This window comes from Endozoicomonas sp. G2_1 (assembly GCF_017744155.1).
Classification (GTDB): domain Bacteria; phylum Pseudomonadota; class Gammaproteobacteria; order Enterobacterales; family Alteromonadaceae; genus JAGHQT01.
The window spans coordinates 57672-173014 of sequence record NZ_JAGHQT010000006.1 but is presented as its reverse complement, the minus strand read 5'-3'; the positions used below and the strand labels follow the sequence as shown (position 1 = coordinate 173014).

At 41.5% G+C, this 115343-nt stretch carries 101 protein-coding genes, 3 tRNA genes and 1 riboswitch (2 of these 105 cut by a window edge); of the genes, 57 read left to right on the top strand and 47 right to left on the bottom strand.

The features are described 5' to 3' along the window. Positions 1 to 2921, top strand: partial view of a carbamoyl-phosphate synthase large subunit gene (gene carB / locus J7384_RS09775; RefSeq protein WP_209113501.1) — the 3' portion only. Its footprint begins 298 nt before the window's first position; only the last 2921 of its 3219 coding nucleotides appear in the window; its start codon lies off the left edge, out of view; it ends in the stop codon at positions 2919 to 2921. Between the two features lie 176 nt (positions 2922 to 3097). Further along, complete coding sequence (gene greA / locus J7384_RS09770) at positions 3098 to 3574, top strand: transcription elongation factor GreA (RefSeq protein ID WP_209113499.1); 477 nt, start codon at positions 3098 to 3100, stop codon at positions 3572 to 3574. 328 nt (positions 3575 to 3902) lie between these two features. Here the strand turns inward: greA and J7384_RS09765 are convergent, their stop codons facing one another. From J7384_RS09765 to J7384_RS09755, 3 genes are read right to left on the bottom strand one after another with little or no spacing between them, the layout of a single operon-like run. Then, the gene (locus tag J7384_RS09765) at positions 3903 to 4355 is read right to left on the bottom strand and encodes a GNAT family N-acetyltransferase (protein WP_209113497.1); all 453 of its coding nucleotides are present in this window, start codon (positions 4353 to 4355) and stop codon (positions 3903 to 3905) included. Positions 4356 to 4394: 39 nt separating this feature from the next. After that, positions 4395 to 5102 (bottom strand): aspartate/glutamate racemase family protein, encoded by a 708-nt coding sequence (locus J7384_RS09760; RefSeq protein WP_209113495.1) that lies wholly within the window; start codon positions 5100 to 5102, stop codon positions 4395 to 4397. Positions 5103 to 5118: 16 nt separating this feature from the next. Beyond that, a complete protein-coding gene (locus J7384_RS09755) occupies positions 5119 to 6816 on the bottom strand; it encodes an EAL domain-containing protein (RefSeq protein ID WP_209113493.1) in 1698 nt (565 codons plus the stop codon). Between the two features lie 196 nt (positions 6817 to 7012). On the opposite strand from J7384_RS09755, the gene J7384_RS09750 reads away from it, so the two are divergent. From J7384_RS09750 to J7384_RS09735, 4 genes are all read left to right on the top strand, one after another. Further along, positions 7013 to 8215, top strand: coding sequence for a cystathionine beta-lyase (locus tag J7384_RS09750; RefSeq protein ID WP_209113491.1), 1203 nt, complete (start codon positions 7013 to 7015; stop codon positions 8213 to 8215). A 199-nt stretch (positions 8216 to 8414) separates the two neighbouring features. After that, positions 8415 to 9923 carry a TolC family protein gene (locus J7384_RS09745; RefSeq protein WP_209113489.1) on the top strand — a complete coding sequence of 503 codons (1509 nt, stop codon included), beginning with the start codon at positions 8415 to 8417 and terminating at the stop codon, positions 9921 to 9923. 22 nt (positions 9924 to 9945) lie between these two features. After that, complete coding sequence (locus J7384_RS09740; RefSeq protein ID WP_209113487.1) at positions 9946 to 11289, top strand: efflux RND transporter periplasmic adaptor subunit; 1344 nt, start codon at positions 9946 to 9948, stop codon at positions 11287 to 11289. After that, a complete protein-coding gene (locus J7384_RS09735) occupies positions 11286 to 14390 on the top strand; it encodes an efflux RND transporter permease subunit (protein ID WP_209113485.1) in 3105 nt (1034 codons plus the stop codon). The genes J7384_RS09740 and J7384_RS09735 overlap by 4 nt, the downstream gene beginning before the upstream one ends. Before the next feature lie 112 nt (positions 14391 to 14502). Here the strand turns inward: J7384_RS09735 and J7384_RS09730 are convergent, their stop codons facing one another. Beyond that, entirely contained in the window at positions 14503 to 15198 is a 696-nt protein-coding gene (locus tag J7384_RS09730) for an ABC transporter substrate-binding protein (protein ID WP_209113483.1), read from the bottom strand. A gap of 126 nt (positions 15199 to 15324) precedes the next feature. Beyond that, positions 15325 to 15444, top strand: a riboswitch (TPP riboswitch). After that, positions 15411 to 15608, bottom strand: coding sequence for a hypothetical protein (locus J7384_RS09725; RefSeq protein ID WP_209113482.1), 198 nt, complete (start codon positions 15606 to 15608; stop codon positions 15411 to 15413). (Overlaps the previous riboswitch by 34 nt.) Between J7384_RS09725 and J7384_RS09720 the strand changes: the two genes are divergently transcribed. The 6 genes from J7384_RS09720 (at position 15594) to J7384_RS19685 (ending at position 21703) form a co-directional block, all read left to right on the top strand. Next, complete coding sequence (locus J7384_RS09720; RefSeq protein ID WP_209113480.1) at positions 15594 to 17663, top strand: TonB-dependent receptor; 2070 nt, start codon at positions 15594 to 15596, stop codon at positions 17661 to 17663. The genes J7384_RS09725 and J7384_RS09720 overlap by 15 nt on opposite strands. A 26-nt stretch (positions 17664 to 17689) precedes the next feature. Continuing rightward, entirely contained in the window at positions 17690 to 17953 is a 264-nt protein-coding gene (locus J7384_RS09715) for a hypothetical protein (protein WP_209113478.1), read from the top strand. An 8-nt stretch (positions 17954 to 17961) separates the two neighbouring features. Then, entirely contained in the window at positions 17962 to 18588 is a 627-nt protein-coding gene (pnuC, locus tag J7384_RS09710; RefSeq protein ID WP_209113476.1) for a nicotinamide riboside transporter PnuC, read from the top strand. A 2-nt stretch (positions 18589 to 18590) separates the two neighbouring features. Next, the gene (locus tag J7384_RS09705; protein ID WP_209113474.1) at positions 18591 to 19667 is read left to right on the top strand and encodes a phosphotransferase; all 1077 of its coding nucleotides are present in this window, start codon (positions 18591 to 18593) and stop codon (positions 19665 to 19667) included. A 141-nt stretch (positions 19668 to 19808) separates the two neighbouring features. After that, entirely contained in the window at positions 19809 to 20876 is a 1068-nt protein-coding gene (locus tag J7384_RS19690; RefSeq protein WP_209113472.1) for a histidine kinase, read from the top strand. A gap of 2 nt (positions 20877 to 20878) precedes the next feature. Continuing rightward, positions 20879 to 21703, top strand: a complete 825-nt coding sequence (locus J7384_RS19685; RefSeq protein WP_209113470.1) for a LytTR family DNA-binding domain-containing protein — start codon at positions 20879 to 20881, stop codon at positions 21701 to 21703. A gap of 75 nt (positions 21704 to 21778) precedes the next feature. Here the strand turns inward: J7384_RS19685 and J7384_RS09690 are convergent, their stop codons facing one another. Beyond that, positions 21779 to 22792 (bottom strand): ATP-dependent 6-phosphofructokinase, encoded by a 1014-nt coding sequence (locus J7384_RS09690; protein ID WP_209113468.1) that lies wholly within the window; start codon positions 22790 to 22792, stop codon positions 21779 to 21781. A gap of 88 nt (positions 22793 to 22880) precedes the next feature. Here J7384_RS09690 and J7384_RS09685 point away from each other — a divergent pair, with 88 nt between their 5' ends. The 4 genes from J7384_RS09685 (at position 22881) to J7384_RS09670 (ending at position 27479) form a co-directional block, all read left to right on the top strand. After that, positions 22881 to 23768, top strand: coding sequence for a DUF6279 family lipoprotein (locus J7384_RS09685; RefSeq protein ID WP_209113466.1), 888 nt, complete (start codon positions 22881 to 22883; stop codon positions 23766 to 23768). 81 nt (positions 23769 to 23849) lie between these two features. Further along, positions 23850 to 24368 (top strand): gamma-glutamylcyclotransferase family protein, encoded by a 519-nt coding sequence (locus J7384_RS09680; RefSeq protein WP_209113464.1) that lies wholly within the window; start codon positions 23850 to 23852, stop codon positions 24366 to 24368. A gap of 47 nt (positions 24369 to 24415) precedes the next feature. Continuing rightward, positions 24416 to 25081, top strand: a complete 666-nt coding sequence (locus tag J7384_RS09675; RefSeq protein ID WP_209113462.1) for a phytanoyl-CoA dioxygenase family protein — start codon at positions 24416 to 24418, stop codon at positions 25079 to 25081. 313 nt (positions 25082 to 25394) lie between these two features. Beyond that, positions 25395 to 27479 carry a TonB-dependent siderophore receptor gene (locus tag J7384_RS09670; RefSeq protein ID WP_209113460.1) on the top strand — a complete coding sequence of 695 codons (2085 nt, stop codon included), beginning with the start codon at positions 25395 to 25397 and terminating at the stop codon, positions 27477 to 27479. Positions 27480 to 27569: 90 nt separating this feature from the next. On the opposite strand, the gene J7384_RS09665 is transcribed toward J7384_RS09670, so the two are convergent. From J7384_RS09665 to J7384_RS09655, 3 genes are all read right to left on the bottom strand, one after another. After that, entirely contained in the window at positions 27570 to 29015 is a 1446-nt protein-coding gene (locus J7384_RS09665; RefSeq protein ID WP_209113458.1) for a serine hydrolase, read from the bottom strand. Positions 29016 to 29214: 199 nt separating this feature from the next. After that, a complete protein-coding gene (gene pyk / locus J7384_RS09660; protein WP_209113456.1) occupies positions 29215 to 30666 on the bottom strand; it encodes a pyruvate kinase in 1452 nt (483 codons plus the stop codon). A gap of 164 nt (positions 30667 to 30830) precedes the next feature. Next, positions 30831 to 31679: a MurR/RpiR family transcriptional regulator gene (locus J7384_RS09655; RefSeq protein WP_209113454.1), complete on the bottom strand. Its 849-nt coding sequence runs from the start codon at positions 31677 to 31679 to the stop codon at positions 30831 to 30833. Between the two features lie 426 nt (positions 31680 to 32105). Here J7384_RS09655 and zwf point away from each other — a divergent pair, with 426 nt between their 5' ends. The 5 genes from zwf to J7384_RS09630 are packed head-to-tail and all read left to right on the top strand — an operon-like array spanning position 32106 to position 37801. Beyond that, positions 32106 to 33575 (top strand): glucose-6-phosphate dehydrogenase, encoded by a 1470-nt coding sequence (gene zwf, locus J7384_RS09650; RefSeq protein WP_209113452.1) that lies wholly within the window; start codon positions 32106 to 32108, stop codon positions 33573 to 33575. Between the two features lie 11 nt (positions 33576 to 33586). Continuing rightward, positions 33587 to 34276, top strand: coding sequence for a 6-phosphogluconolactonase (gene pgl, locus J7384_RS09645; RefSeq protein ID WP_209113450.1), 690 nt, complete (start codon positions 33587 to 33589; stop codon positions 34274 to 34276). Between the two features lie 49 nt (positions 34277 to 34325). Next, positions 34326 to 36152, top strand: a complete 1827-nt coding sequence (gene edd, locus J7384_RS09640) for a phosphogluconate dehydratase (protein WP_209113448.1) — start codon at positions 34326 to 34328, stop codon at positions 36150 to 36152. 4 nt (positions 36153 to 36156) lie between these two features. Then, entirely contained in the window at positions 36157 to 37164 is a 1008-nt protein-coding gene (locus J7384_RS09635; protein ID WP_209113446.1) for a glucokinase, read from the top strand. Further along, complete coding sequence (locus J7384_RS09630) at positions 37157 to 37801, top strand: bifunctional 4-hydroxy-2-oxoglutarate aldolase/2-dehydro-3-deoxy-phosphogluconate aldolase (protein WP_209113444.1); 645 nt, start codon at positions 37157 to 37159, stop codon at positions 37799 to 37801. Before J7384_RS09635 ends, J7384_RS09630 begins: the two co-directional genes overlap by 8 nt. Before the next feature lie 247 nt (positions 37802 to 38048). Here the strand turns inward: J7384_RS09630 and gap are convergent, their stop codons facing one another. Further along, positions 38049 to 39074, bottom strand: a complete 1026-nt coding sequence (gene gap / locus J7384_RS09625; protein ID WP_209113442.1) for a type I glyceraldehyde-3-phosphate dehydrogenase — start codon at positions 39072 to 39074, stop codon at positions 38049 to 38051. A 334-nt stretch (positions 39075 to 39408) separates the two neighbouring features. On the opposite strand from gap, the gene gndA reads away from it, so the two are divergent. Both gndA and msrB read left to right on the top strand, forming a co-directional pair. Continuing rightward, entirely contained in the window at positions 39409 to 40953 is a 1545-nt protein-coding gene (gene gndA, locus J7384_RS09620) for an NADP-dependent phosphogluconate dehydrogenase (protein WP_209113440.1), read from the top strand. Between the two features lie 42 nt (positions 40954 to 40995). Beyond that, on the top strand, positions 40996 to 41394 hold the full coding sequence (gene msrB, locus J7384_RS09615; protein WP_209113438.1) for a peptide-methionine (R)-S-oxide reductase MsrB: 399 nt from the start codon (positions 40996 to 40998) through the stop codon (positions 41392 to 41394). 102 nt (positions 41395 to 41496) lie between these two features. Here msrB and J7384_RS09610 read toward each other — a convergent pair whose 3' ends face one another. Beyond that, positions 41497 to 42312 carry a DUF2989 domain-containing protein gene (locus J7384_RS09610; protein ID WP_209113436.1) on the bottom strand — a complete coding sequence of 272 codons (816 nt, stop codon included), beginning with the start codon at positions 42310 to 42312 and terminating at the stop codon, positions 41497 to 41499. A gap of 155 nt (positions 42313 to 42467) precedes the next feature. Here J7384_RS09610 and J7384_RS09605 point away from each other — a divergent pair, with 155 nt between their 5' ends. Both J7384_RS09605 and J7384_RS09600 read left to right on the top strand, forming a co-directional pair. Further along, positions 42468 to 43916, top strand: a complete 1449-nt coding sequence (locus J7384_RS09605) for a glyceraldehyde-3-phosphate dehydrogenase (protein WP_209113434.1) — start codon at positions 42468 to 42470, stop codon at positions 43914 to 43916. A gap of 135 nt (positions 43917 to 44051) precedes the next feature. Continuing rightward, positions 44052 to 44252, top strand: a complete 201-nt coding sequence (locus J7384_RS09600) for a hypothetical protein (RefSeq protein ID WP_209113432.1) — start codon at positions 44052 to 44054, stop codon at positions 44250 to 44252. 24 nt (positions 44253 to 44276) lie between these two features. On the opposite strand, the gene J7384_RS09595 is transcribed toward J7384_RS09600, so the two are convergent. From J7384_RS09595 to J7384_RS09570, 6 genes are all read right to left on the bottom strand, one after another. Beyond that, positions 44277 to 44609 (bottom strand): TusE/DsrC/DsvC family sulfur relay protein, encoded by a 333-nt coding sequence (locus J7384_RS09595; protein ID WP_209113430.1) that lies wholly within the window; start codon positions 44607 to 44609, stop codon positions 44277 to 44279. Continuing rightward, positions 44600 to 44893: a sulfurtransferase complex subunit TusB gene (tusB, locus tag J7384_RS09590; protein WP_209113429.1), complete on the bottom strand. Its 294-nt coding sequence runs from the start codon at positions 44891 to 44893 to the stop codon at positions 44600 to 44602. The genes J7384_RS09595 and tusB overlap by 10 nt, the downstream gene beginning before the upstream one ends. 66 nt (positions 44894 to 44959) lie before the next feature. Then, positions 44960 to 45319 carry a sulfurtransferase complex subunit TusC gene (gene tusC / locus J7384_RS09585; RefSeq protein WP_209113427.1) on the bottom strand — a complete coding sequence of 120 codons (360 nt, stop codon included), beginning with the start codon at positions 45317 to 45319 and terminating at the stop codon, positions 44960 to 44962. Between the two features lie 17 nt (positions 45320 to 45336). Further along, positions 45337 to 45699, bottom strand: a complete 363-nt coding sequence (gene tusD, locus J7384_RS09580; protein ID WP_209113425.1) for a sulfurtransferase complex subunit TusD — start codon at positions 45697 to 45699, stop codon at positions 45337 to 45339. A gap of 115 nt (positions 45700 to 45814) precedes the next feature. Beyond that, positions 45815 to 46483 carry a Bax inhibitor-1/YccA family protein gene (locus tag J7384_RS09575; protein WP_209113423.1) on the bottom strand — a complete coding sequence of 223 codons (669 nt, stop codon included), beginning with the start codon at positions 46481 to 46483 and terminating at the stop codon, positions 45815 to 45817. A gap of 150 nt (positions 46484 to 46633) precedes the next feature. After that, positions 46634 to 47230 (bottom strand): DNA-3-methyladenine glycosylase I, encoded by a 597-nt coding sequence (locus J7384_RS09570; RefSeq protein ID WP_209113421.1) that lies wholly within the window; start codon positions 47228 to 47230, stop codon positions 46634 to 46636. A gap of 175 nt (positions 47231 to 47405) precedes the next feature. Here J7384_RS09570 and J7384_RS09565 point away from each other — a divergent pair. From J7384_RS09565 to J7384_RS09550, 4 genes are all read left to right on the top strand, one after another. Continuing rightward, positions 47406 to 47496, top strand: a tRNA-Ser gene (locus J7384_RS09565). Positions 47497 to 47564: 68 nt separating this feature from the next. Continuing rightward, positions 47565 to 47655 (top strand) — tRNA-Ser (locus tag J7384_RS09560). Between the two features lie 198 nt (positions 47656 to 47853). After that, the gene (locus tag J7384_RS09555; protein ID WP_209113419.1) at positions 47854 to 48084 is read left to right on the top strand and encodes a hypothetical protein; all 231 of its coding nucleotides are present in this window, start codon (positions 47854 to 47856) and stop codon (positions 48082 to 48084) included. A gap of 156 nt (positions 48085 to 48240) precedes the next feature. Continuing rightward, positions 48241 to 48672 carry a hypothetical protein gene (locus J7384_RS09550; protein WP_209113417.1) on the top strand — a complete coding sequence of 144 codons (432 nt, stop codon included), beginning with the start codon at positions 48241 to 48243 and terminating at the stop codon, positions 48670 to 48672. Between the two features lie 22 nt (positions 48673 to 48694). On the opposite strand, the gene J7384_RS09545 is transcribed toward J7384_RS09550, so the two are convergent. Then, the gene (locus tag J7384_RS09545) at positions 48695 to 50962 is read right to left on the bottom strand and encodes an ATP-binding protein (protein ID WP_209113415.1); all 2268 of its coding nucleotides are present in this window, start codon (positions 50960 to 50962) and stop codon (positions 48695 to 48697) included. Positions 50963 to 51295: 333 nt separating this feature from the next. Between J7384_RS09545 and J7384_RS09540 the strand changes: the two genes are divergently transcribed. From J7384_RS09540 to J7384_RS09510, 7 genes are all read left to right on the top strand, one after another. Next, complete coding sequence (locus J7384_RS09540) at positions 51296 to 53008, top strand: DUF4153 domain-containing protein (RefSeq protein ID WP_209113413.1); 1713 nt, start codon at positions 51296 to 51298, stop codon at positions 53006 to 53008. 123 nt (positions 53009 to 53131) lie between these two features. Beyond that, the gene (locus J7384_RS09535; protein ID WP_209113411.1) at positions 53132 to 58111 is read left to right on the top strand and encodes a tetratricopeptide repeat protein; all 4980 of its coding nucleotides are present in this window, start codon (positions 53132 to 53134) and stop codon (positions 58109 to 58111) included. 141 nt (positions 58112 to 58252) lie between these two features. Beyond that, the gene (locus J7384_RS09530; protein WP_209113409.1) at positions 58253 to 59467 is read left to right on the top strand and encodes a tetratricopeptide repeat protein; all 1215 of its coding nucleotides are present in this window, start codon (positions 58253 to 58255) and stop codon (positions 59465 to 59467) included. Position 59468: 1 nt separating this feature from the next. Next, positions 59469 to 60473, top strand: coding sequence for a M28 family peptidase (locus tag J7384_RS09525; protein ID WP_209113407.1), 1005 nt, complete (start codon positions 59469 to 59471; stop codon positions 60471 to 60473). Between the two features lie 64 nt (positions 60474 to 60537). Continuing rightward, positions 60538 to 61095 (top strand): phosphoribosyltransferase family protein, encoded by a 558-nt coding sequence (locus tag J7384_RS09520; protein WP_209113405.1) that lies wholly within the window; start codon positions 60538 to 60540, stop codon positions 61093 to 61095. A gap of 161 nt (positions 61096 to 61256) precedes the next feature. Beyond that, a complete protein-coding gene (locus tag J7384_RS09515) occupies positions 61257 to 62444 on the top strand; it encodes an ectonucleotide pyrophosphatase/phosphodiesterase (RefSeq protein ID WP_209113403.1) in 1188 nt (395 codons plus the stop codon). A 16-nt stretch (positions 62445 to 62460) separates the two neighbouring features. Then, on the top strand, positions 62461 to 62925 hold the full coding sequence (locus tag J7384_RS09510) for a hypothetical protein (RefSeq protein ID WP_209113401.1): 465 nt from the start codon (positions 62461 to 62463) through the stop codon (positions 62923 to 62925). On the opposite strand, the gene J7384_RS09505 is transcribed toward J7384_RS09510, so the two are convergent. Beyond that, on the bottom strand, positions 62922 to 63812 hold the full coding sequence (locus J7384_RS09505) for a LysR family transcriptional regulator (RefSeq protein WP_209113399.1): 891 nt from the start codon (positions 63810 to 63812) through the stop codon (positions 62922 to 62924). The genes J7384_RS09510 and J7384_RS09505 overlap by 4 nt on opposite strands. Positions 63813 to 63986: 174 nt before the next feature. On the opposite strand from J7384_RS09505, the gene J7384_RS09500 reads away from it, so the two are divergent. From J7384_RS09500 to J7384_RS09490, 3 genes are read left to right on the top strand one after another with little or no spacing between them, the layout of a single operon-like run. Beyond that, a complete protein-coding gene (locus tag J7384_RS09500) occupies positions 63987 to 64610 on the top strand; it encodes a glutathione S-transferase (protein ID WP_209113397.1) in 624 nt (207 codons plus the stop codon). Between the two features lie 44 nt (positions 64611 to 64654). Continuing rightward, on the top strand, positions 64655 to 65593 hold the full coding sequence (locus J7384_RS09495) for a pyridoxamine 5'-phosphate oxidase family protein (protein ID WP_209113395.1): 939 nt from the start codon (positions 64655 to 64657) through the stop codon (positions 65591 to 65593). Positions 65594 to 65627: 34 nt separating this feature from the next. Beyond that, a complete protein-coding gene (locus tag J7384_RS09490; RefSeq protein ID WP_209113393.1) occupies positions 65628 to 66131 on the top strand; it encodes a nuclear transport factor 2 family protein in 504 nt (167 codons plus the stop codon). A gap of 18 nt (positions 66132 to 66149) precedes the next feature. Here J7384_RS09490 and J7384_RS09485 read toward each other — a convergent pair whose 3' ends face one another. The 3 genes from J7384_RS09485 to J7384_RS09475 all read right to left on the bottom strand — a co-directional run bounded on the left by J7384_RS09485 (position 66150) and on the right by J7384_RS09475 (position 68337). Further along, on the bottom strand, positions 66150 to 67148 hold the full coding sequence (locus J7384_RS09485) for a GTP-binding protein (RefSeq protein WP_209113391.1): 999 nt from the start codon (positions 67146 to 67148) through the stop codon (positions 66150 to 66152). Between the two features lie 68 nt (positions 67149 to 67216). Further along, the gene (locus J7384_RS09480) at positions 67217 to 67630 is read right to left on the bottom strand and encodes a MerC domain-containing protein (protein WP_209113389.1); all 414 of its coding nucleotides are present in this window, start codon (positions 67628 to 67630) and stop codon (positions 67217 to 67219) included. Positions 67631 to 67665: 35 nt separating this feature from the next. After that, a complete protein-coding gene (locus tag J7384_RS09475) occupies positions 67666 to 68337 on the bottom strand; it encodes a DUF1826 domain-containing protein (RefSeq protein WP_209113387.1) in 672 nt (223 codons plus the stop codon). A 313-nt stretch (positions 68338 to 68650) separates the two neighbouring features. Here J7384_RS09475 and J7384_RS09470 point away from each other — a divergent pair, with 313 nt between their 5' ends. Both J7384_RS09470 and J7384_RS09465 read left to right on the top strand, forming a co-directional pair. Continuing rightward, positions 68651 to 70015, top strand: coding sequence for an alkaline phosphatase PhoX (locus J7384_RS09470; RefSeq protein WP_209113385.1), 1365 nt, complete (start codon positions 68651 to 68653; stop codon positions 70013 to 70015). A gap of 193 nt (positions 70016 to 70208) precedes the next feature. After that, positions 70209 to 70877: a hypothetical protein gene (locus J7384_RS09465; protein ID WP_209113383.1), complete on the top strand. Its 669-nt coding sequence runs from the start codon at positions 70209 to 70211 to the stop codon at positions 70875 to 70877. A 127-nt stretch (positions 70878 to 71004) separates the two neighbouring features. On the opposite strand, the gene J7384_RS09460 is transcribed toward J7384_RS09465, so the two are convergent. Then, positions 71005 to 73446 (bottom strand): TonB-dependent receptor, encoded by a 2442-nt coding sequence (locus J7384_RS09460; protein ID WP_209113381.1) that lies wholly within the window; start codon positions 73444 to 73446, stop codon positions 71005 to 71007. 241 nt (positions 73447 to 73687) lie between these two features. Between J7384_RS09460 and J7384_RS09455 the strand changes: the two genes are divergently transcribed. Continuing rightward, positions 73688 to 73981, top strand: a complete 294-nt coding sequence (locus tag J7384_RS09455) for a putative quinol monooxygenase (RefSeq protein ID WP_209113379.1) — start codon at positions 73688 to 73690, stop codon at positions 73979 to 73981. Positions 73982 to 74116: 135 nt separating this feature from the next. Here J7384_RS09455 and J7384_RS09450 read toward each other — a convergent pair whose 3' ends face one another. The 5 genes from J7384_RS09450 to J7384_RS09430 form a co-directional block, all read right to left on the bottom strand. Continuing rightward, the gene (locus J7384_RS09450; protein WP_209113377.1) at positions 74117 to 77191 is read right to left on the bottom strand and encodes an FAD-binding and (Fe-S)-binding domain-containing protein; all 3075 of its coding nucleotides are present in this window, start codon (positions 77189 to 77191) and stop codon (positions 74117 to 74119) included. Positions 77192 to 77404: 213 nt separating this feature from the next. Continuing rightward, positions 77405 to 77902, bottom strand: a complete 498-nt coding sequence (locus J7384_RS09445) for a DUF6702 family protein (RefSeq protein WP_209113376.1) — start codon at positions 77900 to 77902, stop codon at positions 77405 to 77407. Continuing rightward, positions 77902 to 80373 carry a M1 family metallopeptidase gene (locus J7384_RS09440; RefSeq protein ID WP_209113374.1) on the bottom strand — a complete coding sequence of 824 codons (2472 nt, stop codon included), beginning with the start codon at positions 80371 to 80373 and terminating at the stop codon, positions 77902 to 77904. Before J7384_RS09440 ends, J7384_RS09445 begins: the two co-directional genes overlap by 1 nt. Before the next feature lie 180 nt (positions 80374 to 80553). Next, on the bottom strand, positions 80554 to 81768 hold the full coding sequence (locus J7384_RS09435) for an ABC transporter permease (RefSeq protein ID WP_209113372.1): 1215 nt from the start codon (positions 81766 to 81768) through the stop codon (positions 80554 to 80556). Positions 81769 to 81773: 5 nt separating this feature from the next. Next, positions 81774 to 82451: an ABC transporter ATP-binding protein gene (locus J7384_RS09430; protein WP_209113370.1), complete on the bottom strand. Its 678-nt coding sequence runs from the start codon at positions 82449 to 82451 to the stop codon at positions 81774 to 81776. Positions 82452 to 82578: 127 nt separating this feature from the next. Between J7384_RS09430 and J7384_RS09425 the strand changes: the two genes are divergently transcribed. Then, a complete protein-coding gene (locus tag J7384_RS09425) occupies positions 82579 to 83250 on the top strand; it encodes a DUF3299 domain-containing protein (protein ID WP_247741723.1) in 672 nt (223 codons plus the stop codon). 25 nt (positions 83251 to 83275) lie between these two features. Here the strand turns inward: J7384_RS09425 and J7384_RS09420 are convergent, their stop codons facing one another. From J7384_RS09420 to J7384_RS09410, 3 genes are read right to left on the bottom strand one after another with little or no spacing between them, the layout of a single operon-like run. Continuing rightward, positions 83276 to 84277, bottom strand: a complete 1002-nt coding sequence (locus J7384_RS09420) for a GTP-binding protein (protein WP_209113368.1) — start codon at positions 84275 to 84277, stop codon at positions 83276 to 83278. A 29-nt stretch (positions 84278 to 84306) separates the two neighbouring features. After that, positions 84307 to 85644, bottom strand: a complete 1338-nt coding sequence (locus J7384_RS09415; protein WP_209113366.1) for a dihydroorotase — start codon at positions 85642 to 85644, stop codon at positions 84307 to 84309. A 56-nt stretch (positions 85645 to 85700) separates the two neighbouring features. Beyond that, complete coding sequence (locus tag J7384_RS09410; RefSeq protein WP_209113364.1) at positions 85701 to 86231, bottom strand: DUF2796 domain-containing protein; 531 nt, start codon at positions 86229 to 86231, stop codon at positions 85701 to 85703. A 394-nt stretch (positions 86232 to 86625) separates the two neighbouring features. On the opposite strand from J7384_RS09410, the gene J7384_RS09405 reads away from it, so the two are divergent. The 3 genes from J7384_RS09405 (at position 86626) to ggt (ending at position 90650) form a co-directional block, all read left to right on the top strand. After that, positions 86626 to 87018 carry a hypothetical protein gene (locus tag J7384_RS09405; RefSeq protein ID WP_209113362.1) on the top strand — a complete coding sequence of 131 codons (393 nt, stop codon included), beginning with the start codon at positions 86626 to 86628 and terminating at the stop codon, positions 87016 to 87018. 378 nt (positions 87019 to 87396) lie between these two features. Beyond that, on the top strand, positions 87397 to 88653 hold the full coding sequence (locus J7384_RS09400; protein ID WP_209113360.1) for a site-specific integrase: 1257 nt from the start codon (positions 87397 to 87399) through the stop codon (positions 88651 to 88653). Positions 88654 to 88892: 239 nt separating this feature from the next. Then, the gene (gene ggt / locus J7384_RS09395; RefSeq protein WP_247741722.1) at positions 88893 to 90650 is read left to right on the top strand and encodes a gamma-glutamyltransferase; all 1758 of its coding nucleotides are present in this window, start codon (positions 88893 to 88895) and stop codon (positions 90648 to 90650) included. A gap of 66 nt (positions 90651 to 90716) precedes the next feature. Here ggt and J7384_RS09390 read toward each other — a convergent pair whose 3' ends face one another. Together J7384_RS09390 and J7384_RS09385 are read right to left on the bottom strand one after the other, a co-directional pair. Further along, positions 90717 to 91862 (bottom strand): methyl-accepting chemotaxis protein, encoded by a 1146-nt coding sequence (locus tag J7384_RS09390; RefSeq protein WP_209113358.1) that lies wholly within the window; start codon positions 91860 to 91862, stop codon positions 90717 to 90719. Between the two features lie 169 nt (positions 91863 to 92031). Continuing rightward, positions 92032 to 92928, bottom strand: a complete 897-nt coding sequence (locus tag J7384_RS09385) for a LysR family transcriptional regulator (protein WP_209113356.1) — start codon at positions 92926 to 92928, stop codon at positions 92032 to 92034. A gap of 114 nt (positions 92929 to 93042) precedes the next feature. On the opposite strand from J7384_RS09385, the gene J7384_RS09380 reads away from it, so the two are divergent. Then, positions 93043 to 94107: an HlyD family secretion protein gene (locus J7384_RS09380; RefSeq protein ID WP_209113354.1), complete on the top strand. Its 1065-nt coding sequence runs from the start codon at positions 93043 to 93045 to the stop codon at positions 94105 to 94107. Positions 94108 to 94160: 53 nt separating this feature from the next. Beyond that, positions 94161 to 95147: a DUF2955 domain-containing protein gene (locus tag J7384_RS09375; RefSeq protein ID WP_209113352.1), complete on the top strand. Its 987-nt coding sequence runs from the start codon at positions 94161 to 94163 to the stop codon at positions 95145 to 95147. A gap of 14 nt (positions 95148 to 95161) precedes the next feature. On the opposite strand, the gene J7384_RS09370 is transcribed toward J7384_RS09375, so the two are convergent. Continuing rightward, positions 95162 to 95617, bottom strand: a complete 456-nt coding sequence (locus J7384_RS09370; protein ID WP_209113350.1) for a thioesterase family protein — start codon at positions 95615 to 95617, stop codon at positions 95162 to 95164. 158 nt (positions 95618 to 95775) lie between these two features. On the opposite strand from J7384_RS09370, the gene J7384_RS09365 reads away from it, so the two are divergent. Next, a complete protein-coding gene (locus J7384_RS09365; protein WP_209113348.1) occupies positions 95776 to 96678 on the top strand; it encodes a haloalkane dehalogenase in 903 nt (300 codons plus the stop codon). 77 nt (positions 96679 to 96755) lie between these two features. On the opposite strand, the gene J7384_RS09360 is transcribed toward J7384_RS09365, so the two are convergent. The 4 genes from J7384_RS09360 to yejK all read right to left on the bottom strand — a co-directional run bounded on the left by J7384_RS09360 (position 96756) and on the right by yejK (position 100790). Continuing rightward, positions 96756 to 97643, bottom strand: coding sequence for a M23 family metallopeptidase (locus J7384_RS09360; protein WP_348523860.1), 888 nt, complete (start codon positions 97641 to 97643; stop codon positions 96756 to 96758). Continuing rightward, on the bottom strand, positions 97636 to 98526 hold the full coding sequence (locus J7384_RS09355; RefSeq protein WP_209113346.1) for a 6-carboxytetrahydropterin synthase: 891 nt from the start codon (positions 98524 to 98526) through the stop codon (positions 97636 to 97638). The genes J7384_RS09360 and J7384_RS09355 overlap by 8 nt, the downstream gene beginning before the upstream one ends. A gap of 65 nt (positions 98527 to 98591) precedes the next feature. Next, positions 98592 to 99623, bottom strand: a complete 1032-nt coding sequence (gene pyrC / locus J7384_RS09350) for a dihydroorotase (protein WP_209113344.1) — start codon at positions 99621 to 99623, stop codon at positions 98592 to 98594. Positions 99624 to 99731: 108 nt separating this feature from the next. Further along, positions 99732 to 100790: a nucleoid-associated protein YejK gene (yejK, locus tag J7384_RS09345; RefSeq protein WP_209113342.1), complete on the bottom strand. Its 1059-nt coding sequence runs from the start codon at positions 100788 to 100790 to the stop codon at positions 99732 to 99734. Positions 100791 to 100876: 86 nt separating this feature from the next. On the opposite strand from yejK, the gene J7384_RS09340 reads away from it, so the two are divergent. The 3 genes from J7384_RS09340 (at position 100877) to J7384_RS09330 (ending at position 103078) form a co-directional block, all read left to right on the top strand. Then, entirely contained in the window at positions 100877 to 101086 is a 210-nt protein-coding gene (locus J7384_RS09340; RefSeq protein ID WP_209113340.1) for a DUF1414 domain-containing protein, read from the top strand. Between the two features lie 115 nt (positions 101087 to 101201). Beyond that, positions 101202 to 102896 carry a DUF3413 domain-containing protein gene (locus J7384_RS09335; protein WP_209113338.1) on the top strand — a complete coding sequence of 565 codons (1695 nt, stop codon included), beginning with the start codon at positions 101202 to 101204 and terminating at the stop codon, positions 102894 to 102896. A gap of 105 nt (positions 102897 to 103001) precedes the next feature. Further along, positions 103002 to 103078: transfer RNA gene (locus J7384_RS09330), tRNA-Pro, on the top strand. Between the two features lie 27 nt (positions 103079 to 103105). On the opposite strand, the gene J7384_RS19560 is transcribed toward J7384_RS09330, so the two are convergent. From J7384_RS19560 to J7384_RS09315, 3 genes are all read right to left on the bottom strand, one after another. Then, complete coding sequence (locus J7384_RS19560; protein ID WP_209113336.1) at positions 103106 to 103711, bottom strand: DUF1294 domain-containing protein; 606 nt, start codon at positions 103709 to 103711, stop codon at positions 103106 to 103108. Positions 103712 to 103787: 76 nt separating this feature from the next. Beyond that, positions 103788 to 104330 carry a GNAT family protein gene (locus J7384_RS09320; RefSeq protein ID WP_209113334.1) on the bottom strand — a complete coding sequence of 181 codons (543 nt, stop codon included), beginning with the start codon at positions 104328 to 104330 and terminating at the stop codon, positions 103788 to 103790. A 92-nt stretch (positions 104331 to 104422) separates the two neighbouring features. Further along, complete coding sequence (locus J7384_RS09315) at positions 104423 to 104815, bottom strand: hypothetical protein (RefSeq protein WP_247741720.1); 393 nt, start codon at positions 104813 to 104815, stop codon at positions 104423 to 104425. 273 nt (positions 104816 to 105088) lie between these two features. On the opposite strand from J7384_RS09315, the gene J7384_RS09310 reads away from it, so the two are divergent. Both J7384_RS09310 and pepE read left to right on the top strand, forming a co-directional pair. Beyond that, entirely contained in the window at positions 105089 to 105490 is a 402-nt protein-coding gene (locus J7384_RS09310; protein WP_209113332.1) for a type II toxin-antitoxin system HicB family antitoxin, read from the top strand. 119 nt (positions 105491 to 105609) lie between these two features. After that, entirely contained in the window at positions 105610 to 106308 is a 699-nt protein-coding gene (gene pepE, locus J7384_RS09305) for a dipeptidase PepE (protein ID WP_209113330.1), read from the top strand. Between the two features lie 86 nt (positions 106309 to 106394). Here the strand turns inward: pepE and J7384_RS09300 are convergent, their stop codons facing one another. The 5 genes from J7384_RS09300 to bioB form a co-directional block, all read right to left on the bottom strand. Then, a complete protein-coding gene (locus J7384_RS09300; RefSeq protein ID WP_209113328.1) occupies positions 106395 to 107255 on the bottom strand; it encodes a redoxin domain-containing protein in 861 nt (286 codons plus the stop codon). 84 nt (positions 107256 to 107339) lie between these two features. Further along, positions 107340 to 108008, bottom strand: a complete 669-nt coding sequence (bioD, locus tag J7384_RS09295) for a dethiobiotin synthase (RefSeq protein ID WP_209113326.1) — start codon at positions 108006 to 108008, stop codon at positions 107340 to 107342. Between the two features lie 46 nt (positions 108009 to 108054). Then, positions 108055 to 108870 carry a malonyl-ACP O-methyltransferase BioC gene (gene bioC / locus J7384_RS09290; RefSeq protein WP_209113324.1) on the bottom strand — a complete coding sequence of 272 codons (816 nt, stop codon included), beginning with the start codon at positions 108868 to 108870 and terminating at the stop codon, positions 108055 to 108057. After that, a complete protein-coding gene (locus tag J7384_RS09285; RefSeq protein ID WP_209113322.1) occupies positions 108860 to 110011 on the bottom strand; it encodes an 8-amino-7-oxononanoate synthase in 1152 nt (383 codons plus the stop codon). Before J7384_RS09285 ends, bioC begins: the two co-directional genes overlap by 11 nt. Positions 110012 to 110013: 2 nt before the next feature. Further along, positions 110014 to 111102: a biotin synthase BioB gene (gene bioB / locus J7384_RS09280; protein WP_209113320.1), complete on the bottom strand. Its 1089-nt coding sequence runs from the start codon at positions 111100 to 111102 to the stop codon at positions 110014 to 110016. 215 nt (positions 111103 to 111317) lie between these two features. On the opposite strand from bioB, the gene bioA reads away from it, so the two are divergent. Continuing rightward, positions 111318 to 112607 carry an adenosylmethionine--8-amino-7-oxononanoate transaminase gene (gene bioA / locus J7384_RS09275; protein ID WP_209113318.1) on the top strand — a complete coding sequence of 430 codons (1290 nt, stop codon included), beginning with the start codon at positions 111318 to 111320 and terminating at the stop codon, positions 112605 to 112607. 20 nt (positions 112608 to 112627) lie between these two features. Here the strand turns inward: bioA and J7384_RS09270 are convergent, their stop codons facing one another. After that, entirely contained in the window at positions 112628 to 112984 is a 357-nt protein-coding gene (locus J7384_RS09270) for a hypothetical protein (RefSeq protein WP_209113316.1), read from the bottom strand. A 193-nt stretch (positions 112985 to 113177) separates the two neighbouring features. Between J7384_RS09270 and asnS the strand changes: the two genes are divergently transcribed. Further along, positions 113178 to 114578, top strand: a complete 1401-nt coding sequence (gene asnS / locus J7384_RS09265; RefSeq protein WP_209113314.1) for an asparagine--tRNA ligase — start codon at positions 113178 to 113180, stop codon at positions 114576 to 114578. Between the two features lie 329 nt (positions 114579 to 114907). Beyond that, positions 114908 to 115343 carry the start of an alkaline phosphatase D family protein gene (locus tag J7384_RS09260; RefSeq protein WP_209113312.1) on the top strand. 1301 nt of this gene lie beyond the right edge of the window, so only the first 436 of its 1737 coding nucleotides appear in the window; it begins with the start codon at positions 114908 to 114910; its stop codon lies off the right edge, out of view.

The following is a 115343-nucleotide window of genomic DNA, read 5'->3' as shown; positions in this document are numbered from 1 at the left end:
TAGATTTAGAAAAACACGGTGTGCTTGCTGAGTTCGGTGTTGAAATGATTGGCGCTACTGCCGATGCTATCGACAAAGCGGAAGACCGCGATCGTTTCGACAAGGCAATGAAAAATATTGGCCTTGAAACGCCGCGCGCTGAAATTGTTCACTCTATGAAAGAAGCGCTTGATACGTCAACGCGCATTGGCTTCCCTTGTATTATTCGCCCGTCGTTCACTATGGGCGGCACTGGTGGCGGTATCGCGTATAACCGCGAAGAGTTTGAAGAAATTTGTACGCGTGGTTTAGATCTTTCACCAACCAACGAATTATTGATTGATGAATCATTAATTGGTTGGAAAGAGTACGAAATGGAAGTGGTTCGCGACAAAAATGACAACTGTATCATTATTTGTGCGATTGAAAACTTCGACCCTATGGGCATTCACACCGGTGACTCTATTACGGTTGCACCAGCGCAAACGCTAACGGATAAAGAATATCAAATCATGCGTAACGCTTCACTAGCCGTGTTGCGTGAAATTGGCGTTGAAACTGGTGGTTCTAACGTACAATTTGGTGTTAACCCGAAAGACGGTCGCATGGTCATTATTGAAATGAACCCGCGCGTTTCTCGTTCTTCAGCGCTTGCCTCAAAGGCAACTGGTTTCCCAATTGCTAAAATTGCAGCTAAGCTTGCGATTGGCTACACCCTTGATGAATTGTCTAACGATATTACTGGTGGTGCAACGCCAGCCTCGTTTGAACCGACAATTGATTACGTCGTGACTAAGATTCCTCGTTTTAACTTTGAGAAATTCGCCGGTTCAGAAGACAGACTAACCACTCAGATGAAATCTGTTGGTGAAGTCATGGCCATTGGCCGCAACCAGCAAGAGTCAATGCAAAAAGCACTTCGTGGTCTTGAAGTTGGGGTTAACGGTTTTGATCCTATTATTGATATCAACGCCGCTGACGCTCGCTCGAAAATTATGCACGAGTTGCAAGAAGCAGGTGCAGATCGCATTTGGTACATTGCAGACGCGTTCCGCATTGGTATGAGCCTAGACGAAGTATTCAACGCAACTAAGGTTGACCGTTGGTTCTTGGTACAAATCTTAGATATCGTCAATGAAGAACAGAAAGTTAAAGAAAATGGCGTCGCGGGCTTAACACCTGATTACTTGCGCAGCTTAAAGCGCAAGGGTTTTGCCGATGCTCGTTTAGCCGACTTACTCGACGTGTCAGCAGCGGAAATTCGCAAAAAGCGCCAGAGTGCAAACATTCACCCGGTTTACAAGCGCGTTGATACCTGTGCCGCTGAGTTTAGCTCAGACACTGCATATATGTACTCGACGTACGACGAAGAGTGTGAAGCAGCGCCAAGCGATCGCGATAAAATCATGATCATTGGTGGTGGTCCTAACCGCATCGGTCAAGGTATTGAGTTCGATTACTGTTGTGTTCACGCCGCATTAGCATTACGCGAAGACGGTTTTGAGACCATTATGGTTAACTGTAACCCAGAAACCGTCTCAACCGACTACGACACCTCAGATCGTTTGTACTTTGAGCCAATCACTTTTGAAGATGTGCTTGAAATTGTCAATGTTGAAAAGCCAAAAGGTGTTATCGTTCAGTACGGTGGTCAAACGCCATTGAAATTAGCACGAGCGCTAGAAGCTGCTGGTGTACCAATTATTGGTACTTCTCCTGACGCCATCGACCGCGCAGAAGATCGCGAGCGCTTCCAACGTGCAGTTGAGCGTCTAGGTTTATTACAACCTGAAAATGCGACCGTAACCTCATTAGAAGAAGCGGTAGCCGAAGCGAAGAACATTGGCTTCCCATTAGTTGTTCGCCCATCTTACGTATTAGGTGGCCGCGCGATGGAAATCGTCTATGACGAGCAAGACTTGCGCCGTTACATGAACGAAGCAGTAAGTGTATCAAATGACTCACCAGTATTGCTTGACCACTTCCTTGACGATGCTGTAGAAGTTGATATTGACGCGATTTGCGACGGTGAAAACGTTGTTATTGGCGGTATTATGCAACACATTGAACAAGCGGGCGTCCACTCTGGTGACTCGGCCTGTTCACTTCCTGCTTACAGCTTAAGTGAAGAAATTCAAAATGTTATGCGTGAACAAGTGAAAAAGCTCGCCTTTGAACTTGGCGTTAACGGCTTAATGAACACGCAAATGGCAGTGAAAGACGGCAAAGTTTACTTAATTGAAGTTAACCCTCGTGCTGCTCGTACGGTACCATTTGTTTCAAAAGCGACTTCAATTCCTCTAGCGAAAGTTGCCGCCCGTGTTATGTCGGGTAAATCACTTGCAGAGCAAGGCGTTGTTAAAGAAACAATTCCACCGTTTTTCTCGGTAAAAGAAGTGGTTATTCCATTTAACAAGTTCCACGGTAGTGACCCGCTTGTTGGCCCAGAAATGCGCTCAACAGGTGAAGTGATGGGTGTTGGTACTACGTTTGAAGAGGCTTACGCTAAAGCTAACTTGGGCGCAGGGGTTTCTGTACCTAAATCTGGCCGAGCATTAATTTCTGTCCGTGATAGTGATAAAGGCCGTATTGCAGAGCTTGCTAAGCAAATGGTTGAACTAGGCTACGAGCTTGATGCAACTCACGGTACTGCGATTGTCTTAGGTGAAGCTGGCGTACCATGCCGATTAGTCAACAAGGTACAAGAAGGTCGTCCACATATTCTTGACCGTATTAAAAATGGTGAGTACAGCTATATCATCAATACCACCGAAGGTCGTAAGGCTATTGAAGATTCTAAAGTGCTTCGCGGTGGTGCCTTGCGTTATAAAGTTGTTTACACAACAACCTTAAACGCGGCCTTTGCGGCATGTCGTGCACATGCAGCGGATGATAGAAACAAAGTGACTTCAATCCAAGAGTTACACGAGCAGTGTCAATAAGAGATTAAGTCTCTAGTTGGTTAAAAGGGCGATTCGTGTTATTTTAGCCTACTATTAAATTGAACTGTTGATAAAGGTGGTTTTTTAACCACCTTTATTTTTTGGTACACGGATTTTTTACTCTATTGTGTAGAGTCTTTTGTTTAGATAAGAATTAGAAGTTAGAGAAGTTAAGAATGAATCAAATTCCTATGACCGCTCAAGGCGCAGAAGCGCTGCAAGAAGAATTAACCCATTTGAAATCGGTTAAGCGTCCTGAAATTATTGCCTCTATCGCTGAAGCACGCGAGCACGGCGATTTAAAAGAAAATGCTGAGTATCACGCCGCTCGTGAGCAACAAGGTTTTTGCGAAGGTCGTATTCAAGAGATTGAAGGCAAGTTGAGTAATGCGCAAATTATCGACGTCAGTAAAATTCCAAATTCAGGCAAAGTCATTTTTGGTGTCACTGTTACCTTGTTAAACATTGATACTGATGAAGAAGTGACTTATCAAATTGTTGGTGATGACGAAGCTAATATCAAAGAGAATCGCATTTCAGTTAATTCGCCTATTGCTCGTGGCTTAATTGGTAAAACGGTTGACTCAGAAGTAGAAGTTAAAACGCCAGGTGGTGTTGTTGAATTTGAAATTATCTCAGTAGAACACATTTAAATACCAATACTACATACAATTTGTTAAGCCACTTAAACTCGTGTTTAGGTGGCTTTTTAGTTTAAATGACAACTGACATAAATTTGCTGTTGGCATCCTGTTTATATACCCAAACTACTTCAAGATACGCAGTTCAGCGCTATCACAGGGACTTAATATCAAGGCGCAGCTAGCAGGAATGGTCACTCCCTTTCAATTAGCTGCAACGATGAGAATAAGTTCCTGTGAAGCGCCCAAAGGGTTGGTTTAAAAGATAATTTATGCGGCGTTATTGATTTTAACAAGGGGACAACCATTCTTTGCAATCAATGCCTTGCCTAAATTACTTTTAATTCCAACTGAACAAGCATCTTGAAGTAGCTTGGGTATAGTCTGAGAACGGCTCGCAGTATTCAAAGTTAAATTTTTCGTAGAGTTTTCGCGCGGGTAAGAAAAAATCTTGCACACCAGTTTCTAAACTTAGTCTGCGATAATTTCGTTGCTTGGCTATTGCAATAACGTGTTCGAGCAATTTTGTTGCAACCGCCTTGTTTCTCGCCTTTGACGTGGTGCGCATTGATTTGATTTCACCGTGATGGTCTGACAATTGTTTAATCGCGACACAGCCAAGCAAGCATTGCTCTTGCCAGGCGCTGAAAAAGGTGATTTCTGGTGCTTTTAGCTTATTAATATCCAAGGCGTGAACACTCTCAGCGGGTGATGTAGCGTACATATCGTCTAAGTGTTCTTGCAACAGCTTGGCAACCGCATTTGTCGACAAATCATCAATGATAATATTCATATAGTTTGTTTTACTCGCTTGGTTTATCTGACCGGTTTTTTATCTAATTTGATTGTTGTCGAGTGCGAAATTGACCGCAGCTTGTGCGTGAATAGCGACGGTGTCATATAGCGGTAACTCAGTATCTCGATCAGAGATTAACAGGGCGATTTCAGTACAGCCTAAAATGATCGCTTGTGCACCTTGAACTCTCAACGCCTCGATAATCTCTAGGTACGACTTTTTCGACGCTTCTATAATATTGCCATGACATAACTCATCATAGATGATTTGGTGCACTGTTTGCTGTCGTTCATCATTAGGTACTATGACCTCTAAGCCAAATGTTTCTGTTAAGCGGCCTTTGTAAAATGACTCACTCATCGTGAAAGCTGTGCCGAGCAATCCGACTTTAGTAACGTGATCATCTACTAGCTGTTGTCCAGTGGCATCGGCGATGTGAATCAGTGGAATATCAATCGCACTTTGTACTTGCTCGGCAACTTTATGCATAGTATTGGTACAAATAAGTAAGCAATCTGCACCAGAGCGTTCAACATTTTGCGCGGCAACGGCGAGTATCTCTGTCGTTTCTTGCCACTTTCCTTGGTGTTGGAGTTTTTCAATGTCAGCAAAATCGACACTGACTAGGTTTACCTTCGCTGAGTGTAAGCCACCGAGTGCTTCTGCGACCCCGTGGTTGATCGCTTGGTAGTAGCTAACGGTAGATTGCCAACTCATACCGCCAAGTAAACCAATCGTTTTCATTAATTCATAGCTCCCATCATCGTTTGTTGTTGTATTTGTCGCTAAATGCGGAATAGCTCAGTGGCTTATCAAAATAGTAACCTTGGTATTCAAAACAGTTTAATGTTTTTAAAGCGTCAATTTCAGTCATGGTTTCAACGCCTTCAGCGATAATGTTGAGCTTTAGGCTGGCAGCTAAGCCGACCATGGCTTCAACCAGTTTTTTGTTAGTCTCATTATTTGCTAAATCAGTAACAAAGGCGCGGTCTACTTTGAGTTTATCAAGGGGTAACACCGCTAAATAAGATAGAGATGAATAACCAGTGCCAAAGTCATCAATTGCAATACTTATCCCTAAGTTCTTTAGTTCATTAATTGCTGTTAACGCATCTTGCTTCTGTTCAAGCAGCAAACTTTCAGTGATTTCTATTTCTAAGTGCTGGGCGTCAAAGCTTTGGTCATTCAGTTGTTGTTTAACGTAATCAACCAAATGCTTATTGTAAAACTGCTTTGAGCTTACATTAATTGCCAACTTAAAGTTTGACGAGACATGAAGTAGACTGTGCCATTGTTTGGCGTCTTCCAGCGCTTGTTTTATAACCCATTGGCCAATTTTGTCGATCATGCCCGACTCCTCGGCAATTTGGATAAACTCTGCGGGGGAAACTTCGCCTAACTCACTATTGCGCCAGCGGGCAAGGGCTTCTGCGCCAATCAGCTCTTGGTCTGCATTAAACTGAGGTTGATAAACGAGATAAAACTCCTGATTATCAATGGCATTGTGTAGCTGGGTATACAGTGTATGCTTGCGTTGTGCTGAGGTTTTTAGCGAGTCCTCGAAAAAACTGTACCGATTACCGCCGTTCACTTTAGCCTTATACATTGCTAGATCTGCTTCGGTAAAGCTATCCGTTGTCGATCGCGTTTTACTTTCGATTGTTGTAATACCGATACTAGCGCCAACCGTGACAATATGCTGTTCAATTTCAATTGGCATATCGACAATAGTGAGGGCACTCTCGGCAATATCAGCGAGCTGCTGTTTTATATCGGTCTCATTATCTTGGGTTAAGAAAATACTAAATTCATCACCACCAAGTCTCGCCAACAGCGCACCGTGATTATCAGCAACTGTTTGAAAATGCCCAGCAACTTTTTGTAATAGCTTATCGCCAATGGCATGACCTAAGGTGTCATTAATTTGCTTAAATCGATCTAAATCAATAAATAAAAGGCCGGCAACTTGATAATCGAGATCTCTAATCTGATTTTGTAGACAACGGCGATTGGCGAGCTTGGTCAGAGGGTCGATTAATGCTTGATGTTCAATTAGTTGTCGATACTCAACCTCAGCGGTAATATCTTGGTAAGTCCCCAATATACCGATTATTTCTCCAGCTGGTGTGCGCATTGGTACTTTGTTGGTACGCAGCCATTTATCTTTTTTGCCTGCAATCGGCAAAGGCTCTTCGATATTGAGCTTGGCCTCGCCAGAAGTAATGACTTTTCTATCGTCGGCTCGTTTGGGATCTGCTTCTTCAGGGCTACTATAAATTGCGTAATCTGATTGGCCAATTAGGTCTTCAATTCGATCAAAGCCAATATCGTCAATTAATTTTTGATTGGCACCTAAGTAATTTAAGTCGGTATCCTTCCAAAATACCCGCAGTGGAATTGTGTCTAAAACAATCCTCAGAAGCTGTTCGGCAGATAACTGCTTGTTTGATCGTGACATTCCATTTCCACCGTATTATTTTTTGGGGTTTTGCACGTTTTTCTGTTCCTAGATTAATGTTGTCGCCGCGATAATTCAATTGTTTATCAGTTAGATGATAATAGACTTGTACTCATTCGGTAAAACGGGCATAACAATAGCTAGTGATTTATTATTGTTTAGATAACGGATAACACCTAAGTAATTCGACGAAAGTATGATGAAAAAAGAAACTAAAATAGTCAGTAGTGGCAGAAAACCTCAGTGGACTCGAGGAGTCGTTAACCCACCGGTAGAGCGTGCATCAACAGTGGTCTTTGAATCAGTCAAAGAAATGAAGCATGCAACGGCTAATAAAACTAATAAAACCTTGTTCTACGGGCGTCGAGGAACAACAACCTCATTTGCTTTTTCTGATGCTATGACTGAGCTTGAAGGTGGCGCTGGTTGTGCTTTGTATCCGTCTGGTACCGCGGCAATTACCAATGCGATATTGGCCTTTGTTGAAGCGGGTGATCACATTTTAATGGTTGATACTGCCTATGAGCCGACCCGAGATTTTTGCGATAAAGTGCTCAAACGCATTGGTGTAAGTACCACTTATTACGACCCGATGATTGGTGCTGGCATTAAAGACTTGATGCAAAGTAATACCAAAATTTTGTTTTTGGAGTCTCCAGGGTCATTGACCATGGAAGTGCAAGATGTGCCGACACTGGCGGCAATCGCTCATGATCACAATTGTATTGTCATGCTCGATAACACTTGGGCGGCAGGTGTTAATTTCGATGCAATCGCTCATGGCGTTGATATTTCTATTCAAGCGGCGACTAAATATATTGTCGGTCATTCTGACGTTATGCTAGGCACTGCTGTAGCGACTGAAAAATACTGGCCAACGTTGCGAGAAAATAGTTATTTAATGGGGCAATGCACCTCGCCAGATGATTTGTACCTAGCCTTGCGCGGCATGCGAACCTTACCTGTGCGGATGAAACAACACGGCGATAGCGCGTTGAAAGTTGCTCAGTGGTTAAGTCATCGTCCTGAAGTTGCAACGATTTTACATCCTGCTTTTGACTCTTGTCCCGGCCATGAATACTACAAACGCGATTTTAGCGGCAGCAACGGATTATTCTCATTTGTTTTAAACTGTGGCAACCAAGCGGCAATTACTGCACTGCTCGATGGCATGAAACACTTTAAAATGGGGTACTCATGGGGCGGGTTTGAAAGCCTTATTTTATCCGTGTCAAGTATCGATAAAATGCGGACAGTAAGCCATTGGCCATATCAGTACCCATTGATTCGCTTACACATTGGTTTAGAGCACGTCGATGATTTAATTGATGATTTAGCGGCTGGTTTTGAGCGCTTTAATCAAGTGTTATTGGCCAACACGTCAGCCGATAAGCGTTAGTTACACTGATTTTTGTTCGCGAAAAACCTTTTAATTGTTGTTGAGTGGTCAATGGAATTGATCGCCACATAGCTGAAACCAGTATTGTAAAGCTATGTAAAGTCAATTGTTTTCAGTCTGCTTCTGGCATATTTTGCTACGCTTATTACTAGTGATAAGCGCAGCAATAGTGCGCTAAGTGGACGATTACCCAACAACAATGAGTAACAATAAGTTTTACACTCTTTCCTTGTGTTCTGCGCTCTTGCTCAGTGCCTGCAGCAACCAAACCACGCGCTCTCAACCGGAGCAGCTGCAACAACTGCCGGATCGATTTCATCAGGTATCTTCTTTACCAATATCTAGTCAAGATCGACAAGCTAATGACAGCGAACTAATCGATCAAAACTGGATCGCTAGTTTAGGCAGCCAACAACTCGAACAATTAATTAACCAAGCATTGACTAGCAACTTTGCTTTAAACGCTGAGCGCATACAATTAGAGCGCAGTAAGCAACAGCTGGTTATCACGGGTGCAACAGATTACCCAGAACTCAATTTAGCGCTCAGCCAATCTCGACGAAAACTGATCAATGCCAATACTGACCAGTCGAACTTTAACAACAATGCTGAGCTTAATTTACAACTAAGCTATGAATTAGATCTGTGGGGTCGATTATCCGATAGTCAACAACAAGCCAGCTTTAGTTATCAGTCAGCGCGCGCCAATTATAAAAGACAGCAATTGTTGTTAGCAGCTAACGTCAGCCGTGCTTGGTTTGATTTATTAAACGCTCAGCAGTTACTGCGTTTGTTTGATAAACGCGCGACTAATTTACAAGCGAATCTGATCACTATTCAAAACTCTTATCGTTTGGGGCTAAGCCAAGCGCTTGACGTTTATCTGACCCAAAACAATGTTAATCAAGAGTTGGCACGCGTTGCTCAGCAAAAGCAGGTGGTTAACGCTGCTAGTCGCAGCCTTGAATTGTTACTCGGCCAATATCCGAGTGCTGAGTTTACTGCTAGTTTGCTAGATGATCAAAACAGCTTGCCTCGTTTGACTAGCCAAGTGCCAATTGGGCTACCAGCATCATTACTCACACGACGCCACGATTTACAAGCGAGTTGGCTCAATCTACTCAGCCTAGACGCCGGATTAGCTGTTGCTCACAAGCAGCGTTTTCCACGTCTGAGCTTAACGGGGTCAATTGGCCAAAGTTCAACTGAATTAGACCAGTTACTTTCAACCGATAGTTTAGCGTGGTCAATACTCGGCAATTTAACGTCGCCACTTTTTAACGCCGGTCGTTTAAAAGCCTTAGAACAACAGGCTCAACTCTCAGTTGAAAGTGCCGAATTTGTCTATTTACAACAGGTATATCAAGCGTTTTTAGAGGTAGAAAATGCGTTAACCAACCAGGTTAGCCTTACTGAGCGCTATCAACACCTAGTTGATGCCAAAAACAATGCTGAGGCTGCCGAAAGGTTAGCATTCGATCAATATTTAAAAGGCATTGTCACCTATAGCACAGTGTTGGAAGCACAGCGCCGCGCCTTTGATGCTCAAACCAGTGTCATCCAGTTGAACAACCAAATAGTGCAAAACCGCATCGATTTGCACTTAGCATTAGGCGGCGATTTTTCCACGCAAGTAGCTGTTGCCACAGAAACTGCCAGCACCAATGGGCAGTCAACGCCAAAAATAACCTCAAGCACTGGTTACTAGAGTAAATATTAGAGCAAGTATTATGACCAATATTAGAAAAATTATCCTCCCAGTGGCACTCGTCGCTATTTGCGCAATGATTGTTTTTGTCATTATCAGTAACCCACCAACGAGCAAACGCGGTCGTCCAAAACAGGCACCGCAACTCGCCGTTGATGTAGAAACGATAAAAAGTGAAAACTACCAAGTCAATGTTGCTAGTTATGGCACGGTTCGCCCGCGCACTCAAAGTGTTTTGCTACCGCAAGTGTCAGGGCAAATTACCTATATCAGTGATAATTTTCGCAATGGCGGCTTTTTTCGACAAGGGGAAGTACTCGTTCGTATTGACCAACGGGACTATCTTGCCGAGATAAAAATCGCTCAAGCGAATTTGTACAGTGCCGAACAAGCGTTAATTGAAGAGCAAGCGCGAGTGGCGCAAGCAAAGCAAGATTGGCAGCGTTTGGGCAATAGTGACCAAGCGCCTGAATTGGTGCTGCGAAAACCGCAATTATTGGCCGCTGAAGCCAGAGTAGCGTCGGCGCAGGCAACCTTGTCACGAGCAGAGCTCGCTTTTGAGCGCACCGAGATTATTGCGCCATATACTGGAAGAGTATTGCAGCAGCGCGTTGATCTGGGGCAGGTGGTGTCGCCGGGCACTCAACTGGCTGATATTTATGCCGTTGATTACGTTGAAATAAGGCTGCCTATTCGCAACAAAGACCTCGCTTACATGGTATTGCCAGAGCAAGGTTTATCGACTCAACCGCTGCCGACCGTCAATTTCGTTTCTGACTTAGTGGGCCAGCAACGCTGGCAAGGTAAAGTAGTGCGAACTGAAGGCGCATTCGATAACGCCTCACAGCAGTTGTTTGTTGTTGCACAAATTAACGATCCTTATGGCATTGCCGTGCTCAATCAAGATCAAAGCAATCAGCAAAGCAGTCACGCTAGCCAAAACAATGGGCAATTGCCGATTAAAATTGGTCAATATTTAACGGCAACTATTGCAGGCAATAAAGTTGAAGATGCGATTATTATTCCCAATAAAACGGTATATCAGGGCAGTTATGTTTATTTAGTTGAAGACGGTGTGTTAAAGCGCCAAACCATTGAAATTAGCTGGCAAAATCAAGAAATTGCGATGGTCAGTAAAGGCCTTAGTGCAGACCAACTCTTGGTAACTACTCCTCTTGGCCAAGTCAATTCAGGCACGCGGGTTGAGATCAATCGCTTAGATGGCATAGCACAAACTAATAAAGGCAATAAACGCGGTACTAACGCTAAAGCGGGCAAGGGCAGAAAGCGCCCAAATGCTCAAACCGAGCAAGCGCCGGCTAAACCAGCTCAGCTTTCAGCTAAAAATAGCGGAGGTCAATCATGATAGCTTGGTTTGCTCGCAACCATGTTGCCGCTAATTTATTGATGGTCACCATCTTGTTGATTGGCTTGTTATCAATGAACTTGCGCATTCCGTTAGAAGTTTTTCCATCATTTGAGCTTGATGTTGTTAATGTTCGCGTCACACTGCGCGGTTCAACTCCCGAAGATGTAGAACAAGGGGTGACAATTCGCATTGAAGAAGCAGTTCAAGATCTAGAGGGTATTAAAAAAATTACCAGTCGCTCGGTCGAGGGCAGTGCGACCGTCAGTATTGAGGCGGAAAGTGGCTATGATGCCAGAGAGCTATTGGCAGATATCAAAAGCCGAGTTGACGCCATTAACACCTTACCGGTTGATGCGGAGCGGCCCAATATTTCTTTAGCGACCCGCCAGCGCGATGTTATTACGGTGGCAGTGTCAGGGCAGCACAGCGAGCGAGAAATTCGCGAATATGCCGAGCAAGTGCGGGACGATCTATTGCGCTTGCCACAAATTACCCAGTTGAGCTTAGATGCGGTCAGAAGCTATGAAATTACCATCAGCGTTAGTCAGGATAAGCTACAAGAATACCAGCTGACACTTGCCAATATCGCCACCGCTATTCGCAACAGTTCACTTGACATGTCGGCCGGTAATATTCGCACCGATGGCGGCGAAGTGTTAGTACGCAGTAAAAATCAGGCTTATCGCCGCGATGAGTTCAGCGATATCGTGATTCGCACCAACGCCGATGGCTCTATTTTGCGTTTGGTTGATATCGCCGAAATTAATGATGGCTTTAATGAAAATCCGATACGCGCGCGATTTAACGGTGAACAAGCGGCGATGATTGAGATTTACCGCATTGGCCAACAAAGTGCCATTGAGGTTGCTTATGTTGTTAAAAACTATATTGAAGCTCAGCAAACGAGCTTACCTGAGGGCTTTAAGCTTAGTTATTGGGACGACGATTCTGAAATTGTTAAAAGCCGCTTAAATACGCTGATTTCAAATGCCTTGCAAGGCGGTTTTCTAGTACTGTTATTGCTCACCTTATTTTTGCGACCGTCAATTGCATTTTGGGTCTTTATTGGTATTCCGGTCAGCTTTATGGGCGCGTTCATTGTGATGCCAATATTTGATATTTCTCTAAATATCATGAGCTTGTTTGGCTTTATTTTAGTGCTCGGCATTGTTGTCGACGATGCTATCGTAACTGGCGAGAATATATATCGACATTCGCAAATGTCTGAATCGGGCATTGATGCCGCAATTAATGGCACCAAAGAAGTAGCAACACCTGTTACCTTTGGCATTTTAACGACGGTTGCGGCGTTTCTGCCACTTGGTTTTATCGATGGAGTACGCGGCGCTATTTTCGCTCAGATTCCCGTGGTTGTCATTCCAGTCTTGTTGTTTTCGCTAATCGAGTCGAAATTTGTCCTACCAGCGCATTTATCTCACATAAAAATGCGCCATCAGAAAGAGAAACAATCGCGATTAAGCCAGTGGCAGCAAAATTTTGCCGACGGATTTGAGCGGGTTATTTTGACTTACTACAAACCGCTGTTAGCAAAAGCGATTAATTACCGCGCGACCACATTAGTGCTGTTTATTGGCAGCTTAGTGATTATTGTTGCATTGATTGTCAGCGGATGGAGTAAATTCATATTTTTCCCCCGTATCGCCAGTGAAACCGCTCGGGCTAACTTAACTATGCCGGTTGGTTCGAGTTTTGATGTCGTCGACAACTACGTTGAACGGATGTCACAAGCGGCTAAACAGCTGCAAGACAAATATCGCAATGATCAAGGGGACAGCTTAATTCTCAATATTCTGGCCATTACCCAAAACGATACTGGCCGAGTGCGCTTTGAAATTTTGCCAGCAGACCAAAACGATACGGGTGTTACCAGCTTGCAATTAGTGCGCGAGTGGCGACAGTTAATTGGCGATTTACCGGGCGCTGAAGCATTGACCTTTCGAGCGGAAATTGGTCGAGCTGGCAATCCGATCGATGTCCAGCTGTCAGGCAGTAACTTAGAGCAGTTAAAGCGAGCTGCGCAAGAGGTTAAAACCTTTTTATCGGGTTATCCAACGGTGTTCGAAATAACCGATAGCTTAACCAATGGCAAAGAAGAGCTACAAATTAATTTAACTGAGCAGGGCTATGCCTTGGGGATGTCGGAGTCGAGCATTACAAGACAAGTGCGCAATGCCTTTTTTGGTGCCGAGATTCAGCGTATTCAGCGCGGTCGGGATGATGTTAGAGTTATGCTGCGTTTTCCACTTGCCGAGCGCAGTGCAGTCAGTAACTTAACCGATATGCTCATCGACACGCCAACAGGCGGTAAGGTGCCACTGTCACATGTTGCGACCTTAAGTGCGGGTAAAAGCCCATCGACAATTTATCGCATAGATCGTTACCGCACCGTCAATATTACCGCAGATGTTGATAAAAATAATACCAATATGACGGTGGTCAACAGTGAATTGACGGGCTTTTTAAACGAGCTAATTCAACAGTACCCGGGCTTAAGCCACAGTTTAGAAGGTGAAGCGAAAGAGCAACAAGAGTCGTTTGGCAGTTTGCAATGGGGTTTAATATTTGTTTTCTTCATTATTTACAGTTTACTGGCGATACCGTTTAAGTCTTACAGTCAACCGTTAATTGTGATGTCGGTGATACCATTTGGTGCTATTGGTGCCGTGATTGGCCATTGGATTATGGCAATGGATTTAACCGTTATGAGTTTACTCGGCATGATGGCGTTAATTGGTGTGGTGGTAAATGACAGTTTAGTGTTAGTTGATTTTATCAATAAACGCAGACTTGAAGGAGCTAAGTTGCTCGATGCGGTGCTAACGGCAGGTCAGTCTCGCTTTCGTCCGGTAATGTTAACGTCACTAACCACTTTTATCGGCTTGATGCCGCTGCTTTTTGAAAAGGCGACGCAAGCACAATTCTTGATTCCGATGGCGGTTTCGTTGGGCTTTGGCATTATTTTCGCAACCTTTATTACCTTGATATTGGTGCCAGTCAACTATATGTTGTTGGCTGATGCTAAAGGCTTGGTTAAACGATTCTCAGGTAACAATAAAAACGCGGCGTTAAACACTTAACGTATTTTATGAGCTTGAGGCTTTGACCCGATAGCTAGTCGGGTCAAGCTAGCTGGGCAAGAACTATTTAAAATCTTTTGAAAAAAAGTTATTGGTAACGTTAGCGATTAAATCATCGGTAGTAGTTTTCGCGAATTTTATCGAAGTCACCATTATTCTTTCCGTCAATGATCACTTGGCTGAGTTGAGCGCGATATTTCAATAAACTCGATTGCTTTGATGTCACGAAGTGCAACGGCTTGAGCTCTTTTGCCGGTTGCCAAGTTGACTCGACAATACGGTCAGATAAATTCATTTCATTAATTTTTTTATTTGCGCTCGGTCTGGTGTGAAAAAAGCCATCAATACGCTGACGATCAAGTAGCAATATCTTTTGTTTGAGTGCCGATACCGTCACTTTATTGATATCAATATTGTCGTCGTATTGTTTTGAGATTTTAGAGTCAATGCTGTTGGCAATGGCGACCCCAGATAAGCTGTTGTAGTCATTAAATCTATCTTTGTCGTGGTATCGAACAAAGAGCTGCTGGCGCAAGCGAATGTAAGAGGGCAAAAACACCAGCTCGTCGGTGTCTCTGTGGGTCAAGATAATTAAATCGATACTGCCTTTTTCTAGCTCTTTTACTCGGCGAGCTAACGGCATTGGCTTAATTTTTATCGCAATGCCGAGTTTGGCTGCTAAGTAATTAAAATAGCGTGCGTGCAAGCCCTCAGTAAATTCAGGTGATACAGAGGCAATAAAAACTTCTTTGGCATAGCTACTGGGCAAGGTTATCAGCACTAATACCAGTGCAAAAATTCGAGACAAGTAAGCTTCCTCAACGCGGAATATTTTGAACGGACACTCAAGTTAAGATAGCTCATGGTCGTCAAAATTCAATAGCGCAACTGGCATTAAGTGATTGTTAGTCTAAAGTCAGTTCTGTTACAATTGTCCTGAACCAAGGGGTGTGCTTGTTTTTAGCTAAACTAAAACCAAGCACTGAGACGTAGTAACGAACCCTTAGAACCTGAACCGGGTTATGCCGGCGTAGGAATGGTTAAAACTCGATGAATTTTTCTAGCCAGTGTTGTGCTGGCGATTCTTTCTTGTCTTTCCTGATACGCTGCTCCCATTTTTTGGCGCGTTGCCTTTTGCCAAACGCTTGTTTGCGTGGTTGGCACTGTGAGCACGCCTGTTTTCATGCCAATGATGAGATCAAAATGAAATTTAATCATACTCGATTAAGCCTTGCCGTAGCGGCTTCTCTTCTTTCTTCTACTGCTGCAATCGCCGATGACGCGATTGAAGTGATCACAGTTCAAGGTGATTTTGAAGCAGTAAACCTGCAAAAATCTGCCAACTCAGTGAGTGTTTTAACTGATATTGAAGCGCAGCTGCGCGGTGCGCAAAACCTTGAAGAAATCGTTGCTAAAATTCCCAACGTTAATTTTTCAGCCGGTAGCCAACGCGCGCGTTATTATCAAATTCGCGGTATTGGTGAGCGCAGTCAGTTTCGCGAGCCAATTAATCCATCTGTTGGTGTGATTATTGATGATATTGATTTCACCGGTATTGGTGGTGTTGCATCACTATTTGACGTTGCTCAAACTGAAGTGTTTCGCGGTCCGCAAGGTACGCGTTTTGGTGCCAACGCGCTCGCGGGCTTAATCAGTATTCACACCAATGAACCAACAGACGAGTTTGAAGGTGCTGTTAAGCTAACTGTGGGTAACTTTAATAGTTATGGTGCTGGTTTGGTGTTATCTGGGCCTGCTACCGACAAAGTGAAATACCGCATCGCTGCCGAGCACTACAACAGTGATGGTTTTATTAACAACCTGCACTTAAATCGCGATGACACCAACGATAGAGACGAGCTTAGCATTAATGCTAAATTAGCAATTGAAGCCAGTGAGCATTTAACTGTTGATTTAACTTTAGTTAAGTTTGATTTCAACAATGGTTACGACGCTTTTTCATTAGATAACAATCGCAACACCTATTCGGATCAACCGGGTTTTGACGACCAAGACACTACGGCATTTGCCGCCAAATTCAACTACACAGGTTTTGATAGCGTTGATGTCGAAACTATTGTAACCACGGCAGATAACGAAATTGGCTACGGTTATGACGAAGACTGGGCCTTTGTTGGCTTTCACCCAGACGGTTATAGCTCAACGGATCACTACTTTAGAGATCGCGATATCGACACTGCCGAAGTTCGCACTAAGTCAAAAACACCTACCGAAATTTGGGGCAGCCCAACTGATTGGATTGTCGGTGTTTATGCAAAACAAGACGATGAAACCTTGTTGAGACAATACACTTTCCTCGACAGTGATTTTAATTCCAGTTTTGAAAGCGACAACATAGCGGCGTTTTTCCAAATTGATAGCCAGTTATCAGAGCAGCTTAACCTAGTGATTGGCGCCCGTTTTGAAGGCCGTGACGCCGATTACATTAATTCAGATGGCTTTGTCGATAGCAATAGCGAAGATATGATTGGTGGTAAAGTTGTATTGTCATACGCGCTTGATACAGATAGCCTTATTTACGGTTCAATTAATCGCGGTTACAAGGCAGGCGGTTTTAACACCGAGGGCTCATTAAGCGACGATTTACGCGAATTTGACGCCGAATTTTTGTGGAACTACGAACTCGGTTACAAAGCCAATTTACTCGATGGTGATGCTTATTTGCGCTCAGCGCTATTCTTTATGGACCGCACGGATGTTCAAGTGAGAACCTCGCAAACCAATGTCCGCCCTGATGGCAGTTCAGAGTTTATTAGTTTTCTGGGTAATGCCGCTAGTGGTAAAAACTACGGTATTGAACTTGAAGCTGGCTGGCAAGTGACTTCTTCGTTAGAGCTATACACGGCAATGGCGTGGTTGGAAACTGAGTTTAATAACTTTATTAACGCCGCAGGTGATAACCTGTCTGGTCGCGACCAGGCCCATGCGCCTAACTACCAGTTCTCGTTGGGTTTAAATTATCAGTTAAACGACCATTGGTTGTTTAATCTGTCAACCGAAGGCCGAGATTCATTCCTTTTCTCAGACAGTCACAATACGCAATCTGATTCTGTTGTTTTGGTTAACGGCTCGGTTAGCTACCAGCAGGACGACTGGAATGTCAGATTATGGGTTCGCAACGCCTTTGATCGCGACTATCAAACCCGTGGTTTCTTTTTCGGTAACGACCCGCGCGATGGCTACACCGCAAGATCGTTTAACCAATTGGGTGAGCCAGCGGTATTTGGCGTAACGGTTAACTACCAGTTTTAGTAAACATAGAAAACAAGAGGCCTAACATGCAAATATCAATAGAAATTAGCTTGTACCCGCTTGCTGAAACTCAGTATAAAGATGAAATTTGGGCGTTTATCGACCGGCTCAACGGGGTTGATGGCCTAAAGGTTGTCACTAATGGTATGAGTACGCAGGTATTTGGCGACTATGATCTTGCAGTAGCGCATGTTATGGCCGAAATAAAACAGGTACATCAAACCTTGGGCGCAGCGGTTTTCGTTTGTAAGTTTATCGGTGGAGACCGCTCGCAAACTGAGCCAAGGTAAAGGAACAAATGACAGAAACCATTAATTACTTTACCAATATGGCTATTCTCGAATGGATAGCCGTACTGACCGGATTGAGTTATACGGTATTGGCTGCACGCGGTAATATTTGGTGCTGGCCGGCGGCGTTAGTCAGCACTGTGCTTTATACCTATATCTTTTATGATTTTTATCTGTGGATGGACAGCCTATTGCAAGTGTACTATTTTGCCATGGCTATCTACGGCTGGCTTTGTTGGCGTAACCGACAAGAAATCAGCGTTAATGAGGAAATTGTCATTAAGTCGTGGCATTGGCACAAACACAGTTTAGTGATTGGCGGTTTAGCCGTTATCTCGCTCGTTGTTGGTTGGTTAATGGCAAGTTTTACACCCGCGCATTTTCCATATATGGACGCGGCAACGACGGTATTTTCGGTATTTGCAACCTACTTAATTGCGCAAAAAGTGTTGGAAAACTGGCTCTATTGGTTAGTCATTGATGCGGTTTCAATTTACATCTACCTTGAAAAAGGGTTACAACCAACCGCATTTTTATTCGCTTTATATACTATGATCGTCTGTTTTGGTTATTGGCACTGGCTAACACTAGCTAAACGCCAAAGTGAAACGCCGTCGCAACTTGTACTCGATTAAATATGTTGGCGTTAGCTCAATACTTAGCACAAACTCAATTTGTTAAAGCCTTGCTAGTAGATGAGAGTGAGAGTGTAGCAGGTGAGAATGTAGCGAAGAGAGACGCAGAAAAAAATGCGATAGCAAACAACTCTTTAGTAACTGAACAGTCGGCTCTGGCTAGGATTGAACTAACGCCGTTAAGTCAGGGTTTGTCAAGGCAAACAGCGATATTGTCGCTGCATAGCCAAGAGCAGGCCAGACAAGGTTTTGTTGTTAAAGACTTTTCAGAAAGTGACCTTCAACTAAGAGTAGAGCATGAAGTCCAGTTTTTACTGGATGGTAGCAATCTCAGCGCGAAAGTTTGTTATGTTGACCGCCGGATCATTATTAGTCAGTTTTTACAGGGTCCTCTGCTTTCTAACCCAAGATTTACTGAAAGCGAGCGACTCAATTACAGTGTCAATGCGCTTGTTCAGTTACATCAATTGCCGACGTCCGGCTTAAATCAGGTTAAAAAGCTCAAACCTAAAGCCTTGATTGATTCTTTTTTGCGACAAATGGAATTAAAGCGAGCGTCGCTGCCAGCCGCGCATCACCAATTTATTCAGCAGCAGGTAATCGCTTGTTTAGATTGGTGCCTTGATCATATCTTACCGCTTATTAAACACGTTGATGATAGCCAATTAACTTTGTGTCATGGTGATTTGAATTTCAATAACTTAATAGTCGATCAACAAAGTAATGGTCGGTTAATTGACTTTGAATCGGCTTGTTTAGCGGAAGTTGAATTTGACCTTGCCATGCTAGTTGCTGTGAACCTATTGACGGACATCGACCTAAATCACCTCGTTAGCCAATATCGAGAAAGCAGACGTAATATTCTCCTCAAAAACCAAGGTATCAAGTGCCAATATCAAGAGTCAGATGATGTTGTGTGCGCAAAAAAGGTAACGCGTTACTTGTTTTTTTGCTATCTTATCAATGGCTTGTGGTTTTTGTTAGCAGATAATCAACTCGACGCACAATCTCAGTTAGCCTATGCTAAGCAACAGTTTACTCAGCTACGAAAGCTAATCGTGAGTGCTGAAAACAGCTGATCTTTATCCTTACTTAAAGCCAATAAGCGCTTAATTGAGACAAAAAGCCAAAAACCTAAGACTAAAGGTAGTGATAAAAGCACTTGGCTACCGCATAATTTAGTTATAAGTAGTTAGTAGTCCAATTTATTAGGCTCTTTTGTGAACTGGCAAAAATTAATCGAAGACCGAAATCGTTTTTTTTGGTTATTACATACCTCAGGCTGGATTGGCTTTGCACTAGTCCATTACCTAGGCTCATTGCTCCATGACGTTCGTGGTATTTTCGTAATGGTAATCTTCCTTGGAGCTTATGCCGGTTGGATGTTCACTTTGCCGCTGCGTTATGTTTATCGCAAGGCGTGGAACTTGTCGCCACTGAAAATCGCCGTTGTCGTCATTCTTGCATCGTACGTTACTGGTGTTATGTGGCAAGTCGTGAAAAACATCACCTATTGGGAAATATACAAACACGGTTGGCAACCAGATTTTTGGCTTTATTACACTAAAGGCAGTGTATGGGCGTTTTATATCGTGTTGAGTTGGAGTGGCTTGTATTTTGGTATTAAGTATTATCAAATGCTGCAACGCGAAAAGCGCAATGTATTACAGGCCAATACTCAGGCTCATCAAGCGCAACTCAAAATGCTACGTTATCAGCTTAACCCGCACTTTTTGTTTAACACCCTCAATGCGATATCTACATTAATATTGGTTGAGGAAAACAAAACTGCTAATGGTATGGTGACTAAGTTAAGTGAGTTTTTGCGCTATTCACTTGATAAAGATCCGATGAAAAAGGTGACGCTGGAAAGCGAAATTCATGCGCTTCAGCTTTATTTAGACATTGAAAAAGTGCGCTTTGAGGACAGATTACAAGTGACCTTTAACATCGCCAAAGACTGCCAGAATGCCTTATTACCAAGTATGATTTTGCAACCGCTGGCTGAAAACGCAATTAAGTATGCGATTGCAGTGCAAGAAGACGGCGGCACGATAACGGTTAACGTTAACCGTTTTGGTAATGATTTGTTGGTAGAGGTTGCAGACAACGGCCCAGGTGCTGAGATTAAAGATGGCAACTTGTACCGAGAAAGTGGCGTTGGCTTAGCCAATACCCGCGAGCGATTACAGGCGCTTTATCCGAATCAATTCTCATTAGTTGTTTCACAAAACGCACCGACCGGTGTTAAAGTGAATATAAGAATGCCTTATCAAGTAGGAACTTAGCAGTGAGCCAACAACTTAATACCCTAATTGTTGACGACGAGCCATTAGCTCGCAAAGGACTAAAAGTACGATTATCTGATTATCCTGAAGTTAACGTGGTTGCCGAGTGTGCCAATGGCAAACAAGCGCTGGAACAAGTTCAAGCGCTGGTACCTGATTTAGTCTTTCTCGACATTCAAATGCCGGGGATGAATGGCTTTGAAGTGGTTGAGGCGATGATGGCATTAGATATTGAAATGCCGTTAATTGTCTTTGTTACTGCTTATGACCAATATGCGATTAACGCGTTTGAAGTCCACGCCTTAGATTATTTGATGAAGCCAGCCGACGAACAGCGCTTAGCACAAGCAATGTTGCGTATTCATCAGCACCTAGCCGATAAAGCGGCAAATCAGCACAAAGCGCAATTAGTAAAACTGGTTAGTGAAGTGACGGGTAACGACAGCGAACAGATTTTAAATGAACTTGATAACAACGAGTCCGTCAGTCTGCAACACTATTCTGATATTTTAGCGATTAAAGATGCTGGCGAAGTCAGTAGGGTGCCAGTGAAAAATATTATGTGGATTGATGCCGCAGGTGACTATATGTGTGTTCACACCGAAAAAGGCACCCATATTTTGCGCAAAACCATGAAAGAGCTTGAAGCCATTTTGGATCCGCGCATGTTTATTCGTTGTCACCGCTCGGTTATTGTCAATAAACACTATATCGACAAGTTCTGTAGTCAACTCAACGGCGAGTATTATTTAGTGATGCTTAACGGCAAAGAGCTAAAAGTCAGTCGCAGCTATAAAGACAAAGTTAAACAGCTGGTTTGCGCTTAGCTTGTTGAACTTATTTAAATAATATTATTTATACCCGATCACCAATTTATTGATTAACGCAGTCATTGGGTTTAATCATTGTTCTTGGGCGAATGAGAAAATGTTACTCTGAGTGCAGATCAAGTTATTCGCCACAGTTTTTTGATGAGCAATAGCTTTAAGTAAAGGGACTTCCGCCATGGTTTGGTTTTGTTCCCCGATCATCAAATTTGTTTTACCAGCCAATAACCATTCAACAGCAGCAACGCCCATTTTGCTTGCCATAATGCGATCTTTCGCGACAGGCGAGCCACCCCGCTGGATGTAGCCTAAAATACAAGCGGTTGCGTCAATCCCAAAATCTTGTTGTAGGCTGGTCGCCAGCGCCGTTGCACCGCCTTCAATGAGGTTTTCAGCAACACAGATAATGTAACTGGACTGATCGTATTTTTGTGCCAGCTTAATTTCTTCTGCTAACTCAGTGGCGATTGCTTTAGCGCGGCCCTGAGGAGTGTTTTCAAAAGATAATATTTGCTCTGCGGCGCAGGCTAGGCCAACGTTAAAGGTGATATGGCCACTGTGTCGACCCATCAGCTCAACAATAAATACCCGTTCAAAAGCATCCGCGGTATCGCGAATTTTATCAATAGCGTGGATTGCCGTATCAACGGCAGTAGCAAAGCCAATCGTGTGGTCTGTGCCATCTAAATCATTGTCGATAGTACCGGGGAGGCCGATCACTTGGCCTTGCCAGTGCTCTTGCAGGGCCAATAAGCCTTTAAACGAGCCATCGCCGCCAATGACCACTAAAGCGTCAATATTGTTTTTGTGAAGCGTACTCGCCGCTTGCTTAACCCCTTGCTCTGTCATCATTTCCCGACAGCGAGCACTTTTTAAAATAGTGCCACCTTGATGAATAATGTTGTGAACATCTTGCTTAGTTAACGGTCTTATTTCTTGATTAATCAAGCCGTTGTAGCCGTGGCTAATACCCATTACAGATAATTGGTAATGTTCCGCGGCCAGAACAACCGCTCGAATCGCAGCATTCATCCCAGGGGCATCACCGCCACTGGTTAATATGGCTAGATTACTGATTTTATTAGTCATATTTTGTTGCACAAAGTTGCAAGTCGGTAAAACTATACTTGTTAGTATACCGTTTAATAACATTAAATAATAAAAAATAAGGCGTTATATGTTTGCCATTGGAAATAAAAGGGTTGTAGCTTGCTTTAAAGGAGCAAAACAAAAGCTACTCATTGCACTGTCGTGTTTAGTGCTCTCTGGTTGTAGTATCAGCTTTATTTATAACAATCTCGACTGGTGGGTTGGCTGGTATTTGGACGACTATGTTGATTTGACCAAAGAGCAAGAAAAAGCCTTCGACGAGAGTTTTGAACTATTGCATCTTTGGCATCGCAAAACCCAGTTAACCTTGTATGCCGAGCAGCTTAGTGAATTAAAGCAAAGTGTGGTGGCACAAACGCTGACTGAAGCTGACATTGAACAGCATTTTACACGAGTGCGCAGCCATTGGTTAACGACAGCAACTAAAGTCGAGCCCGAACTTGCCCGTTTAACTAACATGCTTGATCAAGAGCAACGCAGTGAAATGGTCGAGCTGATTGAAGAGGAAAACCAAGAACTTAGAGATGATCGCAAACAACTGACGCTTGATGAACGAAATAAAGAGCGTGCAAAAGATCAAAGTAAGCAGTTTAAAAAATGGTTTGGTCGCTTAAACAAGCAACAAAAACAGCTTATTGCTGAACGCGTTACCGAGTTCAAATCAAGCTATGATGATTGGCTAGCCTATCGCGATCTTTGGTTAGTTGAGTTTAAGCAAGTTTTGGGGCCAGATATCTTGGTTGATGAATACCGTCGCCAGTTTAAGGCTTTAATCCTCGATAATGATAAATTGAGAAGTTCAGAGCACATCGCCAAACTGGACCACAATCAAGGCGTGTTTAATAAGTTATTTTTTGATTTTACTCAAACGCTGACCGAAAAACAGAAAAAGACATTCAACCGAAAACTTGATAATTTAATTGAAGATCTCAACGAATTAGCACAAAAAGACTGATTCGTTGACTAGTGACGAGTCAATGTTTTAAGTTCATTGGCTAGGTCTGATAATCAACGAGCAGTTAACAAGATTAACAATATGAAGCAAAACGTAGAAACAAGATCACCAATCATTTATTTCGCATACGGCTCAAATATGTCTGAGCCCAGAATACAGCAGCGCGTACCTAGTGCTCGCTATTTGGGCAACTACTATCTGCCCAAACACGCATTGCGCTTTCACAAGCTAGGGCAAGATGGTTCAGCTAAATGCGACGCTTATTTTACTGATGATGAACGTGATATCGTATACGGCGCTGTTTTTGAGTTTTGTCCAAATGAAAAGTATATTCTAGACGCCGCTGAAGGGCTTGGCGTCGATTACTATGAAAAGACTGTTACTGTCTATAACGATAGCGAGCAAGCGCTTGTCGCAAGTCTTTATTATTCGTCAGACGTTACTCCTGATATAGCGCCTTATCATTGGTACAAACATCATGTTGCCTTTGGCGCCGAGCAATCAAATTTGCCTCAAGCTTATATCGATCAAATTAAAAATGTTCGCTCAGTTGATGATATTGACCGAGCAAGAGCGGCTCGCGAAATGGCCATCTATTAAACTATTCATTAACGACTAGTTTCTCGGTTTTAAAAGGAACGCTTGTCTTGTCTATCGATATTAACGGTTTCGAATTTCACAAAAACTTTGTTAAGCGCTCAATTGTAGACGGCGTTATTGAAGAGCTAGAAAAATTTGCTAAGACAATGCCTAAAACAGGGGTTCGAAACGCAGATAAGAAACTTGCCCAGATAAGTCAACTGGTTAATAGCGACCACTTTATTGATAAAGCTCAAACGTACTTAACGGGAACTCCTAAAGTCGTCAGAGTGATCGTTTTTGATAAAACACCAAATAGCAATTGGTTAGTTAGTTGGCACCAAGATAAAACGGTAGCGGTTAGCAATAAAGTAGCCATTGATGGCTGGGGGCCATGGACAATTAAAGACCAGGTTCATCACGTTCAACCAGCGTTAACCGTATTAAACAATATGATCACCTTTAGGCTGCACTTAGATGACTTAGACCAACAAAACGGCTGCCTAAAAGTTATTCCAGCCAGTCATAACCTCGGTATTATCAAGCAAACAGCGTTAGCAGAATTAACCAAACAAGCAGAGCCAGTATTTTGTCAACTTAGAGCAGGGGATTTACTGGTTATGCGGCCACTGCTTGTGCATTCATCGAGCAAAGCAAGTAAACCAAAGCACCGGCGTGTTATTCATATTGAATACAGTGATTACCCGTTACCGAAAGGGTTGTCTTGGGCGTAACCTCAATTCCAGCTTCGCTATTATCCTTAAATTAGGTAACCGTTTATTTAAGACCTAAGACAATGATTGTTTTTATAACAACAAATCTTGTTATGTAAAAATTTGTCGAATTCCTTATATTTTATTGCTAACTGTACTATAAATTATTTTTGTTGATTTTGGACTAGTTGCTATTATCTACGTAAATAAAAATGATTCGCAACATTGTCATGTTTTGTTGTGGTTTTTAGGTTATTAATCTACACATAATTAACAACCACCTTATTAAATAAACATCGATAAAATTATTAGGTTATTTTGGGAGATAATTTAAGTGAAGTTGAAACTATCTGCACTTGCCATCGCAGTTGCACTAAGCAACTCAGTAGTTGCCGAAAACAATGAAGAAGTGGAAAGAATTGTCGTTCAAGGAAAGTATCTATCAGTTAACGAATCAAATTCAGTTAAATCACCAACTCCAATTATCGATGTACCACAGAGTTTATCGATTATTACTGCCGATGAAATTACCGCTCGTGGCATTAATAGTATTGGCGATATTATTGACTATACCCCTGGCGTAAATACCTCACAGGGTGAAGGCCATCGCGATGCCGTTGTTTTTCGCGGTGTGCGCTCAACCGCCGATTTTTACATCGATGGTAATCGCGACGACGTGCAGTACTATCGTTCATTGTACAATATTGAACAAGTTGAGATCCTTCGTGGACCTAACGCTTTACTATTTGGCCGAGGTGGTACAGGTGGTATTCTCAATCGCGTGTCAAAAAAAGCAGACCTAGATGCTGATTTTACTAACTACAAAGCGTCAGTGAACTCTTTTGGTGGTTACAACACAGAAATTGATCTTAATTTGTCGACCAGCGATATTTCAGCATTTCGTCTAAATGCTATGTACGAGCACCTAGAAGGTTACCGAGACTTCTTTGATGGTGACCGCTACGGCTTCAATCCGACAGCGCGTTTTGAACTAGCTGATGACACAATATTAGATATTTCATACGAATACATTAATCACGAACGCTTTATCGATCGCGGTATTCCCACTGGGGCAGACGGACGTCCAGTTGAAGCATTCAGAAATATCGTTTTTGGCGATCCTGAAAATAACTTTAATGACTTAGAAGCTCATGTTTTTAGAACTAATTTAGAGCATCGCTTTAACGAAAACCTAAAGGGCAACTTCAATGTCTTTTATGGTGATTACGACAAGGTTTACGCTAACTTCTTCGCCAGTGCTTATGATCAAATAAATACGCCTAATCAAGTAACCCTTGATGGCTATATTGATACGACGGAGCGTGAAAATTTAATTTTATCCGGTAACCTTGTTGGTGAATTCCAAACCGGTGGCCTTGGTCATACAGTTATTTTTGGTGCGGAATATATCGATACATCTTCTGATCAAAATCGCTTTAATCCGGAGTTCAGTTCGAACGGCGATGATACTGAGAACTTCAGTATTTCTCGTCCACTCAATTTTAGAGGCTTAGCGGGAGTTAATTCCAGTGGTCAAGCGGTGACAACAGGCTTTACAGACTTGAACGATGACACACGAGTCGATTTACAAGTGACATCGCTATACATTCAAGACGAAATTGAGATTTCAGAAAACTTAGATGTTGTACTAGGTGCTCGTTTCGATCGCTTTGATATTGATGTTTTTAACGCGGCCAATTCAGAGCAAAGAGCACGTGTTGACGAGGAAGTTTCTCCGCGCGCAGGTATCATCTACAAACCTCAAGAGAACATTTCGATTTACGCTAGCTATAGCGAATCATTTTTACCTCGCAGTGGTGAGCAATTTGCCAACATCAATGGTGACAATAACCGACTTGATCCCGACGTTTTTGAAAACCAAGAAATTGGTATCAAGTGGGATTTTGCTGAAGGTATGAGCTTTACTGCTGCTGTTTTTGATAACGAAAAAACCTCTCCAGAATTAGAAGACAATAACGCAGAGCGTTTCATTATTGTTAACTCGGAATTTTCTGGTTTTGAGTTACAGCTAGCGGGACAAGTCACCGAAGCGTGGTTTGTAACGGCAAATTACAGTAATCTCGATGGCGATTTCGAAGACACCGGCCGTACACCACGTGAATTGCCTGAAAACACTTTCTCGGTTTGGAACAACTATCAAGTTAACGAAAAGTTTGGCGTTGGGTTAGGTTTGACTTACCAAGACGAGAGCTTTATTGACAATGGCAATACCAGAACACTGCCAAGCTATACGCGCTTTGATGCTTCGGCTTACTACGATATTTCACCAAAGTTAAGAGTGCAGTTAAATGTCGAAAACTTGTTTGATAAGTTGTATTTTCCTAATGCCCATTCTAGTCATCAAGTTACCGTTGGTGCGCCATTCAATGCAACAGTTAGCGTGATTGGTACACTTTAGTACATTTATTAGTAAGTCATTGATGAAAAAAGCCCGCGTATGCGGGCTTTTTGTATGCTGTGATAAATCTCTTGATTTCAGATATTGATGTTAGTTGTTTAACGCATCAACCACGCGGTCGGCGAGTTGCCATGGATCGAAGCCTTGTCTGCCATAATCGAGGCCGCGGCGAACAATTACCAGCTCGTGCTCAGGAATAACAACGACATACTGGCCTCGGTTACCTCGAGTGGTGTAGGCCTTGGCTGGACCGTTGTTTTTATCAGATTTTCTGAGCCACCACTGGGCACCGTAATCATAGCCACGTGCAGCCGATGCTGGCGCTGGTGTGGTCGAATATTCTATCCATTGTGGTGAAATAATCTGTTCGCCAAACCACTTACCACCATTGGCGTACAACATACCAAAACGCGCAAGATCACGGGCGTTTGTGTACATTTGGCTACTGAAAATAAAATCGCCGTATTGATCAGTACTGACTACCGTGTTGTACATGCCCAGTTTATTAAACAGCTCCTGAGATGGAAACAAGTGGTAATCTTCAACGGAACTAAAGGTTTTTTTGAATGACATGGTCGCAAGTAGGGTGTCGTAGTTTTCGTAATCCCAGAATGTACCGGGTTCGCGTACTAGGCCACGATTAACTGCACCAGCAGCAGAGCTTTCGCCCGCCCAGTAAGACAATCCAGAACCATTGGCATATTCCATATTAAAACTATCAATTGGATATAGACCCGATGACATCTGTAAGGTATCGCCTAGCGTTATCTTGTGACGAGGATCTGATGCCGAGTTTTTGATGTTTGGCGACCAATCTAGATTGAGAGAATCTGTCACCGACAGCTCTTTTCTGTCAACTTTAATACCCGCTAAGGTCGCAAAAATACTTTTTGCCGTGCTCCATGTTCTCGTCTTAGTGTCACGGTTGATACCCTGTGCATAACGTTCCAGCATAATCTGACCGCGATGGACAATAAGTAAACTGAGGGTATCTTGCTCTTTAGTTGGCCTATTAAAAGCCCAGTTGGCAACATCGTTTATTGCGGCTTTTTGTGTAGTCGATTTAAATTTATACGGAGTTGTCGCTTCACCCAATGGCCAATCAATATTTTCATAGTTTTCAGGTGCTTTTGTCAGCTTAATGCTTGGTAGTGAACTGGCAACGTTAAAGCCTTGGTCAGGACGTAAGATTATACAGCCGATGCCATCGCGATAAATTGCTCGTATTGTTGTGCCGTGCTTATTACTGACAGCAACCCCTTTTACCTCGTGGTTAATTTCAACCAGTTTTGACGGCTCAACGCCAAACTTACCCGGAATATATTTAAGTTCTTGTTGATTAATTTGTGCGATGGTGCGGTTTGATGTGAATAGTCCGTTACAGGTAAGTACCGCCTGGACGCCAAGGTGAATCATCTCTCGTTGAGGCTGAAAGACATCGTATGGCGCTTTGCTCGATTTTGCCATTGAACAAATTGGCTGTAGGGCAAACATACTGGCAATCACAGTGGCGTAGAGTTTCGTTGGCTGGGTCATAAGCAAACCTTGTTATTGTTTTTATCGTTTTATTACACTCTACCGTTATGTGATTATTTAACCAATTCAACTGGTCTGATTATTTGTTCAATTTATCGGATACTGATTTTCGAATGTTGACAACGCTTGGCAAACAAAAAAGCCGTCGGTATTGGCCGACGGCTTCTCAATCATTCGTTATATTGAATAAAAGCAATAATTAACGAAGGTTTTGCTTAGTAACTTTTAGCACTTTCAACGTGTTGGTTGCACCTACGGTTTCCATATTATCACCGTGTGTGAAAATAACTTTATCATCAACACTTAATTTAGCGGCTTTAGCAACATGGCTAAGCACAGCGGTAGCTAAATTCTCATCATCGATGTCCGTTGAATCAAAGAAAGTAGGGTAAACACCACGATAAATTGCTGTTTTAGTAAGAGTTTTAGTATGGCGTGACAAAGAGTAAATCGGTAAGCCAGAGGTAATACGCGACATAATTTTACTGGTTTGACCCGATTCAGTTAACGCGATAATCGCTTTAACACCTTCTAAATGGTTAGCGGCATACATGGCTGATAAGGCGATGGTTTCAGAAATCTCTTCAAACATTAACTCAACACGGTGCTTTGAGATATTTACTGAACGATGTTTCTCAGCACCAATACAGACGTTAGCCATTGCTTGAACTGTCTCTACCGGGTAGTCACCAGCCGCGGTTTCTGCTGAAAGCATTACCGCATCGGTGCCGTCTAGTACCGCATTAGCAACGTCCATCACTTCTGCGCGTGTTGGCATAGGTTGGCTGATCATTGATTCCATCATTTGAGTCGCAGTGATGACAGCACGGTTTAATTGACGAGATCGGGCAATTAAATGCTTTTGTGTACCGACAAGTTCTGGATCGCCAATTTCAACACCAAGGTCGCCACGAGCAACCATAACAACGTCAGAAGCTAAAATGATATCATCGAGTGTTTTGTTGTCACTGACTGCTTCTGCGCGTTCAACTTTTGCCACTAAACGAGCGTTACAACCAGCTTCTTGAGCAAGTAAACGGGCTTCGCGCATATCGGCGGCATCACGCGGGAAAGAAACGGCTAAAAAGTCGGTATTAATTTCTGCTGCAAGCTTGATGTCGCGCTTATCTTTATCTGTTAGCGCTGCTGCAGACAAACCACCGCCTTTTCGGTTAATGCCTTTGTTATTTGAAAGTGGGCCACCCACTGTGACAGTGGTAAATACTGAAGTATTAGTCGTACTGTCTACTTGCAATTGGACGCGGCCATCATCAAGTAGCAAGATATCGCCTTTACTGACGTCAGTTGGTAATTCTTTGTAGTCAATGCCAACTTTTTCTTGATTGCCTTGGCCTTTCTCAAGTAGTGCATCAAGTTCGAACTTATCGCCAACTGCTAATTTGATTGGACCATCTTTAAAGGTAGAAACACGGATTTTAGGACCTTGTAAATCGCCTAAAATACCCACGTAAATACCCAGCTCTTGAGCGATTTCACGGACTAATTTTGCACGATTGATATGATCTTCAGGGCTGCCGTGAGAGAAGTTAAGCCTAACAACGTTGACGCCAGCGGCGAGTACTTGTTTTAAAATATCTCTATCATCAGTTGCAGGACCTAGCGTTGCAACTATTTTGGTTCTTCTTGGCATGTTAACGATTACCTTATTGTAAAAATTAGCGTCAAATGAATAATAAATTTTGCGGTCAATGTAATAAACTTTCATGAAGTTTAAATGACATTGACCTTATTTATCGGTGTCAGTTGTATTTTAATTTGTCTTTGTCGACGTTTTGCACGTCGTAAATCGTGGGATTATTCTTTGCGTTCAAAACGAGAGCTACGCAAGCTGTCTTTGACCTTTTTGAGGTTATCTCTAAACTTGGTGCCACGGCGCAGTGTGAAGCCGGTGGCAAGAATATCAATTAGCGTTAATTGCGCAATACGAGAAGCCATTGGCATATAAAGGTCGGTGTCTTCGGCAACGTCGAGCGATAGTACAATATTACACTCTTTTGCCAGTGGCGTGCCTTCCGTAGTAATACCAATAACAATAGCGTCGTTTTCTTTTGCAAGACTGGCCACATCAACCAGTGACTTTGTTCGGCCAGTATGAGAGATAACAACAACTACATCGCCTTGTTTACTGTTTATCGCACTCATGCGCTGCATCAAAATATCGTCGAAATAAACAACCGGCACGTTAAAACGGAAAAACTTGTTTTGAGCATCGTGAGCGACAATAGCTGAAGCACCAAGGCCAAAGAAAGAGATTTGATTAGCTTGGGTGAGGATATCAACTGAACGGTTGATCAATTGTGGGTCTAAACTTTTACGGGCAAGTTCAAGATTCGCCATTGTCGATTCAAAAATCTTCGCTGTATATTCTTGGGCGCTGTCATTTTCATCAACGTGACGATTAACGTAAGGTGTACCGTTGGCTAGGCTTTGTGCTAAGTGAAGTTTAAAGTCTGGGTAACCTTTAGTGTCTAATCGGCGACAGAAGCGGTTTACTGTTGGTTCACTTATATTTGCTTGTTTTGCTAACGCGGCAATACTTGCGTGAATAATAGTGCCAGGCGATGCCAAAATTACTTCAGCGACTTTGCGCTCAGATTTACTAAAAGTATCTAATTCGTTGGCAATTTTTTCCAAAATATTCATCGTATATTGGTCCTGACTAACTATTGGTGTAATAAATTTTCTAGCTGAAATAGCTTAAAATGGAATTTTATTACAATTTGGCGCTAATATAAAACATCTTTAGGCAAATAAGCAAATCTTTAATCGCGATACGCCGTTTATTTTTTGTTAGGGCAGGTTGTTTTTGTTGATCAAACTAGCACAAACGAATGATTTGTAATAAAATTACAAAAACAGCTTTACTGCGGTGCGAATTGACGATAAATTATCGCCAACCTGTAGTTTATTTACAGTGTGATAGGGCTGATACAGCAGTGTATCAAGAGGGTAAGCAGTTATATGGTGATTGCTGTACCTAAGTAACATCATAGTTTGGCTCGCATCACATAGTAAAAAATTAAATATCGAAGATTGTTAATCTTAGTACCGATACATTGAGAATGACTAATGAAAACAGTTACACCTGAATCTGCTAGTGATATTGTTTTGTTTGGCGCCTTGGGCGACTTAGCGCGACGTAAGCTATTTCCTGCGTTATATCATCTTGACCTAGCTGGCTTATTGCATGAAAACACGCGTATTGTCGGCGTTGCCCGTCAAGATTTTTCACTAGAAGAGTGCAAACAAGCGATATCTGAAAACTTGGCTAAGTTTGTTAAGCACGAGCTTGAGCCTGCTGTTGTTGAACGATTTTTATCACGTGTGGTGTATCAATCGCTCGATTTTAAAGAGATCAAAAGTTACGACAATTTAGCCAATACGCTCAACGGCGGTAACGAAACACGCGTTTATTATTTCTCGACACCACCAGCTATTTACGGTGACATTTGTCAGGGCTTAGACAACGCTAAGCTGATTACCGCGGCAGATCGCGTTGTTATGGAAAAGCCAATTGGTCACTGTTTAGCTTCTTCTAAAGTGATTAACGATCAAGTCTCTCGTTATTTTGCTGAAAATCAAATTTACCGCATTGACCACTATTTAGGTAAGGAAACGGTACTTAACCTATTAGTACTTAGATTTGCTAACTTATTATTTACCAACAACTGGGATCGCAACTGTATTGATCACGTCCAAATTACCGTAGCTGAAAGTGTTGGTATTGAAGGACGCTGGGGCTTTTATGACGAAGCCGGACAAATGCGCGATATGGTACAAAACCACTTATTGCAAATTTTGTCATTGCTTGCAATGGAACCACCTGCGGCTTTTGACGCTGATTGTATTCGAGATGAAAAGCTTAAAGTACTGAAAGCACTGCGACCAATTACACGTCACAACGTCAATGAAAAAACGGTACGCGGCCAATATACCGAAGGTTTTTTAGCTGGTGCAGCCGTGCCGGGCTACTTACAAGAAGACGATGCCAACAAACACAGTAATACTGAAACCTTTGTTGCAATTAAGGCAGAAATAGACAACTGGCGCTGGACTGGCGTGCCGTTTTACTTGCGCACAGGTAAACGTATGCCGTGTAAGCACAGTGAGATTGTTATTCACTTTAAACAACAACCTCACAATATTTTTAAAGACAGCTATGTCGATTTACCGAGTAACAAATTAACGATTCGTTTGCAGCCAGACGAAGGCGTTGAATTACAGGTAATGAACAAAATCCCAGGTATCGCCTCACAAATCAATATTCACGAAAACAAGCTTGACTTGAGCTTTTCTGAAACCTACGGAAATGAACGAGTAGTTGACGCTTATGAGCGACTGATGCTTGAAGTTATCAATGGCAATCAATCGTGGTTTGTACGCCGTGATGAAGTAGAAGCGGCATGGGTGTGGGCTGATAGCATTATTAATGCTTGGCAAGGTACTAACGAAAAGCCTAAGCCATACGCTGCTGGCTCTTGGGGACCTGTTTCATCTATTTCACTAATCGCGCGTGATGATCGCCAGTGGGTTGAGTAAAAGGCAATAAGATGTACCAATTAAATGAATTTGATAGTCGCACTGAAATCGATCAGCGCTTGGCCGCAGAAGTGGCAGAAACATTAAGCAAAGCAATTAGCGAGAAAGGCCGAGCTAGTATCGCTGTCTCAGGTGGCTCTACGCCAAAAGGCTTTTTTCAAGCCTTGTCTAATTATGACTTAGCTTGGCATAAAATTACCGTGACACTGGCAGATGAACGTTGGGTTGAGTTTGCCGACCAGGCAAGTAACACCAGACTAGTACATGAAGCGTTGTTACAAAACAATGCTCAAGCAGCGCAGTTTTTTCAATTAAAGCGTGATGGCGAATTAACGGAACAAACACTCGAGTCAATTCACAGAGAAGCGGTAGAGTCATTATTGCCATTTGATGTCCTTATTTTAGGGATGGGTGAAGATGGCCACACTGCATCTTTATTCCCGTGCAGTACAGAGATAGAGCAAGGGCTGTCGACTACGGCTGCAGTGTTAAAAGTTGAGCCGACTACAGCGCCACATCAACGTATTTCGTTTAGTTTTGATGCGCTTCAGCAAGCGGGTAAAACCGTGTTGCACATTTGTGGAGACAGTAAAAAGACTGTACTAGAACAAGCAATTGCTAACCGTGATAACAAAAAAATGCCAATAAGCGCCTTTTTACATCATCCATCAAATGAGCTTGATATTTATTGGGCGCAGTAATGTCGCAAAGACGACATCTTGATTACAGAATAGTTTAAGAGAAAGAGCGATGAACAAAACAATTCAGGCAATTACCGACCGAATTATCGAGCGCAGTAGACCAACTCGCGAAGCATATTTGGCGAAAATTGAATGCGAAAAGTCAGAAACTGTGCACCGCGCAAATTTGTCTTGCGGCAATTTAGCTCATGGCTTCGCTGCTTGTGGTAAATCTGACAAAAGCGTATTAAAACAACTTAATCACTCTGATATAGCAATTGTATCAGCGTATAACGATATGTTGTCAGCGCATCAGCCTTATGAAACTTATCCACCTATTATTAAAGATGAAGTTCGCAAAACAGGTGGTGTAGCCCAATTTGCAGGTGGTGTTCCTGCAATGTGTGACGGCGTTACACAAGGCCAACCAGGCATGGACTTAAGCCTGATGAGCCGAGATGTTATTGCAATGTCTACCGCTGTTGCACTATCTCATAATATGTTCGATGGCGCGCTAATGCTTGGCATTTGTGACAAGATTGTCCCGGGCTTATTAATTGCAACCATGACTTTTGGCCACTTACCAACTGTGTTTGTTCCAGCAGGGCCAATGCCGTCTGGTATTCCCAACAAAGAAAAAGCGCGTGTTCGTCAGCAATTTGCCAAGGGCGAAGTAGGTAAAGAAGAATTACTAGCTGCTGAATCTGCCTCTTATCACTCACCAGGTACTTGTACTTTCTTTGGTACGGCAAACTCTAATCAGTTAGTGGTCGAGGTGATGGGCTTACATCTACCAGGTGCTTCGTTTGTACCGCCAAACGGTCAATTGCGAGAAGAGTTAACTCGCGCTGCTGCTCGTCAAGTTACTCGTTTAACCCAGCAGTCTGGCAACTACATGCCTGTTGGTCGCATGATCGATGAACGTTCTATTGTTAATGCGATTGTTGCCCTTGTTGCAACAGGTGGTTCAACTAACTTAACTATGCATATTATTGCCTTTGCAAGAGCAGCAGGCATTATTATTGATTTCCAAGACTTCAACGATATTTCTGGCGCAGTACCGCTTATCGCTCGCATTTATCCAAATGGCCATGCTGATGTTAACCATTTCCATCAAGCTGGTGGTATGGCACTAATGTTCAGAGAATTGTTAGCTGCCGGTTTACTACACGAAGATGTCGAAACCATTTGTGGCCGAGGTTTGAGTCGTTATACCCAACAACCAGTGCTTGAAAATGGTGAACTCAAATGGATTGATGGTGCAACTGAGTCAGGTGACGATGAAGTTATCGCCAGTGTTGCCAACCCGTTTAAACCAGATGGTGGATTAAAAGTACTTAAAGGTAATTTAGGCACTTCAGTATTAAAAACTTCGTCGCTGCGCGATGGTGCTAGCAATATTACTGCGCCTGCAGTTGTCTTTGAAGATCAGCACGATTTAGAAGCAGCATTTAAGGCGGGTGAATTAGAAAAAGACTTTGTCGCAGTTGTGCGTTTTCAAGGCCCTAAAGCACGCGGTATGCCAGAGCTACACAAATTAACGCCGCCACTTGGTGTGCTCCAAGACAAAGGCTTTAAAGTAGCACTCGTCACTGATGGTCGTATGTCTGGCGCCTCGGGTAAAGTGCCTGCAGCCATTCACTTATGCCCTGAAGCAGTTGACGGTGGCTTAATTGCCAAAGTCAGAGATGGTGACATGATTGAGGTCGATGCTGACAACGGCATGTTAACCTTAATGGTTGATGAACAAGAGCTGGCCAACCGAGAACTCGCTCAGTTCCAAGTCAATGGTCATCATGAAGGCATGGGGCGAGAGTTGTTTGGCTTTATGCGCAACAACCTAAGTACTGCCGACACAGGTGCGTGCTCATTGTTTGATGTTAAGGCTGAGGGCTAAGTAAATGCTTAATGATCACGCCATCATTAAAAATTTAGTTGCCGATATCGGCGGCACCAATATTCGCATTGGTTTAGTAGATCAACACGGTGAAATTGACAATGTCTCTGTTTTCGCTTGTGCAAAATTTGACACCCTTGCTGATGTTTTACAGCACTATATTGATCAACAAGCGCTTAATGGCGCCAAAATCAATGCTTGTCTCGCAATAGCGTGTCCTGTTGGCGACGATTTGATTTCAATGACTAATTTGCCTTGGCAATTTTCTAAGCAAGCGTTAGCTAATGAACTCAAGTTGAACAAGCTCATCGTCATTAATGACTACACAGCAATAGCGTTTGCAATGCCAAAGTTAACCGCACAACACAAAGTAAAAATTGGTCAGGGCGAAGCTTTTGAGAATCAACCTATTGCCATTTGTGGCCCCGGCACGGGATTAGGTGTCGCCGGCTTGATTCCACATGAAAATGGTTGGTCTGACATTGACGGTGAGGGCGGTCATACCGATTTTGCACCAATCGATAGTCAGGAAATTGAAATACTCCAGTATTTATTGACTAAATACGATCATGTCTCATACGAACAGCTCTTGTCTGGTTTGGGACTGGAGCAAATTTATCAAGCGCTTAACCACATTAAAAACGCACAATTACCCGCCCGTTCTGCGCATGAAATTTCAGAATTGGCGTTAGCCGATGTATGCCCGCTATGTGTTGAAACTCTTGCGCAATTTTGTCGCGTACTTGGCAGTTTCGCTGGCAACTTGGCGTTAACACTAGGCAGCAGTGGTGGTGTCTATATCGCCGGCGGTATTGTACCTAGGTTTGTCGCATTTTTAGCCGAAAGCGACTTTAGAGCAAGGTTTGAACAAAAAGGCCGCATGACAAGTTTAAATGAAAATATTGCAACATTCGTGATTACTGAGTCACATCCTGGCCTCATTGGCGCCTCAGCTTACCTCAGTCAACACAATGCGACCGAAACATCACTAGGGAGTAACGAAAGTGAATAAAAATTGGCAAATATCTCCAGAGCAACTTTTTAACACCGGGCCAATCGTGCCTGTACTAGTGATAAACGAATTGGAGCACGCACTACCAATTGCTGAATCATTGGTCGAAGCAGGCGTTAAGGTATTAGAAGTGACGTTGCGCACGCCAGTCGCGCTTGAAGCGATTAGCACCATTGCGAAGCACATACCGGAAGCTATTGTTGGCTCAGGCACCGTCACTAACCGCGAAATGTTACAAAGATCTTATGATGCTGGTGCAACGTTCGCAATTAGTCCTGGACTGACTAAAGATTTACTAAAAGCGGGCAACGACAGTGATATTGCGTTGATTCCGGGGATTTCTTCAATTTCAGAGCTTATGGATGCGATTGATTATGGCTATGACCATTTGAAGTTCTTCCCAGCAGAAGCATCAGGTGGTGTAAAAGCGATTCAATCGATAGGTGGTCCATTTCCCGACATAAAATTTTGTCCGACTGGTGGTATCAATCTTAACAATGTTAATGATTACCTTGCCTTGAACAATGTTGCTTGTTGTGGCGGTTCTTGGTTAGTGACTGATAAAATTGTCAAAGAGCAAAACTGGCAAGAAATTACTAAACTAGCGCAATCAGCACTTGCCCACGTCAGGGCTTAATTGTTATATCATTTTAACTGAGTCATCAAAGCCAGCACTATGCTGGCTTTTTTATTGTGGTTAATCATACCAATCGATATAAATTACCTAATATGGATAGCACCAACATTTTCTTTTGCTAGGCTCTTTAAACAAAAATGCGTACTTCTTTTTTAAGTAAATAGTACAGCTTAATGGGGCAATAAAAAAACGGGCATCAAGCCCGTTTGTTGTAAAATTACCAAAATTTATATTGGTTTATTCAGCTTTATGCTGATTTTAGAAAGCCATTCGTTTGCTCGTTACTGATGTAAGCAACCAGATCAAGCACCTTATTAGAATAACCGATTTCGTTATCATACCAAGCGACTACTTTAACAAAAGTATCAGTCAATGCGATACCTGCACCGGCATCGAAAACTGATGTACAAGTTTCACCAACAAAGTCATTTGATACGACTTGGTCTTCGGTATAACCCAAAATACCTTTTAATTCGCCGTTAGCCGCGTTTTTCATTGCTTGGCAAATCTCATCATAACTTGTTGGTTTTTCTAGGTTAACCGTTAAGTCTACCACTGAAACATTAGGGGTAGGGACGCGAAATGCCATACCCGTCAACTTACCGTTTAGAGCAGGAATTACCTTACCAACCGCTTTAGCTGCACCAGTTGATGAAGGAATAATGTTTTGTCCTGCACCTCGGCCACCGCGCCAGTCTTTTGCCGACGGGCCATCTACCGTTTTTTGCGTAGCTGTTGTTGCGTGAACAGTTGTCATTAAACCATCTTTGATACCAAAGTTATCATTAAGGACTTTAGCGATAGGAGCTAGGCAATTGGTTGTGCATGACGCATTCGATACAATGTCTTGACCAACGTAATCAGTGTGGTTAACACCACAAACAAACATTGGCGTGTCGTCTTTTGATGGTGCAGACATCACGACTTTTTTCGCACCTGCTTCGATATGCTTGCGCGCACTCTCATCAGTCAAGAATAAGCCGGTAGATTCAACAACAACTTCAGCATTGATCGATGACCAGTTTAACATGGCTGGATCGCGTTCTGCCGTTACTCTAATAACTCGATTATTAACGACTAAGTTGCCATCTACAACTTCAACAGAACCATTGAACCTACCATGAGTTGAGTCATACTTGAGCATATATACCATATAATCAACGTCGATTAAATCGTTAATGCCAACGACCTCGACGTCGTTGCGCATCATAGCCGCGCGAAATACGAAACGACCAATACGGCCAAAGCCATTGATACCTATTTTTGTAGTCATTGCAAACACCTTAAAGTATACGCATAAAATAATTATGTAGTAAAATTACATCGTTTTGAGATTTTTTCAAGTTTTATTGCGATTTCTGTTGACTATTTTTGATCAAAAACAACGATTTGATGTTTAATTACTTTATTTTGTCTTTAATGGTATTTCTTCTGGAGCGATTCACGGGATTGGTGGTAAAATAACTACCCAAGCGAGTATTCTTACTTTGCGCAAACAATTTATTAATGACCTTCTAAACCTTAGCGTTAGATGAATAGCAATGACGGTCCAATTTAGCATTGTTACCTAAACCTGAGGCCTATTAATTAAAGTGGACAAAATTGGCATGCCAAATAGTGATGTGTTGTGTGATATCGGGTTTATTGGTTTGGGCGTTATGGGCAAAAACATTGCGCTTAATTTAGCCGATAACGGTTATAAAATAGCGGTTTTTGACTTGAGCACGGAACGAGTCAATCAAGCAATAGAGCAAGACCGCCTTGAGTACAGTGAAGGTGAGCCTCGTATTATAGGGTGTTCTTCTTACACTGAATTGCTCGCTCATTTAAAAGCACCACATCTTATTGTGCTTTCTGTGCCCGCTGGTGCGCCAGTGGATCAAGTTTGTCAGAGTTTAATTGGCGCTGGTATTCAACCTGATGATATTGTTATTGATACTGGTAACAGTCTGTGGCGAGATACCGTCGAAAGAGAGCAAACATACAAAAGTGATTTTATCTTTTTCTCTTCAGCTGTTTCAGGTGGTGAAGTGGGTGCTAGATTTGGTCCGGCACTTATGCCAAGTGGCAGTGCGTACGCCTGGACGCGAATTAAGCCTATTTGGCAAGCGATAGCTGCTAAAGTAGATCGCGAAACAGGAAAGCCGATTGAACGAACAGCGCCTGGCCAAGTAGTGACGGTTGAACAAGGTTCTGCATGCGCTGATTATATCGGCCCAGCAGGGGCAGGTCACTTTGTTAAAATGGTACACAATGGCATCGAATATGCGGATATGCAGATTATCTGCGAAGCATACCATGTCCTGCGCCAAGGTCTGGGACTTAGCGCTAACGAAATTGCCGATATTATTGAACACTGGAATAAAGGGCCATTAGACAGCTATTTGATGTCAATTTCAGTTGAAGTGTTGCGTCATAAACCACTTGATGACGACACGCCTTTGGTTGATTTGATCCTAGATAAAGCCGGACAAAAGGGCACTGGTCTTTGGACTGCGGTTAGTAGTTTAGAGGTTGGCTGCCCAGCACCGACTATTGCGCAAGCGGTATATGCACGTTCTATTAGCTCGTTTAAATCATTGAGAGTAAAAGCTGAGCCATTACTCGATGGCAGTGATTTAGCGCCTATCGACAAGGCAGGTCAGCAAGCCTTTATCGACCAGTTACACGACGCCATTTACTGTGCAAAAATCTGTGCCTACGCTCAAGGCTTTCAATTGATGAGTTTGGCCGCCAAAGAGTACAATTGGCAACTTAACTTCTCCAGTATCGCGAAAATCTGGCGTGCAGGTTGTATTATTAGAGCGGCATTTCTTCAGTCGATTAGCGATGCGTTTACCAGAGACCCAGAATTAGACAACTTGCTGTTAGATGAGTTTTTTATTAGTCAACTTAACCAACATCAGTTAAATTGGCGAAAAGCTGTCGCTCAATCAACATTGATGGGAGTGCCTGTTGGCGCGATTTCGTCAGCGTTAGCTTACTATGACTCGATGCGCTGTGGTGTATTACCCACTAACTTATTACAGGGACAGCGAGATTACTTCGGAGCACACACCTTTGAGCGAACCGATCAAAACACCGGCAAAAAGTATCATGTTGAGTGGTCGACAGATGAAAGAAAGCTCGTAGAAATAGGTACTACTAGTTAAGTCAAGCTTGATGCCAAAACCAAGTGTGAGAAGAGTGCTGATATGACCAATAAGATAGAACAAAGCGAACGTGACCAAGTATACAGGGATAAATTGTCGAAAGACGCTTATCGCGTTTGTCGACTAGCAGCCACTGAACGACCTTTTACCGGCAAGTATAACGATCATTGGCAAGATGGCGTTTATCATTGTGCTTGTTGTGAACAAGCCTTGTTTAGTTCAGAAACTAAGTTTAACGCAGGCTGCGGCTGGCCAAGTTTTTTTCAGGCGATTGATGGTCAAATAAACTATGTTGCAGATCATAGCCACCATATGATTCGCACCGAAATTAAGTGTATTCACTGCGACAGCCATTTAGGTCATGTTTTTGATGATGGGCCAAAACCAACGGGTAAACGCTATTGTGTTAATTCCCTGAGTTTGTCATTTGAACCAACATAACTGGCTTCTATTTAACGAAAAAAGCGAGTGATAATTCACTCGCTTTTTAGTTTGGAACTAGGGGGGATAATACTGCGTCTATTTTTTATCAAAGGAAATGAATTAGAAGCGTGGTGCTGTAAACTGGCCCTGATTAATTTTTTCGAGTGTTTTATTAGCAACTTGATCGAGAAAAGTCGCATTTAAGTTAAAACTTTGCGCATAACTTGCCAAGTTGGCTTCGTTGAGTTCTTGGTCTTGTGGTGCGTATAAATTTAACACCTTTAACCAGATATACGCTTGTTTATACTCTTTTTTATCGGTAAAGATGGTCGCGATAGATTTGAATATTTCGTAGTTGACCACGTCACCTTCCTGATAAAGTTCAAGCGCGTGAAAGAGTAAACTTAAGGTTTTCTCACGATCTCTTTTCGCGTAATACGTAGCCAAGTGTAATTGTGCTTCTGGGCTTTCCAATGCCACGCTTCCTTCCATATCAAGAAAGTCTTCAAGTGCTGTCGTATTTTGATAGCGAGACCACAAAAAATAGAGTATCAGTGGGTGCTCTGAGTCAATGTGTTGTTCTGAAATCTCTTCAATGTGTTTTTTTGCATTCAAGTAATTATTAGTGCGTTTGGTCTTTTTCTCTTTTAATTTGATGTGCTCAATTTGCGAGGCTAAGCCCATACAGTCAGCATAAGTCTCTAAAGACAACAACAATTCATAGGTTTTACCTTCTTTTTCATAGTTATCTTTTGCTAGATGCATGTCGGTGTTTGCCATTAGCATGGCCTTACGCTCTTTTTTACACCAATTATCTTCTTGAATATCGAGGCATATTTGTGCGTCCAATTCACACATTTCAGCCATTGAAGGGCCGTTGTCGCATCCTGACATGCCAATAAATAGCATGGGTATTATTGCAAATTTTGCTTTCATGAGTTGATTATGACTTAGTTAAAAATAGTTTTTGTAATCGCTGGCGAAATATTTCACGTTCCATTACAATGTCCGCGCTTTACGCTATCTAGTCTATAGTAAATATCTATGGTTATAGACTACTGTTTAATTGACTGAAATAAAAGGTTTAAAGAATGACATCTCAACTTGAGGAACAGTATCAATCGAGTTGGCAAGAACGCCAAACTCTTGCTGAAAACATGCAACCTATTGTTGGCCAGCTTTTTAGGAATAAAGGCATTGAGATCACTATTTACGGCAAGCCATTAGTAAATGCATCTCCTATTGATATTATCAAAGCACACAAATCTGTTGCTTTGCATGAAGAAAGTAAATTGCGTTTACGTGAAAGTTACCCTTTTGTTGAAGCATTAAGCAAAATGGACCTAGCCCACGGTCGTGTAGATATTGGTAAATTAGCTTACCGTTATTTATTTGCCGGTGCTGCTAACGGTTTATCAATTGAACAATATTTAGAAAAAGAATTAGCCGATATTGCTAAGCCTGGTGACGACGAAGAAGCAAAAGACGTTGTTTTATACGGCTTTGGCCGTATCGGTCGTATTTTAGCTCGTTTACTTATCGAACGTGCTGGCCCTAGCTCACGTTTAAACTTGCGTGCGATTGTTATTCGCCCAGGTAAAGCCGGTGACTTAGCTAAGCGTGCTAGCTTATTGCGTCGTGACTCTGTTCACGGTCCATTCAACGGTAGCATTACTATCGACGAAGAAAACAACGTTATCAAAGCAAATGGCGCGTTTATTAAAGTTATTTATGCCAAATCACCAGCTGAAATTGATTACACAGAATACGGTATTAAAAACGCATTAGTTGTTGATAACACAGGTATTTGGAGTGACGAAGAAGGTCTTGGTCAACATTTACAATCAAAAGGTGTTGATAAAGTACTACTAACGGCGCCCGCCAAAGGCGATATTAAAAACATCGTATACGGCGTAAACCACGACATGATTTTACCAGAAGACAAAATCATTTCTGCGGCAAGCTGTACAACTAACGCTATTACGCCGGTACTTAAAGCAGTTAATGATCGCTTTGGTATTCGCAATGGCCACGTTGAAACGGTTCACTCATATACCAATGACCAAAACCTTATCGACAACTACCACAAATCACCTCGTCGCGGTCGCAGCGCACCATTAAACATGGTTATTACGTCTACTGGTGCCGCTAAAGCGGTTGCTAAAGCACTTCCAGAGCTTAAAGGTTTGTTAACGGGTAACGCTATTCGCGTACCTACGCCAAACGTTTCAATGGCAATCATGAACCTTAACCTGAAAGAAGCGACTGACACTGAAGGTTTGAACGATTACTTGCGTAACATTTCACTTCATTCACCGCTACAAAACCAAGTTGACTACACAGCGTCAACCGAAATTGTATCAACTGACTTAGTTGGTTCTCGTTATGCAGGTGTTGTTGATTCACAAGCAACGATTGTTGATGGTGACCGTGCTGTACTTTACGTTTGGTACGATAACGAATTTGGTTACAGCTGTCAGGTAGTGCAAGTAATGCACGACATGGCTGATGTCCATGTACCAACATTACCGGGTAAGTAATTGTTGAGTTACTGATAACAAAAACGCTGACTTAGGTCAGCGTTTTTTTGTTTTAGGGTAATAAATTGTCTAATGTTATTACTCGTGATGCCGATATTAACTGAGATAGCAGTAACCAATGGAGTATATCGAACAATGACCTTATCAATAAATGGATCACCAGCGGTTAATCGAGAAATTACCACTGGTAATGAATTGATTGCAGTAAGCCTTGAGAAAAGTCAGCAAGAGCTGGTTGGTGAGTTAGCTATTGATCTCGTTGAATCGGCAGTGGTAAACACCTTACCAACACCACCAACCCCAACCCTTGGTCAAAACGTTAATATAAAAGCCTAGTTTAGGTCTTTTTCATCTGTAAAACTAAATACAACGTGCGGGCTTAGGTAAGCCTGCATATTTGGTCGCTTGTTTTGCTGGGCCATCAGGAAATAGGCGATACAAGTATCGGCTGCTGGCTTTTTCTTCGCCAAATTCAGCTTTCATTGCTTTAGTTAATGCGCGAATAGCAGGGGAAGTGTTGTACTTTAAGTAAAACGCTCTAACAAAGTTGACTACTTCCCAATGATTTTCGGTTAGTTCAATACCATCTGATTCCGCCAATATTGGCGCTAACTCAGCCTGCCAATCGTCGCTATTAACTAAGTAACCGTGTTTGTCTAGCGCTATCTCTTTGTTGTTAAATGTTATTGCCATGTCATTACCGTATCAAATTTCAAAAACAATTGGTTGAGCTCAGTCAATCCAATATTGGTAGCCTCAGAGGTGTCCTTTATTGCTCTGGCATGTGCGTGTGTGCCAATGAAAAAACATTGCTCAAGCGATATTTTAGAAATGGCCTCTCGCCATGCTGGGTGCGCTAGGTTATAACAACCGTCGTCGATTAACGCGATGCCATCGTTCTTTAGTAACAGCTCAAGACACTGAGTAAAATTAGTATCGCTAAAGCCTGACGTTCTTACTAAATGTAATACACTCATAATAAAATTTAGATTAACACGTTTGTGTTAAAGCCTTGTGTTTGAAACTTTTATTAAAACCCGTTACTAAAACCTTAGTATAATCTGATGCTCAGCGAGTTTAGTTGCGAAATCATCAATATTAACCACTTGCACGTCTTCAATAGCAAAATCTTGCTCTAGCCCTCGTTGCGCGAGACTTTGACCACAACAATAAATATTTTCGATATCGTAAAACGTTAATGCCTCAAAGGTTTTTAAATAATCTTTTTGTTCAATCGATGACAAGTTATTTCCCTGTATAAGTTGAAATACGCCATCTGCGTGAAAAAACAAGGATACCGGCTGTTCATAGGAGCCGTAAATTAATGCGGCATCCAATGAATCTTTACCGCCATTGGTAGAAAGAGGCCCGTTAGCATTAACTATTGCAATAGACTTGGTCATCTGTTGATCCGTTTGCATCATAATTGAATTACTCGATCCGCTTGACTCGACAGGGTAACAAGTTCACCTAAGCCAGACACCGTAAACGCTTGCTCAATACTATCGTCAACCTCATCGGTTAAACCGCGCTTTTCCGCTGCGGTAATACACAAATGAAGCGGAATATTAAACTCGCTAGCAAGTTGTAACCAATGTTGCTTAGTTTGATATTCGTCATTTGGAATCGCCAAATTTTTAGCAGCGTTAAGTACACCTTGTTGGTAAAAAAACACGCCGATTACGTTGATATCATTTTGTACAGCGGCTTTCACAATATTGATTGCCGTTGCCGTATTTTGGCTTGTTGGTGCTGTTGTCACTACAAATGCAAGAGAGGGCATAACTGATTAAGTCTTAGGTTGTTTTGTACATCTCGTTATATATTTACCAATAAAAAAGCCCCGTAAACGGGGCTTTTTTACGACGCTACTAGTATAGCGAATATTTTAGCGAAAATTAATCGTCGCCACCAAAAACACCTAGTAGTTGTAATAAGCTTACAAACAGGTTGTAGATGTTTAAGTATAACGATACTGTCGCACGAATGTAGTTTGTTTCACCACCGTGGATAATACGGCTAGTGTCGAACAAAATTAAACCAGACATAATTAATACAATCGCTGCACGACCTGCTAAGTACAATGCAGGAATTTGCAAGAAGATGTTAGCAATACCTGCAACAATAACAACGATTAAACCAATCATTAAAAAACCACCCATAAATGAGAAGTCTTTTTTACTGGTTAAGGCGTAGGCTGATAAAGCAAAAAAGATAACCGCTGTGCCACCTAATGCTTGCATAATTAAAGAAGCGCCACCTGGCATTGCCGCGTATACGTTTAAAAGTGGCCCTAAAGACGCACCCATTAAACCTGTGAAGGCAAAAATCCAAAAAATACCACTCGCTTTATCGGCTTGCTTGTTCACTACAAACAATAAACCAAAGGCAACTAAGGTCATCACAAGAGCAGCCATGTGAGATAAGTTCATCGCCATTGAAATGCCAGCAGTTACAGCACTAAAGGCTAATGTCATACCCAGTAACATGTAAGTGTTACGAAGTACCTTGTTAATTTCAATTGCTGAGCTTTGGCTTGCAGCATGAAAACCCATATTAGATTGCATAAACTTTCCTCTATCAAGTTAAATACATATTATTAGATAAGGCCATATCCCTGAAAGTTCAAGTATTCTGACGCTTAACTGATTTGATTAGTGTTTCAAATTGTTAAGTAACTTGCGACATATTATGGCACGTGCATCGTTAAAGCAAGTTTAACTTTGCTGATATTGTTCTATGATTTCTGTTCTACGATAGCAATCTAGGCTGTGATCATTAACCATCCCGCAAGCTTGCATATGAGCGTAACATATTGTTGAACCGACAAATTTAAACCCTCGCTTTTTTAAATCTTTACTAAAGGCGTCAGATTCAGGCGTGGTAGCAGGGTAGTCCTCAATTTTACTAAACTGGTTGACTATGGTCTTGCCACCAACAAATGCCCACATGTAATTACTGAAGCTGCCGAACTCTTCTCGTACTTTTATAAAACACTGAGCATTGTTTATAGTCGCTTCAATTTTCTTGCGATGACGAATAATGCTGGTGTCTTCAACTAATCTATCGACATCTGCATCGGTAAAACAAGCAACTTGCTCATAGTCAAAATTGGCAAATGCACGGCGATAACCTTCTCGGCGTTTTAATATGGTGTACCAACTCAGGCCCGCTTGAGCCGATTCTAGTGTTAAATATTCAAAGAGTTTTCTATCGTCATAGACTGGGACTCCCCATTCCAGATCGTGGTAGGCGACATAATCGGGTTTTGTTTGATCAAGCCAAGGACACCGACACACAGGTTTAGTGCTCATTATTTGTTATAACCCTTAAATTATTCGTTTAATTGGACATCAGAATGACTAATTTTTTAGCAAACGATTCAAAATAGTAATAAATTCGGAAATTAACCCTTTACAAGTTAATTTCGACACTTTAATATTCGCCTCGTTCTTAAGCAAGTGACAAATCACTGGTTTAAAACAACGTGGTGAGATGGCTGAGTGGTCGAAAGCACCGGTCTTGAAAACCGGCAGGGGTTTGTAGCCCCTCTAGGGTTCAAATCCCTATCTCACCGCCATATTTCTACTTCTTGGTTGATACCAGAAAGTAAAAAATTAAAGAGCTTAACACTCTTAAAACAGTTTAGGTGAGATGGCTGAGTGGTCGAAAGCACCGGTCTTGAAAACCGGCAGGGGTTTGTAGCCCCTCTAGGGTTCAAATCCCTATCTCACCGCCATATTAAGAGAACCCCTTGAACTTTATTATAAAGTTCAAGGGGTTTTTATTATATAAAACTCCATCACATAACCCTGCCACAAAAGGTGAGTTATGCAAGTTTTAAATCATAACCACTATCAATTCTTGAATAACTAATAGAAACGTAGCCAGAGCGAAAAAGGGCGGGTGTAACATCACAAGCTATGGACAAAGTTTTGTGTTTAGTATATCCCCTGATATTAATCTACGTGAAATGTCTTGGCATAACGTAGCTAAGTTTATTTTTGCTGATTTAGCCAACTATCTAAACATCAATAAACAAACGTTATTGCAAAACTGTTTTATCAACTTTCGCAATCAAAACAAAGCTGATATCAATCAGCTTCATCTCATGCATGACCCAACCACCAGTTTTTACCTCGAATCCGAAAAACAATCAGTAAACTAAAAAAGTAAGGAAACTGACATGGTAAAGGAACAACACGCGTTATTAGAGCGCCTCATTACATAAATAGAAAGCACGATAACAACCGAACAATGCAAAGTTACTTCTGATAAATATAAAGTTCCTACACGGGCTGTTTGGACAGTAGGTCACAAGCTTGTGCTTAATAATCAGTGTTTACTCGTTGAACTGGTTAATGAACTTGAATTTTTACTGCAAGAATACGGTCAAAAACTGATGGAGAATATCAACAGCAGTTTCCCGCCAATGCCGTTAGCCGTGGCTATTTCTACTTTCGTATTCTATAAAGAAAAAGCAAAATTTAGTGAGCTACAAACCAAACTTAACCCCAGTAAAGAGCCTGAAAAAATTAAAGACTATACGCTGATTGACCACCTTATTTTAGGTTATCAATTTTATGATGCGTTGTTTTATGTTTACTTTCATATATATCAAAGTGAAAAAAACTTGCACTGGGGAAATAACTCTCCTGAAATTAGAGAGTACCCAATGTTTATTAGTAAAAATTCAGGTACGAAGTCAGGTCAAACAAAGTCGATTTTAAAATATGTACCTAAAATGAGGTATTAAATCAATTTTTGATGATTAATAATTAGCGTTCAAATAATAGATCAATATCATCTTTAAAGATTTCAACGCTACTATTTTCTCTATCATATTTATCTCGATAATATGTGCCATCGTCTTCGTATGCCGCTTTTACCGATTCTTCAATAGAATCAAAATCAACATAGTCCATTATCTCACCGATAATATCGTATACATCGATCTGATAATCTTGAAAAACTGATTCTAAATGTTCTTCCGCTTTATATGGGATGTCTTCAAGTTCATCGACCGATATACCCGACGTAATAGCATCATCCACGTCTGATTGTGCTTGTTCTTCCCAGTAATCTCTGACAGCTCCTTCAAAAGCTTCGGTAAAATCTTCGTCTGTATATTCAGTCGCATGTAAAATTAAACCTGAAATTTCTGTTAAGTCATAATGATCAGGCCTTTGCCGTAAACAAGATGGAATGAGCATATTCCAATTTACTAATTTTGATAATTCTTCGCTTTCAGTGGCTATTTCTGCAAGAAGCAAAATTCCTTCATAAAGATTACTTATATCAAAGCCATTATTGTTTAGATCACTTATGTAAGTTTGCAAATGTTCCGATTTTAATTGTTTGGAATGATCTAGTAGCTTTATTTGGTGTAAAGATTGAAGGAAAATCTCAAAATAATCAGAGCGTGATTTAGATGTTTCTATTAAACCAAGGACTATGTTAACAAATTTCTCGTAAGTGAATTTATTTAGAAAATTATTTTTATAATATTCATGTACATTATTGAATGAATAGAGGTTATTTAGTGAAAATATAATGAACGATAAAGTTTCTATATCCGTGCAAATTTTAGGGATAACATAGTCTGCGATAGAAGGGTTGAATAGATCAAAATATACTTCACCTTCTTCGTTGATAAACCTATTTAATAGTGATCCAGTAAGTATCTCTATATCGTTATCAAATTGCTGTTTACTAAATTTATATTTATCACCTAATTTTTCATTATATAGCCTAAGAGTGGACAACAAACTGTCGGCGCTTATACGACCATTTTTAAGAGTAACAATCCAAATGATTAACCTTTGAAGATCGTTTACTTGTTGATTAAAAACGAACTCCCAAATATCTTTGGGTCTATCTAATTGTTCGTTGATTTTTTTCCAATATTGATCTGAATCTAAGTCGTCAAAACGTTGGAAGTCAGTTATGAAGGAAATTAATCGAGGATTAAAGTTTTTATGGTTAATCACCTTACGATATCGTTTATTAATATAAAACTGCTCAATAAAGTCAGTTGGTAAAGAAGAAAAATAAAGGTGGTTGTATAGTATATGTGCCTTATCAAGGTCTTTGAGTGTTGTGATATTCAGTTCATATTCGTGTTTATAAACATTTGGAGTCTTAAAAAGCTCTGATATTTGTTTACCTTGATTTAAAATTGAACTTCGTGAGGTTAATATAAATTTTTTGTTATCAGAGCTGTTTATAGCTCTGATAAACTTAATTATTTTTGAATCTTCTTTGTTTTGAAGACTATCTAAGTAATTTCTGCCAAGGAAGTCATCAAAGTAAAATAACTGCTTTTTATCTTTCTGAAAAACATCCCAAGCCTCACTAACATCCTTTTCTATTTCAATAAATTCATAGCCTTGCTGAAAGTATTGAAAGCATAAACTTTCGGCGAGCGTTGTTTTACCTGCGCCAGGTTCGCCAGTAACAATCAGACAGTTAGTGTCTTCAATAAGAGCATGAGCTTTATCGTGATTTTCAGTTTTGACATAATATTTTGATTTATCACGTATTTCGTCCAATGAGTATTCACTTTGAGAATACAACCCACTATTCAGAATTAAAGATAAAACGTTTGTACTACTCATCCATAGCTTGTAATGATTTTTTTCAATACTGCTAAATTCAGGCTTTCTGAGGTAATCATTTAACTTTTCTTTGCCATATATATCATTTTGATGGAGATAGGGAGAAAATATCTCTGAAAGTTTAATTTTGTCATTATTACTTAATGGCAAAGAACAAACGAAAATGTACCTACTTGGGTTTAATTTTTGTACTTTGTATTTTTCTTCTCTTTCACAATGGTTTAATAGCTGCTTTATTCCAGAGTTAATCCAATGCTTGACTTGAATAATTACAGGTTTATTTGTTGCAGAAAAAAACTTGCCATCAACGCCCTGGTCTCGTCCTTGTTTAAACCTGTCTATTTGTGTTCCTTCAACTTGAGAAAGTATATCAGTAGATAATACTTCAAATTCTTTATCATTTAAGGCGCTAAAATCGTAATCGTTCATTACTGCTGAAAAAAATATTAATAATTAAATAATGATATCATAAAGTTAGTCACTAATGTCTGTCACATAGAATTTATTGATGATAGAATGATTAATATATTCAATCAGTTATGTGATTCGGTGAAGTGTTGGCGTAAAATCCCTATCTCACCGCCATATAGATAAAGGCGATTCAATCATCGATTGAATCGCCTTTGTTGTTTTATCGTAAACAATAATCTTTATATTAAGATTTTCAATTGTCCTGCCATGTTTGGTTTGACTGTTCTAATGTTTAACCGTGTAAATTTATGATTTAATACATAAACAATAGAACAGTAAAGGAATTAAATTATGGACAATCAGATCGCCAAATCAGCTGTTTTTGCTATCTCTTTGATTCAAGGTATCGTGTTAACTTTGTTGTATCGAAGTGTTGAGCAGCAGCTTTGGCCAGCCACAGAACTGATATGGCTAATGGCTGGTGTCACTTTTACCCTTGCTTTTCCTCTGTTACTGCTGCTATCTGCAACAACAAGCAATTTAGCCTCAATAATCAAGTATCTATTGCCGTATAGTTTAGTATTAACCGCATTAGCGGCTTATGTCGGATTACAGCAAGAGCCAAGTGAATATGTCAATAACTGGCCGGTGTTGAGTGCATTTATTGTGACATCTATTGTCGCTTCCTTTAAAGCACTCATGTATATCCAGCAGCTTGTCAGTGGAGAAAAGCTCAGTTACGACAATTTGTTTCGCTTGTCTTGGCGCAATTTTATCATTTTTGTTGAATCTTGGTTATTTGTCGCAATTTTCTGGGGCATACTCCATTTGGGAGCTGGGCTGTTCTCAGTCATCGAGATAAAGTTTTTTAGCGAACTGCTTAGAAAAGATTGGTTTGTTATTCCTATTTTAACGCTAGCCTTTGGTTTTGCTGTCGTTATTTTCAGAAATATTAGCTATACCGTCGATAATATCTCGACCATATTACAAACCTTAATCAAGTTTCTATTACCTGCGCTTACGATTGTTTCGCTTGGCTTTTTAGTAACACTGCCGTTTACGGGGTTGGGTACTTTGTGGAAAACTGGCTCAGGAAGTTTATTGGTGATGTGGTTACAAGCGCTAACGCTGTTTTTTGTTAACGCAGTATATCATCAGGGGGATCAGCAACAGCCATATAATAAGTATCTTCATCGCCTAATATTTTTCGGTGTCGCATTATTACCTGTTTACAGTGTTATTTCACTTTATGGTATTTGGCTGCGAGTTGACCAATATGGGTTAACAGTGAGTCGGTGTTGGGCGATATTAATTTGGTTACTGCTCGCTAATTTTTCGTTTGGTTATTTATATGGCATTGTTAAAAAGCGTGACCAATGGTTAACAGTGCTTAGCACCGTTAACGTATTTATGGGTGCTGTGGTTTTGTTAGCAATGTTGTTAGTAAATTCGCCATTGTTGAATTTTCAAGCCATCACGGTTAGTAGTCAGCTAAAAAGGCTACATCAAGGAATAATCACCTATCAAGACTTTGACTATCGTTACTTTAAATCGGTATTAGGACGACAGGGCTATTTTGCATTACAAGCATTAAAAGCTGAGTTAGCAGATGTACATCCCGAAAAAGTAGCGATGATTGAGCGATTCTATGCTCATGCCAGCGTCAATGACGAGCAGTATTCACTTGACCAATTTAAAGAGCAGATAACATTTTGGCCTAGCCAACATACATTTGACGAAACATTGATAGAAGCGGTTTATCAACAAGAAACTGAGTACCAATACAATCAAGCCCATAAGAATAGCTATTATTTTATTGCGGTAGACTTAAACAGTGACCAAGAGCCAGAAAACATTGTTATTACTGAGAACAATTATTCAACATCTGCAAATTTGTGGCGTTTACAAAAGGGAAACTGGCAGGAAACTTACATTAGTATTGATAATCCAGATAATAACCGCTACCTGAAAGAATTAATTAGAGAAAACGACGTTGCTGCCCAGCCAGCAAAGTGGAAAAAACTAACCGTGGGTAATATCACGTTCACAATAACCGATCAATAAACTTGTTGGTTCTGAATGCCTTTATAGCTGAGTTTATTCATACTATTCTTTAGTTTTTGTTTTATGTTCAATGAATTAGTGTTAAGTTTTGGATCAAGGAAAGATCTTTAACTACTAATTTTTATGGAATCAACGACAAAAACACCTGTCAACGCTGAGCTTATCCAATCAATTAACGACCTGTGTAAAATAGGCTTGTATTTAGATGCACTAGAACTCGCAGAATCGAAATGGGGAAGTATCGAAACCTGGAAAGCCGATGAACAACAAGTAATAGCCATTAAGCTATATGCAAATTTGGGTGGAGATCGCCGCTCTGATGCCATATTACTGAAAGCTTGGCGAAAAAATCGCAGTAATGCCGAGTTTTTATATCGCGTTTTTTACTACACATTAAACAGTTCTGGGCCAATTATCGCTCATGAGATGTTTAAAAAATACCAAGATGTGTTTCAACCGGGTGAGAAGTTAGAAACTGACATTCTCGGCTTTGAATCGATTATTCACAAGCAATATCGAAACTATACGCGAGCTGAGCAACTTATTGATAAAGCGATATTAATTAATCCTTCCGACAGTTGGCTTACGTCGTTAAAAATTCAGTTGCTTGATGACCAAGGCGAAACTGAGCAAGCCAAAATACAAGCGCAAAAGCATTTTGAGGCATATCCTTCGCCTTATAACATGCGAGTGTTATCTAATCTTCTTAGAAAAACTGACGGCGCTACAGCTGCGATTACTTTATATGAACAACACATTAATGATTATCAATCGGCATCGGCCTGGTATGAGTTAGCATGGCTATATTCGTCCGTTCACAACTGGTCGGCATGTCAGTATGCTATCGAAAAGTTCGAGCAAGTTCGCATTGTTGAAGATAAAAAAGACAACAAATCGTTAGTTATTTGGAAAGCACAAATCGCAATTGAGCAACAAGCGTTGGATGTCGCTATTGAGTTGCTCGAGTCTGATAAATCAGGCTATTGGAAAATTGTTAGAGAAAACTTAATGAAATCACAAGGAACATTGAAGCGCAAAGTGCTCGATGTTCCTTTTTTGCGTCAACAACACATGACCTGTGCTCCAACCACATTAGCAGCACTTTGTCAGTATTGGGGTGACCAACACAAATCAGACGATATTGCCGATCAGATTTGTTTTGATGGCACGCCTGAAACCAAGGAGCGTAAGTGGTTAAGAGACAATAACTACGCCTTCAAGGAATTCGAACTCGAGGAGAGTTTAGCTTACCAATTAATCGACCACGACATTCCCTTTGCGCTAGTTACTGTCGACGGATTCTCTGCTCATATTCAAGCAGTTATTGGCTATAACCAGCAAGTTGGCACCATCTATATTATGGACCCGTCTAGTTCCGTGATGCAGGAAATGCTAACCAAAGAAACCATAGAACACGAAGCTTATAACGGTGCTCGTTGCATTGCTTTTGTGCCTCAAGCTAAAGCCGAACTACTGGATAAGTTTGAGTTTCCAGCAAGTGAATTATACGTGTTATGGGATAAGTTTGCCTGTGCGCAAATGAAAAATGACTTTGCAGCGGCACAAACAATTCTCAATGAATTAGTAGCACTTGCGCCAGAACATCGAATTACTATGAGGGCGCAGAGAAATTTTGCGGTTTCAAATAACGATACTGGTCGTATCTTTGAAGCAAATAGTAACTTGCTAGCGCGTTATCCTGAGCAATCTGCATTGATAACGTCACAGTATTACTGCCAGAGAGATTTGGGACAACGAGAGCAAAGCCTTGAATTTTTGTATAGCAATATTAACAAGCGCTATGATTTAGATGTTATTTCGACCCTATTCGGTGAAATATACGACACCAGTGCTTACGACGAAATTAAATTTAAAGCTTTAGCACTGCTCAAGCGTTATGGTGGCTACTCCGCCAATGCCCATTGGTCACTAGCAAACTATTACTGGGCACAACAGTCATTTGAATTAGCGACAGAACACTATCTGTACGCTTTTTGTTTGGATGAAACCGACAGCCAATACATTCAAAGTTACTTTAAAGCTGCGTTGCACTTAAAACAAGAACAAGACGCCTTAAACATAATACAAAGGCGTTATGAAAAATACGGCGTTCGCTCTCATTTGCCAGCAATATCACTTTATCAGGCTTATGATTTAATCGATCAAGAGCATATCGGCATAGACTGTTTGTTCGAAGCGCTAAAATTACACCCATCTAATGCAGACTTATTAAAATACTTAGCGGAACGTCTCATTAGTGCTGGTGATATCGAGCGTTTTGATGAAATTTTGCCTAAAGTAAAGGCAACGATTGAGCAAGAGCAATATCAAGAGCTCATTGCATCGCAAGCAGAAAAAAATGGTGATTTTAGCTTTGCTATATCGTTTTATCATAAGGCGTTTGAAAAGAGTCCATTTATTACTCGATATGCCAATGGCTATTTTCGTTTACTGCATAAACAAGGCGCTAAAGCGCAGATTGACCAAGAACTCGTTAAGCTTTATGAAACTCACGCCAGTAATAGTCTAGTGTTGGATTACATTGCCGATTGGCATAGTGATGACCAATTTCGAGAAAAGGTTCTAACAAAGTTTGTCGAGTTGCGACCAGACTATTCGGCAATCAGAAAACAATTAATTGACGTCCGCTTAAACCTTGGTCACGTTGAACAGGCATTGTCATTAGCTAAAGAAACCGTTGAACGGCTTGTTGGCGAACTAAACTTAAAGAGCTATCTGGCAAAGTGTTACTTAAAAGCGGGTGATTTTGATCGCGCTCTAGCAGTTGCTAAAGAGGTCCTAAAAACTCGAATTGACAATGACCTTGCATTTTCAGTAATGATGGAAGCAAGCCGAAGTAAGCAAGACAAAATGATAGCACTTGAATTTGTTTATGAACAAATTCAAAACCAAAACATCTTTGGCGATTCGGCATGGAATTACTGGTTTGAAGCTAATGCGCTATTGCCTCAGAGTCGTTTAAAGGATTTTATTGATTACCTAGTATCATCATATCCTCAACTTTGGTACAGCTATAGCATCGCTGCGAATTATTACAAACAGTTTGACGATTTGCCTAAAGCGCTAAAAATGCTTGAATTAGGCATAAGCAAATTTCCATTAACACCTAGGTTCTATAACGACCGTGGTCAAATTTTTGAAATACTAGGTGACATTGATCAAGCCATAAAAGCGTACCAAAAAGCGTTATCACTAAACCCTACATGGACTGACGTTACTAAACGCCTATGTGAATTATTGGAGAAACACCGAAGTACTGCCGATGCGCAAGGTGTCATACAAACAGGATTGAAACACAGTCCCGATGACGGCGTTTTATACGGCTATTTAGCCGACATCCAGATGCAACAAACTGAAGAGCACGCCGCAATAAACTCGCTAGTGAATGCAGTAAAATACTGCAACGATTATCGATGGGCGTGGAATCAGTTAATTCACCTCTGTAAACGCACCGAACAGGCTGATTTACCATACAATTTGGCCTTAGAGCTTTCAAAACAGCAACCGTATCAGGGACCAGTTTGGCGCAATCTTGCTTATCTTGTTGATGATGAAGCTGAGAAGTTAAGCCTGCTTGATAAAGCAATTAAGTGCGATAACTACTTTATTAAAGCCTACCAAGATAAATCTGAGTATTTTGAGCAAACAGGTGACTATAAAAGTGCGCTGGCTGTATTGGATCAAACACCATGGGGAGAACAGTTACCCGAAGCATTGTTGATTCAAAAAGTTGATTTGTTGATCGAAATTGGTCAGAACGAGCAAGCGATAGATTTATTGAAGTCGATATTGTTCAATACCCTTGGCTATGCTCATTTGTGGAGTAAGTTATTCGATTTACTCGAGAAGTCTGATCGAAACAAAGATATCGTTGAATGCAGCCACAAAAGTGTTGAGCAAAATAGACACAATCCTGATGTACTTTGCTATGCTGCTGAAAACTTGATCGCGAAGGGTACAGCTGATGATAGAAATTTAGCCACCGAATACCTTCATAAAGCGTATAGGCTTGCGCCAAATGACCAGTACATCGCATTAACCTATATCGATATGCTCATTGAGAATAAAGCATTTGAACAAGCATTGGATGAACTTAATAAGTTTGAGCAATACCGCCAATCAAACGTCGCGCTAGCTCGAAAAATTGCGGTGTTATGCGAATTGGAACAATATCAGCAGGCTTTTGCACATTTTGAATCTTTGATCCTAGATAGTAGTTGTCAGTATTGGCCAGTCGATCACTCATTTAAAGCACTCAGTCAAGAGTATCCGTTTGATAAGCTGATGGCTTTATTTAACAAGCGCTTTGACCAGCTACCGAAAATACAAGCTTATTATTACGTATATAGCACTATGGAGAACTTGGGCGCGAACAAATACAAGCAATTTTTATCCTTGTTCAACGATTGTGGCAACGGTCAACATTGGCTTGGCGGCTTTTTAGCACTCATCGATTTTTGGGATGAGCATAAGATTAGCCCGCTACCTGAACTCGTCGATAAATTTTTCGACAGAATATCAGTCGAGCCTGAGTTGATTAAACAACTCGGCAATTTATATATCAACTTGGGTCATTATCACAGTGTGATTAAATTATATGAAGGCTGTAAGGTAGACGACCAATTATCAGCGTTCAATTTCTACCATTATCGTATCGCATTACAAATTACCGGAAAGTGGGATGACGCTGGGCCTATCATTGAGCGTGGATTAGCGTGTAAACCAGATAGTTCGATACACAATTTAAAACTGTGGCAATTCTACGAACTATATAGAACGGGTGGGTTAGTTACCCTAGATGATCTTGCGGTGATTGACTACAACGAGTTGATTAGTGTTGAGCAGTATGTTCATACTACCTTAGTTGTTGGCGCGACACTGTCAGACAACAGTGTAGAGAGCAAACGCGATGAGTTATCTGATTTATTGCGCAATTGCCAACGTCACTATCAACAGGTCGCGGGCCATGAATTTGCCAATCATGCTAGAAACACACTAAAACAACGCCTCAAAACGCAAGTTTCTTCAACAGGATTTTGGCCAAAACTGCTCATTAATTGGTGGATAAATAATAGATTTTAACACCTTTATGTGATTACTAACCGTTTAGCAAAGGAACTGTTAAGCCTGTTTCAAGGGCTACTGTACAGCAATTTTTGAGGAAAAATAGCGAGATTGAACTATGCTTTAACTAACCAATAAACAGATGTTTGGGGTTCAGTTATGAATAGCTCTTCCTTGCTTTTTTTCTGTCGTTACCACCGTTATATTTCCGTTATTATCATATGCAGTGTTTGTCTAATGGGGTGCCAATCGACATCAGATAACCCTGTTATGTTAGCTGACTACTCCAAATACTATGTAGATGAACATTTCGTTGGCTATGAAGGTATTGTGATTGAAACGCCGGAAGAAATCTTTGCTTTAGATGACGATATGATGTCGTTAGTCAACAACAAACTAAGACCTGAATCAGATATTGAAAAACGCGCTCGAAAGTTACTTAAGCATATATTTTCTGAAGAAAACATCGATATTGCCTATAACAGCCAAGCTAATTTAACTGCTAGGCAAACCTTTCACGCAGCAGAAGCTAACTGTATGTCACTTACGGTAATGTCATATTCAATCGCTCAGGCGGCAAATATTCCGGTAAAATTTCAACAAGTCCACGTTCCAGAGTATTGGATTAGAACCGGCGACTACAACATGCTAACGGGACACGTGAATCTGCTTGTCAATTACGAGCAACATGATGGGCCTGACATTTTATGGGGGCCAAGAAATGGAGAAATTGACTTTGACCCAGCTATTTCAAAGCAGGCATTTAAAAGAGAAACCGTTTCAAAGCAAACCATTATTGCCATGTTTTATAACAATAAAGGCGCTCAAGCACTTGCGCGACACGATTTCATTTCTGCTTATGCATATATCAAAGCCGCAATAGAAAGTGATGCATTGTTTTCTTCTTCATGGATCAACTTAGGGATTTTATACCGTTTAAATAACTTGTTCGAATTATCAGAGCAGGCCTATCTCTATGCCATTGGTTTAGAGCCAAGTAATCTAACCGCAAAAGCTAATTTAGCTGTGCTATATAGGCACACTAACAACATTGAACAAGCGGTCGCAATAGAAACCCAACTTGAAAACATTCGCACCAAAAATCCTTACTATCATATTATGTTGGCAGATGAAGCCATTTATCGGGGTCATATTGATAAGGCATTAGTTCATGCTAAACGCGCTCTGAAGTTAGATCGAAGAAATCATGAAACGCATTTTATACTGTCGAGAATATATTATTTGAATAACGATTTTATTGCAGCGCGTCGAGCAATGGAAAGGGCGATTAAAACAAATCATATTGCTGACAATCAGGTTAAATACATAGCTAAGTTAAATTTCTTGAAGCAAGCAGAGGTTAAATATCAATAGAGTGTTAAACATTGTTTTGTCACTATCAGTTTCATCTTGTTCAGTGTTAGTTGACGAAAGTAATCAACTATTGATGGATACCAGAGCGAGTCGTTTAAAGGGGGAAAACTGCCGCCAAAACCAAGATTATGAAACATCAGTAGTAACAATTGATAAATGCGAGTTACTTCAACATGTTTATTATTTGTCATCAGACCAGCTAGCAGGAAGAGAAATAGGTAGCAAAGGCAGTTATTTAGCTCAACAATATATAATTGAGCAATTACAGCTCGCTAAAATTAAGCCATTTAAAGGTAAATACGGTCACGATTTTGTTCACCACAAAACCTTCAAGCGTTATCAAGGTCGTAATATTGTTGCTCAAATTGAAGCGAATAGCCATTCAGATAGCTACATTGTTATTACAGCTCACTATGATCATATAGGTACTCAAGGAAAACACGTATACAACGGAGCGGATGACAACGCTTCTGGTGTCGCAACTCTGTTGAGCATAGCTAAAGCTTTACAGTTAAAACCTCTTAATACTAACGTTCTTCTATTGTTTACAGACGGTGAAGAGGCCGGTTTACTTGGTGTCAGTGCTTTCTTAGAACAACAGCCCAAAATAATTTCTCAAACACTGCTCAATATCAATTTAGATATGTTAGCAGGAAGCAGAAGCACTAAACGCTTACATTATTTAAGCTATGATCTCTCCAAAAACTTTACAAGGGCACAAATAAAAGAGTTTAAAGCGCAACATCACACTTTTTCTATCCGAGTAAAGTATGGTTTTAACGGACACATTAGGCGAGCAACTAGTGGCCAGCGCCGTTGGCGTCTAGCCAGTGATCATGGTGCCTTTTATCGTAACAATATTCCTTTTGTTTACTACGGTGTTGGTGAGCACATTAATTACCACAAAAAATCGGACACTTATAACAATATTAACCATGACTTCTTTTGGCGCGCTAGTGAACTTGTTTATCATCAAATAAGACTACTGGACAAATATTTGATCTAGCTTATTACTAATATTCAACTAACTGGTTATAATAGAGCGAAGTTAAACAAATCAAAATGACATAATGGATAAAGTATATATTACCGCTCAAGAGCTACTTGAAGATTCATTTCGAGTTGCTGCCCAAGTTTACGAAGATGGCTTTAGACCTGAGTTTATCGTTGGTATTTGGCGAGGTGGTGCGCCAATCGGCATCGCTGTTCAAGAGTATTTTGATTACAAAAAAGTAGAAACAGACCACATTGCAGTCCGTACTTCTTCTTACTATGGCATTGGCAAGCAAAGCAAAGATATCAAAGTACACGGCTTACACTACATTATTGAAAACGCTAATGCCGAAGATGGTTTGTTAATCGTTGACGATGTCTTTGATTCAGGTCGCAGTATCGAAGCACTAATCGAGCAATTGAAAAAATTAATGCGCAACAATATGCCAAAAGACGTCCGTGTTGCTTGTCCTTGGTATAAGCCTAAAAATTCTAAAGTTGACTTAGTACCAGACTATTACGTTCATGAGTCTGAAGAGTGGTTAGTTTTTCCTCATGAATTATCGGGCTTAACACCTGATGAAATCATTGAAGGTAAAAAAGATTTGCGCAACATTAAAGACTTATTCAAGTAACGTTAGTGTTGTATTTTGATTGAGGTACGCTTGTTAGCGTACCTTTTTTGTTTCTGAGTGAAGAACTTATTGGTGATTGTTAAAGTTAGCAAAAGCTCGGTCATTCATTCAGTGAAGACGGTTAATTGAAATGGCGAATGCGCTGTTAACTGGTTTTTATTATGTATAAGTTTATTGTTGGGCTAATTGCTTTTATTGCACTGAGTATAAGTGCGAGACCACTACTTTTGGTCTCTATCGACGGGTTTACACCGGAGTATTTTGAATTATATCAACCTCCATTTTTAACTAAACTGATTAATTCAGGCGCATATTCTGGGCAAATGCAGCCAGTATTTCCCAGTAAAACGTTTCCAAATCACTTGTCAATTGTTACCGGCGTTTACCCCCAAAAGCACGGCATTATTCACAACAGTTTTTATCACCCGATCATCAATAAAGAGTACAAACTCGGTTTAGGTAAAACCGATAGTCGTTGGCTGACCTCAAAGCCTTTGTGGATTATGGCTGAGCAACAAGGCATTAAAAGCGCGACTTATTTTTGGCCAGAATCAGAAGCAAGGTTTGATGATATTTTGCCAACATATATGGAACCGTACGATGGCAAAGTACCAAACGACCAGCGTTTAGACACAGTCGTTGACTGGCTAAGCTTACCCGAAGGTAAAAAGCCGCAATTTATTACGACCTATTTTTCAACGGTTGACTCTGCCGGCCATGAATTTGGTATTCACTCTGCGCAGGCAAAAGAAGCCGTGCTCTCAGTAGATGCTTCATTAGCGAGGTTTTACAAAAAGCTTGAGCAAAATGGCTTAACCGATCTCGATATTATTATTGTCTCTGATCACGGTATGGCTGAAATAAGTAAAGCACAAGCTATCACCATAGAAAGCCTTGGCTTGTCAGAGCAATTAGACCAAGTTGTTAATGGTCAAACCCAACTTTATATCTACGAAAAAGATCAGTCGTTGATTAAACAAACAGTGCAGCAGCTCAACAAAACATCAAAAGGGCGCTTTCAAATTTTTGAAAAGGGCAGTTACCCAGCGCATTGGCATTTAAATACCGATATGGTGGCGATTCCCGACTTAATTGTTACTACAAAGCCGCCGTTTAGCTTTACTAAAGATCCAAATAAGGTTATCCATTCTACCCACGGCTTTGATCCTCAATCAGTCAGTGCTATGAACGCAATTTTTATTGCTCATGGCCCAAGCTTTAAAAAGCATTCTGTGGCGAAGTTTAACAATGTCGATGTTATGCCGCTAATGCTGAAATTGCTCGACATGCCAGCGCCTGATTATCTCGACGGCAATATCGACAGTTTATCGCCTATTTTGAAACAGTAATAGCTGGTTAACCATTGTGGTAGGGCATAAAAACATAATTAACATTGGCTTTACCGTGGTTAAAGGGCATCAGATCGCATCAGGTCTTGCCGCTGACAGTCCATATCCGAAAGGCTCGATTGAAATGCAAGCGCCATATTTTAAGATGCTTGGTCTTGACTTAAGTAATTATTATTTGGCGACGATAAATGCCCAGTTTAATTGTCATGCAATAGCCACTAAACAATACCACAACTATTTTCAAGACGTTCACTGGGCAGCTGGATTTGCCAGTGAAAGTTTTGGCTTTATCAAATGCGGTATTCTCTGGCAAAACAAGCGTTATGACGCGTTAATATATCAGCCAGATAAAACAACCAAAATCGCCCATACACAGCCTGAAAACTGTTTAGAAATTATCGCGCCTAAGCTTGACGGACTTGATTACGGCGATCAGCTGATATTGCAAGTAGATGCTAATTATATTGAGCTTCAGCGCTAAAACTTGTTGTTAAAGGCATCAGCTAAGTGGTCAATCAAGGCTCTCGTTCTGGCTGGAAGATGCTTGCTGTTGGGGTAAACCGCCGAAATCGGTAATGTGTTGGCTTCACAGTCGGCAAACAGTATTTCAAGTTCGCTATTGTTGAGGTATTCGTTTACCGCATATATTGGGCAAAGACCAATGCCCAAGCCTTGAGCGGCCATTTGTGTAATCGCTTTTGGCGAATTTGCTCGAAAGCTACCATTAACAGTGACCGTAATTGGTTTATCATCGACTAAAAATTGCCAATGACTCGGATCTAATGAGTTACTCATAATCAAACAGTTGTGTTGTGCCAAATCTTCTGGGCGTTTAGGTCGGCCACAACGATCAAAGTATTTTTCACTGCCAACCACGACCACACGCATTTTACTGAGGTTTCTCGCTCTCAGGCTAGAATCAGTCAGCTCACCAATCCTAATGGCTAAATCTATGCCTTGTTCGACAATGGCAACGCGCTGATCTGACAACAGTAAATTTACTTTAACTTTGTCATGCTGCTGTTGAAATTGCGCTAATGCGTTAACCAAATGGGTGCTGCCAAAGCCTGTAGGTGCGGTAATATTGATCGTGCCTGATAGGGTTTGTTGTGCTTGTTGAACAACATCATTGAGCTCTTCCAATTGCTCAAGAATAACTTGGCAGCGAACAAAATAGCTTTGGCCTGCCTCGGTTAAGGTAACACTGCGAGTTGTTCGATTGAAAAGCTGAGTGCCAAGCTTGGTTTCCAGCTGTCGAATATACTTGCTAACTAGCTTGGTGCTTAACTCAAGGTTTTTTCCTGCTTCAGTAAATGATTGGTAACGGGCAACCGCGACCATAGCTTTCATGCCATCAATGGTGTCCATTTACATATTCTCGCATTGCTTACTATTGTCGCCATTTTGAAGATAATTATTGTTCAATTCAAGTTATTGTCCTTGTTTAAGGGTTAATCTACACTTTTCATCGTTCATAACCGATGAGTTAAGCGTTATTCCGTTTAGCTACTTTTAACACCACAGGTATTTGGAGAAAAATTAATGTCTAACAATATAAAAATATACAGTTTTCCATTATCAGGCCACGCTCACCGAGTTGAGTTATTTGTTGGCCTTGCCAATATCCCACATCACGTCGTAAACCTTGATTTAGCAGCAGGTGAGCATAAGCAAGACGACTATTTAGCCCTTAATCCGGCCGGCCAAGTGCCAACAATTGTCGACGGTGAAACTGTCATCAGTGATTCTAATGCCATACTTGTCTACTTAGCCCGCAAATACGCACCGCAGTTTTTACCAACAGAGCACGAATTAGAAGCAGAAGTTCAAAAGTTTTTAACTTTAGCAGCAGGCGAGTTGGCATTTGGTCCGGCGGCAGCGCGTTTGATAACTGTGTTTAATGCACCGCTGGATCCAGACCACTGTCAGACGGTCGCAACTAGGTTGTTTAATAAGCTTGAACAACATTTGGAAAACAAGGTGTTCTTAGTCGCTGAAAAGCTCACTATCGCCGATGTTGCGCTTTATAGTTACAGTGCCCATGCACCTGAAGGCAATGTTTCATTACATCAGTATACTAATGTGCGGCGATGGCTTAAAACAATTGAAATGCAGCCGGGCTTTAAAGCCATGCCAACAACGCAAGTTGGTTTACTGGCAAGCTAAGACTATCACGGTAATAAACACCATCATTTAGGCAGGGTAGAAACATGACAAAACAAATGCAAAACGACATTAACTCTATTGAGTCACGGTTTCACCATGGCGAACAACAAATGCAAGCACGAGCAGGAAAACGCGAACAAGCGGAACAAATAGGCGCGCGGTTTATCAGAGACTACATGCCTGACCAGCATCGTGACTTTTATCAACAACTGCCGTTTATTGCCGTTGGTAGTGTTGACAGCCTAGGCTGCGTCTGGGCGTCCATTGTTTGTGGTCAACCGGGTTTTGTTCAATCACCAACTTCAACCACGCTTGCTTTAGCACAAACAATATTTGCTGACGATCCATTAAAGGCTAACTTAACTGTTGGTGCGCCGCTTGGTTTTTTAGGAATAGAACTTGAAACTCGACGGCGCAATCGTATTAATGGTTGGCTTGAATGGCAGAGCCAGCGCTACTTTCAGGTAAAGGTTGAACATGCATTTGGCAACTGTCCTAAGTATATTAAACGTCGGCAAGTCAGGTTTACAAACCCAGACAATCTTGGCAATCAAGTCATTAGTAGTAATGTAATAAGCGAGTTTAACCAAACGCTACAACAGTTGATTGCGGGTGCTGAAACTTTTTTTGTCGCCAGCTATTTGAAAAATGAGCAAGGCGAAGCAAAGAGTGTCGATATTTCCCATCGCGGCGGCGACCCCGGCTTTATTGCTTTGGAAGACAATGGCTTTGTAGTACCTGATTTTCCCGGCAACAATCATTTTAATACCTTGGGCAACTTTCTACTAAACCCTAACGCTGGCGTAACCTTTGTTGATTTTACTAATGGCGATATTGTCATGCTTAGCGGCCGTGTCGCGATATTGGAAAAATCGCAACTTCCCTCGGCTTTCACCGACAATTACCGACGCGCCTGGCGTTTTACGTTCGAACAGGGCATTGTACTTAACAAGGCGATGCCATTTACCTTCGAAAACATCTAATGACCTATTTTTCAAAATTTAACGAGAGGATAATATGACTAGTGAGCAACGCAATACGACATCTGATGTCGCAGAACAACGACACCCTTTGCCGCCTTTTAACGAACAAAGCGCTAAGGAAAAAGTGAGACTTGCAGAAGACGGTTGGAACGGCCGAAACCCAGAGAAAGTAGCTAAAGCCTATACCTTAGACACCAAGTGGCGAAATCGCTCAACTTTTGTTACTAATCGCCGTGAAGCGCAAGAATTTTTAACCGCGAAATGGCAAAAAGAGCTCGATTACCGCTTAATTAAAGAACTTTGGGCTTATACCGACAATCGAATTGCGGTTAGATATGCTTACGAGTGGCGTGATGACAGCGGTAATTGGTATCGCTCTTACGGCAACGAAAACTGGGAGTTTGATGAAAATGGTTTAATGAAAAATCGTCACGCCAGTATTAATGACCTACCGATTAAAGCCTCTGAGCGCAAATTCAACTGGCCACAAGGTCGCAGGCCCGATGATCATCCGGGGCTTTCTGAGCTAGGGTTGTAACCGTTAAGTTTAATTGCATCAGCTGGCAATACATTTATCTAGTTGCGTTTGCCAGCTATCGCAGACATCACGAGCAATAATTTCAATTCTGCTTTCAAGACAATCATCTAATTCTAACATGTGATGACCATCTTCCGTGTTATTAAAGCCCCAAACACCTTGCTTTGTAATAAAAACAGCCTTAACACGTATTGCAGCTATTGAACGAATAAAACTATCGAGTTTATCTCGGTCAAAGATTAACTCCGGGCTAAAGCGCCAGCCAACACTTTGGTAGCCTTCGCCTTGGTTAAGTGCTTTTATATAACCAGCTTTTGGCAATGGTTGATCACTGGCAAGTGCTTTGTTAGCTTTGTCCTGATGGCTGTGATTTTTAGGCGAACACTGATATGCCGTTTTACCGTTTAGCCAATTGAGTTCTAGTGCACCGTACTCTGTGTAATACAAAGGTTTATTATTGTATTGGTGCTCTTTAAGATATTGTTGCAACGTTTGTTGCTGCTGCGCGTTTGCTAAATCAGATTTATTGGCAACAATTGAATCGGCAATACGAATTTGCTGATTAAACGTCTCATGCTCGGTATAACGGGTGTCACTAAAGTGTCTGGCATCTACAAGTGTAATGGTTTTTTCTAAGCTAAGAACGGTTTGATAATATTGATTCGATAGTACTTGCAGTACTTCAATTGGATGACCAAGGCCCGTCGGCTCAATCAGGAGGCGGTCGGGTTTTGCCTGATTTAACAGTAAGTTCAGGGCGATTTGCATTGGTAATCCCGAGGCACAACACATACAGCCGCCAGGCACTTCCTTAATAAAAACGCGTTGATCTTTTTCTGTTCTGCCAGAAAACAAGCTACCGTCAACGCCTATTTCGCCAAACTCGTTAACTAGTATTGCCCAGCGCTCGCCTTCAGGTTTTTGTTCTAATAACTTTAGAATTGCTGACGTTTTACCGGTCCCCAAAAAGCCAGTGATGATATTGGTTGGTACGGCTAATATTTTATCTTCAGTCATCAATTATACAATCAAGTAATCGCAAGGTTAGCGGTGCTAGGAGAATAACTTATAATAAAGCGCCAGCGTTATTCGGCTGGTTGTTCTGGACAAGGACACGACGTTTTACGCTGACATAACGTAAAGTTGCGGGTATGTGCCCAGCTGACAATGACAGCACCTACAACTGTTAGTATTTTCTCGCCTGCTTCTCCTAATAGGTGTTCGCCCAATAATAACGCTAATACTAAACAAACAATACCTAACGCGCCATAAAGCAGAAAGTCTTTGCGACCGTGCTTTTTACAACCAAGCGTTAGTGCGTAAAGGCTGGTTGGAATAACCGCAAGTACCATCCACAGGTGAAAGGTTTCACCTTCCATTGGCAGGGCAGTAACACTTGGCAATAACACGGCAAGTAATGGAAATGCCAAGCAGTGCGCGACGCAAACCATAGAAAAACCAATGGCGAGTTTATCGCCAGAAATTGGTAACAACTTCATAAATATACCTGTAAATCTCGTTTGTAAAATTTGAATTAATCAATAAAATCAAGTGTTAAAAGTAGCCGCTTGGCATCATCAGCAACAGCCGGTGAGCGATGAACAAGACCTGCACCTTCGTTGTTATACCAAGTTTCACCTTTGAGTAGAGCAACATCACCAATATTGAGTTCTTGAATATCAGTTAGGTGTTGATAAATGCCTGATTGCTCATCTGACACTCCTAAACTACCTGCGCCAAGCTTAGTGCGGTCGACACTTTCATGCGGCAACCATTGGGTAGCAACGCCAAAAAATGTCGAGACAAGACGGCACGGCACTCGATCAATGTGAAATTTAGGACACATGGCCCGATCTAACTGGGTTAAGCGTATGCCAACTCGCTTTAATTCAAATAAGGTGGCAAACATATCAACCAAGGTAGCAATATGCTGGCAAAACTCGGGAAACTTCGCGAACGTTGGATTTTGTTCAACAAAAGCATTTGTTACATCTTCTGGGCTTGAGGTCACTACCATACGTAAGTTAGGGCACTCTGCTAATAATCGTTCAACACTATTGGTTAAATCAGGTGTCATAGAACCTTGCCAAACGGCAATATTGACGTCATCTTGATAGATATCGGTAAGCACAGAAGCTGATGTGCTTACTGCTGCTCTTTTCGTCACTAATGCAAAACTGTTGTCTTGAAGGGCTGTCGACGCCATTGAATTACCTCGTTGCTCAAGCAAAGAAATGGAAAATAAGGCTATTATTTAAACAAAGCGTTTAAACTAAAAGGCTAGCTGTGCACAGTTGTTGACCAATTGAACACAATAGCTATTCATCCTAGCAATTAACGTGAGTATAATAATGTTATAACATAACTTTTGTAAAGTTGAATCAATTAAGAAATAAGGTTTGAACGGTCGACATAACAGGAATTAATCATCAGCTAACGTCGATGCTCATCTGAACTATTCTTGAATTAGGTAAACAAACCAACGACAAGAACAAGAAGTAAAACAAGAGAATTTAACTATGGTCACGAGAAGACAATTTTTTATTGGCGCAGGTTCATTGGCATTTGCAGGCTTAGCGACAAGTGTTTTGGGCAGTAAAGCAAACATATCAGCAATGACTATTTCATCTGGTTACGGGCCGCTAATGCCCGATCCTAAGAAACTGATTGATTTACCTAAGGGTTTTAGCTACCGCGTGATATCCCAATTGGGTGATGCAATGTCTGATGGTCTTCAAGTACCCGATCGCGCTGATGGTATGGGGTGTTTACCATTAGCGAATAATCGCGTTGCACTTATTCGAAACCATGAATTACAGCCGAAACATTTGGCAAAGTTAGCGAGTTCATTACAACATCATAAAACTGATCTCGCTTACGATAAAAACGCTGATGGCGTTGCCTTACCTGGCGGCACCACGACGTTAGTTTATAACACTGATACCGGCGAAGTAGAGCAACAGTTTGTCAGTTTGGCGGGCACCATTCGAAATTGTTCAGGAGGGGTGACTCCTTGGGGCAGTTGGTTAACCTGTGAAGAGTCAGTTGATCGAGCAGCTGTTGACTCAAACAGTAAGGGTTTGACTCAAGATCATGGTTATATTTTTGAAGTTCCCGCAAATGCCAGTTCGTTAATAAAAGCTAAACCGCTCAAAGCGATGGGACGTTTTAACCACGAGGCGGCTTGTGTCGATCCTAAAACGGGTATCGTGTACCTGACCGAAGACAGAGGTGATAGCTTGTTTTATCGTTTTGTCCCGAAAAAGTTCGGTGACTTAGCGCAGGGCGGCCAGCTGCAAGCACTAGCGATCAAAAACATGGCTAAATTCGACAGCCGAAACTGGCGTTCAAATGAAATGCCGCTGGCTAAGTGGTTTGACGCAAGCTGGATTGATCTCGATGATGTCGAGAGCCCGAAAGATGATTTGCGAGAGCGCGGCCATGCACAAGGAGCAACCTTGTTCGCTCGTGGTGAGGGCATCCATTGGGCTGATGGGGAACTTTATTTTTGTTGTACCAATGGTGGCAACGCCCAACTTGGCCAAATTATGCGTTATCAACCATCGAGTAACAGTAGTAAAGATGACGGTGGGCGCATTCAATTATTTTTAGAGAGCGATGATAAAAGCCTATATAATTTTGGTGACAATTTAACCGTTACTGATAAAGGCCATTTAATCGTTTGTGAAGACCAGTACACTGATGTTGTCGATAACCATCTCAGAGGCGTGTCACCTGATGGCCAAGTTTATAATGTCGCTAAATTACATCGTCAAACCGAATTAGCAGGTGCTTGTTTTTCTCCCGATGGCTCAACCTTGTTTGTTAATGTATATTCGCCTGCGAAAACGCTTGCTATCACAGGGCCTTGGCAAAATATTTAATCTGGTTCTGTCTGTAGCCTAGCTCGAATATATGCTACCAGCTTAGTTTATACATTATTTTGTACACGGAGCTGGTGCACTTATCTATTCTTCAGGCTTCGCTGATTTAGTCTTTATCTTTGTAATACTAGAGCGCTTTCAATCACTTATTGAAAATCGATATACTCAAGGCTTTTCCCAACCAGATTTTTTTATGAAGATATCAAAAATCATTTGTCTGTTATTTGCTACTTGTTCACTCAACTATCAGGTAGCAGCACAAACACACGAGCAATTTCCTAAGGTTATCGACAGTAAAAGCGCTTATGTGTTTTATACCCACGGTTATATTGTTGAAGGTAATAACGCAAAACCGGCTCACCCAAGGTGGGGCGTTTATGATTTTCCCGCAATTAAAAAGCAACTTTCAGATCCAAGCTATCAACTCATTGCAACCCATAGGCCAGCTAACGCTGATCCATTTGTTTATGCTAAAAAGCTTGCCAAACAAGTCAATTCACTGATTGAACAGGGCGTTCAACCAAATCAAATCTCTTTAGTGGGTTTTTCTCGAGGTGGGTTTATTACCGCATTGGCCGCCAGTTATCTAAAAAATAAAGAACTCAATATCGCTATTTTAGCGGCTTGCACAAGTGCTTTGGGTCGAAATAAAGACGTCGTCGTTTACGGGAATTTATTGTCTATTTACGAAACCTCAGATAGCGTAGGCTCTTGTAATAAAGTGGCTGAACGATCGAGTGATAATGTAAAGTCTTATCGTGAGATAGCGATATCAACAGGTAAAGAACACGGGGCATTTTATCGGCCAATTGATGAATGGTTACAGCCCGTAAGAGCTTGGTTGCAGAAAAACAGTCGTTAGCAGCACCTCAATTATCCGAAGCCGATGTTATAAAACCGAAGTTATTTAGCTTTATTTATGAAAAAAGGGCTTATTTCTATAAAATAAGCCCTTTCGTTTTATCGCTATTTAACGGATAAATAACTGGTTAAAAGCTACCTCGAACACCTAATGCAATACTGCGGCCTGGTCTTGGCGCAATATCTTTTAAGAATGAGGTGTGTACTCTCGCTTCTGTGTCAGTCAGGTTAGTCACTTTTAAGTAAGCAGTAATATCTTGATTTAGCCATTGAAAGTCGTAAGCAATATTTGCTTCAACTAATGTATAGCCATCAGTAGCCGTTTCGTTGGCTGAAATACGGTTTTGACTTTGATAACGAGTGATATCTAAGTGAGCACTAAAGCGTTGGTCTTGGTAACTTAATTGGGTACCAAAACGAAGCGGTGGCGTGCGGGGTAAATCGCCGCCGTTTTTAACACGAGCACGGACAAAGTCTGAAAACAAGGTTGCTTTAAAGACGTCTGTTGCTTGCCATGCAATTTGTGCTTCAAAACCGTTTAAAATGACATCATCGGTTTGGAAAACAAATATTGGTAGCTCACCTCCGTGCTCATGTCCGTCTTCACCCTCGTGTTCGTGATCTTCTTCGCCTTCGTGTCCATCGCCACCTTCTTCGTGATCATGACTAAATTCAGCAAACAGGTTAGTTGCTGTTTGATAATAGTAATTATCAATTTGGTTATAGAAAGCGTTGAATACAAAACCTACGTTACCTTGCTTTTTGCGCAAAGTTAAATCGATATTGTTTGCGGTTTCGAGTTCTAGTTCATTTGCTGAACGCTCGAACGCTAAATGTTCTCTGTCGAGTTCAAATAAGGCGCCGACCTCGTACGTACGAGTACCAATATGTGGACCAAAAGATAGTAATTCTGTCGCTGAAGGTGCGCGTTCAGAGCGAGAAAGCGAAAGGCCTAAGTTATAGTCTTGGCTAAAATCCCAAACAATACCAGCAGACAAACTCACCGGTGTAAATGTTTGGTCAAAATTGAAGATTTGATCTACGCCTTCTTCGTGGTGCTCATCTTCATCGTGATGTTCTTCACCCTCGTGGTCGTCTTCGTCATGACTGTGTATATCAAGGGCAGGTAATAACACTTCATTTGAACTAATCTTAACTTGTTCGATACGTGCACCGAGCTGAAATAAGAAGTCACCCATGCGCTTTTCTTCCATTACAGCTAAAGCAAGTGTTTGGCTACTAGACGGTGGTGTAAAGGCTTCTTCGCCTTGGGCAGAAATATCACTGTTTTTATAGTGAAAACTTAAGCCACCCGTCCAACCTTGGTACTCTGCGTGCAAGACATCTAATCTAACTTCTTCAGACTTATTCTTGAATGTGGTGCCAACGGCACCGTTTTCTATTTCAACGTGTTGATAGTCTGTAAAGGCACTGCGAAAATTAATTTTTTCGATACCGTGACGGTTAATATCTACCTCGCTCAAGAGTTGTACGCGGGTTTGCTCTAAATCAGCAAATACGCGCTCTGCTTCTTCGGCTTCATGCTCGTGGTCTTCACCTTCTTCCTCTTCACCGTGACTGTGGCCCGGAATGCCGTATTCTCGGTTAAAATGCTCAACCGCTAGACCAACAAAACCACTGTCAAACAAATAGCTTGAACCAAGTGTAAAGCCGTTTGATTTTTCATCACTGTTGGCAACAGTTGGCTCTTCATTGTCTGGGATTTCGTAATCGTTCGCTTCTCGCCAATAGCCATCTGCATAAAATGCAACATTGTCGGCACCAGTATTAAGATTAAAGGATGCGAGCTTTTGATCATTTACCGACGCTGTTTCTAGTAACCATTCTCCGCGGGTTTCTGTGCTAGTCGGCACGCGCTGGTCGACAACGTTAACAACCCCACCAATAGCGCCACTGCCGTAAAATAACGTTGCTGGACCGCGCAATACTTCTATTTGCTGAGCTGTTGACGCTTCCGAGGCCACTGAGTGATCTGGACCTACTCTAGAAACGTCACTGACATCTAAGCCATTTTGGGCAATCAGTACTCTTGGACCACTTAAACCGCGAATAATTGGCGTACTTGCCACGTTAGCGTGGAAACTGGTGTGAACCCCTGCGAGTTTCTCTAAACTGTCACCGAGCGTCGCGGTTTGCTGGCGGCGAAGGTTTTCACCTGCAATGACGTTAACTGGCGCCGCTGATTCCATTACTGACATATGCAAAGGTGTCGCGACGATATCGATAACTTCGATAGGGGAGCGCTTTAAATTAACCTGAATATTGGCGTTTTGCTGTGAAGTTAGCACAACCGTTTGATGTAAATGAGCAAAACCAGGTGCGAAAATATGTAGCTTATTCTCACCAGTCGTTAAGTGTTCAATTGAGAAACGACCGTTTTCATCTGTTTGGACAGAAACTTTATCTTTTGCGATTTCTATCGTTGCATTGCTTAGGGTATTGCCGTTGTTGTCATAGATAACACCGCTAATGGTTTCTGCGTTTAGCCCGCTTGATAACAATGCCGTAGCCAATGCAAGCTGTAGTTTAGTTTTTTTTGAGTGGAACATGTTTTGTCTTTATAATGTGGATGGTATTTATATAAATATCGCCTAGTTGTTATGTTATAACATAACACAAATTAAATCGTTGAACAATAAATTCCCAACCAAATACAAATAGTTATTATTCATGATGTTTTAGTGGCGAAAAAACGATGATTTTTACGTATACCAGTAACAACTGCTTTATTGTCAGCGCCGTTTAAGACACCTAATTTAATAACTATTCGACTAATAAAGGGCAAATACTATGACTCAGTTAACGATTATTGCGAATATTATTGCCAAACCAGAACACGTTGAGTTGGTCAAACGTGAGCTTTTGGCACTAATATCAAAAACCGTTGCGGAACCAGGTTGTCTCAATTACGACTTACACCAAAGTAATGAGCATCCAGAGCAATTTCTATTTCATGAAAATTGGCAGTCGAGAGCCTTGTGGCAGCAACATATGGCATCAGACCATATTAAGGCATTTGGTAAAGCTGTCGATGGCGCAATAGCATCTAGCCAGATTACAGAAATGACAAAAATTGTCGAATAGCCATTATCAACACTATTCCGTTAACGTAACCACATACTCAACAACCGAGAAGGACTCAAAGCAGAGGTTATGATCAACGATATGAGCGAAGTTAATATAAACGCACTTCGAAGCACAACGTTAATTTTCTTGGTTTCACGATTGAGTACTTGAAACCTGTAAGTTAGCAACAAGTGCGCTCACTGGGTGTTTAACACGTTTGCCTGCAAAGCGTTTAATCTGGCTTCGGCAAGAAAACCCCGTCACCAGTGCTTGTTCATGTTCAAGCGGCTCAATTTTGCGTTGCCAACTCATTTCATATAGGGCTTTTGAATACTCGTAATTGCTTTTCTCATGGCCATAGGTGCCCGCCATTCCGCAACATCCAACAGCTTCAAGCTCGAGAGCTAAATCAAAATGGGCAAATATCGCTTGCCATTGCTGTTCGCTTTTTGTCAACGCCGTTTTTTCAGTGCAATGACTAAATAATCTGTAGGTAAAAGGGCTGTCGTGCTGGTGATTAAGTTTAACGTTTATATTTGGCAAATTGGCTTGCAACCATTCGTGGGCTAGTAAGACATTAAAGTTACCACGCTGTGTTTGCAGTATTTGCTGGTATTCGTCGCGATAGCAAAGCACGGTTGATGCGTCTAAACCAATCATAGTTAATTTCAAGTCGGCAATTTGATTGAGAAATGCCGCTGTCGTTTTCGCGGTGCTAGCAAATTTAGTCAAAAAGCCTTTGACATGCTGAGCCTTGCCGTTTGGGTAAAACGGCAATAGCAACGGTTTAAAGCCAAGCTTTTTGACCAAAGTCATTAAGTCAACAACCGCTTCAGCCTCATAAAATGAGGTGAAAGGATCTTGAACAATGCAAACATATTGGTCTCTCTCTGACTGACTTAACAATGTTAAATGATTGAAATCAAATTGCTCAAAGCCGTTTTGGTGGCATCTCTGCGCCAGTGTTGGTACGGAAAGCCGTGGAGTATCAATATAACCAATAGTGCGTTCTGAAAATGCGCGATACCAGCTACTCGACAATACTTTATTGCTGATAACTGGCGCTTTCGCCATGAGTGGTGTCAGTTGCTCTACGTTTGCTACCAAATGGTCGCTAACTGGTCTAGGGTATCTGCTGTGATAAAGCTGAATAAAACGCGATCTAAAATCCGGCACATTGACCTTAATCGGACATTGGCTAGCGCATGCTTTACAGGCCAAACAGCCCTGCATGGCTTCCATGACTTCATGGGAAAAGTCATCATCAGTTGATGAACTAAAGCGATTTTTTACCTTGTTAAGTAACTTTTTCACCGACCAATTTTGAATGTTTTGCTCAATAGTTAATATATCCACGCCTTGGTGCTCGAGTAGCCTTAGCCACTCGCGCATCAGGCCAGCTCTGCCTTTAGGAGATTGTCGGCGGTCACGCGTTACTTTGCTAGAGGGACACATTGGCGAATTTTCATCGTAATTGAAGCACAATCCATTACCGTTGCAAGACAGCGCAGCATCAAAAGACGATTTAACCTCGATCGGTATTTCTCGATCAAAATTACCTCGCTTTTTAGCATCAACAGACACCAGTTTTTCGTTACTATCCAGTGGTGTGCAAATTTTACCGGGATTCATTTTATTACTTGGGTCAAAGGCGGTCTTAATTTTTCTCAACTCTAAAAACAGCTGCTCACCAAAAAATTCAGGCCCATACTCGCTGCGGTAACCTTTACCGTGTTCACCCCACATTAAACCACCGTATTTGGCGGTTAATGCAACAACTTGGTCAGACACTTGTCGCAGGAGTTTTTCTTGTTCAGGGTCGCACATATCTAATGCAGGTCTTACGTGCAATACTCCGGTATCAACATGGCCAAACATGCCATAGTCGAGCTGATTGGCATCTAGTAGGGCTCTAAACTCGGCAATAAAGTTGGCCAGATTTTGTGGTGGTACAGCGGTGTCCTCAACAAACGCTAATGGTTTTTTATTGCCTTGAGTATTACCGAGTAAGCCAACCGCCTTTTTACGCATAGTGTAAATGTTACTGATACTTTGTTGATCTGATGTAATTTGATACCCGATCACACCTTTGTTGGCGCTAATTTCGCGCTCTAGCTGGGTGGTAAGCTGTTGTATATGGTTATCGAGATCGCTTTTATCATTGCTGTTAAATTCAACCATATTAATACCTTCCATAGTTTTGCCATCGACATCGCTGAGCAAATCGCTGACCGTATGCCAAACCAAATCAGCCTTGGCAAGGTTTAATACTTTACTGTCGATAGTTTCAACTGAGGTCGCTTTGGCAGATACCAAAAATGGTGCATGTCGCAGGGCAGAGTCAAAACTGTCGTATTTGACGTTAATTAGTACTTTGAACTTGGCTATCGGGGTTAAATTTAATTTTGCCTGACAGACAATCGCTAAAGAACCTTCAGAGCCAGTAATAATTCTGCTGAGATCAAAGGAGGATAAGTCCTTGTTAAAAACGTTTTCTAAGTCATAACCCGTTAAAAAGCGATTTAATCGAGGAAACTTTGCCAAAATTTGCACTCGGTTATCAAAACAGCTATTGAGTACTTGTTTGATAATTCGACCCGACGAGTTGTTTTGCTGGGACTTTTTTCTCGCTTGTTCGATGCTCATCGGCTCGGTATCGAGTATATCGCCATTGGCAAGTACAGAGCGCAACGCCACAACATGGCCTGACGTTTTACCGTAAACTAGTGAACCTTGACCTGAAGCATCTGTGTTAATCATACCGCCAATTGTCGCGCGATTGCTGGTGGATAAATCAGGAGAGAAAAAGACACCGTAAGGTCGTAAGTAATCATTTAATTGGTCTTTAACAACGCCAGCTTCCACTTTAACCCAGTTTTCTTCGAGATTAATTTCAATAATCCGATTCATATACTTCGATAAGTCGATAACAATGCCCGGCGTCAGGCTTTGACCATTGGTACCAGTGCCGCCGCCGCGGGCACTAAATTTTATATCAGCGAACTTTGGTTGATTAGCCAAAATCGTAACGGTTTGAACATCTTTAGTATTGCGAGGGTGTAGCACTAACTGAGGTAATTGTTGATAGATACTATTGTCAGTTGCAACAGCCAGCCTGGCGCTGTATTGGCAGTTTATTTCACCTTGGAATTGGCTTCGTTGCAGACTATTGGCGAATTCTTGGTACAGCGGATTTATCAGTTCTGAATGTGCTATTTTAGGCAGCATGTTGTGTGATATTCACTTGGCTAACGAGAGCTCGATTGTAACATCAATAACACAGTTAGTGTTATAATATCACACTTGCAGGCCTATGAATTTGTTATTAGCGCGCTTTACCTCAATTACATCGTCAAAGCTTAGGCTTTTATCAATAAAAATGCCGAAGACTATTAAAACAGATCTTCGGCATTTTTGGCGCTTAAATTAATTGGTCAGCGATTAAAACGTCACTGTCAACCAATCTTTGTTATCGCTAAAGTAAAGCGTGCGTACTTGGCCGCGGCCTTCAATATTCACCATATTGATTTGCGTTGGCCAAAGGTCTCTTAAGGCACCGTTGTATAACTTAATGCCTTTTAAGTCCTTTGGTAGTTTAGTTTCTTGGTAAACCCAAAAGAACTTACCGTCTACTTCAAAACCAACACTGCTCATGGTCAAAGGTTTATCAGACAAGCTTTTCGCCAAAAATTGCTTCGCGACGTAATCGGCAAACTGTTGTTGTGTTTGCTTAGAGTCAAGAATGTCGGCGTGCTTGTCAAACAAGGCTTGTACCGCGTGTTCAGTATCGTGCAAATAAAAGCGATGCATCACTTCTAAGTGGCCTGAACGCTTGTTAAATAATACTGTGGTTTCAGCTGCTTTTTGTTGGTGAGCAAAACTGTTTTGACTCACCAAAGCAAATACAGCTACAAGTACAAAAAGTAATTGTCGCACCATTATTTACCTTTTTTATCCTTATTTTCTTCTTTGTCTTCGTCTTTTTTCAGCTCAGTTTTAATGTCGTGCATAATGTCACGACGCACTTTCGCTGAGCTCTTCTTCGCTTTGTATGCTTCAACGCGAGAAGGGATGATGCGACGCGGATAGTAGTTATTTTCTACGTCAACATCGGCAGTTTCCCAACCTGGATCTACAGCAACACTAACCAGCTCTTTGTTCTTGTCGGTAACAACTAACTTGCGCACTTGCTTAGGCGTTCGGCGCCAGATTTCCGCTGGAATATACTGGCTTTCTTTGGTGCCATCGGCATAAGTAAGCTCAAGTAAAATCGGCATAACTAAACCGCCTAGGTTCGAAAACTCTAAGACGTAGTAGTTATTGTCTTCTTTTACTGCACGCTCTAAAACTTTGCGTTCCCAAGGTTTTAAATCTTTTAAGAATTTCTGGTATTTGTTGCGCTCTTTGTTAGTGACAGTAAAACGGTCGTTTTCATCGTAGAAGTCGCGGATATCAGGGTTGCGATCAATCCATAACTCTTTGCCTGCGGCTTTGTTGCGCTCAACAAATAATGAAGAAGGCTTATCAGCTTCAATATCGCGTAAACGGGCGAAATCAATGTCTGGATTGTGCGTATCTAAGCGCATTTTATAAACGCGATCGATTGAAATATCGACGTGATCAGTTGAGTAGAACCAGCCGCGCCAAAACCAATCGAGATCAACACCAGAGGCTTCTTCCATTGTGCGGAAAAAATCAGACGGTGTCGGGCGTTTGAACTGCCAACGCTCTGAGTATTCTTTAAAAGCAAAGTCGAATAACTCGCGACCTAAGATGACTTCGCGAAGAATATTTAAAGCTGCCGCGGGCTTGGTATAAGCATTTGGACCTAAACGCAAAACGCTGTCTGACTGGGTCATAATTGGTACTTGGTTTTGTGACTTCATGTAACCGACGATGTCACGCGGCTCAACACCCCACGGAATATTTGGATCCCATTCACGACCGGCAACACCATCTAAGAAGCTGTTTAAGCCTTCGTCCATCCAGGTCCATTGGCGCTCGTCAGAGTTGACGACCATAGGGAAATAAATGTGGCCGATTTCATGGATAACAACGCCGATTAAGAAACGCTTTTCTGCTTGCGAGTAGGTTCTTGAACCGTCATCACGCAGTTCAGTACGCGGGCCATTGAAGGTAATCATCGGGTATTCCATACCACCTACTGGGCCATTAACCGATTGTGCCGTTGGGTATGGGTAATCGAATGAAAAACGCGAGTAAACTTCCATGGTATGAATAACTGACTCAGTAGAGTACTTCTTCCACAAGTCGCCGCCTTCTTTCGGATAGAAAGACATCGCCATCACGAATGGCATATCGTCGCCACCTTGTTGGTAGCCTTTGGCGTCCCACATAAATTTGCGCGATGAGGCCCAAGCAAAGTCACGAACGTTGTCAGCTTTAAACTTCCACGTTTTGCGCTTGTTTGTGCCGGCTTTTTCGTTCTCTAACGCTTCTTTTTCTGTCACAACGAAAACAGGGCGCTTAGCGGTTTTAGCTTGTTCAAGGCGCTTGCGCTGAGTTTTAGTCAAAACATCTTTCGGGTTAGTTAACACACCGGTAGCACTTACGATGTGGTCCGCTGGTACGTCAATTTCTACTTCGTAATCACCGAATTCTAGGGTGAATTCACCGCGACCTAAAAACTCTTTGTTGGTCCAAGCTTCGTAATCTGTGTAAGCGTGCAGGCGAGGGAACCATTGAGCCAGTAAGAAAATGTCGTTACCGCCTTTACGGGCGTCATCTTCAAAGTGCTCGTAACCAGAACGCGCCGAGACAGCGTCTTCTTCGACAATGTTAAAAGCAAAATCAATCGAGAAGTCAACACTGTCGCCTGATTTTAGCGGCTTAGGTAAGTCGATACGCATTTGTGTACCAACGACAGTAAAGCTGAGCTTTTTACCGCGACTGTCTTTAACTGCGCTAATTTCGTAACCTAATTCGTTATCAGCCATAAATTGCTGACGACGAAGTTCACCTAAACTCAGTTTAGCTGGCTTTTTGGCATCACCCGCTTCGGTTTTAGGACCACGACGACCAATACCACCAAAGTTGCTAGCAACATTGGCCATTGAGTCTTCTTTAAAAATGTTTTGATCAAGCTGAACCCACAAATACTTTAATCTGTATGGTGAGTTGTTTTGATAAGTGATTTTTTCACTACCGCTTAAACGGCGCTTGTTTTCATCAAGTGACACTTTGATTTTGTAATCAACTTTTTGCTGCCAGTAGTTTTCACCTGGCTCACCAGCGGCGTTGCGGTAAACGTTTGGCGTTGGCAATACTTCTTCAAGTTGACGGAATTTGTCTTCAAAGTCACCTTTTGTTTGTTTTATTGCAGTTGCGTGGACTGATGTCGCTACTGTAAGCGGCAAAAGTATCGCAAGTGCACTTTTTAAATTTATCATTAGGGCTTTAGTCTCTTCTTGTTATAAAAATTTGAAACACATTACTGACATTAGATCAGCGATTGTGCGGCAAATCAGTTCTGTCTTATCTGTCGTTTTACCGTGATTAAAATTGTTAACGTGTTAGTGTACTCCCTGTTATATCTTCTTGGGTAGCGTGCCAATTGTTATGAACATTCGCTACGTAAATTTAACTTTGCGAAAGGTATTAATGGTTGCTGGTAAGGCAGCGAATATCGTTAACAATAAAATGCCAATGAATATAGCAACCAACTCATAAGTAAAAATATTATTGTCAATGATAACGCCGTAGGCCGATAAAATGTATTGCTGCGCGCCGAATAGCGAAAAATACACGCCAAATATCGCCAGTAACGCACTTATTAACGTGATTAACACCGCTTCTAGTTCAATAAGTGAACAAATAAAAAATGGCGACGCTCCGACCATTCTCAATAGTTTTATTTCCTCTTTGCGCTGATCTATTGAAGACAGCAACATAGCGCTGAGCCCTAAGGTTGCCGATACCACCACCACAATGGATATTAATCGCAGCGACTTTTCTAATATTGCCAGCGCTTGCCATAATTCGGCTAATGCAACACCCGGCAGAATAGCCAATAGTGGCTCGCTCCTGTTAGTGTTTATTTGTCTTTGCATACCAAACACTTGCATTCGAGATTTTAAACCAACCAATACCGCAGTTATAGCGCTAGGCTCAAAATTTCCACCGTTAAACAGGCTGTTAGCCGATTTGCTGGCAGATGAGTGAATAGCTTCAATTCCTTTTAAGCTAGTGTGTATAGTTTCATCAATGGGGGTGCCAGTTGGTTCAAGAATACCAACGACCCTAAACGGAAAACGATCGTGCTGGTGAAAGCTGGTTTTACCGATACCGTGAGCAATAATGATAGATTGCTGTAATTGATAATTTAGTTTTTTCGCGACACTGGCACCTAAGACAATCTCATAAGTGCCCTGAAACTCACGCCCCTCTGCAAATGCAAGGGCTTGGTTGTCGCGGTACCTAAAGTGAACAAAATAATTTTGGTTAGTACCCAGCACGCGATAGCCTTGGTGGGAGTCGCCCAGTGAAAGTGGGATTGTCCACGCGACTGCTTTGTTTTGTTCGATGTTTTGATATGACTGCCAGCTCATATTATTAGTCGGTGAACCAATACGAAACACCGAGTACAACAGCAAGTTAAGCTGACTTGTGCGAGCACCAACGATAAGATCTATGCCAGAAACACTGCTCGCAAAACTGTTTTTCGCCTGCTTGCTAATGTGTTCTACACCAATAATCACCATCATACTGACGGTGATGGCAAAAACGGATATCAATACCGAGCCTTTGCGTGCCCTCAAACTCTGACAGGCTATCTTAAAAAACATGAAAATTAGCCTTGTACTTGGTTGAAAGACGACAATGACTGAGCCGAATCAAAGTGCATTTTAAGCTGCTCGTCATGACTGACAAACAGCAGGGTGCTCTGAAATGTTTGGCACAGCGCAAATAATAGTTTTATAAATTTATCGGCCGCGTTTTTATCGAGCGAAGAAGTTGGCTCATCTGCAATTAACAACCTAGGTTGATTAATAAATGCGCGGGCAATGGCGATACGTTGCTGTTGACCAACACTCAACTTTTCAACGGGTTGCTGCCACAAAAACGGCGAGATATTTAAACGTTCAAGTAAGTCTTCTATGCGTTTTTCAAGCGTATCATCTAACTTTTTACTTTTTGAAAAATAGGCCGCTAGTTTGATGTTATCGATAACGCTTAAATAGTTAATTAGGTTAAACCTCTGAAATATATAGCCAATATTACTTGCGCGAAACTTATCTCTTTGCGTACTCGTCATACTATAAAGTGGTTGATTATCGACTATAACTTCACCAACAGTTGGTGTTAGTAGACCTGCAATGAGATTGAGTAGAGTAGATTTGCCTGTTCCTGAGTCTCCCCAAATAAACCGTTTTTCACCCTCGTGCACAGACCAGCTATCGATTTTTAAAGTCGCGCCACAGGGATTTTTGGGGTAACAAAATTCAAGATTTTTGAGGTGTATCGACATAATAGGATGTTGCTTTGAACCTAATTGTTATATTATAACAGTTAGGTTCAGGGGTAAATCTCATTTTATCGCAGCTATATAGCAATATGCCGATTTAATCCTGGCAAATGTTATTAGAGGTAATTTAATGCGCTTACTCACTGCAGTGTTCTTGTTTTTTATCGTTGCGTGCCAACCCAAACAACAAGACTTAACTGATGATCTCACCACCGCTACTGATATTCCAGAGCAAGTAGTCATGGTTGATGAAACATTAGCTTATATTGACCGTCAACAGAGTCTCAAATTAAGTCAATACGAGACTATAGAATGGACTGCTCTGATTCCAGAACAAGATTTACAGGCCTTGCTTAATCCGCCCAGCTATCTTGACGAGATTGCCGATGGCTCTCTAGAAGATCAAATATATAGCCAAATTCAAAATGCCGTTGAACCTGAACAAACATCTGAAGAAGAAAGTCGCTATCAGAGTGCGTTAATTTCCACTGACACCATGAAGGCTTTTGACGGCAAACAGGTTAGAATTCCCGGTTTTGTTGTTCCGCTCGAATTTAGTGGAGAAAAAACCGTGACAAGTTTTTTCTTAGTACCGTATTTTGGCGCTTGTATTCACTCGCCACCGCCGCCACCGAATCAGATTGTTTTTGTAGAAATTGAGCAGGGTATTGTACTGGAAAGCCTTTACGAGCCGGTTTGGCTACTTGGCAGATTATCTACGGAATTATTTGAAGACCCAATGGCGACATCGGCATATACCATGCAACTGCAGCACATTGAGTATTATCTCGACATTCAGTAATTATACTTGATAACCTGCTTTTCTATTATGCTTCAAGGGCACTAAGTAAGTCTGATTCCCATGTGTCTTGGGTTTGCTGGCAAATAATTTCCATCCGACTTTCAGTACATTCATCTAGTTCAATTTCATTAAGACCATCAGAGGTGTTGTTATAACCGAATATCCCCGTTGAGGTGATAAATACGGCTTTAACCCTAATAGCATCAATGGATAGCAAAAAGTGTAATAGCTTTTGTCGATCGAATATCTTTTCAGGTGCAAATCGCCAGCCAACACTTTGATAACCTTCGCCTTGATTAACTGCTTTGATAAGGCCTGCATCTGGTATTGGTTGTTCACTCGCCAATACCCGCTTCTCTTGATGGTGATGGTGGTGCTGGGAAGGGCTGTTGAGATAGTTACTTGCCCCCTTTAACCACATAAAGTCTAGCTGACCGTGTTGAGTGAAATAGACCTTTGTACTTTTTGCAAATCGTTCATCGAGATATTTGGTTAAAAGTTCACTCTCTTGGTCGCTGTACAAATCTGTTTTATTGGCGACAATGACATCGGCGATTGCCAACTGTTGGTTAAATGTTTTATGTTCGGTAAATTGGCGGTCTTGCAAGTTACGAGCATCGACCATAGTAACGGTTTGTTGTATATCGATTAGTGTCTGATAATAATCATTAGACAGCAACTGCATTACTTCTATTGGGTGGCCTAGTCCCGTTGGCTCAATCAGTAGTCTATCGGGTTTTGCTTCGGCGATTAGCAAGTTCAAAGCAATTTGCATTGGTAAACCAGAAGCGCAGCACATGCAGCCACCTGGAACCTCTTTGATAAAAACATTATCACTTAGTGACGATTGGCCAATAAATAAAGAGCCATCGATACCAATCTCGCCAAATTCATTAACGAGTATCGCCCAGCGCTCGTTGGTCGGTTTTTTCGATAGCAGGTGGCTGATTGCCGAGGTTTTTCCAACACCTAAAAAACCCGTAATAACATTAGTTGGTACGGGGGGCTTTTGGTTTTCTGTTATCACTTGTTAGATCTCTTTGTTTTGCATATTGGTTAGTGAGAAAATTCCAAACGTTGACTAGCGTTCATATGTTCAATGATTTGATCACCATCGTAAACCTGTTGGCCATTAACCCAAGTGCCGGCAATTTTATGTTCAAATTGATGTCCATCAAACGGCGTCCATTGGCATTTGTAATGAGCATTACTATCCGTAACTTGCGTTTTACGATTGGGATTAACTAACACCAAATCGGCAAAGTAACCCTCTTTAACGTAGCCTCGCTCTGCAATTTTGTATCTAATTGCAGGGTTGTGAGCGACTTTTTCAACTACTTGTTCAATCGTTAAATACTCTTGGCTAACCAAATCAAGTAGCGATAACAAAGCGTTTTCAACGAGCGGCAAGCCAGCCGGCGCACTTTGGTAATCAACTTGTTTTTCTGCAAGAGTATGGGGAGCGTGGTCGGTTGCAATAATATCAATTTGGCCAGTGTTCATCGCATTGAGCAATGCTAAACGGTCGTTATTAGACTTAATGGAAGGGTTACATTTTATTCGGTTACCAAGACGTTGATAATCTTGATCGCTAAACCACAAATGATGAACACATGCTTCGGCTGTGATGTTTTTACCGTGAATTGGCCCGGTATCAAATAAGTTTAGTTCTCGGGCCGTGGTAATATGAAGCACATGTAATTGACTGTTGAATTTCTTCGCCAGATTAACCGCATATGATGACGATGCATAACACGCATTAACGTCTCGAATAATAGGGTGATCGGTTATGTCTATGTGTTTGCCTGTCTTTGTGATTCGCAGTAGGTTCTCAGCAATAATTGGGCTACTTTCACAATGGGTAACAATTAACGTTGGGCTTTCTTGAAAGATATTATCGAGAACTTGAGGGTGTTCAACCAATAAATCGCCTGTTGATGCCCCCATAAACACTTTTACACCACAGTGAGATTTTGGGTCTAGTGCCTTAATTTGCTCAATATTGTTCTCAGTCGCCCCTAAGTAAAACGAATAATTCGCTAAAGACGCTTTGTTGGCAAGACTAAACTTGTGCTCAAGTGCAGCAATAGTTGTCGTTGACGGCTTAACATTTGGCATTTCCATATAGCTGGTAATACCGCCTGCGACAGCTGCTCGCGACTCACTGGCTATATCGCCTTTGTGGGTTAAACCAGGTTCTCTAAAATGAACCTGATCATCGATCATCCCCGGCAGCAAATAACAACCTTGTCCGTCAATAATTACGTCTTGGCTACTAGCGCTTATTTCTGGCTCGATTTTTACAATACGTTGGCCACTGATCCTGACATCAGCAACGCGTCGAACGCCTTCGTTAACAACAGTAACGTTTTTAAATAGGGTATTTTGGCTCATGTTATTCTCTTTTTTGTTAAGAAACTGCAAGCAGCAATTAAGGCTAGGGCACTTAGTTATTTGATTATTAAAATTGGATTGTCTCGGTCAATAATTCGCGAATGTTGACCGTGATCGTCGATAACCACTGCTTTTAGTCGCTCTAGTTCGGTAAACCGGCTAAAAAGTGCCAGCTTTATCGAGCGCAACTGTGCCGCGTTTTGGCACAGGTAGTGGCTGTTGATAGTTATTTCGCTATGGGATGATTCGGTAGCTTGATGGTTTGGGTCGTGCGTATGGTTGTCTTTGATGTTTTGGTCAAAAAGCGTTGACTCAAGTTCGTGAACAACGACACTGCAATTGCCTCCCTCAAGCGTCACAATATTTTTAGCTTGTTGTAAAAATGCTTTAGTTTTATCGAGGATACTGTGTTCTAACTGAGTGCTCGCTTGATGTTCAAATCCTAAAAAGCTCTCTGATGGAGCGCTGATATTGAGGTATAGCTGATCATTTTCTATCGCGACGAAAAGCTCACCAACGCCATGAATGTGAGCGTTAAATACTTGATACTCTTTATATTCATGAGCAAGTAACGGTTTAATACTCAAAACACTCAAACATAGCAGATATAAAACAAACACTAAGGTTTTTGATATATATTGAATAACCAAATAATTCATCGAGATAATATTGTAATAAGTTTGATGTTAGGCACGGGTGAGAATATATGTCTTCTATAAATTAACACGCCCATATTGTAACGTTATAACATAACAATATCAAAATCGTTTTAGCTAACTTTTCTAAAAAGTAAACTCCTGGTGCACAGGTAGTAAATAGTTGGCTGTTTTTACTTGGTGTCGAACTCGGTTAACATCGAGGTTAGTTTTGTTTTAGGAGTCGCGGTGGTTATGGTATGTAATTATTTGTTATCGGGGTTTATTGTGTTTCATGAACCGAGATTAACTGTGTCGTAGTTTTTTAAGTGGGCAAATTATCTAAATGGCTAAATCAAGTTCAACCATGCCTTATTGTATTGAGCATAAGAGAGAGCTTAACGATGTTGAGCGTGAAATTCTCTATTATTTAGTGCGTGATTCGGGTTTACATGAATATGAAAGCCAAATACAAGAACTAAAAATTATTGCTCGTTGCGGTTGCGGCTCTTGTCCAACAGTTCTTTTTGGAAACACATTTGAGTCTAAGCCTGCTGAACCTTCAAGTGACTTGGCTAGGTACATGGGAATGTCGTCGAACGGAACAACCGTTGGCATTGCACTAATGGGAACGGAAACTAAGCTTACAGAGCTAGAAGCTTGGTCTTGCTGCGGTGGCGAGTTTGACACATGGCCTGATATCAGTACTTTTGTAAATATGAATAACTTACACACATAAATTGGAATGTATAAATAAACGAAGATAAATCAGTGAATTAGAAAAAATCAAGTAAGTTTTTTACATTTAAAGCGTGACGCTACGTAAAATCTGAGTTACTTAGCAAGGTAATTGGCCCAGATTTCACAGAGAAACGCGCTAAAAACATTAAAATTATCATAATTGATCTCACGGCAAACGAAGGCATTAACGTAGGGCTGTATATGCTTACCTTTTATGTCCGATATTTGTGAATATCGGACTAATTGATTTAGGTGTTTATAACCGTATAATAAGCTGTGTTTTATTTATTAAGCGCTTATCCAAGTTTGTTATCCGTTATTAGCGCTAGATTGTCTTTTGTTTTTAATGTGATTAAATTATCACTTGAGCTTTATTATGGCAGCTACAGAAATTTTTCCATCTCCTAAACCGATTATTGATAACATCAAGTATTTAGAAAACCCATTTCGACAACACAGCTTTAGCGCGAAACCTTATCTCAATCACTCGGTTGAAAATGCAGATTTAGATTTAGAATTTACGTTAAAGTTTTTGTACAGTTACAACGGCAGCTCGGCAACGTTTAACAGTTATCGCCGAGAGCTTGAGCGAATTTTACAATGGGCTTGGCATGTTGAGCGTCGATCAATTATTGATTTAAAGCGCGAAAACATCGAAGAATTTATTAGCTTTTGCCAACAGCCACCAAAATCTTGGATTGGTACTAAGAACGTAGCCCGATTTGTTAGTAAAGATGGCTTGCGAAATCCGCACCCTGAATGGCGACCATTTGTCGCATCTGTCTCTAAAGCTGAATATGCCAAAGGCATTGAAGCTGATATCAACCATTACGACTTTTCACAAGCATCAGTTAAGGCTATGTTTACCGCTTTGTCGTCCTTTTATGAATATTTAATTCAAGAAAGCCTGTCTGAAGCTAATCCAGTCGCCCTGATTCGTCAAAAAAGTAAGTTCATCCGCAAACAGCAATTTAGCCCAGTCGTTCGCCGAATTAGCAACCTTCAATGGGAATATGTTATTGAAACGGCTGAATTTATGGCCAGTGAAAACCCAGCTGAACACGAACGTACTTTATTTATCATGAACGCGCTATTTGCCATGTATTTGCGTATTTCAGAGCTAGTTGCCGATGAGCGCTCGATGCCACTAATGAGTGATTTTCGCAAGGATCACGACCAAAATTGGTGGTTTCATGTACTTGGTAAAGGCAATAAAAACCGCGCAATTACGGTATCTGACGCTATGTTAAACGCCCTCGTCCGTTATCGGTTATTTTTGGGATTGCCAAAATTACCAAGCCCCGGCGAATACATTCCGTTAATAGCTAAAACCAAAGGTAACGGTCCAGTAAGCAGCACTCGTCATATTCGCCGCATCGTGCAAAACTGTTTTGATACTGCCTTTGATCGGATGCGACAAGATGGATTAACGGACGATGCGTTGGAATTGAAAGCGGCTACCGTTCACTGGCTCAGACATACGGGGATATCTGAAGATGTGAAACATCGCCCTCGTGAGCACGTGCGTGATGACGCCGGTCATGCCAGCATGGCAACCACAGACAGATATATCGATTCAGATCTGCGAGAACGTCACCAATCCGGTAAACGAAAAAAGATAAAAGAAAGCTAATCGCCCTTTCGGCTCATTTTTGCTTATTGATGGCAGCTTTAGGCAAAAAGCTGCTTAAAAAGCGAATTTTACGCATTTATAATTAATTTTTAGACAACTGTTTTTTGGGCTTGTAGTTGGCTTAAAACAAGGGTTTTAACAAATTATATCGGTGTTGTTTCGTCAATTAATTCATTGGTATAGGTGTTGCTAACCTGATGCGTATAACAACGATTGAAAACTAAAACGAGACCCGACGAATGTTGATAAAACCTGTAATTGCAACAGCACTATCTTTATTGTTGCCCTTTTCTGCATCTATTACTTACGCCCAAGCGTCCAAACACCAACCTGCGATTGTTGACTACACCACGAGAAATCACCCTGTCATTGGCCGCGAAGGTATGGTTTCAAGCCAAAACTTTATTGCGACAGAAATTGGTGCTGAGATTTTAAAGCAAGGTGGCAATGCAATTGATTCAGCGGTAGCTGTCGGTTTAGCGCTTGCAGTTACCTTACCGCGGGCTGGTAATATTGGCGGCGGCGGTTTTATGTTGGTTTATATTGCGGACGAAAATCGCACTATTGCGCTAGATTTTCGTGAAACAGCCCCACTATTGGCCGACAAAGACATGTTCTTTGAAATAGACCAAAATGGAAAAAAAGTTAAAGCATCTCGCGAAGACTACCATTTTAGTTATCGTTCATCTGCGGTGCCAGGCACAGTTGCTGGCTTTGATTGGTTACTAAAAAACTATGGCACTATGAGTTGGAAACAAGTCGCGGCTCCAGCGATTAAACTCGCCAAAGATGGTTTTATAGTAAGTGATGATTTAGCCAGTATTTTACGCACCAAACACAAAACCTTAGCTAAGCACCCATCAACCCGTAAAATATTTATTAAACCAGATGGCAGTGGCTATCAAGCGGGTGACACTTTAGTACAAAAAGATTTAGCATGGTCGCTTGAACAACTGGCCAAAGGCGGTGCCGATGCCTTTTATCAGGGTGCTATTGCCAAGCGTATTGCAGCTGATATGCAAAAAAATAATGGCTTAATTTCACTAGCAGACCTAGCAAAATACCGTGTTGCCGTGCGTAAACCGATATCTGGAACTTATGGTGACGCGACCATAAATGCGATGCCAGCACCGAGTTCTGGTGGTACTCATGTTGTACAAATGCTTAATATTCTTGAGAATTTTGACCTTGAGAAAATGGGTCAAAACAGCGCTGCTGCTTATCACTTGATTACAGAGGCGATGAAACTGGCCTATGCCGATCGCAGTAAGTACTTGGGCGACCCTGACTTTGTCGATATTCCCACTGATATTTTAACTAGTAAAGCCTACGCAAAAGACTTGGCGAAATCGATATCACTAACGAACGCGACCGCAGCAAGTGAAATTGCTCCGGGTAACTTAGCACCGTATGAAAGTGATGAAACAACTCATTATTCAGTGATGGACAAAGACGGCAATGCGGTTGCCAACACCTATACCTTAATGTTTTCGTTCGGCTCGGGGGTCGTGATAGAAGGCACGGGAATTATTATGAATAACAATTTAGGCAACTTTACCTTGAGTCCAGATATTCCCGATGCCTTTGGTCTAATGGGTAGTGCTGATAATTTAATTCGTCCCGGTCGTCGCCCTGTTAGCTCGATGACACCAACTATTGTCACCAAAAATGGTAAACCGTTCTTACTAACAGGCAGCCCCGGTGGTAGTAAGATTATTTCCACGGTAATGCAGCAAATATTAAATGTTCTAGCATTTGATATGAACTTAGCCGATGCAACTGACGCGCCTCGCATTCACCATCAGTGGTCACCAGATGCCCTCAATTTAGAACCAGGTATTAGTCCCGATACAATAAAAATTCTTGAAGCGATGGGACATAACACTAAAACCAGCAAAACCATGGGCAGTTTACAAAGTATTATGTATAAAGACGGCTTGTTTTTTGGTTATTCAGACACCCGAAGGCCTGGGGCAAAAACCATAGGTTTAAATTAAACAGAGTTCAATATCAAAACGCCGAACGAGTATCACTCAGTTCGGCGTCAATAAATCGCTTTAAGTTTATAAAGCAGCCATCAAATCATTAATTCGCTCGACTTGATTGCGATTGTCAGAAATATCATCTGAAGAAGAAGTAATTGCTGTTTTTAGCGAGTTAACCGCTTCGCTAATCGCTTGCATGTTATTCAAAACATCTGTCGAAATTTCAACGCTTTCTTGGCTATCTGCGGCAACACCAGTGACTAACTCAGTGATCTCCTTGCTCGATTGCGCCGAGTTATGTGCCAATTGGCGAACTTCATCGGCAACCACGGCAAAACCCCGACCCTGCTCACCAGCTCTAGCCGACTCTATTGCTGCGTTTAACGCCAATAAGTTGGTTTGTTCAGCAATTGTTTGAATACGATCAACAATACCAATAATTTCATTGTTTTTGTTAGAGACTTGGTTAATTAAACTCGACATTTGATTGACCGCTTGATTACCGCGTTCAATGCTGTCCAGCGTATCTATCATTTGTTGATTGGTATGTGCTAAGCCGTCGCAGCTGCTGTTCATGCCAAGAGAAACGTTTTGGACAACATCGGCAACATTTTCAATTAACTGCTGACGTTTTAAATCGTCTTCTTGTTTAGCGAGTTCTATTAACTTACTGTCGTGGATATCACTGACTGATCCAGAAGAAAACTCTGCCACACCTGAGGCATTGCGAATGCTCTCACCTTGAACCTTAAACCAACGGTATTGGCCTTGCTTAGTCTTCATGCGAAAGTCGTGATTGTATGGTGTTCTGCCAGACTTATCATTTAAGTGGTTGCCAAAAGCGGTAAAAATACCTTCAACGTCTTCAGGGTGTAAGGTGTTAAACCAGGCTTCTGCAGTATTAGGAAAGTCTTGCTCGTTCTGATAACCAAGTTGATGGCGAAACTTTTGGGTATAGTAATTTTTGTTGTCTGGATGGCTCGGATCGCCATTGACCAAGGTTAAATCCCAAAGGCCAACGCCGGCAGAGGTCGAGTAATGATGTAACCGATTACTGTCTTCTTCGCTAGCCGCGAGTTTGGTTTTGAGTTGATCGATTTGCTCTGCAACCTTTTGTAACTGAGGGCTAATAAAAGCCAGCTCTTGTGGGATATTCAGATTTGAATCTGACTCCAATTGGTTGAGCCAGTCGCTTAAAGATTGTTGAATACGTTTTTTACTCAAAAACATAACCTAGTTACCCCAATAAATTTCAAAAATATGATCTAATAATAATTGCTTCAATATAGCGAATAGTCGTGTGTGCGCCAACTAGTTATCAAGCTCATTGCGCAATAATACGGTGATTTGAGCAGACTAAGATAACAACGGTATACAACTACGCCACTAGCGCTTAATTTTTTAGCTGAAACTTGTCTCTAAAAATGTCTATTAGCACTTTCACGCGCTTTGGTAAAAACGACGTCGACGGATATATGAGTGTTAAATGCTGCTCTGGGTAAAGCGCATCAGGTAATATTTCAACTAAATCACCTTGTTCAAGTGCCATTCTGACATTGACATTTGCTATCGGCAAAAACGCAATGCCGGCACCAGATGTCGCCATTTTGAGAAGCACGTATAAATCGTCTGATTTCAACGCGACTTTAACGTTAGTGGGAAGTAAATCAGCGTTGTAACGATTAGTTAAAATTCTGTGCTGTTTTAAATCTTCACTGCTGTTAATGGGCGAAAACTGCCTAAGATAGGTTGGCGATGCTACTAAATGACTGCGATAAGGCAAAATACTGAATTGGACATAACTGTCGTCGGTAATTTTTTCAACGCTGGGTAGAACCTGTAAATCAAAGGCTTGACGTTTTAAGTCGACACTTTCTTGGTGGTTTTCTACTTCGATATCAATGTCTGGGTAAGTTTGAACGTAGTCAGTGAGTATTTCGGTGAAGGCATTGGCACTTATCAACGCCGACGGTATCGCAATGCGAACTTTTCCAGACAGTTCATCTAAATGCCCTTTCATCGCCGCAATACCTTGTTGAATATGCTGTAATGGCTGACTAGTTAACTCAAACAATTCTTGTCCTTGTCTGGTTAGCTCGATATTTCGAGTTGTTCTAATTAACAATTGGGTACCAAGCGCCGCTTCTAACATTTGCAGTCGACGGCTAACTTTAGAGCGTTGCATATTGTTAGCACTGGCTGCAGCACTGATACCACCGTGCACTACTGTCTGCGCAAATAAATGTAAGTCATCAAAACTGATTATTTGATTGGTTTCTTTTGTTATCATTGTCCTAGAAATAGTGCATATATGTCTTATTGAGCATTCTACTGCAAGAGCGCCAATATTTATATAATTACACCAATTAGTTTATTGTTTTAATTGATTAGAGCGAGTTTGGCAGTGTCGGCAGAAAAAACCTTTAAACGTTGGATGACAACACTGATTGTCCTATTTATCAGTTTATTCAGTTATATTATCATTTCAGATTTACACGTACCTATGACCAGTGAAGGTCGGGTACAAAGTTATGTTGTTCAAATTTCTCCTGAAATTACCGGTAATGTTGTTTCAGTGCACGTTGCTAACAACCAACGAGTGACTAAAGGTGATGTGTTAATCTCGGTTGAGCGTCGAAAATTTGAAATCGCGCTGGAAAAGGCCAAACTGTCTTTGCAATCAGCTATTGATCAAGAAAATACCCTTTATTCACAAAAAGCGGCCGCCATCGCCAATATTGCGCGTGCACAAGCAACCTCTGATAACGCAAACCTAGAATATCAGCGCATTAGTAAGTTATATCAACAAAAGTTAGTTGCTAAAGCGGATGTTGATAACGCTTTTGCCAGCCAGCAAGTCGCTAGTGCCAGCTTAACTGCTGAGCAACAAAACTTAAAAGTCATTGAAAGCCAATTAGGCAGTGAAAAGGGGCAAAGTACGCCGGTTAAAGTTGCACGTAATAACATCGCGCAAGCCAAGCTCGATTTAGCGCACACTGAGATCATCGCGCCAAGTGACGGTATCGTAACCAACCTACAGGTACAGGTTGGTACCAAAGCAAAAGTCGATCGCCCTATTCTAACCTTTATCCCAACCAATAAAATGTGGGTTACTGCTGATTTTAGAGAAAAATCACTGGGCAAGGCTAAGTTGGGAAGTCCAGCTCTAGTAACATTTGATGCTTTTCCGGGACAAGTTTTCGACCTGACGTTAGCAACTCGTGACTTTGGTATTAACTCAGTACAACAAAACCCAGATGGCAATCTTGCCCGTGTTGAAATAAACAACCGTTGGGTTCGTGATGCGCAGCGTATTAGAGTTAACTTCGTTTCAGAGCAAGCGCTGTCACCAAGGTTATTTATCGGCTCGCGTGCCACTGTCGTCATTTATCCTCAAAAGAGTGGTTTTTGGTCAACAATGGCAAAAGCACAAATAAAACTAGTCAGTTGGTTTCACTATTTATACTAATTTCCGTGAACTGTAATGATAAAATTTGAAACTGAGGTTCAAAGATGAAAGTCATGCGCATATGGTTTGCCTGCTCGTTAGCTATGGCATTAACGCTTGTTTTTGACTGGAATTACGGTTTTTTAGCGGTCATTGTTCCGGTTTTTGTACTCAATGCAAGGCCCAAGCGCAGTATATCAGCAATCTTAATGGTCACTTTTTCAATAGTGTTTGCGGCTATTGAAGCGACATTTATTCTCGAATTGTTTCAAGCACATCCAGTACTGTTTGCCATCGTTGTTGGCATTAGTATGTTAACTAAGTGTATTGCGATGATGTACCACGTGAGCCATTTGTTTGGTTTTGGCGGCATTGTTGTTAGTTCTATGGTATACAACCTCGCCAGCTATGATTTTTTTGACATCAGCGATTTTAATGTAAATTTACTTGTACTAATGCTGGCATCGATGGCGATTTACGCATTGGCTTATTGCTTTTTTCCCGATCGCGAACAGCCACAAATTCCGCCGCATCCACCAGAAAAATCGGCTAACGATAAGGTTAGCCAAGTTGCCATGGGATGGCTGATCGCAATGTTGGTGTTTTTTGTCTTTCAGACCATGGACTTATTTGACTCGTTGTCGGCTCTCGTTTCGGTACTGATAATTTTGTCACCACTAACACTTACCGGCACTATAGGTATGGGAAAGGTCAGAGTTATCGGCACGGGCTTGGGCTGTTTAATAGGTTTAGCGCTACAAATAATATTGGGAAAATGGTTTGGCAACACCTTATTGTTCTGGCTCGGTTATACCCTTGCAGTTGGCGCAATTGCCAAACTATTTGGCAAGGGGTTAGTTCAAGCAGGTATTGGCTTTTCGGCAATAGCGGCGTTATCGGTTCCTTTAACCACCACTTTAGTACCAGAACAACAAGACGCAACCTTTGCTTATTTGTACCGCTTTAGTTCAATTTTCGTTGCAGTGTTAGCAACCACCGCAGTAATGTACCTTATTGACCGACCGCTAAATCGCTTTTCGCAAAAGCCACAAGTCAACTAGGTATGGCACTAGTGCTATTCAGATAGTACTCTGGTTACAGGATATGCCTGTTGAAAGATCTCAGGCATTTTACTTGGCCGCCCCGACGTTAAGTTTACGCAAATATAATCTGACTGAGCGCGCAACAAAGTCTTTTGATCGCTAATTCTGACGATTTGAAATACCCTAGTTGCCCGCAGACGACCGTCATTGGCACAAACCCAATTAAATACTGCGATCTCATCACCTAAGTATGCCGAGGCAAGATAATCTAAACGGTGTTGCGCAACCGCCATGCCTCGGTTCAATTCAATACAAGCGTGCTCACTCAAGCCAACACTGCGAGTGTGTTCCCATACAGTTGCGTCAAGCCACTTCAAATAAATTGCATTGTTAACGTGGCCAAAGCCGTCGATATCACTTTCCTGCACGGTAAAACACTTACCGAATGCGTCTGGGTGTTCTGCAAGAGCGAGAATGTTTTCATCCATAATTATTTACTTTTTAGTGTTGACCAACGATTACTTAACAGCAAAGTGGTTAATTAATTCATTGTTTATATACTTGAAATATTTGCAGTATATAGCGGTCGTATAATAATTAAAACACTTGTTTGATTACGATGAAAAGACTAATTACAGGAGCAGACATGTCTATTAAAGCGCTACGAACACCTGAACATAGATTTTCGGTGTTGCCAAACTTCCCTTATCAGCCAAATTACACGGATGACTTGCCGGGTTATGAGTCTTTGAGAATGGCTTATATAGATGAAGGTGATAAAAACGCCGAACAGGTATTTTTATGTTTGCACGGTGAACCGACGTGGAGTTATTTATATCGCAAGATGATTCCGGTGTTCACTGACGCAGGTCATCGTGTGATAGCACCTGATTTGTTTGGTTTTGGCCGCTCAGACAAACCGGTCGATGACCAAACCTATACATTTGATTTTCATCGCAACAGTTTAATTGCTTTGATAGAGCAGCTCAACTTAACCAAGATTACTTTGGTATGCCAAGACTGGGGCGGAATTTTAGGGTTGACGCTGCCAATGGACATGCCAGAACGCTTTGATCAATTGTTGGTTATGAACACCGCGATCCCTGCCGGTGATGGTGCCAGTGAAGGTTTTTATCGTTGGCGACAATTTTGTGCGGTAGCGCCAGAAATTCCAGTTGCCGGTTTACTCGCCAGCGATGCCGGCACAGCGCTGAATTTACTCGATATTGTCGCTTATGATGCCCCTTTTCCAGACAATAGTTACAAAGCTGGCGTTAGACGGTTTCCGCAGCTCGTGCCGGTTGATCCTGATATGGACGGTATTGAACACGGACATCGAGCTAGAGCCTTTTGGCAGAACGACTGGCAAGGTAAAAGCTTTATGGCTATTGGTATGAAAGACAATGTACTTGGTGAAGACGTTATGGAACAACTTAGAAAAACAATTAATGGATGCCCTGAGCCAATGAAAATAGCTGAAGCGGGTCATTTTGTTCAAGAATATGGTGAACAAGTAGCAAAAGCTGCACTAGCATCATTTACTAATTAATAAGCTTTAATAAACAAGGCCAGTAATGCAGTTACTGGCCTTTGAATATATTCGAAAAAGGTAACATTGGTGTAATCTTAGTTGAGCGGCTTAAGCATTAATACCAGTTCAGGATCGATGCGAGTATTAAACCAATTAATTCGCCAGTCAAGATGAGGTCCTGTTGTTCTGCCGCTATTGCCAACAGCCGCGACAACATCACCTTGTTTAACGCTATCTCCAACTTTTACATAAGCATCACTTAAGTGTAAAAAAGTTGAGTTTACGCCATGGCCGTGGTCGATAATCATAGTGCCGCCAGAGTAAAACATATCTGGTACGTATAAGGTGACCACACCATCGGCGGGCGCTTTCACTGGATCACCTATTTTGCCAGCATAATCAACCCCGTAATGCGGATTACCTGGTTTACCATTGTAAAATCTCTGGCTACCGTAAACGCCAGTGACTATACCGTTGATTGGCGCGACAAAACCTTGATTAAAGGCAAGCTGATCGCTAATGACTGCACGGGCAGCTCGCACTTGTTTACTGTCTTTTTTGGCGCGAGCAACGTGTTCAGGGTTCGGCTGCATAATCCTTTTGGCGATTCCCTTCACTCGCTGAATTTTGTATTCGCGTGTTGAAGGGGTCAGTGTTTTTTCAATTTTTTCACCGCTTGGTAAGGTCACTAGCAAATTGCTTGCTTCTTTATCATCGCGGCCAAAACCAAAAACAAAATTGCCCTGTTCAGACAGTTGTAAAGTTTTGCCATTTAAGCTGACATGACTATTGGGTGTTGTTTTACCCAATACTAAACCACCTTGTATAACATCACCCGATAACTCAAGACTAGCAAAGCTTAAGCTACTGAATAACACACTAGATGCCATCAGCGGCAAACTAATCAATTTCGCCAATGTCTTTGCTGGACGTATGCTGTTGTAGGACTTAGCGTTTGAGGCATTATTTGATCTTTTAAACACTGGCAATCGCTCCTTTTTGCACACCTTCGTATCCAATAACTTTAATTTTGCTATCGGGCAAGGCTTTTTTCAGCTGCCTTGCAACAAAGTCGGCTAATAATTCAACCGTTGAATCACAATCAACAACGTCTAATACGGCATTCGGTACTGCGATATCAAACTGCCCTTGCGGCGCTTGATAAGCAAAATATTGATGCTGGGTGTTGTCTTGCTCAAGTGCCGCTCTGGCATTTGTTGACAATTGAATATCGTCAAAACTGACGCGATCGTCTTCACTGGCAATATAAATATCACGCCAGCGCTCACACCAATCGGCTTCTAATTGATGGCAACGAACGTCGTCTTTAAACAATTGAATTTTTGAGCGATGACCATGAGCAATGCGTTGGCAGTTACCGTCGTGCTTTTTCAATCCGTGGGTGTAATGATAGTAACTGGTATCAATTTGCTCTTCGCGCAAGGTTAACTGCAACCCTTCAACATTCTCAGGCAGCTGAGCCTTGATCACTTTTTGCAAATGCGCTGTCACCGCTTCAATAGTAATGCTTTCAGCATCAATATGAGCGAAGGCTTGCGATGGCGACTGCAAATAGTAAGCACCGCGCGTTGACTTGAAATCAACATATTGGTGATCTTCTTGATGTTTCGACGCCGAAACCGTTAAATCACTGTGCTTAGTTGGTAAAAGTAATTTGTGATCAACAGAGTCATCAATAATTGCTTTGATTTGTTTTTTGACCACCGCAAAATCTAATACCATACTCATTTCGTTCAAACTGCCGTCGAGTAACACGTCGACAATCCAGCTCTCACCTACAATACCCCGTGTTGGGCATAAATATGAAAAATCAATTACGGTTAAATCATTAACAAAAAGTTGCATTCAATTTCCTATCGTTGAAATGGTTAATTATTAGCGCTCGGAGCTCAACCTAAAATAAAAATCGCTTATTTTACTTGCCAGCCAATGGTTTCGTTAGCGCGAATGGGTACCACTTGGTTGTCGCCAAATGCTAAACTCGCTGGCACTTGCCAGTCTTGTTTTACCAGGGTTACGGTGTCGCTATTAACGGCTAATCCATAAAAATTAGGGCCATTTAAGCTGGCAAAGGCTTCTAGCTTATCTAATGCGTTAGCTTGTTCAAAAACCTCAGCATAAAGCTCTAGTGCCGCGTGTGCAGTATATGAACCGGCACAGCCACAAGCGGCCTCTTTTGCTTCAACAGCATGTGGCGCAGAGTCGGTTCCCAAAAAGAATTTTGCACTACCACTGGTCGCCGCTTCAACCAGTGCTTGTTGGTGAATATTGCGCTTTAAAATCGGTAAACAGTAATAATGTGGCTTAATGTTACCCACTAACATATGGTTGCGATTAAACAGCAGATGATGCGCGGTAATTGTCGCCGCAATGTTATCTGGTGCACTTTTAACAAACTCAACCGCATCTTTAGTGGTAATGTGCTCTAAAACAATCTTGAGCTCGGTATATTTAGCAACGAGCGGTCGCAAAATAGTGTCGATAAAAATGCGTTCGCGATCGAAAATATCAATCTCACTGTCGGTTACTTCGCCGTGAATCAAAAGTGGCATATCAACTTCTTGCATGGCGGCAAAGACATCGCCTAATTTGTCGATATCGGTAACACCAGAGGACGAATTGGTAGTTGCGCCGGCAGGATAAAGTTTAACGGCGTATACTAAGCCACTTGCTTTCGCTTCTTTAATGTCTTGTGCCGTGGTGTTGTCAGTAAGGTACAACACCATCAGTGGCGTGAATTGGCCACTTGGCTGCGCCGCCATAATGCGATCGTAATAGGCTTTGGCATCGGCAAGATTTTTTACCGGTGGTACTAAGTTAGGCATGACAATCGCGCGACCAAAATAACGGCTAATATCTTTAACGGTATTGGTTAATGCCGCGCCATCTCGCAAGTGAACATGCCAGTCATCTGGGCGGGTAATGGTCAATTGTGTTGTCATTTTATTACCTATTCTGATTTTGGTTTGTTTTTCTGTGATTATTTTGTTTTGTTGCTAATTCATTGAATTAGCTTAAAATTACAAGCAACGCGTTACGGTAAGTAGCTTTTATTCTTGCTGATCAGCACTTAATAATGCCAACAATTCGTCTTTCAAATTGGGCGGAACTTTATATATCGTCAAACTGTCATTGGCTTGATTATACACGACATCTTGACCAAAGTGGCTGCGCTCAAAACTGATGCTAATGCCACTGCCATAACCAGAATATTTGGTGACTTTATTCACCACGGCTTGGTCATGGGGAAAGCTTTCTTCAATGTCGTATGCTTGGTCTTGGCAGAAGCTGTAAAAGTCTTGGCTCTGATCATTATTCTGACCTTTGCCATCTTCACTGATCACTTGGCCTAATTCTTTTAATGAAACGTCTTGGCCTGACTCTTTTTGCTCTTTACAGTAGTTGAGTAACTCTTTACGGGTTTGTTGTTTTTCATCGGCGTCGAGTTGATTAACACTGACGTAGTCCTCAACGGCCTGTACTAAGGTTTGTGTTTGCTCTTTGGCGTTAATGCCTTCTTGGCAATGCAAAAAATCAAGGAAAAAGTCGGAAACCTTGCGTCCTGCGCGCCCTTTGATAAATGAAAGGTAACGATTGCCATCGGCATTTTGCTGATAATCGAACAAATCAATTCTCGCCGCCAATTGCAGTTTAGCGGTATCGAGATGCTGATTAGCAAGAATATTTAAGTTGCCATCCACCGAATAGTGCTCTGAAATCGGAATGATGGCAGCAAGTAGATAGCGTCCACCCATGAATTCGTAATGAGTTAATAAAAAGTAGCCGGTTTCGGCAAGATCGTACTTTTCAAGTTCATTTTTCAACAAGTTAGCCGCTTGCTGGCTAAATTCATTAAACCCTTGTTGCTCACCCAAATAGCTTTGCATGATATCAACAAAACTGGCATTGCCACCTTCGGCAGGCATATCTGAGAAATGACCATACGCTTTACTGCCTTTACTATTGTATATGTGGTGTAAGGCATCAATAAAATTTTGGATTTTGTTGGTTTGCTCAATTTGTTCAGGGCCGTATTTAAGAATAATTTCGCCAGTTTCTTCTTTTTTTGATAGATAATGCAGTGCTATTTGGTTAATTATTAAGCTCATAGATAAAATGGTAATCGCGTTTGTGTAATATTTTACGTAGTTTTGCTAGACTAGCGCGAATTTTACATCAAGTTAGTTAAAAAATAATGCCTATTGTATCTAAGTATTCCAATGAACGTGTAGAAAAAATTATTGAACAGTTAATGGATGTACTCGTCAAAGAGTCAGCAAGTCCAGATTTAGCACTTATGTGCCTTGGCAACACAGTTACAGACGTGATTAGCCAAATGCCTACTAAACAACGAGAAAAAGTGGTTGAGAATTTCGCTGACGCGCTAAAACAATCAATCAAGTAATTGCTTTCTTTTTCTGTGGCATCAGCTTAAGCTGGATTAACGACTTATTTACCGCACTAAATTGCGGTATTAAGTCGACATTTTTCATTTAATCGTTATCGAATTAATTACAGATATGGCTTTTTTCTCTAAAACCTATAGTACTCGCCTATTAAAGCTGATTAGCTGGAGTCACTGGTTTACCTTTTTCAATATTATCGCTGCCATTGGCTTTTCAACTATTTATCTGTTTAGTGAGCCCGCCCCAGAAACCTTGTTAGGACAAGTTTACCTCGTCACTAACTGGCTCAGCCACATGGCGTTTCTGACCTTTATTAGCTTTATGCTAATTGTATTCCCGATCACCATATTATTTCCTTACACGCGATTTATCCGAGGTAGCGCCTCAGTAGTTTTTACCATTGGCCTGTTGTTATTAGTGTTAGACGCTTACATATACAGCAAGCTGGGTTATCACTTAAACGCATCTTCAAGTGACCAAATTATTGACTTGATCAATAGTCAAATAGAGCAAAATAGTCGAACTTTTTGGTTTGTTACCCTCGTTTTATCGATTCTTATCTTAAACTTCCAGCTAGTTGTTAGTAACTACGCGTGGAAACACCTCCATGAATTACAAAAGTCAGTTTATGCCCGTTATGTAGTTGTCAGTTTAGTTGCTGCCTTCTTTTTCAGTCATCTAACCCATATATGGGCCGATGCTAAGTTAGATTACGACGTGTTACGCCAAGACACGGTATTACCGCTTTCATATCCAGCCACTGCGAAAACCTTGTTAACTAAATACGGCTTATTTGATCGCGAAGCATATATTGAGCGCCGTAATAGTCCGCTAAGCTTTACCGACAAAATGCCAAGTTACCCAGCTGTTGGTGACCAATGTTCGGCGGAAAATACCGAACGAGCAGTGTTTATGGTCTTGAGTAAGTCACAGCTAGCTGAGCGGCAGCTAAATCAAATTAGCCAACGGGCACATCCGAATCATCGAGTATTAACGCGTCACATCGACGACGCCAATAGTGAATTGGCTTGGTTTAACTTATTTTACAGCCTACCAAGCCTGTACCAAGACAACATTTTGAGCCAAAGCCAAGCACCTGTGCTGTTTCAACAATTGTCGAAAGCTCAGCTAACAACTGCTTTAACGGTAATTTCAGACGCAGAAAAGTCTATGGTGCCAGAATGGGTTGAAAATTTATTTGCCAAAAAGACACAATTGAGCAATATCTCTAGCTTAGTATTTGCCGATAAACTCAATAGTTATGCACCGGGATTGCACGTGTTCTACTTTGATGACAGCAGCGATTACCAACTAGAGCTATTTATGGATGCCCTGCTATTAGCTCAACAACAAAAAGCAAAAGCTAGTTCAGCCAGTAACCAAGATATTATTTGGTTAAGCGCACTTGGCAATCAAGATACCGATACCAGACTGTCAGCTAAGTCTGCGTTAATTGTATTACCTGAACACAACATTAACCCCGAAGGGACACTCACCAGTCAAATGGATGTGATGCCAACCTTGATGCAATCGTGGCTTGATTGTCAGCTCAATACCCATGATTACAGCAGCGGCAATAACATGCTGTCGCTACCTGTTAACCGCGTAGTTGCCAATACTAATGAACAAGGCATTGTGGTATTTAACAAAGATAAGTCGGTGTTTGTCGACCAGCTTGGCAACTTTCAAAGTTATTCAAGACAATTGTCGGCACCGATTGAAACCAGTAAAGACTTCCCTTTGCTTATAGACGGCATGAATTTCATTAAGACTTTTGCTAATCGTCAACAACAAGCCCAAGCAAAATAGTTTATTGTTATCAGCCACCAGCTTTGAATAATTATTGTCCAAACAAATGGTTAGTTGCGAAATAAGATTGCAATTAACCATTTTTTTATTATCATAACCAGCAATCGGGATATAGCGCAGTCTGGTAGCGCGTGCGTCTGGGGGACGTGAGGTCGCAGGTTCAAGTCCTGCTATCCCGACCACTTCTTACTTCTTGCCGTAAAACATATTTAGAACATCTGATGCAGTAGTTCAGGTTTGTTAGCTAACAACCAAATAAATGCACTTGTATGAACGACAACTGTGAACCAGTAAGATACGCGAAAAGCGCGCTTCTTAGATTTATGGCTTAACACCTGTTGAGCAAACGCCGCACCAGCCCAACCTCCTATTAAACTGAACATGTGTAAGCTTGACTCGCTTATCCGCCAAGAGCCTCTTTGAGCCTTTGCCTTATCAAGCCAATAGATAAGGAAAGTAACCAGATTTATCAGGAGATAGTAAACTAATAGGCTGTTAGTAACTTGTTTTGTGACATAGTCATATACTAGAAATACAATAAACATTGCAGCTAGATAAATGGAAAGGTTATTCCTATTGTTTGGCTGTTTAAGTTTTAGCTTTTCGCCTGAAAATGTTGCGTTTGCTGCACATTGCCTACCGCGATCATCGCTAGAGAGATTAAACGTTATGATGTCACCAACTTTTGGTGTTTGGTTTTTGTTTTGCAGTGCCGATTTGTGAACAAAAACATCTTTACTAGCGTTGCCATTTGGGGAAATGAAACCAAAGGCTTTATCACTGTTCCATGTTTTTAATCTTCCTTTCTGGCGCATAGGCTCGTTCAATTCCTGTTGTTGTTTTCTCTAATAACCAAGGCTAGCTTTTATCTCTTTGTTTTGACTTTGGAAGTTAACTCAAATCTCTCTTGAGCAGACTAAACACATTCATATCGGCAAATTGATCATTCCAATAACCTTTATCCCGCAAACAGCCTTCGTGGACAAAACCACACTTCGTTAATACATTATTAGAACCGTGATTGCCGTCGACAACAAAGGCCTCAATGCGATTAATGGGCAAAGGCAACTGTTCGCTAAAAGCCATATCAACTAAGCATGCAACAACTTCACTTGCATAACCTTTGCCCCAATACTCAGGCAATAGCTCGTAGCCAATCACAGTTGAAAAATTACTTGGATCCCAACTGTTGAAACCGCAGGTGCCAATTAGAGCCCCTTGATGCGGTAGCCGAATCGCCCATCTTTTACCTTGTTTGTTCGCTTCTATTTGATGAAAAAGCTCAACTATTTCAGCCCCTTCGTGTGGTTCGCTAAGCGCTGCCATATCGTAATATTCCATTACCTTGGCATTACTGAACAAAGTAAAAAGCTGTTGGTGATCTTGCTGAGTAATATCATCCAACAGCAAACGTTTGGTTTGGATTGTTGTCATTATTGTCGATGAAGTCGGGTAATTGAACTGTCATTTTGCATGACCAGACATTTTTAAACAAATCCTTTTAGTGGCCTAAAAATTCAATTTTATTATTTAAAGACATCAGGACAGCTACCATAGTCATTAAATTTTTCATCCCAACGCCAAACATCGTTCGCTCGTCGCCAACGCTCGTGATAAAACTCCATTAAGCACTTACCGCTGGGTAATACAATAATCATTAAATCGTGCTCTTTTACTTTATCGTAATCAGGATAATCTGAACGCTGCCCCCAAACTAAACCACCATTTTGCTCTGCATACGCTAACCAAAAATGTTCTGGTGAAAGCGACATTTTTGATGCTTGGTGCCAAACCTTAGCGGGTTCAACTGCACTAAATTGACCATTTCTCAGCGCAGTTTGTTCGCCATAACTAACAGTGCTTATCGCTAGTGTTAGGCCACAAATCAAGTAGCTCATATCAACAATAAATTTCTTCAATTGTTTCTCCCTCCTTATCTTCTTAGATCTCACCGCAACTATAAGAATAATTTATTTGAAGTTTTTTACTAGCCACTAATTTAATTGGTTCATAACCAGAGTGAGTATTTACACATGACAAAAAACAGAGTTGCCGGGGTTGTGATCACCATACCGCACAGAGTTGTCAGGGTTATTAAAACCAACAACCACAGGGTTGCCAGGGTTATTATAACCAGGTTAAAATAGGGTTATCAGAGTTGTTGGATTTAACCACTAAAAAGGTGAAATAGGATGAAATATCCGGTTTATTTAAAAAGGGAAATTGAACAAAATCATTACCAAGTTAAGGTCCCTGACCTCCCTGGTTGCCAGTTGACAGCAGACACTGTTGACCAAGCGTTTTTTGCTATTAAAGAAACCATTGCAAGTCACTTGTCGATACTTGCGGAATACGGAGAGACAATTCCTCATGGAAAGTCGATAGAGTTTTATCAGCAGCAGATAACAGGCAATGTTATCTGGACCATCGTCGATTTAGATATAACGCCTTACTTGGGCAAGAGTCACAAGATTAATGTCACACTGCCGGAGCTATTGATTAAACAAATTGATGATCGGGTCAGTAAATCACCAGAATATAAAACAAGATCTGGGTTTATTGCACAAGCCTGTATCAATGAATTGACTAAATAAGCCAATGCATCGCTCTTCATTGCCTATGTAAAACAATAAACAACCCTCTGAATTGGGTTATAATGCCGAAATAAATAGTGCTGGACTTACCGGCGCATAAAAACAAGAAAGATTAGAATATGAATTTATTATTACTGAGCAGTTCACGCGTAGGCGACACTAATTACCTAACACATGCCCTACCCATGATTTCTGAGCACTTAGCCGGCATTGATGAGCTGTTATTTATTCCATTTGCTGGTGTTAGCATTAGCTATGACCACTACACAAACATGGTTTCAACTGCATTGGCTGAATTAAACATTAACGTTAAAGGCATTCATCAATTTGAAAATGCCAAACAGGCAATTGAAAATGCGAAAGCAATTGCGGTTGGCGGCGGTAACACCTTCCACTTGTTACATCAACTTTATCAGCACGATTTGATCGACACGATCAAAGAGCGTGTTGAACTGGGTATGCCATACATTGGTTGGAGTGCAGGTTCAAATGTCGCGGGTGCATCGATTAGAACGACTAACGATATGCCAATTATCGAACCACCATCTTTTAACGCATTAGGCCTAGTAGATTTCCAAATCAATCCTCATTACACCGATTACACACCACCAGGCCATAACGGTGAAACTCGCGAACAACGGTTGCAAGAGTTTATGGTGATTAACCCGACAACTACTATTGTGGGTATTGTTGAGGGCACAGCATTAAAACGCCAAGGCAATGAGCTGAAATTAATTGGCGGCCAAGCGGGCTTTTTGTTCAAGGCGGGAGATAAAAAACAAATAGCAGACGGTACGGATTTAAGCGATTTGTTGTAGCTTGTTGCTAGCGCGATAAGCCATAAAACCCGAAAAAGTAAAACCCCAATAAGTTGGGGTTTTACTAGCGTGTGTGAATCTTTTAATCAGCCCTGTTGACCAGCGTGTTCGGTCAACACTTGAATAAATTCTTCTGGTTCTGGTCGAACGCGATAGTTATTGGTAATATCAGCGTAAATGACACGTTGTTCTTGATCTAAAATCAGTATACTTGGTCTAACAGTGTCACTGTCGTAGCCAAGCACTTCTAAACCAGTTGGCGTGCCATTTTTAGACAACAAGCCTAAAGTTGTTGCTGCCATTAAATCTTTATCAACCAAAAACTCAAACGCGACATCAAATTTATCGGCAAGCTTTTTAGTTTGCGCTGATGGCTGCGGGCTAATCATAAAAACATCAACCCCCATTTGTTCAAGGGTTTGGTACTGAGCAACTATTTCTTTGATTTGCACCATACACAATGGGCACCAATTTCCGCGATAAAACAATAACACGCTTGGCCGCTTAAATAACGACTCATTAGTTAATAACTCACCCTTGGTATTTGCGAGTTGAATGTCAGGTAACTTGTCGCCAACACTGATTTTAGGCGGCGCTAAATGACTAAACGACGAGTACCAAAAAATATAGTACAACCAAGCGAGCAAATTACTTGCTATAGCAATTGAAATATTGAACAACGAAGGGTGATCAGTAGCAACAGCGCCAACTATTGCGCAAATTCCGCCAACAAATGCAATGATGGTCCATGGCAATGCCATTGGGCTAGTTCTTGCACTGCCGATAACAAATAGCCAGACAAAAAAACCGGCGGTACCAAGGTAACTAGAGGTGACCAAATAAAATATCAGGTCTTGACTGATAACACTGTAATAAAGACTCAGTCCCAAACCAATTAATGCGTAAGTGCAAAAACTTGAGACAAACAACGATTTTAATTTTTCCATAGATAATAGCTTGACCGTATTAGGTACAAATGCAAGGTAGTAAAAAACTGTATTTTGAACATTCATTCAAAATACAGTTTATACTTATACCAAACAATCTAGGTTAAGCCTATCTATATTTTTTTCGGGTGTTGCTTCGTGTTGTAACTGCGCCAACATTGGCACGTCGAGCAGTGATTGTAACTCTTGAATATTTTCAGCAAGGTATGGCATATTTTGCTGACAATTGGCAACCCAAGCGATACAGTTCAAACCATCGCGCTCTATCGCTTCTTTAGTCAGCACCGCGTGATTTAAGCAACCGAGTTTCATGTTAACGACAAGAATAACGTTCAGTTGATTGTCTTTAACAAACTCTGACATAAAGTGACCACCACCAAGTGGTAATCGCCAGCCACCAGCGCCTTCGGTAATGACAACATCGCTATGCAGTGCCTTAATCCGCTCAAAACCCTGTTGAATTTCCTCAAAATCAATCGGTTGTTCAAGGGTTTGGGCAGCAATATGCGGTGCAATAGGTTCACAAAACGCAATTGGGTTAATGTCATCTAAGCTTTGGCCACTATTGGCGGCTTTTTGTAAAAACAAGGCATCTTCATTAACGAGCTGCCCTGCTACTTGCTCACAACCGGCTGATATTGGTTTGTATACAGCCACTTTTTTTCCTGCGTTAACCAATGCCTGCGTCAGCAGTCTGGCGACGTATGTTTTGCCAGCATCAGTATCAGTGGCAGTAATAAATAGAGATGTCATAAAATAGCCTTTATTTTTACAACTTGTTTTGCTTTAACGTTAATCATTAAAGAGGCCTAGCATTTTTAACAACGACACCAGAATAAACGCAGTAAGTTGCGGGATAAACGCCATCAGACTCGACAAACTTTTGATAACTAGAGGTCATTTTTTGCCATTTGTCTTTGCCAGCTAATCCCTTACCGCGTTTATTGGGAACTTGGTTTGCACCAAGTCCCTTCAACTCTTTTGCGAGGTGTAAAACACTATCGTACTCTAAGACAATATCCTGAGTTTGATGTTCAATCAATAAGCTGGAGAAATCTTTACCGTCAAAATTGCATAAATTAGTTAACGTTTGTTCACGCTTAAAGTCAATGACGTGTTGATCATTGTCTACCGCTTGCCAAGCCGTTTTTAACTCAAACAGTGTTCCGTCAGTCAAGGTCGCAAAGATAAAGTAGCCACCGGGCTTTAATATGCGCATCACCTCAGCTAAAACAGGCTCAAGCGGATCGCACCACTGAATCATTAAATTTGAGTAAATTAAATCAATACTGTTGTCTTGAAATGGTAGCTTGTAAGCATCTGCTGCCAGCCAATTGAGTTTATTGCTGCGATTTTCTGCAGCAAAATTCAACATTTGCTTAGATAAATCTACGCCAATAACGGTTGGATACTGGCTTGCCAAAATATCAGAAAAGAAACCTGTACCAGATCCTAAATCGATAACTCTAAAGTCGTCTTGTTGACTTTTCAGTTTAGGTAGCCACGGCATTAAATGCTTGCCGCTATAGCGTTGTAACCTTGCTGAAATATCGTAGGAGTTACTTGCACTACCAAATGAACGAGCAATTTTCACTCGTTTAACGCTATCTGGCATTAATCAAAACCTCATTAATGTTTTTCGCTAAGATATTGATATCATTAGCACTATGGTGCGCACAAACCGTAACGCGTAACCTGGAAGTTCCTTTTGGAACAGTTGGTGGCCTAATTGCGCTGAGCCAAATACCTCGATTTTTTAGTTGCTCTGCAATCGCCATTGTTTTTTCTTCATCACCGATAATTAACGCGTGAATAGAAGACTCAGTTGGCAATATTGTCACCTCATCAGACAACTGTTTTTTAAATAACGCACTCAACTCGACAATTTTATCACGTCGCCATTGCTCCCGTTGAATCATCTCAATCGACGCCTTAGTTGCCCAGGCGAGTGCTGGAGAAATTGCCGTTGAATAAATGTAATGCCGGGAGAAGTTAGTGAGATAATCAAATACGCCTTTATCACACGCGACAAATGCGCCGCTGGTGGCAATTGCTTTACCAAATGTCGCCATAACAATATCTGGCTTAATTTGGCTGCTACTACCTTGACCTTGCTCGCCTATCACACCAATGCTATGGGCATCGTCTAAGTATAGCCAAGCTTGGTGCTGTTGGCATATCACTGCAAGCTCAGACAAATTAGCACTGTCGCCATCCATACTAAAAACCCCTTCACTAACCACTAATTGATCAGCACTCGGATTCTTACTAAGAAACTTTTGAAGCTGTTCGCCGTTGTTATGCAAAAAGCGTTTAACCTGTGCCTGACTGTCGAGCGCACCATCAATTAACGACGCGTGTGATAGTTTATCAAGCCACAAATAACTATCTTTTTGACCAAGCGCTTGAAGCACGCCATGATTAGCGCCAAAACCACTGGCAAACAAAATACAGTGAGGTTTATTCAACCACTGACACAATGTATTTTCCAACGCTTGATGAGCGTAATGATATCCAGTTAGCAAACTAGAACCCGTCGAGCAAGCGCCAAAGCGGTCGACGCCTTCTTGCATTGCTTGTTTAAGCGCCGAAGTTTGGCTTAGGCCAAGATAGTCATTACCGGAAAAGTTGAGGTACCACTTGCCGTCGACCTTTATTTGGCTACCGTCAATGGCCTCGATACAATTTCGCTGCCGGTATAAGGTACCTGCTTTTTGAGCGGCCAATTTATCCTTAATAAAGTCAAAAGCTGCCATTGTTAGTTGGCAGCGTTATAGAATAAATCACTGTTTTGTTGATCGACTATTTTTGTTTGCAAGCTGCGTTGATCCGCTTTTTCATCGTCGGTGGCATCGATAGTTTCAGTGTTGATACCAAGCTTGTTAAACAACATTACGTCTTTGTTGGTTTCAGGATTACCAGCAGTTAGTAGCTTACAACCGAAGAAAATCGAATTTGCACCAGCCAAGAAACACATCGCTTGCATTTGCTCGTTCATTGCTTCACGGCCGGCAGACAAACGGACATGGCTTTTTGGCATCATAATACGGGCAACCGCAATGCAGCGAATAAAATCGAAATCGTCGATATCTTCAACCTCTGCCAGTGGTGTACCGTCTATTTTAACCAACATATTCATTGGTACACTTTCAGGTTGCGGCGATAAGTTGGCTAATTGCACCAATAACGAAGTGCGATCTTTTTTCTCTTCACCTAAACCTAATATGCCACCACTACAAACCTTCATTCCTGCCGATCGAACGTTATCTAACGTATCTAAACGGTCTTGATAAGTACGAGTCGTGATAATTTGGTTATAGTGCTCTGGAGAAGTATCTAAGTTGTGATTGTAGTAATCTAAACCGGCATCACCTAGCTGCTTTGCTTGATCTTCAGACAACATACCAAGCGTCATACAGGTCTCAAGCCCCATTGCTTTGACACCTTTTACCATTTCAAGGACGTAAGGCATATCGCGTTCTTTGGGATTGCGCCAAGCAGCCCCCATACAAAAACGGGTAGAACCTTGTGCTTTAGCTTTGCCAGCAGCTTCTAGTACTTTTTCAACTTCCATCAAACGCTCTTTTTCGATGTCGGTTTTGTATCGTGCACTTTGCGAACAGTACTTACAGTCTTCTGGGCAAGCACCTGTTTTTATTGATAATAAGGTACTCACTTGGACTTCATTGGCATTAAAGTGTTGACGATGTACAGTCTGCGCCTTAAACATTAAATCGTTAAATGGCAAATTAAATAGCGCATTGACTTGATTCGCTGTCCAATTGTGACGTACTTCTCCATCGATAAATTCGTTGGCCAAAGGATTAGTGGTTGTATTAGCTGACATACTGTTCTCATTTGATTTGATAAGTTAGTTTGTAAATGATGACGGCTGTTTTAGTTATTTTGAGTTATCCCTTTCCACCGCTTTGATACCACATTGCCACAAACTAACAATTGCTTTCTCTTTATTGTCTCGGTAGTCTAGCCAGCAAAAATAAGTTGTCAACGATAAAAATCCTGCAAGGTTTACCATTGAACAATAATCAAACAAATAATTTAATGAATAACAGCGATTTCGACAAGAATCACATTTGGCATCCATATACCTCGATGACAAACCCTCTGCCGTCTTATGAAGTCATCAAGGCTAAGGGCTGCACACTGTCGCTTGCCAGTGGTGAGCAGGTTATCGACGGTATGTCATCGTGGTGGGCGGTTATTCACGGTTACAACCACCCTGCACTTAATCAAGCGCTAACTGAACAAACCGACAAGTTCGCCCATGTTATGTTTGGCGGTTTAACTCATCAGCCAGCGATTAACTTATGCCAAAAATTAATTGAGCTGACACCAAGTTCACTGAGCCAAGTATTTCTTGCCGACAGTGGTTCGGTTGCAGTTGAAGTAGCGATAAAAATGTCGATTCAATATTGGCATGCAAAAGGTCGAGCAAACAAAAGCAAACTTTTGACGGTACGCAACGGCTATCACGGTGATACTTTTGCTGCAATGTCGGTATGCGATCCGGTCAATGGTATGCACCAGTTATTTGAACAAGTGTTGATGAAAAACCATTTTGCACCTGCGCCAAGCCCAGCATTTGGTGAAACATGGTCCGATAGCCACCTAGATGCACTAGAGCAATACTTTGTTGATTACAGCGACCAAATCGCCGCATTTATTATCGAGCCGATTGTTCAAGGGGCTGGTGGTATGCGAATGTATCACCCAGAATTCCTCAGCCATTGCGCGCGACTTTGTAAACAGCATCAAGTGTTATTAATTGCTGATGAAATCGCCACTGGATTTGGTCGCACAGGTAGACTATTTGCGTGTCAATGGGCTGATGTTGAGCCAGATATTTTGTGCTTGGGCAAAGCAATAACGGGCGGATACATGAGTTTAGCCGCCACGCTCTGCTCTGAAGACGTTGCCAAGACCATTAGCCAAGGCGAAGCTGGCTGTTTTATGCACGGACCAACGTTTATGGGTAACCCTCTCGCATGTGCGGTTGCCAATGCTAGCCTTGACTTACTTCAACAATCAGACTGGCAACAACAAGTGTCGTCGATAGAGCAGCAGTTTAACACTGAACTAATGCCACTTGCTGATCATCCAAGAGTTGCTGATACTAGATGTTTAGGTGCTATTGGTGTTGTCGAAGCGAAACAAGCAGTTAATATGGCGAGAATTCAGCAACGTTTCGTCGAGCTGGGCGTGTGGATTAGGCCGTTTGGCAAACTTATTTACCTAATGCCGCCTTACGTTATCGACCAGGCTGAGCTGAGCAAGCTAATCAAAGCCATTGCAACAGTATTGAACGAAGATGATTGCTTCTTGTCTGAGTGAGATTAATGCCAACCGCAGGTCTAGCGGTTGACGTTAATTAGAATGTAGGTAACCCAGGCAATAGTGATAATAAGCAATAAAACAGCAGTAAAATGTTTATTATCACTTTTTCTGCGGGCGCGGAATTTATCTAAGACGATACAAAAGTAACTTGAGAGAGCACTAAGCCACAAAACGACATAGAGCTGATTTGTTAGCGGCATTAGCCAAGTGTCTCGCACTTCAATATTGTGATAGCGCAATAAGCCATAATTTTCTTCCGGTGCTGCGTAATGCGATATCACCATCGCGACAATAAACAAACACCAACCAAAAATAGCCAAAAACCTAGAAACGTAAATCCAAATATCAGGTGCTTTTCGACGTTCGTTAGCCATACTACTCTCTTCTAGCGCTTGTTTGGGTATAATTTTCTTGTTAACTGGATAATTTGACCAGCCGATAACAAAAAACCTTCAAATAATGCCTGTTCTCATTAAAAATTTAGAAGTTTTGCTTGTGAAAAGCAATAGTCACGGTAACATAGCAAACTTTCAATTTTTCCAAATTTTAATGATAAGAGGTCGATAAATGTCAGTTATTGCTATTGCTGATGTCTTAGCGGGTAAATACCCTGTCAGTGAACCAATCACTGTACATGGTTGGATTCGCACACGCCGCGACTCTAAAGCCGGTATTTCGTTTTTAGCCATTCACGATGGTTCATGTTTTGATCCAATTCAAGCGATTGTGCCAAACGACCTTAATAATTACCAAGAAGAAGTATTAAAACTAACCACAGGTGCGTCGGTAAAAGTCACCGGTGAATTGGTTGAATCACCGGGCCAAGGCCAAGCTTTTGAAATTCAAGCAACTGAGGTTGAAGTACTTGGTTTAGTTGAAGACCCTGATACTTACCCAATGGCCGCCAAGCGCCACAGCATTGAATTTTTGCGTGAACACGCTCACTTGCGCGCGCGCACTAATATTGGCGGCGCTGTCACCCGCGTACGCAACTGTTTAGCACAAGCAGTACACCGCTTTTTATATGAAAAAGGCTACAACTGGATTGCAACACCGTTGATCACAGCCAGTGATACAGAAGGCGCCGGTGAAATGTTCCGCGTTAGTACGCTAGACATGGAAAACTTGCCGCGTACTGAACAAGGCCAAATTGACTACAGCGAAGACTTCTTCGGTAAAGAGTCGTTTTTGACGGTTTCTGGTCAACTTAACGTTGAAACATACTGTTGTGCACTATCAAAGGTTTACACCTTTGGCCCAACATTCCGCGCCGAGAATTCAAACACTAGTCGTCACTTGGCAGAGTTTTGGATGGTAGAACCTGAAATCGCTTTTGCAAACTTGAGCGACGCTGCTGATTTAGCCGAAGAAATGCTTAAATACGTGTTAAAAGCATTGCTTGAAGAGCGCGCCGACGACATGGCATTTTTCCAACAACGCGTCGACAAAACGGTTATCGATCGCTTAAATGCCATTATCAACTCTGATTTTGTTCGCATGGACTACACCGACGCGATTGAAATCTTACAAAACTGTGGTAAGACTTTTGAAAACCCTGTGTCTTGGGGCATCGACTTAAACTCTGAGCACGAGCGCTACCTTGCTGAAGAGCACGTTGGCGGCCCAGTAGTTCTTCAAAACTATCCGAAAGACATTAAAGCGTTTTACATGCGCTTAAACGACGACGGTAAAACCGTTGCCGCCATGGACGTATTAGCGCCAGGCATCGGTGAAATTATTGGTGGTAGCCAGCGTGAAGAACGCTTGGATGTGCTTGACCAACGTATTACTGAAATGGGTCTTGAACCAGCAGACTACGGCTGGTACCGCGACTTACGCCGTTACGGCACTGTGCCGCACTCGGGTTTTGGCTTGGGCTTTGAGCGTTTGGTTGCCTACGCAACTGGCATGCAGAACGTTCGCGATGTGATTCCTTTCCCAAGAACACCAAACAACTGTGCGTTTTAATCAACAGCGTTGATTTTTACTTAAAAAAGGCTACCTCAGGTAGCCTTTTTTGCATCTGACTGTACTTTCCCCCAACATTCCTCGAGCAACACCATGGTGTTTTACATCACTATAGTATCTACGCAAGAATAAATTCATCGAATATTCGCCTATTGTTAACCTTATTGTCATATATTGTTAATAACCTATTGTACATTTGTACTAGTTTGAAGTATTTTAGCTAAACTAGTTCGCAGCTAATCCGACCTGATTGATTTGCGAACAATAAATATCGCAATAATAGTACAACAGCGAAATTAGCGACTTATCTTAATGTAAGGGGAAATTAGATGAGCAAGTTTACAAGACGCGCCTTTATTAAAGCGTCAATGGCTGGCTTTGGCAGCGTAGTTATTTCAACCGGTTTGATGGGTTGTAACGATGGTAATTTTACTGGTCCTGAAGGCACCAGTGTTCCTGTGTCATTTGATCACGGGGTTGCATCCGGCGATCCACTTAGTGATTCAGTTATCATTTGGACGCGCGTTACACCACAAAATGACGCGCGCGTCGTGACCGTAAATTGGGAAGTTGCAACTGACGCTAACTTCAGCAATATGGTGCACACAGGTTCTACGGTTGCACAGACTAGTTCAGATTTTACCGTTAAAATTGACTTACAACAGCTCTCTTTTGACACAACCTATTACTACCGCTTTGTATCAAACGGTACAACCTCACCGGTTGGTACTACCAAAACGTTACCCGTAGGTATTGTCAATCAAG

Bases quoted from the DNA above. Each gene is read 5' to 3' on its own strand.
- greA (WP_209113499.1), top strand. From the start codon at position 3,098: ATGAATCAAATTCCTATGACCGCTCAAGGCGCAGAAGCGCTGCAAGAA.
- J7384_RS09765 (WP_209113497.1), bottom strand. From the start codon at position 4,355: ATGAATATTATCATTGATGATTTGTCGACAAATGCGGTTGCCAAGCTG.
- J7384_RS09760 (WP_209113495.1), bottom strand. From the start codon at position 5,102: ATGAAAACGATTGGTTTACTTGGCGGTATGAGTTGGCAATCTACCGTT.
- J7384_RS09755 (WP_209113493.1), bottom strand. From the start codon at position 6,816: ATGTCACGATCAAACAAGCAGTTATCTGCCGAACAGCTTCTGAGGATT.
- J7384_RS09750 (WP_209113491.1), top strand. From the start codon at position 7,013: ATGATGAAAAAAGAAACTAAAATAGTCAGTAGTGGCAGAAAACCTCAG.
- J7384_RS09745 (WP_209113489.1), top strand. From the start codon at position 8,415: ATGAGTAACAATAAGTTTTACACTCTTTCCTTGTGTTCTGCGCTCTTG.
- J7384_RS09740 (WP_209113487.1), top strand. From the start codon at position 9,946: ATGACCAATATTAGAAAAATTATCCTCCCAGTGGCACTCGTCGCTATT.
- J7384_RS09735 (WP_209113485.1), top strand. From the start codon at position 11,286: ATGATAGCTTGGTTTGCTCGCAACCATGTTGCCGCTAATTTATTGATG.
- J7384_RS09720 (WP_209113480.1), top strand. From the start codon at position 15,594: ATGAAATTTAATCATACTCGATTAAGCCTTGCCGTAGCGGCTTCTCTT.
- J7384_RS09725 (WP_209113482.1), bottom strand. From the start codon at position 15,608: ATGATTAAATTTCATTTTGATCTCATCATTGGCATGAAAACAGGCGTG.
- J7384_RS09715 (WP_209113478.1), top strand. From the start codon at position 17,690: ATGCAAATATCAATAGAAATTAGCTTGTACCCGCTTGCTGAAACTCAG.
- pnuC (WP_209113476.1), top strand. From the start codon at position 17,962: ATGACAGAAACCATTAATTACTTTACCAATATGGCTATTCTCGAATGG.
- J7384_RS09705 (WP_209113474.1), top strand. From the start codon at position 18,591: ATGTTGGCGTTAGCTCAATACTTAGCACAAACTCAATTTGTTAAAGCC.
- J7384_RS09690 (WP_209113468.1), bottom strand. From the start codon at position 22,792: ATGACTAATAAAATCAGTAATCTAGCCATATTAACCAGTGGCGGTGAT.
- J7384_RS09685 (WP_209113466.1), top strand. From the start codon at position 22,881: ATGTTTGCCATTGGAAATAAAAGGGTTGTAGCTTGCTTTAAAGGAGCA.
- J7384_RS09680 (WP_209113464.1), top strand. From the start codon at position 23,850: ATGAAGCAAAACGTAGAAACAAGATCACCAATCATTTATTTCGCATAC.
- J7384_RS09665 (WP_209113458.1), bottom strand. From the start codon at position 29,015: ATGACCCAGCCAACGAAACTCTACGCCACTGTGATTGCCAGTATGTTT.
- pyk (WP_209113456.1), bottom strand. From the start codon at position 30,666: ATGCCAAGAAGAACCAAAATAGTTGCAACGCTAGGTCCTGCAACTGAT.
- J7384_RS09655 (WP_209113454.1), bottom strand. From the start codon at position 31,679: ATGAATATTTTGGAAAAAATTGCCAACGAATTAGATACTTTTAGTAAA.
- zwf (WP_209113452.1), top strand. From the start codon at position 32,106: ATGAAAACAGTTACACCTGAATCTGCTAGTGATATTGTTTTGTTTGGC.
- pgl (WP_209113450.1), top strand. From the start codon at position 33,587: ATGTACCAATTAAATGAATTTGATAGTCGCACTGAAATCGATCAGCGC.
- edd (WP_209113448.1), top strand. From the start codon at position 34,326: ATGAACAAAACAATTCAGGCAATTACCGACCGAATTATCGAGCGCAGT.
- J7384_RS09635 (WP_209113446.1), top strand. From the start codon at position 36,157: ATGCTTAATGATCACGCCATCATTAAAAATTTAGTTGCCGATATCGGC.
- gap (WP_209113442.1), bottom strand. From the start codon at position 39,074: ATGACTACAAAAATAGGTATCAATGGCTTTGGCCGTATTGGTCGTTTC.
- gndA (WP_209113440.1), top strand. From the start codon at position 39,409: ATGCCAAATAGTGATGTGTTGTGTGATATCGGGTTTATTGGTTTGGGC.
- msrB (WP_209113438.1), top strand. From the start codon at position 40,996: ATGACCAATAAGATAGAACAAAGCGAACGTGACCAAGTATACAGGGAT.
- J7384_RS09610 (WP_209113436.1), bottom strand. From the start codon at position 42,312: ATGAAAGCAAAATTTGCAATAATACCCATGCTATTTATTGGCATGTCA.
- J7384_RS09605 (WP_209113434.1), top strand. From the start codon at position 42,468: ATGACATCTCAACTTGAGGAACAGTATCAATCGAGTTGGCAAGAACGC.
- J7384_RS09600 (WP_209113432.1), top strand. From the start codon at position 44,052: ATGACCTTATCAATAAATGGATCACCAGCGGTTAATCGAGAAATTACC.
- J7384_RS09595 (WP_209113430.1), bottom strand. From the start codon at position 44,609: ATGGCAATAACATTTAACAACAAAGAGATAGCGCTAGACAAACACGGT.
- tusB (WP_209113429.1), bottom strand. From the start codon at position 44,893: ATGAGTGTATTACATTTAGTAAGAACGTCAGGCTTTAGCGATACTAAT.
- tusC (WP_209113427.1), bottom strand. From the start codon at position 45,319: ATGACCAAGTCTATTGCAATAGTTAATGCTAACGGGCCTCTTTCTACC.
- tusD (WP_209113425.1), bottom strand. From the start codon at position 45,699: ATGCCCTCTCTTGCATTTGTAGTGACAACAGCACCAACAAGCCAAAAT.
- J7384_RS09575 (WP_209113423.1), bottom strand. From the start codon at position 46,483: ATGCAATCTAATATGGGTTTTCATGCTGCAAGCCAAAGCTCAGCAATT.
- J7384_RS09570 (WP_209113421.1), bottom strand. From the start codon at position 47,230: ATGAGCACTAAACCTGTGTGTCGGTGTCCTTGGCTTGATCAAACAAAA.
- J7384_RS09545 (WP_209113415.1), bottom strand. From the start codon at position 50,962: ATGAACGATTACGATTTTAGCGCCTTAAATGATAAAGAATTTGAAGTA.
- J7384_RS09540 (WP_209113413.1), top strand. From the start codon at position 51,296: ATGGACAATCAGATCGCCAAATCAGCTGTTTTTGCTATCTCTTTGATT.
- J7384_RS09535 (WP_209113411.1), top strand. From the start codon at position 53,132: ATGGAATCAACGACAAAAACACCTGTCAACGCTGAGCTTATCCAATCA.
- J7384_RS09530 (WP_209113409.1), top strand. From the start codon at position 58,253: ATGAATAGCTCTTCCTTGCTTTTTTTCTGTCGTTACCACCGTTATATT.
- J7384_RS09520 (WP_209113405.1), top strand. From the start codon at position 60,538: ATGGATAAAGTATATATTACCGCTCAAGAGCTACTTGAAGATTCATTT.
- J7384_RS09515 (WP_209113403.1), top strand. From the start codon at position 61,257: ATGTATAAGTTTATTGTTGGGCTAATTGCTTTTATTGCACTGAGTATA.
- J7384_RS09505 (WP_209113399.1), bottom strand. From the start codon at position 63,812: ATGGACACCATTGATGGCATGAAAGCTATGGTCGCGGTTGCCCGTTAC.
- J7384_RS09500 (WP_209113397.1), top strand. From the start codon at position 63,987: ATGTCTAACAATATAAAAATATACAGTTTTCCATTATCAGGCCACGCT.
- J7384_RS09495 (WP_209113395.1), top strand. From the start codon at position 64,655: ATGACAAAACAAATGCAAAACGACATTAACTCTATTGAGTCACGGTTT.
- J7384_RS09490 (WP_209113393.1), top strand. From the start codon at position 65,628: ATGACTAGTGAGCAACGCAATACGACATCTGATGTCGCAGAACAACGA.
- J7384_RS09485 (WP_209113391.1), bottom strand. From the start codon at position 67,148: ATGACTGAAGATAAAATATTAGCCGTACCAACCAATATCATCACTGGC.
- J7384_RS09480 (WP_209113389.1), bottom strand. From the start codon at position 67,630: ATGAAGTTGTTACCAATTTCTGGCGATAAACTCGCCATTGGTTTTTCT.
- J7384_RS09475 (WP_209113387.1), bottom strand. From the start codon at position 68,337: ATGGCGTCGACAGCCCTTCAAGACAACAGTTTTGCATTAGTGACGAAA.
- J7384_RS09470 (WP_209113385.1), top strand. From the start codon at position 68,651: ATGGTCACGAGAAGACAATTTTTTATTGGCGCAGGTTCATTGGCATTT.
- J7384_RS09465 (WP_209113383.1), top strand. From the start codon at position 70,209: ATGAAGATATCAAAAATCATTTGTCTGTTATTTGCTACTTGTTCACTC.
- J7384_RS09460 (WP_209113381.1), bottom strand. From the start codon at position 73,446: ATGTTCCACTCAAAAAAAACTAAACTACAGCTTGCATTGGCTACGGCA.
- J7384_RS09455 (WP_209113379.1), top strand. From the start codon at position 73,688: ATGACTCAGTTAACGATTATTGCGAATATTATTGCCAAACCAGAACAC.
- J7384_RS09450 (WP_209113377.1), bottom strand. From the start codon at position 77,191: ATGCTGCCTAAAATAGCACATTCAGAACTGATAAATCCGCTGTACCAA.
- J7384_RS09445 (WP_209113376.1), bottom strand. From the start codon at position 77,902: ATGGTGCGACAATTACTTTTTGTACTTGTAGCTGTATTTGCTTTGGTG.
- J7384_RS09440 (WP_209113374.1), bottom strand. From the start codon at position 80,373: ATGATAAATTTAAAAAGTGCACTTGCGATACTTTTGCCGCTTACAGTA.
- J7384_RS09435 (WP_209113372.1), bottom strand. From the start codon at position 81,768: ATGTTTTTTAAGATAGCCTGTCAGAGTTTGAGGGCACGCAAAGGCTCG.
- J7384_RS09430 (WP_209113370.1), bottom strand. From the start codon at position 82,451: ATGTCGATACACCTCAAAAATCTTGAATTTTGTTACCCCAAAAATCCC.
- J7384_RS09425 (WP_247741723.1), top strand. From the start codon at position 82,579: ATGCGCTTACTCACTGCAGTGTTCTTGTTTTTTATCGTTGCGTGCCAA.
- J7384_RS09415 (WP_209113366.1), bottom strand. From the start codon at position 85,644: ATGAGCCAAAATACCCTATTTAAAAACGTTACTGTTGTTAACGAAGGC.
- J7384_RS09405 (WP_209113362.1), top strand. From the start codon at position 86,626: ATGGCTAAATCAAGTTCAACCATGCCTTATTGTATTGAGCATAAGAGA.
- J7384_RS09400 (WP_209113360.1), top strand. From the start codon at position 87,397: ATGGCAGCTACAGAAATTTTTCCATCTCCTAAACCGATTATTGATAAC.
- ggt (WP_247741722.1), top strand. From the start codon at position 88,893: ATGTTGATAAAACCTGTAATTGCAACAGCACTATCTTTATTGTTGCCC.
- J7384_RS09385 (WP_209113356.1), bottom strand. From the start codon at position 92,928: ATGATAACAAAAGAAACCAATCAAATAATCAGTTTTGATGACTTACAT.
- J7384_RS09375 (WP_209113352.1), top strand. From the start codon at position 94,161: ATGCGCATATGGTTTGCCTGCTCGTTAGCTATGGCATTAACGCTTGTT.
- J7384_RS09370 (WP_209113350.1), bottom strand. From the start codon at position 95,617: ATGGATGAAAACATTCTCGCTCTTGCAGAACACCCAGACGCATTCGGT.
- J7384_RS09365 (WP_209113348.1), top strand. From the start codon at position 95,776: ATGTCTATTAAAGCGCTACGAACACCTGAACATAGATTTTCGGTGTTG.
- J7384_RS09355 (WP_209113346.1), bottom strand. From the start codon at position 98,526: ATGCAACTTTTTGTTAATGATTTAACCGTAATTGATTTTTCATATTTA.
- pyrC (WP_209113344.1), bottom strand. From the start codon at position 99,623: ATGACAACACAATTGACCATTACCCGCCCAGATGACTGGCATGTTCAC.
- yejK (WP_209113342.1), bottom strand. From the start codon at position 100,790: ATGAGCTTAATAATTAACCAAATAGCACTGCATTATCTATCAAAAAAA.
- J7384_RS09340 (WP_209113340.1), top strand. From the start codon at position 100,877: ATGCCTATTGTATCTAAGTATTCCAATGAACGTGTAGAAAAAATTATT.
- J7384_RS09335 (WP_209113338.1), top strand. From the start codon at position 101,202: ATGGCTTTTTTCTCTAAAACCTATAGTACTCGCCTATTAAAGCTGATT.
- J7384_RS19560 (WP_209113336.1), bottom strand. From the start codon at position 103,711: ATGCGCCAGAAAGGAAGATTAAAAACATGGAACAGTGATAAAGCCTTT.
- J7384_RS09320 (WP_209113334.1), bottom strand. From the start codon at position 104,330: ATGACAACAATCCAAACCAAACGTTTGCTGTTGGATGATATTACTCAG.
- J7384_RS09310 (WP_209113332.1), top strand. From the start codon at position 105,089: ATGAAATATCCGGTTTATTTAAAAAGGGAAATTGAACAAAATCATTAC.
- pepE (WP_209113330.1), top strand. From the start codon at position 105,610: ATGAATTTATTATTACTGAGCAGTTCACGCGTAGGCGACACTAATTAC.
- J7384_RS09300 (WP_209113328.1), bottom strand. From the start codon at position 107,255: ATGGAAAAATTAAAATCGTTGTTTGTCTCAAGTTTTTGCACTTACGCA.
- bioD (WP_209113326.1), bottom strand. From the start codon at position 108,008: ATGACATCTCTATTTATTACTGCCACTGATACTGATGCTGGCAAAACA.
- bioC (WP_209113324.1), bottom strand. From the start codon at position 108,870: ATGCCAGATAGCGTTAAACGAGTGAAAATTGCTCGTTCATTTGGTAGT.
- J7384_RS09285 (WP_209113322.1), bottom strand. From the start codon at position 110,011: ATGGCAGCTTTTGACTTTATTAAGGATAAATTGGCCGCTCAAAAAGCA.
- bioB (WP_209113320.1), bottom strand. From the start codon at position 111,102: ATGTCAGCTAATACAACCACTAATCCTTTGGCCAACGAATTTATCGAT.
- bioA (WP_209113318.1), top strand. From the start codon at position 111,318: ATGAATAACAGCGATTTCGACAAGAATCACATTTGGCATCCATATACC.
- J7384_RS09270 (WP_209113316.1), bottom strand. From the start codon at position 112,984: ATGGCTAACGAACGTCGAAAAGCACCTGATATTTGGATTTACGTTTCT.
- asnS (WP_209113314.1), top strand. From the start codon at position 113,178: ATGTCAGTTATTGCTATTGCTGATGTCTTAGCGGGTAAATACCCTGTC.